At 57.2% G+C, this 115,343-nt stretch carries 86 protein-coding genes and 1 pseudogene (2 of these 87 cut by a window edge); 47 read left to right on the plus strand and 40 right to left on the minus strand.

Annotation, left to right across the window (positions count from 1 at the left end; all coding sequences use genetic code 11):
• The 11 genes from tsaE to SH410x_RS00245 all read left to right on the plus strand — a co-directional run.
• Positions 1 to 445, plus strand: the 3' portion of a protein-coding gene (gene tsaE / locus SH410x_RS00195; protein ID WP_473673566.1) for a tRNA (adenosine(37)-N6)-threonylcarbamoyltransferase complex ATPase subunit type 1 TsaE. It extends 158 nt beyond the left edge of the window; 445 of the gene's 603 nt are visible here — the last part of the coding sequence; the start codon falls outside the window, past its left edge; the stop codon is at positions 443 to 445.
• 266 nt (positions 446 to 711) lie between these two features.
• Complete coding sequence (locus SH410x_RS00200; protein WP_473673568.1) at positions 712 to 1,254, plus strand: sigma-70 family RNA polymerase sigma factor; 543 nt, start codon at positions 712 to 714, stop codon at positions 1,252 to 1,254.
• Positions 1,251 to 2,891 carry a LamG-like jellyroll fold domain-containing protein gene (locus tag SH410x_RS00205; protein WP_473673570.1) on the plus strand — a complete coding sequence of 547 codons (1,641 nt, stop codon included), beginning with the start codon at positions 1,251 to 1,253 and terminating at the stop codon, positions 2,889 to 2,891. The genes SH410x_RS00200 and SH410x_RS00205 overlap by 4 nt, the downstream gene beginning before the upstream one ends.
• A gap of 19 nt (positions 2,892 to 2,910) precedes the next feature.
• Positions 2,911 to 5,745 (plus strand): PSD1 and planctomycete cytochrome C domain-containing protein, encoded by a 2,835-nt coding sequence (locus SH410x_RS00210; protein WP_473673572.1) that lies wholly within the window; start codon positions 2,911 to 2,913, stop codon positions 5,743 to 5,745.
• A gap of 268 nt (positions 5,746 to 6,013) precedes the next feature.
• Entirely contained in the window at positions 6,014 to 7,429 is a 1,416-nt protein-coding gene (locus SH410x_RS00215; RefSeq protein ID WP_473673574.1) for a DUF1501 domain-containing protein, read from the plus strand.
• 76 nt (positions 7,430 to 7,505) lie between these two features.
• On the plus strand, positions 7,506 to 9,209 hold the full coding sequence (locus tag SH410x_RS00220) for a sulfatase family protein (RefSeq protein WP_473673576.1): 1,704 nt from the start codon (positions 7,506 to 7,508) through the stop codon (positions 9,207 to 9,209).
• Positions 9,210 to 9,263: 54 nt separating this feature from the next.
• Positions 9,264 to 9,800: a sigma-70 family RNA polymerase sigma factor gene (locus SH410x_RS00225; RefSeq protein WP_473673578.1), complete on the plus strand. Its 537-nt coding sequence runs from the start codon at positions 9,264 to 9,266 to the stop codon at positions 9,798 to 9,800.
• Positions 9,793 to 11,181 carry an iron dicitrate transport regulator FecR gene (locus SH410x_RS00230; protein WP_473673580.1) on the plus strand — a complete coding sequence of 463 codons (1,389 nt, stop codon included), beginning with the start codon at positions 9,793 to 9,795 and terminating at the stop codon, positions 11,179 to 11,181. The genes SH410x_RS00225 and SH410x_RS00230 overlap by 8 nt, the downstream gene beginning before the upstream one ends.
• Before the next feature lie 28 nt (positions 11,182 to 11,209).
• Entirely contained in the window at positions 11,210 to 13,768 is a 2,559-nt protein-coding gene (locus SH410x_RS00235; RefSeq protein WP_473673582.1) for a DUF1592 domain-containing protein, read from the plus strand.
• Positions 13,769 to 13,835: 67 nt separating this feature from the next.
• Positions 13,836 to 15,149, plus strand: coding sequence for a DUF1552 domain-containing protein (locus tag SH410x_RS00240; protein WP_473673584.1), 1,314 nt, complete (start codon positions 13,836 to 13,838; stop codon positions 15,147 to 15,149).
• 108 nt (positions 15,150 to 15,257) lie between these two features.
• Positions 15,258 to 16,799 (plus strand): arylsulfatase, encoded by a 1,542-nt coding sequence (locus tag SH410x_RS00245; RefSeq protein ID WP_473673586.1) that lies wholly within the window; start codon positions 15,258 to 15,260, stop codon positions 16,797 to 16,799.
• 50 nt (positions 16,800 to 16,849) lie between these two features.
• Here the strand turns inward: SH410x_RS00245 and SH410x_RS00250 are convergent, their stop codons facing one another.
• The 4 genes from SH410x_RS00250 to hisC all read right to left on the minus strand — a co-directional run bounded on the left by SH410x_RS00250 (position 16,850) and on the right by hisC (position 20,978).
• Complete coding sequence (locus SH410x_RS00250; protein WP_473673588.1) at positions 16,850 to 17,614, minus strand: AraC family transcriptional regulator; 765 nt, start codon at positions 17,612 to 17,614, stop codon at positions 16,850 to 16,852.
• 207 nt (positions 17,615 to 17,821) lie between these two features.
• On the minus strand, positions 17,822 to 19,120 hold the full coding sequence (locus SH410x_RS00255; RefSeq protein ID WP_473673590.1) for a PQQ-like beta-propeller repeat protein: 1,299 nt from the start codon (positions 19,118 to 19,120) through the stop codon (positions 17,822 to 17,824).
• A gap of 47 nt (positions 19,121 to 19,167) precedes the next feature.
• Complete coding sequence (gene hisB / locus SH410x_RS00260) at positions 19,168 to 19,755, minus strand: imidazoleglycerol-phosphate dehydratase HisB (RefSeq protein WP_473673591.1); 588 nt, start codon at positions 19,753 to 19,755, stop codon at positions 19,168 to 19,170.
• A 149-nt stretch (positions 19,756 to 19,904) separates the two neighbouring features.
• A complete protein-coding gene (gene hisC / locus SH410x_RS00265; RefSeq protein ID WP_473673593.1) occupies positions 19,905 to 20,978 on the minus strand; it encodes a histidinol-phosphate transaminase in 1,074 nt (357 codons plus the stop codon).
• 374 nt (positions 20,979 to 21,352) lie between these two features.
• Here hisC and SH410x_RS00270 point away from each other — a divergent pair, with 374 nt between their 5' ends.
• From SH410x_RS00270 to SH410x_RS00290, 5 genes are all read left to right on the plus strand, one after another.
• A complete protein-coding gene (locus SH410x_RS00270; RefSeq protein WP_473673594.1) occupies positions 21,353 to 22,171 on the plus strand; it encodes a hypothetical protein in 819 nt (272 codons plus the stop codon).
• Between the two features lie 105 nt (positions 22,172 to 22,276).
• On the plus strand, positions 22,277 to 24,541 hold the full coding sequence (locus SH410x_RS00275) for an Orn/Lys/Arg family decarboxylase (protein ID WP_473673596.1): 2,265 nt from the start codon (positions 22,277 to 22,279) through the stop codon (positions 24,539 to 24,541).
• Between the two features lie 818 nt (positions 24,542 to 25,359).
• Positions 25,360 to 26,544, plus strand: a complete 1,185-nt coding sequence (gene sucC, locus SH410x_RS00280) for an ADP-forming succinate--CoA ligase subunit beta (RefSeq protein WP_473673598.1) — start codon at positions 25,360 to 25,362, stop codon at positions 26,542 to 26,544.
• Positions 26,545 to 26,649: 105 nt separating this feature from the next.
• Positions 26,650 to 27,525: a succinate--CoA ligase subunit alpha gene (gene sucD, locus SH410x_RS00285; protein ID WP_473673600.1), complete on the plus strand. Its 876-nt coding sequence runs from the start codon at positions 26,650 to 26,652 to the stop codon at positions 27,523 to 27,525.
• A 120-nt stretch (positions 27,526 to 27,645) separates the two neighbouring features.
• Positions 27,646 to 28,623, plus strand: a complete 978-nt coding sequence (locus SH410x_RS00290) for a dihydrodipicolinate synthase family protein (protein WP_473673601.1) — start codon at positions 27,646 to 27,648, stop codon at positions 28,621 to 28,623.
• Positions 28,624 to 28,832: 209 nt separating this feature from the next.
• Here SH410x_RS00290 and SH410x_RS00295 read toward each other — a convergent pair whose 3' ends face one another.
• Entirely contained in the window at positions 28,833 to 29,300 is a 468-nt protein-coding gene (locus SH410x_RS00295; RefSeq protein ID WP_473673602.1) for a hypothetical protein, read from the minus strand.
• Between the two features lie 328 nt (positions 29,301 to 29,628).
• Here SH410x_RS00295 and SH410x_RS00300 point away from each other — a divergent pair, with 328 nt between their 5' ends.
• Positions 29,629 to 30,552, plus strand: coding sequence for a DUF1571 domain-containing protein (locus SH410x_RS00300; RefSeq protein ID WP_473673604.1), 924 nt, complete (start codon positions 29,629 to 29,631; stop codon positions 30,550 to 30,552).
• Positions 30,553 to 30,804: 252 nt separating this feature from the next.
• Here SH410x_RS00300 and SH410x_RS00305 read toward each other — a convergent pair whose 3' ends face one another.
• A complete protein-coding gene (locus SH410x_RS00305) occupies positions 30,805 to 32,160 on the minus strand; it encodes a hypothetical protein (protein ID WP_473673606.1) in 1,356 nt (451 codons plus the stop codon).
• A gap of 333 nt (positions 32,161 to 32,493) precedes the next feature.
• Here SH410x_RS00305 and SH410x_RS00310 point away from each other — a divergent pair, with 333 nt between their 5' ends.
• Positions 32,494 to 33,699 (plus strand): trans-sulfuration enzyme family protein, encoded by a 1,206-nt coding sequence (locus SH410x_RS00310; RefSeq protein WP_473673608.1) that lies wholly within the window; start codon positions 32,494 to 32,496, stop codon positions 33,697 to 33,699.
• A gap of 158 nt (positions 33,700 to 33,857) precedes the next feature.
• Here the strand turns inward: SH410x_RS00310 and SH410x_RS00315 are convergent, their stop codons facing one another.
• The 5 genes from SH410x_RS00315 to SH410x_RS00335 all read right to left on the minus strand — a co-directional run bounded on the left by SH410x_RS00315 (position 33,858) and on the right by SH410x_RS00335 (position 41,215).
• Positions 33,858 to 35,024, minus strand: coding sequence for a Wadjet anti-phage system protein JetD domain-containing protein (locus SH410x_RS00315; protein WP_473673609.1), 1,167 nt, complete (start codon positions 35,022 to 35,024; stop codon positions 33,858 to 33,860).
• Positions 35,021 to 38,407: an ATP-binding protein gene (locus SH410x_RS00320; protein WP_473673611.1), complete on the minus strand. Its 3,387-nt coding sequence runs from the start codon at positions 38,405 to 38,407 to the stop codon at positions 35,021 to 35,023. Before SH410x_RS00320 ends, SH410x_RS00315 begins: the two co-directional genes overlap by 4 nt.
• A 126-nt stretch (positions 38,408 to 38,533) precedes the next feature.
• Positions 38,534 to 38,914 (minus strand): GxxExxY protein, encoded by a 381-nt coding sequence (locus SH410x_RS00325; protein ID WP_473673613.1) that lies wholly within the window; start codon positions 38,912 to 38,914, stop codon positions 38,534 to 38,536.
• Between the two features lie 136 nt (positions 38,915 to 39,050).
• Positions 39,051 to 39,689, minus strand: coding sequence for a DUF4194 domain-containing protein (locus SH410x_RS00330; RefSeq protein ID WP_473673615.1), 639 nt, complete (start codon positions 39,687 to 39,689; stop codon positions 39,051 to 39,053).
• Positions 39,686 to 41,215 carry a DUF3375 family protein gene (locus SH410x_RS00335; RefSeq protein WP_473673617.1) on the minus strand — a complete coding sequence of 510 codons (1,530 nt, stop codon included), beginning with the start codon at positions 41,213 to 41,215 and terminating at the stop codon, positions 39,686 to 39,688. The genes SH410x_RS00330 and SH410x_RS00335 overlap by 4 nt, the downstream gene beginning before the upstream one ends.
• Before the next feature lie 877 nt (positions 41,216 to 42,092).
• On the opposite strand from SH410x_RS00335, the gene SH410x_RS00340 reads away from it, so the two are divergent.
• Positions 42,093 to 43,316 carry a trans-sulfuration enzyme family protein gene (locus SH410x_RS00340; protein ID WP_473673619.1) on the plus strand — a complete coding sequence of 408 codons (1,224 nt, stop codon included), beginning with the start codon at positions 42,093 to 42,095 and terminating at the stop codon, positions 43,314 to 43,316.
• 789 nt (positions 43,317 to 44,105) lie between these two features.
• Here SH410x_RS00340 and tmk read toward each other — a convergent pair.
• The 3 genes from tmk to SH410x_RS00355 are packed head-to-tail and all read right to left on the minus strand — an operon-like array spanning position 44,106 to position 47,433.
• Positions 44,106 to 44,738, minus strand: a complete 633-nt coding sequence (tmk, locus tag SH410x_RS00345; RefSeq protein ID WP_473673621.1) for a dTMP kinase — start codon at positions 44,736 to 44,738, stop codon at positions 44,106 to 44,108.
• Between the two features lie 23 nt (positions 44,739 to 44,761).
• Positions 44,762 to 45,340: a hypothetical protein gene (locus SH410x_RS00350; protein WP_473673623.1), complete on the minus strand. Its 579-nt coding sequence runs from the start codon at positions 45,338 to 45,340 to the stop codon at positions 44,762 to 44,764.
• A complete protein-coding gene (locus SH410x_RS00355) occupies positions 45,337 to 47,433 on the minus strand; it encodes a POT family MFS transporter (protein ID WP_473673625.1) in 2,097 nt (698 codons plus the stop codon). Before SH410x_RS00355 ends, SH410x_RS00350 begins: the two co-directional genes overlap by 4 nt.
• A gap of 206 nt (positions 47,434 to 47,639) precedes the next feature.
• On the opposite strand from SH410x_RS00355, the gene SH410x_RS00360 reads away from it, so the two are divergent.
• From SH410x_RS00360 to SH410x_RS00375, 4 genes are all read left to right on the plus strand, one after another.
• The gene (locus SH410x_RS00360) at positions 47,640 to 48,641 is read left to right on the plus strand and encodes an RDD family protein (protein ID WP_473673627.1); all 1,002 of its coding nucleotides are present in this window, start codon (positions 47,640 to 47,642) and stop codon (positions 48,639 to 48,641) included.
• A 203-nt stretch (positions 48,642 to 48,844) separates the two neighbouring features.
• A complete protein-coding gene (locus SH410x_RS00365; protein WP_473673629.1) occupies positions 48,845 to 49,738 on the plus strand; it encodes a Nif3-like dinuclear metal center hexameric protein in 894 nt (297 codons plus the stop codon).
• A 91-nt stretch (positions 49,739 to 49,829) separates the two neighbouring features.
• Complete coding sequence (secA, locus tag SH410x_RS00370; protein WP_473673631.1) at positions 49,830 to 53,543, plus strand: preprotein translocase subunit SecA; 3,714 nt, start codon at positions 49,830 to 49,832, stop codon at positions 53,541 to 53,543.
• Between the two features lie 77 nt (positions 53,544 to 53,620).
• Complete coding sequence (locus tag SH410x_RS00375; protein WP_473673633.1) at positions 53,621 to 54,940, plus strand: 3-deoxy-D-manno-octulosonic acid transferase; 1,320 nt, start codon at positions 53,621 to 53,623, stop codon at positions 54,938 to 54,940.
• Between the two features lie 139 nt (positions 54,941 to 55,079).
• On the opposite strand, the gene SH410x_RS00380 is transcribed toward SH410x_RS00375, so the two are convergent.
• The gene (locus SH410x_RS00380; protein ID WP_473673634.1) at positions 55,080 to 56,186 is read right to left on the minus strand and encodes a hypothetical protein; all 1,107 of its coding nucleotides are present in this window, start codon (positions 56,184 to 56,186) and stop codon (positions 55,080 to 55,082) included.
• A 420-nt stretch (positions 56,187 to 56,606) separates the two neighbouring features.
• Between SH410x_RS00380 and SH410x_RS00385 the strand changes: the two genes are divergently transcribed.
• Positions 56,607 to 57,047, plus strand: coding sequence for a hypothetical protein (locus SH410x_RS00385; protein ID WP_473673636.1), 441 nt, complete (start codon positions 56,607 to 56,609; stop codon positions 57,045 to 57,047).
• A 6-nt stretch (positions 57,048 to 57,053) separates the two neighbouring features.
• Here SH410x_RS00385 and SH410x_RS00390 read toward each other — a convergent pair whose 3' ends face one another.
• Positions 57,054 to 57,659, minus strand: a complete 606-nt coding sequence (locus SH410x_RS00390; RefSeq protein ID WP_473673638.1) for a hypothetical protein — start codon at positions 57,657 to 57,659, stop codon at positions 57,054 to 57,056.
• Between the two features lie 187 nt (positions 57,660 to 57,846).
• Positions 57,847 to 58,764, minus strand: coding sequence for a hypothetical protein (locus SH410x_RS00395; protein ID WP_473673640.1), 918 nt, complete (start codon positions 58,762 to 58,764; stop codon positions 57,847 to 57,849).
• 30 nt (positions 58,765 to 58,794) lie between these two features.
• Between SH410x_RS00395 and SH410x_RS00400 the strand changes: the two genes are divergently transcribed.
• The 3 genes from SH410x_RS00400 to SH410x_RS00410 all read left to right on the plus strand — a co-directional run bounded on the left by SH410x_RS00400 (position 58,795) and on the right by SH410x_RS00410 (position 60,673).
• Positions 58,795 to 58,944: a hypothetical protein gene (locus SH410x_RS00400; RefSeq protein WP_473673642.1), complete on the plus strand. Its 150-nt coding sequence runs from the start codon at positions 58,795 to 58,797 to the stop codon at positions 58,942 to 58,944.
• 221 nt (positions 58,945 to 59,165) lie between these two features.
• Entirely contained in the window at positions 59,166 to 60,308 is a 1,143-nt protein-coding gene (locus tag SH410x_RS00405; RefSeq protein WP_473673644.1) for a hypothetical protein, read from the plus strand.
• Positions 60,305 to 60,673 (plus strand): hypothetical protein, encoded by a 369-nt coding sequence (locus SH410x_RS00410; protein WP_473673646.1) that lies wholly within the window; start codon positions 60,305 to 60,307, stop codon positions 60,671 to 60,673. The genes SH410x_RS00405 and SH410x_RS00410 overlap by 4 nt, the downstream gene beginning before the upstream one ends.
• On the opposite strand, the gene SH410x_RS00415 is transcribed toward SH410x_RS00410, so the two are convergent.
• Positions 60,620 to 60,982: a restriction endonuclease subunit S gene (locus SH410x_RS00415; protein WP_473677438.1), complete on the minus strand. Its 363-nt coding sequence runs from the start codon at positions 60,980 to 60,982 to the stop codon at positions 60,620 to 60,622. The genes SH410x_RS00410 and SH410x_RS00415 overlap by 54 nt on opposite strands.
• A gap of 352 nt (positions 60,983 to 61,334) precedes the next feature.
• On the opposite strand from SH410x_RS00415, the pseudogene SH410x_RS00420 reads away from it, so the two are divergent.
• Positions 61,335 to 61,538: pseudogene (locus SH410x_RS00420) on the plus strand (recombinase zinc ribbon domain-containing protein); the annotation flags it as partial.
• A 16-nt stretch (positions 61,539 to 61,554) separates the two neighbouring features.
• Positions 61,555 to 61,764 (plus strand): hypothetical protein, encoded by a 210-nt coding sequence (locus SH410x_RS00425; protein WP_473677452.1) that lies wholly within the window; start codon positions 61,555 to 61,557, stop codon positions 61,762 to 61,764.
• A gap of 241 nt (positions 61,765 to 62,005) precedes the next feature.
• On the opposite strand, the gene SH410x_RS00430 is transcribed toward SH410x_RS00425, so the two are convergent.
• The 8 genes from SH410x_RS00430 to folD form a co-directional block, all read right to left on the minus strand.
• Positions 62,006 to 64,039, minus strand: coding sequence for a hypothetical protein (locus tag SH410x_RS00430; RefSeq protein ID WP_473673648.1), 2,034 nt, complete (start codon positions 64,037 to 64,039; stop codon positions 62,006 to 62,008).
• A gap of 65 nt (positions 64,040 to 64,104) precedes the next feature.
• Positions 64,105 to 64,632: an RNA polymerase sigma factor gene (locus tag SH410x_RS00435; protein WP_473673650.1), complete on the minus strand. Its 528-nt coding sequence runs from the start codon at positions 64,630 to 64,632 to the stop codon at positions 64,105 to 64,107.
• Positions 64,629 to 65,897 (minus strand): DUF1501 domain-containing protein, encoded by a 1,269-nt coding sequence (locus tag SH410x_RS00440; protein WP_473673651.1) that lies wholly within the window; start codon positions 65,895 to 65,897, stop codon positions 64,629 to 64,631. The genes SH410x_RS00435 and SH410x_RS00440 overlap by 4 nt, the downstream gene beginning before the upstream one ends.
• 209 nt (positions 65,898 to 66,106) lie before the next feature.
• The gene (locus SH410x_RS00445) at positions 66,107 to 67,663 is read right to left on the minus strand and encodes a DUF1549 domain-containing protein (protein WP_473677439.1); all 1,557 of its coding nucleotides are present in this window, start codon (positions 67,661 to 67,663) and stop codon (positions 66,107 to 66,109) included.
• A gap of 388 nt (positions 67,664 to 68,051) precedes the next feature.
• Entirely contained in the window at positions 68,052 to 68,717 is a 666-nt protein-coding gene (gene folE, locus SH410x_RS00450) for a GTP cyclohydrolase I FolE (RefSeq protein WP_473673653.1), read from the minus strand.
• A 75-nt stretch (positions 68,718 to 68,792) separates the two neighbouring features.
• Positions 68,793 to 69,830 (minus strand): type II secretion system F family protein, encoded by a 1,038-nt coding sequence (locus SH410x_RS00455; protein WP_473673655.1) that lies wholly within the window; start codon positions 69,828 to 69,830, stop codon positions 68,793 to 68,795.
• Positions 69,827 to 70,456, minus strand: coding sequence for a hypothetical protein (locus tag SH410x_RS00460; protein WP_473673657.1), 630 nt, complete (start codon positions 70,454 to 70,456; stop codon positions 69,827 to 69,829). The genes SH410x_RS00455 and SH410x_RS00460 overlap by 4 nt, the downstream gene beginning before the upstream one ends.
• Before the next feature lie 9 nt (positions 70,457 to 70,465).
• Complete coding sequence (folD, locus tag SH410x_RS00465; RefSeq protein WP_473673659.1) at positions 70,466 to 71,377, minus strand: bifunctional methylenetetrahydrofolate dehydrogenase/methenyltetrahydrofolate cyclohydrolase FolD; 912 nt, start codon at positions 71,375 to 71,377, stop codon at positions 70,466 to 70,468.
• A gap of 191 nt (positions 71,378 to 71,568) precedes the next feature.
• Between folD and SH410x_RS00470 the strand changes: the two genes are divergently transcribed.
• Positions 71,569 to 72,507 carry an SGNH/GDSL hydrolase family protein gene (locus SH410x_RS00470; RefSeq protein WP_473673661.1) on the plus strand — a complete coding sequence of 313 codons (939 nt, stop codon included), beginning with the start codon at positions 71,569 to 71,571 and terminating at the stop codon, positions 72,505 to 72,507.
• 154 nt (positions 72,508 to 72,661) lie between these two features.
• Here the strand turns inward: SH410x_RS00470 and SH410x_RS00475 are convergent, their stop codons facing one another.
• Together SH410x_RS00475 and SH410x_RS00480 are read right to left on the minus strand one after the other, a co-directional pair.
• Complete coding sequence (locus tag SH410x_RS00475) at positions 72,662 to 73,708, minus strand: BBP7 family outer membrane beta-barrel protein (protein WP_473673663.1); 1,047 nt, start codon at positions 73,706 to 73,708, stop codon at positions 72,662 to 72,664.
• 279 nt (positions 73,709 to 73,987) lie between these two features.
• Positions 73,988 to 74,716, minus strand: coding sequence for an NAD-dependent deacylase (locus tag SH410x_RS00480; RefSeq protein WP_473673665.1), 729 nt, complete (start codon positions 74,714 to 74,716; stop codon positions 73,988 to 73,990).
• 300 nt (positions 74,717 to 75,016) lie between these two features.
• On the opposite strand from SH410x_RS00480, the gene SH410x_RS00485 reads away from it, so the two are divergent.
• Positions 75,017 to 75,997: a serine/threonine-protein kinase gene (locus tag SH410x_RS00485; protein WP_473673667.1), complete on the plus strand. Its 981-nt coding sequence runs from the start codon at positions 75,017 to 75,019 to the stop codon at positions 75,995 to 75,997.
• 3 nt (positions 75,998 to 76,000) lie between these two features.
• Positions 76,001 to 76,981 (plus strand): acetyl-CoA carboxylase carboxyltransferase subunit alpha, encoded by a 981-nt coding sequence (locus tag SH410x_RS00490; protein WP_473673668.1) that lies wholly within the window; start codon positions 76,001 to 76,003, stop codon positions 76,979 to 76,981.
• 380 nt (positions 76,982 to 77,361) lie between these two features.
• Here the strand turns inward: SH410x_RS00490 and SH410x_RS00495 are convergent, their stop codons facing one another.
• Complete coding sequence (locus tag SH410x_RS00495) at positions 77,362 to 78,099, minus strand: CvpA family protein (RefSeq protein WP_473673670.1); 738 nt, start codon at positions 78,097 to 78,099, stop codon at positions 77,362 to 77,364.
• Between the two features lie 344 nt (positions 78,100 to 78,443).
• On the opposite strand from SH410x_RS00495, the gene SH410x_RS00500 reads away from it, so the two are divergent.
• Complete coding sequence (locus tag SH410x_RS00500; protein ID WP_473673672.1) at positions 78,444 to 79,304, plus strand: metal-dependent hydrolase; 861 nt, start codon at positions 78,444 to 78,446, stop codon at positions 79,302 to 79,304.
• Between the two features lie 81 nt (positions 79,305 to 79,385).
• Here the strand turns inward: SH410x_RS00500 and dtd are convergent, their stop codons facing one another.
• The gene (gene dtd / locus SH410x_RS00505; protein ID WP_473673674.1) at positions 79,386 to 79,838 is read right to left on the minus strand and encodes a D-aminoacyl-tRNA deacylase; all 453 of its coding nucleotides are present in this window, start codon (positions 79,836 to 79,838) and stop codon (positions 79,386 to 79,388) included.
• An 82-nt stretch (positions 79,839 to 79,920) separates the two neighbouring features.
• Here dtd and SH410x_RS00510 point away from each other — a divergent pair, with 82 nt between their 5' ends.
• Together SH410x_RS00510 and SH410x_RS00515 are read left to right on the plus strand one after the other, a co-directional pair.
• On the plus strand, positions 79,921 to 80,832 hold the full coding sequence (locus SH410x_RS00510; RefSeq protein ID WP_473673676.1) for a DUF1559 family PulG-like putative transporter: 912 nt from the start codon (positions 79,921 to 79,923) through the stop codon (positions 80,830 to 80,832).
• Positions 80,833 to 81,135: 303 nt separating this feature from the next.
• Positions 81,136 to 82,779, plus strand: a complete 1,644-nt coding sequence (locus SH410x_RS00515) for a DUF1559 domain-containing protein (protein WP_473673678.1) — start codon at positions 81,136 to 81,138, stop codon at positions 82,777 to 82,779.
• A gap of 239 nt (positions 82,780 to 83,018) precedes the next feature.
• Here SH410x_RS00515 and SH410x_RS00520 read toward each other — a convergent pair whose 3' ends face one another.
• The 4 genes from SH410x_RS00520 to SH410x_RS00535 form a co-directional block, all read right to left on the minus strand.
• Positions 83,019 to 84,170, minus strand: coding sequence for a right-handed parallel beta-helix repeat-containing protein (locus tag SH410x_RS00520; RefSeq protein ID WP_473673680.1), 1,152 nt, complete (start codon positions 84,168 to 84,170; stop codon positions 83,019 to 83,021).
• A 195-nt stretch (positions 84,171 to 84,365) separates the two neighbouring features.
• Complete coding sequence (locus tag SH410x_RS00525) at positions 84,366 to 87,950, minus strand: PVC-type heme-binding CxxCH protein (RefSeq protein WP_473673681.1); 3,585 nt, start codon at positions 87,948 to 87,950, stop codon at positions 84,366 to 84,368.
• A 103-nt stretch (positions 87,951 to 88,053) separates the two neighbouring features.
• Positions 88,054 to 89,067 (minus strand): Gfo/Idh/MocA family protein, encoded by a 1,014-nt coding sequence (locus SH410x_RS00530; RefSeq protein WP_473673683.1) that lies wholly within the window; start codon positions 89,065 to 89,067, stop codon positions 88,054 to 88,056.
• Between the two features lie 405 nt (positions 89,068 to 89,472).
• Positions 89,473 to 90,927, minus strand: coding sequence for a Gfo/Idh/MocA family protein (locus SH410x_RS00535; protein WP_473673685.1), 1,455 nt, complete (start codon positions 90,925 to 90,927; stop codon positions 89,473 to 89,475).
• Between the two features lie 988 nt (positions 90,928 to 91,915).
• Here SH410x_RS00535 and SH410x_RS00540 point away from each other — a divergent pair.
• Positions 91,916 to 93,616 carry a Tle-like phospholipase domain-containing protein gene (locus SH410x_RS00540; RefSeq protein ID WP_473673687.1) on the plus strand — a complete coding sequence of 567 codons (1,701 nt, stop codon included), beginning with the start codon at positions 91,916 to 91,918 and terminating at the stop codon, positions 93,614 to 93,616.
• Positions 93,613 to 94,605, plus strand: a complete 993-nt coding sequence (locus SH410x_RS00545) for a hypothetical protein (protein WP_473673689.1) — start codon at positions 93,613 to 93,615, stop codon at positions 94,603 to 94,605. Before SH410x_RS00540 ends, SH410x_RS00545 begins: the two co-directional genes overlap by 4 nt.
• A 381-nt stretch (positions 94,606 to 94,986) precedes the next feature.
• Here the strand turns inward: SH410x_RS00545 and SH410x_RS00550 are convergent, their stop codons facing one another.
• Entirely contained in the window at positions 94,987 to 95,316 is a 330-nt protein-coding gene (locus SH410x_RS00550; RefSeq protein WP_473677440.1) for a transposase, read from the minus strand.
• Positions 95,317 to 96,124: 808 nt separating this feature from the next.
• Between SH410x_RS00550 and SH410x_RS00555 the strand changes: the two genes are divergently transcribed.
• Both SH410x_RS00555 and SH410x_RS00560 read left to right on the plus strand, forming a co-directional pair.
• Positions 96,125 to 97,288 carry a dockerin type I repeat-containing protein gene (locus SH410x_RS00555; RefSeq protein ID WP_473673691.1) on the plus strand — a complete coding sequence of 388 codons (1,164 nt, stop codon included), beginning with the start codon at positions 96,125 to 96,127 and terminating at the stop codon, positions 97,286 to 97,288.
• A 13-nt stretch (positions 97,289 to 97,301) separates the two neighbouring features.
• Positions 97,302 to 99,419: an ankyrin repeat domain-containing protein gene (locus SH410x_RS00560; RefSeq protein WP_473673693.1), complete on the plus strand. Its 2,118-nt coding sequence runs from the start codon at positions 97,302 to 97,304 to the stop codon at positions 99,417 to 99,419.
• 610 nt (positions 99,420 to 100,029) lie between these two features.
• Here the strand turns inward: SH410x_RS00560 and SH410x_RS00565 are convergent.
• Entirely contained in the window at positions 100,030 to 101,244 is a 1,215-nt protein-coding gene (locus SH410x_RS00565; protein WP_473673695.1) for an argininosuccinate synthase, read from the minus strand.
• Positions 101,245 to 101,446: 202 nt separating this feature from the next.
• Here SH410x_RS00565 and larB point away from each other — a divergent pair, with 202 nt between their 5' ends.
• From larB to SH410x_RS00590, 5 genes are all read left to right on the plus strand, one after another.
• Entirely contained in the window at positions 101,447 to 102,307 is an 861-nt protein-coding gene (gene larB, locus SH410x_RS00570; protein ID WP_473673697.1) for a nickel pincer cofactor biosynthesis protein LarB, read from the plus strand.
• Between the two features lie 151 nt (positions 102,308 to 102,458).
• A complete protein-coding gene (locus SH410x_RS00575; protein WP_473673699.1) occupies positions 102,459 to 103,112 on the plus strand; it encodes a Uma2 family endonuclease in 654 nt (217 codons plus the stop codon).
• A complete protein-coding gene (locus tag SH410x_RS00580) occupies positions 103,109 to 104,023 on the plus strand; it encodes an NAD(P)H-hydrate dehydratase (protein ID WP_473673701.1) in 915 nt (304 codons plus the stop codon). Before SH410x_RS00575 ends, SH410x_RS00580 begins: the two co-directional genes overlap by 4 nt.
• Positions 104,024 to 104,269: 246 nt before the next feature.
• Positions 104,270 to 105,262 (plus strand): ABC transporter ATP-binding protein, encoded by a 993-nt coding sequence (locus SH410x_RS00585; protein ID WP_473673703.1) that lies wholly within the window; start codon positions 104,270 to 104,272, stop codon positions 105,260 to 105,262.
• Positions 105,263 to 105,269: 7 nt separating this feature from the next.
• On the plus strand, positions 105,270 to 106,550 hold the full coding sequence (locus SH410x_RS00590) for an ABC transporter permease (RefSeq protein WP_473673705.1): 1,281 nt from the start codon (positions 105,270 to 105,272) through the stop codon (positions 106,548 to 106,550).
• 119 nt (positions 106,551 to 106,669) lie between these two features.
• Here SH410x_RS00590 and SH410x_RS00595 read toward each other — a convergent pair whose 3' ends face one another.
• Both SH410x_RS00595 and SH410x_RS00600 read right to left on the minus strand, forming a co-directional pair.
• Positions 106,670 to 106,921 (minus strand): hypothetical protein, encoded by a 252-nt coding sequence (locus tag SH410x_RS00595; RefSeq protein WP_473673707.1) that lies wholly within the window; start codon positions 106,919 to 106,921, stop codon positions 106,670 to 106,672.
• Positions 106,918 to 107,145 (minus strand): hypothetical protein, encoded by a 228-nt coding sequence (locus SH410x_RS00600; protein ID WP_473673709.1) that lies wholly within the window; start codon positions 107,143 to 107,145, stop codon positions 106,918 to 106,920. Before SH410x_RS00600 ends, SH410x_RS00595 begins: the two co-directional genes overlap by 4 nt.
• A gap of 282 nt (positions 107,146 to 107,427) precedes the next feature.
• On the opposite strand from SH410x_RS00600, the gene SH410x_RS00605 reads away from it, so the two are divergent.
• The gene (locus SH410x_RS00605) at positions 107,428 to 108,480 is read left to right on the plus strand and encodes a prenyltransferase/squalene oxidase repeat-containing protein (protein ID WP_473673710.1); all 1,053 of its coding nucleotides are present in this window, start codon (positions 107,428 to 107,430) and stop codon (positions 108,478 to 108,480) included.
• A 369-nt stretch (positions 108,481 to 108,849) separates the two neighbouring features.
• On the plus strand, positions 108,850 to 110,463 hold the full coding sequence (locus tag SH410x_RS00610) for a BBP7 family outer membrane beta-barrel protein (protein ID WP_473673712.1): 1,614 nt from the start codon (positions 108,850 to 108,852) through the stop codon (positions 110,461 to 110,463).
• A gap of 1,009 nt (positions 110,464 to 111,472) precedes the next feature.
• Here the strand turns inward: SH410x_RS00610 and SH410x_RS00615 are convergent.
• Positions 111,473 to 113,554, minus strand: a complete 2,082-nt coding sequence (locus tag SH410x_RS00615) for a M13 family metallopeptidase (protein WP_473673714.1) — start codon at positions 113,552 to 113,554, stop codon at positions 111,473 to 111,475.
• A 192-nt stretch (positions 113,555 to 113,746) separates the two neighbouring features.
• Between SH410x_RS00615 and trmB the strand changes: the two genes are divergently transcribed.
• Positions 113,747 to 114,469, plus strand: coding sequence for a tRNA (guanine(46)-N(7))-methyltransferase TrmB (gene trmB / locus SH410x_RS00620; RefSeq protein ID WP_473673715.1), 723 nt, complete (start codon positions 113,747 to 113,749; stop codon positions 114,467 to 114,469).
• Between the two features lie 354 nt (positions 114,470 to 114,823).
• Here the strand turns inward: trmB and SH410x_RS00625 are convergent, their stop codons facing one another.
• Positions 114,824 to 115,343, minus strand: partial view of an AI-2E family transporter gene (locus SH410x_RS00625; protein ID WP_473673717.1) — the end only. It continues 539 nt past the right edge of the window; 520 of the gene's 1,059 nt are visible here — the last part of the coding sequence; its start codon lies beyond the right edge, outside the window — the gene reads right to left on this strand; its stop codon occupies positions 114,824 to 114,826.

Raw genomic sequence — 115,343 nt, forward strand, 5'->3', positions numbered from 1 at the left:
AGAGATCGCCCAAGCCTGGGGGATCGATCCTGCCGAGGTGACCAGCCCGACCTTCACGCTGCTGAAAAGCTACGAGATCGCAGGTCGTGGCGATCATCCCACCATCGCCAGGCAGCTTCATCATCTCGATCTATACCGCGTCGTTGACGAAGACGAACTGTGGGAACTCGGATTGGATGAGTTGTGGGAGACCCCCAACGCTTGGACACTCGTCGAGTGGGCTGATCGGTTCGCGGCCAGCATGCCAGCGGATACGATCTGGATCCGCATTGAGGTCTCGGATGATTTGATTTCCGAAGATCCCCCGGCGTCTGCGGGGCGCGAGACGCAGCCGCTGCGCTCGATCGAACTGCAGTCATCTGACTCAGGCCGGCAGGCATGGTTGCGAACCCTCGAATCTCGGCTTCATGAAACAGGCTTTACCGGCACCATCCAATCGGGCTGAGTAGCCTCCTGAGTCAAAATGTTGCCGGCCTGGCTGGCAGCCCCTGTGCCCACAAAAATCGCGAATACCGCTCAATTGCGGGCCTCAAGCGATATCTTACCGGCGGCAGGGAAGTTGAACGGGATTCCAAAAAAAACATCTCGGCATCCTGAATTGCTGGGAATTTCAGGGTTCGGCCTGCGCTGTCCTGGGGAATTCACAGGAAAATCAGAAATCTTCGCGGATTTTAAGTGTTAACCTTTTACCCTTCCCAGGAATATAAGGGTATGAAACCGAACCACCAAACTAACGATGAGACGGAGTTCGTGGCGATGCTCACGGGCAACCAGAACACGATCGTGATGACGGTGCGGGCGTTGATGCCAGGAGAACGCTCGATTGACGAAGTTGTGCAGCAAACCAATGCCAAACTGTGGCAGAAGCGCAGCGACTTTGAGCCGGGGACGAATTTCCGGGCCTGGGCCGCTGCGATCGCCCGCTACGAGGTGTTGAACTACCGAAAGCAACAGGCTCGTGACTCACGGCTGACGTTTTCGGATGAATTGGAATACCAGATCGCCAGCGAAGTAGGCGAACTGCACGACGATCTGTTCGATCGCCACATCGCACTCCGGGAGTGTCTCCAGGAGCTCAAGACAGAGAGTCGCGAGTTACTGCTATCTCGCTACAACAGCGACGAGACCTTGGCTCAGCTCGCATCTCGCGTGGGTCGTTCCGTGGGCGGGATCAAAGTCACGCTATGCCGACTTCGCACCGCATTGGCGGACTGTATCGAGCGGCGACGTAGCGCCGAGGAGGGCTTGGTATGAACCGGGAAGAGCGTCTGTTACTGATGGATTCGCTGCTCGATGGCAGCATCAACGAAGCCGATTTGTTGCGGATCGAGGCAGAGCTGAGTGTCGACCCGCAGGTTCGGCAGGAATACTACCGCCGTTTGCAGCTCGACATCATGCTCGGTCGGGAGGCGGCGTCCGTGCTGGGCACGGCAGTCAAAGCAGCCATGCCGCAGCCGAGCCGTGACCGCTTCGGCTGGGTCAAAATCCTATCTGGGTCGCTCATGGCGATCGCTGCCAGTCTCCTCCTGGCGGTCTTTCTCAATCAGCCGATCGAGCCATCCGGTGGGCTTGGGAGAGCCGGTGCACTCGCCGATTCGGGAGAGCCGTCGGCAAGCGGGTTTGCCGTCCTCAGTGGCCTTGAGGATGCCGTCTGGTCGGGACCTTCGATCGCTGCGGGAGACCTCCTGCCGACAGGCGAGCTGCATCTGAAGTCGGGGCGAATTCACATCGAACTATTTAGCGGCGTTCAAATGGTGCTCGAAGGAGATTCTTTATTCTCGATCGATTCACCCATGCAAGTCACCATGACGAGCGGCAGCGCCCGGGCCCGGGTACCGGAGCCGGCCCAAGGGTTCCGGATCAAGACGTCGTCCGGTGATGTCGTTGACCTGGGCACGGAGTTCAGTGTCGACGTTGACGACAATGGGGCAGACGTTCATGTCGTTGATGGCGAGGTCGAACTGCAGCCTCGCGATAGCGACGCGCTGCGAATCGATGCGGGCTTGTCCCGTCGGCTGGCCAGTTCCGGGGGTGTCACCGATGCTTCCTCAACGGCGGCCGTAGCGATCGGGCCCAGGGAATTCGACGACCTGCGACAACAGCAGCAGCAGCAACGGCTGACGCACTGGGCGGGCACGCGAGCGAAAGTGGGTGCGGATCCAAGGGCGGTTGCTTACTACCGATTTCAGTCCGATCGCCCTCAAGCACGCCAAATTCAGAATTTGGCCAACGGCGCAGAACAGCCCGCCTCCGATGGGACGGTCGTTGTTGCATCGCGAGCCATGGACCGCTGGGGGCGGAGCGACGCGGCGTTGGATTTCAGCCGCGTTGGCAGCCGCGTGCGAGTGAATGTCCCCGGTGAACACCGTGGATTGACGCTCATGTGTTGGGTCAAAATCAATAGCCTCGATCGCTGGTACAACTCACTCTTCTTGACCGATGGCCATGATGATCGTGAACCGCACTGGCAATTAATGGACGACGGCAGAATCTTCTTTTCAGTCAAAGTCCCTCAACCGGGCACCGACGAAGGGGAGCCAAACAGCTTGGCTCAACGAGTATTTTATTCGCCGAAAATCTGGGACGCGTCATGGAGCGGTCGTTGGGTCATGCTCGCGGTGACCTATGACGTGGATCAGTCACGGGTCACTCATTACGTCAATGGTGAACCGGTCAGTAGCGAAGCGATTCCGGATGAGAAGCTGGTCGAATCGATCCGTATCGGCCCTGCGTCGATCTGCAACTGGAGTGATCCAATGTACCAAACCGACCCGCAGTTCGTGCTTCGTAATCTCAATGGAAGTATGGACGAGTTTGCGTTGTATTCGGGTGCACTGCCCGCTGATGAAATTTTGCAATTGTATCGCGATGGAGATTCCGGTGAACTTTAAATCGATTTCGATGGCCGTCATGGCAACTTCCCTCCTTGGCGCCTGCGGCGTGAATGCTGCTGCTGCAGACGAAGCGACCGAGCGGCTTTTTACGCTCAAGGTTTTGCCGCTATTGAAAGACAAATGCCTCGGCTGCCATGGTGGTGACCAGGAGGACGTGAAAGGCGATTTCAGCGTGCTGACACGGGCGGCATTGCTGCATGGCGGTGAATCGGAGGAGCCGGCAATCGTCCCTGGACATCCCGATGATGGGACACTCGTCTCAGCCATCTCCTGGGAGGATTATGAGATGCCGCCCAAGGAGAATGATCGACTCAGCGAAGAGCAAATCTCGCTGGTTCGGCAGTGGATCGAACGAGGGGCACCGTGGCCGGACGAGACCAAGCAAGCCGAGTTTCGCCGCGAAGAGAGCATGCAGACGACGACCGAAGATGGCGTGATTGTCACGACGAGTGGAGGCACGTCCGGCGAATGGACGAATCGTCGCTATCAACCCGCGGACCTGTGGGCGTACGCGGAGGTGAAACCAAAATCAGAGTTGCTGCCCAGCGACGTGCAGGCTGGTGAGGCCATCGATTTCTTCATCAACCGTGGACTCGACGAGAACGGTCTGACGGCATCAGGCGTCGCCAGCCCCAGATCCTTGATCCGACGCGCCACGTTCGACTTGACAGGGTTGCCACCCAGCCCGGAGGAGATCGATGCGTTCACGATTGCATACAAGAAGGATCCCAAGCAGGCGTGGAAGTCGCTAATCGATGATCTGCTGGAGAGTCCTCGCTATGGGGAGCATTGGGCGCGACACTGGTTCGACGTCACTCGCTACGCGGACACCGGCGGGATGTCGAATGATTATGAACGTTCGAATATGTGGCGTTATCGCGACTATGTGATCCGCTCATTCAACAAAGACAAACCCTACGACGAGTTTGTCATTGAGCAATTGGCGGGGGATGAACTCGCCGATCGCTCTGTCCGGGCGCGGAAGGGCGACGATCCAAAGATTGTCCATCAAACGCAGCTGGATGGAGACTACACGCCCGAAGAAGCGGAATGGATTGTGGCCACGGGGTTCCTGCGCATGGGACCGTGGGACAATGCGATGATCGCGACGGAGGAGGCTCGGCAAATTTACTTGGACGACGTGCTGAATATCACCGGTCAAGCGTTTTTGTCGACCACGATGCGATGCTGCAAATGTCACGATCACAAATTTGATCCGATCCCCACGCGAGATTACTACCGAATGTACTCCGCGTTCTCAGCAACGCACTTGGCCGAACGCAACGTTCCTCTGCTTGCCGAAGAGGATCAAAGTGGTTTCGCCGAAGGGCGGGAGCACGTACAGAAGATGCTCGACTTCGCAGTCGTGGAGAAAAACCGGCTTATCGAGAAACGCGAAACCGCAGCGCGAGCTTGGTTTGAAGAGCATGACCTTCCCTACAAAAACGAAAACGCACGCAAAAATCTGCCGGATGAAGAGAAACCGCCACGAGCGGTGGGCTTGGACCACGTCGAGCAGGGGCAGCTGAAGGTGCGAGAACAGGATGAGTGGATTTGGCAACGACGGCTCGAACGCTACCAACCGATGGCCCAGAGTGTGTTCAATGCCGATTCGGCCACGTTGGCATGGAATGGTGCTCGGCATCTACGCATCACACGCAAGCCAAACAAGCAGAACGAGCTGGAGAACTTTATTCTCATTGGGGGAGCGCTGACGGCGCTCGGCGACAAGGTCCTGCCGGGGGTAATGAGCGCGGTCGCGATGCCGACCAACCCGGCCAAGGACGACCCTTACCTGCTCACCAGTGATGTCGATGGACGACGACTGGAGTTGGCCCAGTGGATTGCGAATCCGAACAATGGGTTGGCCACACGCGCAATCGTGAATCGTATCTGGCAATTCCACTTTGGGACTGGGCTGGCCGCCAATTCGACCAACCTCGGTGCCAAGGGGGCGAAGCCGTCCTACCCCGAACTGCTCGACTACCTCGCTGCCGACTTTGTTGACGGTGGTTGGACGATGAAGCGATTGCATCGCATGATCATGATGTCCGATGTGTATCAACGCGCATGCGAACCGGCGGACGAGCGAGTTGCTGATGTGGATCCAGACGATCGATTGTTGTCGCATTTCCCACGGCGCCGTTTAACCGCCGAGGAAATTCGTGACGGAGTTCTCGCCGCAACCGGCGAGTTGGTGCATTGCAACGGTGGTTTACCCGTGATGCCTGAAATCAACATGGAAGTGGCACTGCAACCGCGGATGATCCAGTTTTCATTGGCACCTGCCTATCAGCCGTCTCCTGAGCCAAGTCAACGGAATCGGAGAACCGTCTATGCGTACCATGTCCGTGGTCAGGCGGATCCTTTCACCGAATTATTCAACCAACCCAACCCGAATGAGTCCTGTGAAGTCCGCGAGTCTGCTGCGGTGACCCCGCAAGTCTTTACATTGCTCAATAGCGATTTAATTGTCGATCGCAGCATTGCATTGGCGTTAAGAATCGAGCAGGACGCGGATGCATTGCCGGAGCAAATCGAGCGAGCATTTCGATTGGTATTAGGTCGGCATGCATCTCCACAAGAGATGCAGTGGATGACTAAGTATGTCAACGACATGCGAACCTACCACCAAGGTGTCACTCCCGAGCCGCCGGAGTATCCCGAACAGATCACACGGTCGCTCGTTGAAGAGTTCTCGGGCGAGCCGTTTCAGTATCAAGAGATATTGCCGGTGTTTGCCAATTACCAACCCGACACGAAACCCAGTGACGTGTCACCCGGCCAGCGAGCGCTCGCGGACATGTGTTTGCTGCTCTTCAATAGCAACGAGTTCATGTATGTCGACTAAAGCCGGGCTCACTCCAGATCCGGCTTATTGAGCCGAGTCGCTTAGCAACGCGGGATCAATAACTGGCGTAGTGGATCTTGTTAAAGATCCATCCAGAACAGGATCTTTAACAAGATCCACTACGGTAAACCCGTCACTTATCGAGCCGAGTCGCGTAAGCGGCCCGGTGGCTCGCGTTACCCGATGCCTGACGGCATTCGGCTCATTTGAAAACGAACGACTTGCAAAGCACTGCCCCCACCTTCAATTCTGAAAAATGAGTATACCCATGAGAGTCAATGACAACGCCGCTCGACGGAACTTTCTCTACGGACTCGGTGCGTCACTCGGATCCGTCGCATTGAGCTCGCTGTTGCAAGCCGACGACGATTCGGCGAGATCGGGTGTCAGTGTATCGCCGTTGGCTCCCAAACAGCCGTTGCTTCCGGCGAAAGCCAAGAATGTCATCATGTTGTTCATGGAGGGCGGGCCGGGGCATATGGACACGTTCGACCCCAAGCCCGAGTTGACGCGACTGCACAAGACGGAGTCCAAGTTGTCGGCCGGGCAGGAAACCGGGTTCAAGTTTTTTGTTGGCAGCCCGTTTGGGTTTCAGAAGGCCGGCAATAATGGGATTGAAATGTGCGATCAGTGGAAGCATCTCTCCGATCCTTACGTTGCTGACGAACTCTGCAACTACCGAGGATGTCAAGCTGAATCGCTCAACCATCCCGAAGCCTTGTTCCATATGAACACCGGCAGCCGCTTGGGGGGCGATCCTGCCATGGGGGCGTGGGTGAATTATGGCTTGGGTACCGAAAACCAGAATCTTCCTGGTTATGTCGTGATGACTGAATTGGCGCTCCCTCAAGGTGGCCCCGGAAACTGGAGCAATGGGTTTTTGCCCCCGTATTACCAGGGAACTCGCTTGCGTTCGGAGGGTTCGCCCATCTTGGATTTGAAGCCACAGTCGTTCAAGTCTCGCGAACATCAGCGTCGAGCGCTCGATGAACTGGCCAGACTCAACCAGCAGCATCTGAACTCGCTCGGTAGCGACGACCAGCGTCTACAAGCACGGATGGAGAACTATGAACTCGCGTTCCGAATGCAAACCGAAGTCCCCAACGTTGTCGACCTAAAACAGGAGTCGCAAGCCACTCTGGATTTGTATGGGCTCGATCAACCGGAAACGGAAGTTTTCGGTCGGCAGTGTTTGATGGCTCGACGGCTCGTCGAAAATGGGGTGCGGTTTGTGCAGATTTTCAGTGGGGGATGGGACAGCCATGACTATCTCGAGCGAGGGCATACCTCGAGAATCAAAAGTGTCGACAAGCCCGTCGCGGCTCTGATTCGGGACTTAAAGCAACGTGGAATGCTCGAGGATACCCTTGTCATCTGGACAGGCGAATTTGGTCGTACGCCCGACAACAATAAACGCGGTGGAGTGTACTCACTCGGGCGCGGCCACAATAACCAAGCCATGACGATGTTGATGGCTGGGGGCGGTATCAAGCCTGGTGTGGTCGGTGCGACCGACGAACTCGGGGCTAGCGCCGTCGAATGCGTGCACCCGATTCGCGATTTGCATGTCACCCTGCTAAACTTGCTTGGGCTCGATGACAACAAACTGACGTATTTGCACGCGGGCCGATACAAACAGCTCAGCCAATTTGGTGGCGAAGTCATCAAAGAGCTCATCGCTTGAACTCGAATGATGGCGTCACCGCCCATCACCCCTGGTCTCACCGCCTCCGTATTGATTCCCCCGATAGAGTGTGTTCATGAAATTTTGCTTCGCTATCTCGCTGAAATTGACCCTGTTGGCAACCCTATCGCTGTATGCGTTTGGGACCCTCGCCAGTGCGGCTGACCGACCGAACATTCTGTACATCATGTCGGACGATCATGCAGCGCACGCGATCTCTGCATACCAAGGTCGTTTAGCCGAGATCGCGCCAACGCCGAATATCGATCGTCTTGCCAGTGAAGGTGCGTTGTTCACCAATGCCTTCTGCACCAACTCGATTTGCTCGCCATCCCGCGCCTGTGTTCTGACGGGGCAGTACGACCATACCAACGGCGCATTCGATTTGAGCGGGCGGGTATCACCGGGCGATCAGATGCTGGCGATCGAGATGAAGAAGGCCGGATATCAGACGGCAATGATCGGGAAATGGCATTTGAAAGATGAACCCGCGGATTTTGATTACTACTGTGTGCTGCCTGGACAAGGCAAGTATCACAATCCCGACTTTCGAGTCCGCGGTGACAAGCCCTGGGGCAAGAACCTCATCCACTTCAAAGACAAGCACGTCACCGATGCGATCACGGATTTGACACTCGATTGGCTGGCCGAGGGGCGGGATCAGAGCAAGCCATTCTTTTTGATGCACCACTACAAAGCGCCCCATGACTACTTTGATAACGCCGAGCGGTACGAGTCGTATCTACGGGATGTCAATATTCCAGAACCTGAGACGCTCTGGAAACGTGATCCCAAGTTCGGTTCCCTCGCGACTCGCGGTGCCGATGATGAATTGATTCCGCACATCGGCACTTCGATCGGCGGTCGCAATCCCAGACGATCGTATCTCGGTGACCTGCCGAGTCTGTATCCGGCTGAGTTCCCAGTGGACTTCGATCCCGCGGACTACAGCGATGAGGAAAACACGCGTTTGGCCTACAACGCCTATCTGAAAAAGTACCTTCGCTGCGTGAAGGGGATCGACGACAACCTCGGCCGCCTCTTCGACTATCTCGAGCAGAGTGGCCAGATGGACAACACGCTGATTATTTACACGGGCGATCAAGGTTTCATGCTCGGCGAGCACGACTATCAGGACAAGCGTTGGATGTACGAGCAGTCTCAGCGAATGCCGTTTTTGGCTCGCTATCCCAAACAGATCCCAGCCGGCCAACAGTTCGACACCATCATTGAAAACGTGGACTATGGCCCCACGATGCTTGATTTCGCTGGTGCCGAGATCCCAGCGTCGGTCCAAGGGCATTCGTTTCGATCCTTGCTCGAGGATGGCGAAGAGCCCGAGGGATGGAAGCAGGAGGCCTACTATCGATATTGGATGCACATGGCCCACCACGACAATCCGGCGCATCTCGGTGTCCGGACGAAAACTCACAAGCTGATTTACTACTACGGTTGTAACTACGACGGTGGCTACCAGACACCGGCGGGTTGGGAACTCTATGATCTGGTGAACGATCCCCAGGAAACTCGCAACGTTATCGACGAGCAGGAGAATCAAGAGTTGGTCAAAGAACTCAAAAATCGGCTCGCCGAACTTCGCACGCGGGTTGGAGACGACGGCAGTCACTTCCCTGAGTGCGAGGCAATCGTGCAGGAGTTTTGGGACTATGACGAAGCCGATCGCGCCAAAGCCACCGAAATTTCGCACGAGTATTTGAAACGCCGAAAAGCGGAACTGAAGGCGGGCAAAACCAACGTGCAGACTTGGGTCGGAAATTAGTCGCGTTTTTATTTTTGACCCTAACCGCGGGGTGATTTTGGATATTTGTTCGTAATGAGCGAGAACCAGAACACACCAGCGGAGACGATTCGACAGATCAGCCTGCATCAGGCTGCGCTGCTCGCCTACATTCTCGTTCTGCTGCCGGATCGCAATCAGGCGCAGGATATTTTGCAGGAAACCAATGTTATTCTGTGGCAGAAGATCAGTGAGTTTCGTGTCGGCACCAACTTCAAGGCTTGGGCGTTTCGGGTCGCGTATCTGCAGACACTCGCTCATTTGAAGAGAGCCAAACACGGGAATTGGCTGGGGTTTTCTTCGGATCTCGTCGAGACGCTCGCCAGGGAAGCCGAGCCGCTGTTGTCGGACTTTGAGCAGCGGCACAGTGCCCTGCGGAGTTGTGTGGAGAAGCTGCCAGGCAAGGACCGCGAAATTGTGCAAGCGCACTATGAAAGTGAGCGGTCACTCGCGGAAGTCAGTGCGGAGATTGGGCGGAGTGTCGGCGCGTTGAAGCAGGTTCTCTTTCGAGTTCGGAAAACGCTTCGAGCCTGTATCGAGCTCCGGCTCGCCGAGGGGGCAGCGAATGTCTGAACAAATCCCACCGGTCGACGACGATCTCATCGAGTTGATCGAGGCGGCTGCGAATTGTGAGCTGTCACCTCAGCAGCATCAACGACTGGCCGAGCGACTCGTGGCGGATGTGGATGCACGGGCTGCGTTCATTCACGCCCGGGCCCTCGATGCAATGCTGTCGCATGAGTTTCCAGCGGTCCAGCAGGGCCTGGCCTCCAGTGCGTTGGAGATGTCTGGGCAGGATGGCGTTTCAGTCCGCCCTGCGAGATCCAGGCTATTTATCCTCGGACTTGTCTGCATTGCTGTGTCAGTCGTCGTGGCCTTTGTTGGGACGCCGCTGATGTCGGGCCCAAAACCTGTCGCCACGCTGGTGTCGAGTGAACTCGCCGCGTGGGAGAGTTCGCTACCGACAACACCCGGCTCAGAGCTCGTGCCCGGGATTCTCAAACTGAAATCGGGGATCGCAACGATTCGATTTCATTCGGGTGCCGAAGTCGTTCTGGAATCCCCCGCTGAACTCGAACTCATTTCTTCCATGTGCGGGAAGTTGGTCGAAGGCGCGGCGGTGATCGATGTTCCCGATACGGCGGTTGGCTTCGTGATCGCGACTCCCGACGGTTACGCAATTGACTACGGGACGCGGTTTGCCGTGCAGGTTGATACGGTCGCCCAGCGGTCCGACTTTGAGTTGCTCGAAGGAGAGATTGCCGTGCACCATCGGAGAACCGGAAATGAAATTAGGCTGACTGAGCCGCACAAGGCGGTCACGGTGCAGGAGGAGTCCGTCAGCGTCGTTGACCTGGAACAACGGTCGCGGGCACCGGAAGTCGTGGGCGATGTTGTGCGGATCGGCACCGACGGCAGAGCCACTTCGGTGCTTCGTAATGACAAACGTCAGAAGTTTCTCGATCCAGAAATACTGGCCGTCAAGAAGACGGACAACGGCAAGTGGGACCATCGCTCGTTTTTTGCCTTTGATCTGTCCACGATCGATGTCAGCCGAATCGACTCGGCCAAGGTGCGGTTGAATCTGGTTCCAAGTCGGCGTGGGTTTGCGTCGCGATTGCCGGTCGTGAATCGATTTGGACTTTATGGATTGCTCAATCCCGAGAAGGCGGACTGGCCCATCGACTGCACTTGGGAAGCGGCACCCACGCCCGAGGACGGTGTCCTGTTGGGGACGTTTGATGTTCTTCGCAGTCAGCAGCGTGGCGCATTTGGAATTGCCAACAGCACGATTGTTGATTTTCTGAAAAAGCACCCTGGCCAATCGGTGACACTGATTCTGGTGCGTGAGACAACCCAGGTGGAAGGTGAGCGGCCTGGCCTCACCCATGCGTTTGCGAGCGATGCTCACCCCGAGGCCGTTGGGCCACTACTCGAACTGACATTCGAATAGAGTTTCTATGTTCTTTTGGTTGAATCCTATGAGTCGTGTTTGTTTTTACACCCGATTGATTCTGTGCGTAGCGATCTCGATGTGTATTGCCATCGAGACATGCTCGGCTGAAGATCAGACGCGTCAAGCGCTCATGCCCGGTGCACATCAGGCCGTATTTCAAAACTACTGCTTGGATTGTCACGACTCCGACACACAGGAGGGCACGATTGATCTCGAATCGTTGCCACTGGAAATCAGTAGCGACATGGCCACTGCCGAGCGATGGGCAAAGGTTCTCAATGCGATCAATTCAGGCGAAATGCCTCCGGCGGATAGCGAGCCGATATCAGACGAGGAAAAGACGGCGTTTCTTCGAGACTTGTCCGAACAGATGGTGGTCGCGCGGAAGATTCTCAGCGATTCGGGTGGCGTGATCACGCTGCGTCGTCTGAACCGCCGCGAGTATGCCAACACGATCGAGGATTTGCTTGGCGTTCAGCCCGATGTATCCAATCTGCCCGATGACCAGGCGTCGGCGGGATTTGATACGCAGGGCGCTTCCCTGTTCATGTCCAGCGACCAAATCGAGCAGTACCTTGCAGCGGCGAGGCGGTCGCTCGAACTGGCATTGTTGCCTCGCAAGGAGCAGCAATCCAAGACCATTCGCATCGAGCCCGAAGAGTACTACACGCCGCATTATGCCGCTGCCGCGGAGGAGATGCGGGATAAAAAGCGGCGTGGTGAAGCGTACTTCGCGCAAACCGAAAAAGCAGCTTCGGAGTTCGGATTTCTGGACGATTATGCGGCGAAGAAGCAGCGTCACGTTGAATGGTTGCCGCTGATGGAGGACTACCTGAGTCGGCCGGAGACGGCGACAGGTGCCACGCTGATCATGACGATCAAGCAGGGCGGTTATACGAAGATCAAACTGCCCATGCTCCGCGAAAATCAGGAGGGACGCTACACCGTCCGCGTCCGCGCGGCCGCCTATCCCAACGCGAGCGAGCGGTTGCATTACCTTGAGTTTTCGCAGTCCGATTCGACGGGACAAACTCGGTTGGGTTGGAGAAAAGTGACCGCGCCGCTGACCGACCCTGAAATTGTCGAACTCTCATTCGTGCATCGACCGGGTGAGAAAAATCAGATCGTGATTCATCAACGCAGCCACCAGGACCGCGCCGACAAAAACCAGGCGACGATCGATATGCATGCCAATGGGATTGGCACACCGCCCGGGCTGTGGGTCGACTGGGCGGAACTGATCGGCCCCGAGCCCTACGGTCGACGTGAGGTGCTGGCCAAACAAATACTTTTCAATCAGTCAGATGATTGGAGTGACGAGCAGTACGCGCACGAGGTTTTGCAGCGTTTTGCGTGGCGAGCATTCCGAGGCGAGCAGCCCGACGAGGGCTACGTCGGCAAACTGATGCAGCGGTACGCCGAGAACCGCAGTCAAGGAAAAGGTTTCACCGAGGCGCTGATCGATCCCCTGTCGATCATCCTGACTTCGCCCAGCTTTCTTTACATGATCGAATCGTCTGGCGGCGAATCGTCGTCGCTCCTCACAGGCCGTGAGTTAGCCGTTCGCCTATCGTACCTTCTTTGGAGTGCTCCGCCGGATGACGAGCTGATGGGCCTGGGCCTGAGCGGCGAACTGCTCGATGACGGTGTGCTGCAGACGCAGGCGTCGCGACTGCTGGCCGACGCACGCTCGGACGCGTTCGTGACCGGTTTCGTTGACCAGTGGCTACAGATGGAGCGACTGGGCATGTTCCAGTTTGATGGTGTGCAGTTTCCAACATTCGACAACGCCGCCCGCGAATCAGCCCGCGAGGAGATTTTTGAATCTTTTCAACTGCTCCTTGATGAGAAGCTGCCGCTGCAATCGCTGCTGAAAGCGGACTATGTGGTTATCAATGATTTGCTGGCCGCCTACTACGGCATCCCCGGCGTCGAAGGCCACGAGTTTCGCAAGGTTCCGGTCCCCGAGGAATCGCGGCGCGGAGGGCTGCTCGGCACCGCGGCGGTGCTGGCGATGGGGTCGGATGGTCAACGATCTTCGCCCGTCGAGCGAGGTGCTTGGGTGTTGCGCAATCTGCTCAATGATCCACCGCCACCGGCACCCCCGAACGTACCAATGCTCAGCCGGTTGGACGGACAGATTCTCTCCGCCCGCGAAGTCGCTCGCGCCCACCAGGAGCAGCCACAGTGCATGAATTGCCATCAAAAAATTGATCCCATTGGCTTTGGGCTGGAGAACTTCGACGCCGCCGGATTGTGGCGAGAGACGGAAGAAATTTACACCAAGGTGAATTTTCTCAAGCGAAAGAAGGTACAGGAATTCATCATCCAACCGGGCGGCCAACTACCCGATGGAGAACCGTTTGCCGACTACGTTGAACTTCGCGATGTCGTGGCAGAACGCGGTGATGACTTTGCCCGAGGTTTTACGGAGTCGCTCATTTCCTATGGCTTGGGGCGGCCCTACGGATTCACCGATCAGGGATTGGCAGACGTCATCCTCCGCAGCGCCAGTAACAGGCAGTACGAAACCGGTTCGTTCATCGAAGCATTCGTTCAGTCGACGGCGTTCCGTTCGAAGTAAACACGCAGCGGCGCCACATTTCAGCAAACTCACTCAGTGCACTCAAAATCACCCATAGGAATGCAAGATGAAGAATCAACAATTGACACGTCGCGGAGTTCTTCGCAGCAGCAGTGCTGTCATTGCTCTACCGCTACTTGAATCGTTCGGCTTCAGTCGGTTTGCGAGCGCCGCACCGGTCGTGACGGCCCCGGCCAAACGCATGGTGTTCTTAGGCATGGGCTATGGTGTGACCGCTGATCGCTGGTACCCCGACCGCAGCACCACGGGCTATGACTACGCGCTGCCGGAGTTGCTCAAGCCACTTCAAAAGCACAAAGCTGACATCACCATCATTCAAAACCTGATGCATCAGTATTCCGCCGATGGACATAGCGGCAGCACGTTCTGGCTGACGGGAGCCAATCGGTACGAAATTCCGGGTCAGAGTTTTCACAATACGATCTCTGTCGATCAGGTTGCTGCAGAATCCTTGGGAGAGAATACTCGATTCACATCGATTCAACTCGCCGCCAAGGGCCATTCCCATTCCGGCGCCGATGGGCACGGTCCCGGAAGTTCGCTGGCATGGAATCGATTTGGAAAACCAGTCGCGGGACTCAACACACCCGTCGCTGCATTCCATCGCCTGTTTTCCAACGATGCGACTCCGCTGGCACTGCGTCAGCAGCGTTTGCAGGAACAGCGCAGCGTACTCGATACAGTACTTGCCGACGCGAATTCAGCCAGCCGTAAACTCAACCCATCCGATAATCATAAGCTTGACGAGTATCTCCAATCCATCCGCGAGATGGAAGTGCGGCTCGGTAAGGAGGAAAAGTGGTTGACTGTTGAAAAGAAGTTGCCGCAGAATCCTGTCTCCGAGCCAAGTGAATCGCTAGAGGGGCTCGAAGAGATTCGCATCATGTACGACCTGATGGTCGCGGCCATGCAGGTCGATGCGACGCGCGTCTTCACCTACCGAATGCCAGCGCAAGCGTTGATTGAGAGCCTCGGGGCAACCATGTCTGCTCATAGCATGAGTCACTTTTCCGAGGGCGAGCGGCGCACGGTATCCCAGTCACGCGACACCGCACACGCCAGGTTGCTGGCCGAGTTCATCGACAAGCTGAAAGCCTCCAAGGAGTCCGATGGATCGAGTCTTTTCGATCACAGCTCGATCGCGTTTGGTTCGAATCTCAGCTCCGTTCACTCGCTGACGAATTGCCCCACACTCGTCGCAGGCGGTGGAGCCGGTATCGAGCACGGACGCCATCTCGTGATGGACGATCGAAAGACCCCGCTGTGCAACCTTTGGCTAAGCTTGCTAAAAGGCTCCGGCATCCCGGCGATCTCATTCGGCGACTCGAACGGTATCATTGAAGAATTGTTCTCCGCATGACGCTCCGCTACCCGCCGGATCGGAGTGACGAAACGACGTTGATAGAATACGTAGGATCGATCGGAGAAAGCATGACCGAGAACGCAATACCAGCAGTCGGAAAAATCGATGAATAAGCAATTCGCAGCGGTAATCTTCGCCTTTTATGCGTTTTCGACGTGTGCGTCGTTTACCCATGCATCCGGCGCAGAACGTCCACCGAACGTCATTCTCATCTTTGCCGATGACCTGGGGCCAGGGATGCTTGGATGTTACGGACAGCAAGTCGTGACGACGCCCAATATCGACCAATTGGCGGCCGAGGGTATGAAATTCACGAACTATTACGGCGGAGTCTTTTGCGCTCCGGCACGCTGGACGCTGCTGACGGGGATGCATGATGGCCGTCTCGGTGGCTGGGCAAATAGCCGCGCGGGGCTCCCGATTCTGCGAGATTCCGGGAAGATTACCGAAGAACAGTATCAGGCACGACTGGCCGCACTCAAGCAGAATGCGAATCCGATCGGTGACAACGAAATCTTTCTGGCGCAAATCGCTCAGCAAGCCGGATACGAGACGGCCCAATTCGGGAAACTCGATCGTGGTTTCCTTACCTGGCACGAACGAGTCAAACGGTTTGGGTGGGATTTCTACGAAGGTTACTACGACCACCAACGCTGTCACGGTTTCTATCCGCCGTACCTGTGGCGCAACGGTGAACGCTTTGAGTTGCCCGGCAACACCCTGGCGGACTGTGGGAAGACCAGCGAGGCGGGTAACGAGCCGGTTGGGTACGGTGGTGAAACCTATTCGCAGAATGTCTTCATCGAAGGCATCTTGAACTACTTACGATCGCACCAAGATCAGCCATTCTTCCTCTACCATCCCACTCAGTTGCCCCACGGGCCGGTCGCGATCCCGGAGTTGCATCCCGATTTCGTGGACCATCCGACGATGACATTGGCGGAAAAGAAGTATGCGTCCATGGTCAAGATGCTCGACGATCACGTCGGGTTGATCATGGATGAGTTGACGTCATTGGGGATGGATGACAATACGGTCGTCCTGTTTTCCTCAGACAATGGACACGAGCTCTACTACGGGCCGAAGCCCGACTACAAGAGACAGCGACTGCCCAGCGGAGAGGCAGCGAACTTAACCGACAAAAAATGGCGTACCCGGGAACACGGTGATGTTTTCGATGGAGCCGGTGGTCGCGCGGGTCTGAAACGCAGCGGATACCAGGGCGGCATGCAATGCCCGCTGATCGTCCGTTGGCCAGGCAAGATCGCGGGGGGGACTGAGACATCGCTGTTGAGTTGCCACTATGACTTTCTGGCGACGTTGGCCGACCTCGTCGGTGAAGAAACGCCAGCCGGAAAAGACGGCATCTCATATTTACCGACGCTGCTCGGTAATCCGCAGGATCAGCGGCATGACGATGTCGTCGTCAACAACCACTTCCAAGCCATGGGCAGTCGCGCCGTGATTTCGCATGACGGTTTCAAACTCGTCGAGGCGGATAGGAATCGCGGTCTCTTTCAGCTCTACAATCTTGCCGATGACAACGAAGAGCGAGTGGACCTATCGGCGCGATACCCCGAAAAGGTTGATCGATTGAAGCGAATCCTGCGCCAGCAAATCGACTCGCAGCGACCGGATCTGAGATGAGAGCATCCCCTGGATGCCTCAACCGGGAAGCGTTCGGCTCGAGAGCATGCTCAGCCCCGATGCTTGGCTTGCCTTCGGAACTCAGAGGGGGTCACACCGGTAGCGCGGCGAAACGCCCTCGAAAAGGCACTCTGATCGTAGAATCCGCTGTCCAGTGCAATCTCTGAGAGCGAATTCTCGGTACTGAATAATAATCGTGATGCGACGGCAATGCGCGTTTTGCTGATGAACTGGCTCGGCGTCAATCCGAACAGGCGTTTGGTGAGTCGGGCCAATCGCTGCAACGACATTTGCGACTGCTCTGCAAGCGCCGACGGCGTGTTGAGTTCCATCAAGTTTTGTTCGAAGCCATCCAACACGGCCGCGAACTTTTCCGGTATTTCGTGTTTCTCAACCGGTGCGCGAACATCACGTGAGAAGCCAACAATCCCGACGGTTTCTCTGTCGTCGTTGACGATGGGAAGCTTTGTCGTCAAACACCAAACCGGTTCATGGGGCAGGTGCCACTGCATCTCGAGATGATCGATGAGCGGCATGCCGGTCCGCAATATCTTGGCATCCTGACTCGCGGGGACGAGCCCAAATTTCCCAACGCAAATGTCCACAGGACGCTTTCCAATCGCGTCTTGGCATCGTTTCAATCCATGCCGTCGGGCCAGTGACTTATTGACCGCCAGGTAGCAACCGCCACCATCTTTGACAAAAAAGGCTACGTCGGATGCGTGTTCAAAGAGCTGTGCCAGAAGCTCAATGTCGATCGAGCGTACCTCTCGAAGTGCTCCGCTGTTGAACCCGGGACTTGCTGGACTATTCATGCGAGACGTTTTCGGCAATGCAGTGAGCGGGGGCCAAAATGACACGGTGTTGCAGAGGTTCGGCGGGGACTCCTCGGCGGGTACTCCTCGGCTGGTACTCCTCGACGGGGACACCTCGGCTGGCACACCTGGACGGGGGGAATCACCGGATCGATGCGGTGTGCCAAGACAACCTCTGACGCATGCCTCCCTCGGATGAACCGAGCTTTATCGTTTGATATCGAATGCGAATAACAGATCTTGATCACGAATAAAAAGCGTTTGGTTGGCGATCACCGGGTGGGCCCAAATGGCGCCGCGGTCGCGTGGCAGTTTTGTTTCTCGCGGCAGCTTCAATTGCCCCACTTGTTTGAATTCCGATCGACTCGGTTCGAGTAGGATCACGGTGCCATCACCGTCGTTGTAGCAGTACAGTCGTCCGTCGGCGTACGCGATGGAACCGCTCGTGTTGCCGCGGATTTTCTTTTGCCAAAGTGTCTCGCCGCTGGCGAGGTCCTGTGCCATCCAAGTCCCCCCGTCGACTTTGGTGAAGCCATAAATCACACCATCAACGAGCACGACACCGCCGTGATGATTGAGCATGGTTTTATCATCGAGGTGATAGACCACATCCGCTGTGATCGACTTGCTGCTGCCGGTCAGTCTCAGGAGTGCGTTGCCTGCCCCATAATCGCTCGTGTGATAAATTTTGTCGGCACCAATCAGCAGCGGTGTGGGGATTGTCGCAGTCTCATTTCCGGTCAATGAATTTTCGAAGAGCTTGGCACCCGACTCACAATCGAAGCCGACGACACCAATGCCTGCCGCGGTGACGTAGTATTCGGTCCCGGCAAAGGAGCCTTTGAGAATGGAGGAATAGTGGGCCTGTGCCTCGACGCCCTGGGAGCTCCAAAGCAATTGGCCATTTTGACGATCGAGCGCTACCATGAAATTTTTACCGCCGGGTTTGACGACCACGCGATCGCCATCGATCAGCACCGATTCACTGTAGCCCCACTTTGGGTAGCCGCCGCCGTGATCGGCAACCAAGTCGACTTTCCACAGCAGATCGCCGGTCTCTCGCCGCAATGCCGCGACCACGCCGATATCCGACAAGACGAATACCTGATCGCCATCGACAGTGGGAGTGCTGCGAGGTCCACCCCCCCAGCCCCGGTTGTACTCTCGCCGTGTGCCCGCGGGGGCGATGTTGGACTGCCAGATGGGCGTGCCTGTTTTCGAATCAAAACAACTGGCAACGCATTGCTGTTCGATCTCGCCCATGGTGTAGAGGCGCCCATCGGCGATCGCTACGGAGCTGTAACCGGCACCGACATTGCTGGCTTCCCATTTCAGTGTCGGTCCCTTGCTCGGCCAAGTCTGGGCGAGCTTTTGCGGGGCGGCATGCGCGTCACGTTGCGGCCCACGCCACTGGGGCCAATCCGTTGACTCAGCGTGAGCAGGGGCAAAGCCAGGCAGGCAGCACACGAAAAGGATGCAGGCTGCAAAACACGGTGTGGCACGCATCAAGATATATCTCAGCAGGCGAGGGGAAACCGAATCTCACCATCACTCTACAGCACGCCTTTGGTGCTGGGGATGGCCTGGTTGCGTGGATCTTTTTCCACGGCCATTCGAATCGCGCGGGCGGTCGCCTTGAAGACGCATTCGGAAATGTGGTGTGCGTTGCGTCCGTGGTGCAGGATGACGTGCAAATTGCATTTCGCATTGGCGGCAAACGATTGCCAAAAATGTTCCACGAGTTCACTGTCGAACGTCCCAATCTTGTCCGCGGCGATCGGGGCATGGTACTCGAACGCATAGCGGCCACCCATGTCGACGGCCGACGTGACGAGACACTCGTCCATCGGCAACGTGAAGTGACCGTAGCGATACACGCCCGCGCGGTTTCCCAACGCTTCATCGATCGCGCTGCCCAAGGCGATGCCGATATCTTCACAGGTGTGGTGATCGTCGACATGCAAGTCACCGGTCGCGTCGACATTCAAATCGATCAACGAGTGTTTCGCAAACAGATCTAACATGTGGTCGAGAAAGCCGATCCCCGTGTGACGTTTGCCCTCGCCACTGCCGTCGAGATTGACGGAGAGTTGAATCTGAGTTTCGCCGGTGCGGCGGTCAATCGAGGCGGTTCGTGACATCGTTTTTTTGAATTGCAGGTGTGTAGAAGGATGGCATGTTCAGTAGGACGGGACCATTGTCCCGTCCGCAACCGACGTGCTCGCTCGGGACGATGCGCTCGTCCGCAACCGATGTGCTCGCTCGGGACAATGGTCCCAAGCTACGTGTTTTAACCCTGGACGCCGCTGGGCAGCTTGGCAAGGGCACGTTGGATCATTAGCAGGCACGCGTCGATCTGATCGTCAGTGCCCACACTGATGCGGAGCCCGTCCCCCCAGTCACCAAAGTCCATGTATCGCACCAGTATCTGATTGGCTTTGAGGAATTCGTAAATCGCCCGGTGTTGGCCGCTGGGGTGGGTGCACCAGATGAAATTGGCATGTGACGGCACCACGTCAAACCCCAGACGGGCGAGTTCCACTTCCATGCGGTCGCGGGTGCCGTTCATGGTCGCGACGATATCAGCCAGCCACGTTTGGCTCTGCATCGCCGCGGTCGCCGCAGCGATCGAGAGCGCATCGCAGTTGTAGCTGTCTTTGATCTTCGTTAACTCGGCGATCACATGCGGCTGGGCGACGAGGAATCCAAATCGCACCCCCGCTAATGCATATGATTTGCTGAGTGTTCGGGTGACGAGAATGCGCTCGTGGCGTTGTACCAGGTCCAAGCAATTCTCTTCGGCGAAGTCCGCATAGGCTTCGTCGACGACCAACGGACACGTCAACGAATCAGCGATGGCCTCGATTTCGCTGGGCGGCAGGACCGTGCCGCTGGGGCTGTTCGGGTTCGGCAGCAAGACGAGTCGTAGGTCCTCACGCGGTTGGCGGAATTCGGCCGGTAACTGCCAGTCGTCGTTGAAGGCAACTTGCTCCCATTTTGCACCCTGGATATCAGCCAGCGTGCGGTACAAGATGTAACTCGGGGTGGGCAGCCGCAGCGATTGCGATTCACCGACAAAGCCACGGACGAGCAGCGTCAGAATTTCATCGCTGCCGTTCCCGGCGAGCACCCATTCTGGGCCAGGCAATCCGAGTGCTTCGGCGGCGGCGCGGCGAAAGCTGTTCGCTACCGGATCAGGGTAGCGATTCAGCGGACCGTTGGCCGCGTCGGTGATCGCGCGAACCACCGCGGCAGGTGGTGGGTATGGGTTTTCGTTCGTATTGAGCTTGATGAACTTGCCCGGCGGAGGTTGTTCCCCCGGTGCGTACGGTTTCATCTGCGTCAGGGCAGGGCGAAATTGCAAGTCAGTGCAGTGGGCTAGAGCTACTAGCTGTTTGCTACTAGCGATCAGCTACTAGCTCCCGGCTAAGCGGACGTCGAATCGGGCGATCGTTTCTGAGGACCGATGCCCCGATTTTAGGCGTGGAAGCGATAAAGAGCGATAGGCTCGAATTTATCGTTCCACCGTGTCCCCAGCGGGCTGCGATTTTTGACGCGATTAGCCAGCAAAGCTGGTGGGGAGGTGAAGAATAGTTCACAATGGTCATCCGTCGCCCCCGGGCGGCTCGATCGGTTAAAAAAACGCTATTGGGATTGCGTAAAACCAGTGCAATCGGAAAAATCCGGAATAGACTGGGCGCGAGTTGAAATGGATCCTTCCTTCTGCGGTAATCAACCATGTGGCCACTGACCAACGGCATGCGATGCCTGACGGGTGCCGAGGCAGCGTTATTTCGCGGTTCGGTCGGCATGATGCTCGATCAGTTGACCATGGAATTTGACGCCGACCCGATCGATCTGGACGAAAATTCGGTGGCAGACGAGTCGGCGGGTGGATATGGCTTCCAGGCGCCTCATTGGTTTTCGATGTGGGAGCCGGAACAGCGAATTTGGCTGCTCGAACGAGTGACGACATCGCTGTTGACGGCGCGCTCGGCGCCGCCTCATTCCGCCATCTTTGAAGCGACCGTGGAAGCGGTCTACATCGAACTGGCGGATCTGGTGGCGATGGAGATCACGACCGGTTTGCCGATCGAGCGTGGAAGTTGGCGGGGAGCCCTGCTCGACGCCTTCGTCCAACGCTGCCCCGAAGACAGCCTGCTCGGTGCGTTGCAGTTCGAAGCCACCACGCTCGACCCCTGCCTTCCGCCATCGTTGACCCGGCAATGGAAAGCCGAGCAAGCCCGTTCGGAAGCCGATTCCGATTCGCCGCAGAACCAGTCCAGCAATTCAGGGCAACCTGAGGCGGGCGGCAATCCCGATTGGATGGCATGGTGGACGAGCGTGATCGAGCGACTCGTCGACGCTACTTACGGGGTGCGTGTGTACCAAGCTGCCGAGCAGTACCGTGACGAGGATCCCAAGCGGCTGCGGCGATTTTTGAAGTCCAAGGCGGTCAATGACAAGTTCATGCAGCGAATCCCGCCCTTGCGCTCACGCAGTCAAACTCAAGCCGCGATCGACCGCCTGCATGCGATCGTGTTCCAGGGCGAATGACAAGCGCCTTTGACTAACTTGACTCGGGGCGTAGACTTCGCGTTTGCTTCTATTCCCCCGAACTGCTGCTGATCTCCTCAGTCGTTTGCGCCGCAAAGGCCTGGTATGAAATTTCGTTTCCCGATTCTGATCATTGACGAAGACTATCGCTCGGAAAATACCTCCGGACTCGGTATCCGTGCGTTGGCCGAGGCGATCGAGGCCGAAGGTGTTGAGGTGATTGGCGCGACCAGTTACGGGGATCTGTCCCAATTCGCCCAGCAGCAGTCGCGGGCCTCGGCGTTTATCCTCTCCATCGACGACGAGGAAGTCTTGTCGGAGGTCGACGACGAGGGGCCGGCGATCCAGAAGCTGCGTGAATTCATTCAAGAAATTCGCTTCAAAAACAACGATATCCCGATCTTTCTGTACGGCGAAACCCGTACCTCGGCGCACATCCCCAATGACATTCTGCGTGAACTGCATGGGTTCATTCACATGTTCGAGGACACGCCGCAGTTCGTCGCCCGGCACATTTTGCACGAGGCACGGGCATATACCGATGGATTGGCTCCGCCGTTTTTTCGGGCGTTGTTGGAGTACGCGAGTGACGGTTCCTATTCCTGGCATTGTCCCGGCCACTCCGGCGGGGTGGCGTTTTTGAAGAGTCCTGTCGGCCAAATGTTTCACCAGTTTTTTGGTGAGAACATGCTGCGGGCGGATGTTTGCAACGCCGTTGAAGAACTCGGCCAATTGCTCGACCACACCGGGCCGGTGGCCGCTTCGGAACGCAATGCGGCTCGCATCTTTGATGCCGACCACTGTTTTTTCGTCACCAACGGCACGTCGACGAGCAACAAGATGGTTTGGCATTCGACGGTCGCATCGGGCGACATCGTGGTCGTCGATCGCAATTGCCACAAATCGATTTTGCACTCGATCATCATGACCGGCGCCGTGCCCGTGTTCCTGATGCCCAGACGCAATCACTTGGGGTTGATCGGCCCGATTCCGTTGGAAGAGTTTCATCCCGACAATATTCAAAGAAAGATCGAGGCGAACCCCTTCGCTCGTGCCGCCCAGGCGGCACATCCCAATCGCAAACCACGGATTTTGACGATTACCCAGTCGACCTACGACGGGATTGTCTACAACGTCGAGATGCTCAAAGAGCTGCTCGATGGCCAGATCGATACCTTGCACTTTGACGAGGCCTGGTTGCCGCATGCAACGTTCCACGATTTCTACCGCAACATGCACGCGATCGGCCATGGCCGGGCGACGTGCAAGGAGTCGATGGTGTTCGCCACGCACTCGACGCACAAACTGCTAGCTGGGATTTCGCAAGCGTCTCAGATTCTCGTTAAGGAACCCCAGAGTCGCAAACTGGATCGCCACGTATTCAACGAGGCTTATATGATGCACTCGTCGACGTCGCCGCAGTACGCGATCATTGCATCGTGTGACGTCGCTGCCGCGATGATGGAACCGCCCGGTGGCACGGCCCTCGTGGAAGAGTCGATACTCGAGGCGATGAATTTCCGCCGTGCGATGCGGAAGGTTGACGCCGAGTGGGGCGATGATTGGTGGTTCCAGGTCTGGGGACCGGACGAAATTCCCGAGCAAGACATCGGCACCCAAGCGGATTGGCTATTGAAAGCCGATGATGAGTGGCATGGATTCGGCCACATCGCCCCCGGGTTCAATATGCTCGACCCGATCAAGGGCACCGTCGTCACGCCCGGGTTGAATCTCAACGGCCAGTTTGCCGACACGGGCATCCCCGCGTCAATTGTGACTCGCTATCTTGCCGAGCATGGCGTCATCGTCGAGAAGGCCGGACTGTATTCGTTCTTCATTATGTTCACGATCGGCATCACGAAGGGGCGTTGGAATACGCTCGTCAGTGCTCTGCAGCAGTTCAAGGATGACTACGACAAAAATCTGCCGATGTGGAAGATTTTGCCGGAGTTTGCGCAGCTTTTCCCGCAGTATGAGGCCATGGGACTGCGGGAACTCTGCCAAGCGATCCACATGACGTACAAGGAAAATGACATCGCCCGGGTCACGACGGAGATGTACCTGTCGGACATGCTGCCGGCGATGAAACCGTCCGACGCGTACGACATGATGACGCACGGCGAAATTGACCGCGTGGAAATCGACGATTTGCTTGGGCGTGTCACCGCGGTGTTGTTGACGCCCTATCCGCCCGGCATCCCGCTGCTGATTCCCGGCGAAAGTTTTAATCAAACGATCATTGAGTACCTGCAATTTGCACGGAGATTCAACGCCAAGTTCCCCGGTTTTCATACCGATATCCACGGCCTCGTCGAAGAAACGGTCGACGGCGTCCGGCGGTACTACGTCGACTGCCTGCGGATGTCTTGAGAGCGGCTCCATCGCCCCGAGTGGGACGGAAACGCACTGCCGGGGAAGTCAGTCTCCGGATGCGTCGGTGGATCAATTTGAAGTCCCGGCGGGACGACAGCGACATCGGGCCTGGCGCCTTCATGGCAAATCGCTGACGGCCTGTTCGTGAACCGGTAGACCTGTCCCTGCTTGGGACGTCGATTCTAATATCGCAGCATTGGTAACTCAGCGGATCGCCGAGAGGCACTCGACGATGTCGCTCAGCTTTCCAAGCTGATAGCGATTCCGCGTTGGTTTTTGCGAGGGAAAAGTCGTCAATAATTAAATCGACGTTCCTCGCGGCTCAGGAGCGAGGGAATGACCGGGGTCCGATGCCCGCTTTATCCTGCACATCTCATGAGGCATGGTTTTCGATCATATCTCGATAGGGATGCAAAGCATTCGCCGTAGGTAAGCGTAGGGCCACCTAGGGAATCGAGCGTGCGAAATCGGTTTCGACCCTGAAGGGGGTCGCAGCCCGGTTGTCTGTGACCCTTTCCGGGTCAAATTCGAGGGTTGGTCTCAGTTTTCCGGTGGTGTTCGCTGCGCTCAAACCACCGGCTACTATCTAAAATCCCTATCGGGATTGAAAAGAAGGATGCGTAAGATACAGGTGCCCGGGTGGCCAAGGCACCGGCAGGGGGGCGATCGTCCCATCTGGGACTGGGTGGCATCCGGTGCCGTTAGTCCCCCGTGGTCAGGTTTCCGGTCAAGGCGTATATTTCCGCCGACGGCTCGTTTGACGTTCACGCTAAAAATAATTTCACCCTCTGACCCGATCTGCTGGATTCGTCCTGATGAAAATTCACGAGTATCAAGGCAAAGAACTCTTCCGCGCCGCAGGCGTCCCCGTGCTCGAAGGGCACATGGTGACCTCGCCGGAGGAAGCGGCGGCCGCGTACACCAAACTCGGCGGCAAGATCGCAGTGGTGAAAGCCCAGATCCACGCGGGGGGACGCGGTAAGGGCAACGTGATCGGTAATCCGGACCAGAAGGGCGTTGTGCTGTGCAAATCAGCCGACGAAGCCAAAGCCGCAGCGGCTGGCCTGCTCGGTCAGAAACTCGTGACGATTCAGACCGGCCCCGAAGGCCAAACCGTCGGCAAAGTATTCGTGGAAGCGGGCTGCGATATCGCTCGCGAACTCTATCTCGGCATCGTCGTTGACCGTGTTTCTTGCAAACCCGTCTTGATGGTCAGCACCGAGGGCGGCGTCGAAATCGAAAAGGTTGCCGAGGAAACCCCCGAACTGATCTACAAGGAAGGCTTCGATCCAGCGATCGGCTTGGAAGCTTTCCAAGTCCGCAAAATCTGCAAGAAGCTCGGCATCGAAGGCGCAGCAGCCAAGAGTGCATTCCAATTCATGACGGCGATGTGCCGGTTCTTCATCGATTACGATTGTGCGCTCGCCGAAGTCAATCCGCTCGTGATCACCGGCGACGGACAAATGATCGCCTTGGACGCGAAGATCACGTTCGATGAAAACGCGATGTTCCGCCACAAAGACCTCGAGGCGCTGCGTGACCTCAGCGAAGAAGAGGAAAGTGAAATTCGTGCTGGCAAGGCCGGCCTGAGCTACGTCAAGCTCGACGGCAATATCGCCTGCCTCGTCAACGGAGCCGGGCTGGCGATGTCGACGATGGACATCATTAAATACCACGGTGGCGAGCCCGCAAACTTCCTCGATGTGGGCGGTGGTGCGAACGCTGCTCAGGTCACCGAAGCCTTCCGGATTCTGCTTTCGGACAAGAACTGCAAGGGTGTGCTGGTCAATATCTTCGGCGGTATCGCACGCTGCACCACAATTGCCTCGGCATTGATCGAAGCGAGCAAGGAAGTCGGTTTCAACGTGCCGTTGGTCGTCCGTCTCGAAGGCACCGAAGTCGAAGAGGGGCGTAAGATGCTCGAAGACAGCGATGTCGACGTGATCACGGCCGTCGACCTCACCGACGCTGCCAAGAAGATCGTCGCCGCCACGGCGTAGCCGCGTCGCGGCTGGCTCCGATTGCAGTTTGCTTCTTTCTCACTCATTTCATCTCACCTCGGTTATTAGTACCTCGCTAATATCCAAACGCCAAAAGCTATCCTCATGAGTATTCTGGTCGACAAAAACACCAAGGTCATTTGCCAAGGCATCACGGGCAATGCAGGCAAGTTTCATGCGATGGGTTGTCGCGATTACGGCACGCAGCTGGTCGGAGGCGTGACGCCAGGCAAGGGCGGTCAAGATGTCGAAGGCATGCCCGTTTTTGATACCGTTGAAGAAGCGGTTCAGCAAACCGGTGCCGACGCGACGATGATTTTCGTGCCGCCGCCATTCACCGCCGACGCGATTCTCGAAGCCGTCGACGCGGGCATCCGCATCATCGCCGCGATCACCGAAGGCGTGCCTGTCATCGACATGGTGCGGGTCTACGAGAAGGTCCGAGCGAGCAACTCGATCTTGATCGGCCCCAACTGCCCCGGCTTGATCACGCCCGGCGAATGCAAAATTGGCATCATGCCCGGCTACATTCACACGCCTGGGAAAATTGGTGTGATGAGCCGCTCGGGGACACTGACTTACGAAGCGGTATGGCAGACCAGTAACCTCAATCTCGGCCAGAGCACCTGCGTCGGTCTCGGTGGCGACCCCATTGTCGGTACCAACTACATCGACCTGTTCAAGCTGTATCAGGAAGATGATCAAACCGAAGCGATTCTGATGATCGGTGAAATCGGTGGTAGTGCTGAAGAAGAAGCCGCTGCCTACGTCAAGGCGCACGTGACAAAACCCGTTGCAGCGTTCATCGCGGGCCGCACGGCACCTCCCGGCAAACGGATGGGTCACGCCGGTGCGATCATCAGCGGTGGTAAAGGAACGGCCGAAGAGAAGGTCGCCGCTCTGGAAGATGCGGGCATCGTTGTCGCCCCCAGCCCCGCTGAAATGGGCGACGCTGTCCTGCAAGCGATCAAGAACAAGTAGTACAGCCCGCTGCATAGGTTTCCCATCGCTTCACCCTCCCGGCGAAGCTGGGAGGGTCGGGAAACGAGCCTAGCGGGTTTTCCGGGGAGGGCTGACCACCGACGCATTGGACCATGACGCATGAATCAGTCTGCATCAACCTCATCGATCCATCCGCTCGACATGATCGTGCCGCGACGCAAGATCACGGGCATGTCCGCGATCCTGCTGCCATTCCTCGCCGATGGTGAGGTTGACTGGATCCGTTTCGAGCAGCACACGGTGGCGACGTTGGATGCCGGTTTGACACCCGCGATCAACATGGACACCGGCTATGCCAACTTGATCACGGCGGAGGTCCGAGAAGAAGCCCTTCGCCGAGCCGCGTCAGTTGCCGCTGGCCGCCCGTTTCTCGGTGGTGTGTTCGTGTCCGATAGTGCGGGCGATGCGTTCCGGCCTGACGCGTATCGCAGTGGCATCGACGAAGTCCAATCCAGTGGTGGCACGCCGATTCTGTTTCAATCCTACGGACTGACGTCGGGCGATGACGATCAAATCCTGGCCGCCTATCAAACCCTGGCCCAGGACTGTGACTCGTTCTATGCGTTTGAATTGGGGAACATGTTCGCTCCCTTTGGGAAAATCTATTCGCTCGAGTTGTATGAGCGATTGCTGGGGATTTCCAACTGCGCCGGTGCGAAGCACTCGTCGCTCGATCGAGTTCAGGAATGGCAGCGTATCGAGCTGCGAGATCGCGTTCGCCCGGATTTCCTCGTGCTCACCGGGAATGATTTGGCGATCGACATGGTGATGTACGGCAGTGACTACCTATTGGGATTGAGCACGTTTCATCCCGCTGCGTTTGCCCAGCGCGACCAGTGGTGGGCCGATGGAGACGCGAGGTTCTACCAGCTCAACGATCAGCTGCAGTATCTCGGCATGTTCGCCTTCCGCGATCCGGTTCCAGCCTACAAGCATTCCGCCGCCATGTTTCTGCGGATGCGTGGTAAACTGCAAACCGATCAAACGCACCCCAACAGCCCGGGGCGCCCGGATTCTGATCGCGTCGTGCTGCAGCAGATCGCCACGAACATCGACGCGATGCTGGCTGACGCTTAGCGGCTCGTTGGTTTCATGAGCCGAGTCGCGTGAGCGGCTGGGTGGCTCGCGTTACCGGATGCCTTGCGGCATTCGGCTCGCGATTGCCCGTCGAAGGTTCGATTCAATCAATAGCCTGTTCGGCAGCGAATGGATGAAACCGAGCCGCGGTGTCCGCCCGAACGTGGATTCCACCCTCTGGCGGCACTCGCCACGCGGCTCCGTTTGGCTCAGCCTTCTTTCTTCTCAGTTTTCTTGTAGCCTTTGGCGAACGCTTTTTCGCCGAAGACGAGCTCAGAGGCTTCTTTTTTCTCAGCGCCCTCGACCTTGGCCTTGCAGTTCTTGCAACAGAAAGCGACTTGGGTGCCGTCGACCTTGATCATGGTCTCGGGGTTAATTTTGCCGCCGCTGATCGGGCAGCCCTTTTGCTCGTACTGATGCGTTTGGACGAGTTGGCGGTTGGCCTGGGTGGCAAACTCCTTGGGGGCTTTGGCGAACTTGCCTGCGCAGCCATTGCAGCAGAAGTAGACCTTGCCTTCTTTATATTCTGCAGATTTGTCTGCACTGGCGTCGCGATCGGCGACGGCGCATTTCACGCCTTCGAGGTTGACCTTGTCGGTCTCCGCCGTACCCGCCGCAAACACAGAAGCGGAGGCGACTAAAAGGACGGCGAAGCTGGAAAACAGGCGATTTTTCATCGGTTCACTTTAAAAATGGGGGCCAGGGCGACCGGTTGTGCTGAAATTGCCTAACCGGAGTAGGTTGCGTGATTGCACGTTATCCTACGCTACGGGGGGGGCGGAAGTCAAATTCAGAAATCTGACTGGTCGTCGGGCCCGTCATTCTGTTAGCGTTTCGCCGGAGACTATGACAATTGCGAAGCCTTGGGGACGTGCGGTCCGTCTGGTGGAGCAACCGGTCTTGAGTGCCGATACCAGAAGAAGGGATTATGGATTCGTCGAACGTGGATCAGTTGATTCCGATGAATCGCTATGACAGCAACGGATTTCGCTGAAGAGGAATATGATGAAAACGCCACGACGCCAATTTTTGGGATTGAGCACGGGACTGTTTACTGGTGGCCTCATTTCTAGCGCGGTCGCGTCACGCGTCGCCGCACAGCCGCCAGCAGGGCACCCTGACTGGGCCAATCCCGTTCACCGGGTTGCCAACGCTGCCATGTCGGCACCGAAGCCGTCGGTCCCTCAAGACGAGCCGGGTAAGGCGGCCCTTCGCCGCGGTTTGGACATGGCACGCCAGGCCCTCGAAACGTCTCGCAATGAAGTTCGCGACTACACCGCCATCTTGGTCAAGCGCGAGCAGATCAGCGGCACGGTCGGTGAGCACGAATACATGTTGATCAAGGTTCGAAACCGAAAAGTGTCCGGTGGTCAGCTCCTGCAGCCCTTCAGCGTTTACATTGGTTTCCTGAAGCCGGCCGCTGTCAAAGGCCGCGAGGTGATCTACGTCGAGAATCGCAACGACGGAAAACTGGTCGCGCACGAGGGTGGTTTCAAAGGACGATTCCTGCCCACCGTCAATCTGCCCGTCGACGGGATGCTGGCCATGCGTGGTCAACGCTATCCGTTGACCGAAATCGGCGTCGAGAAGATGATCGTGAAGCTGATCGAACGGGGTGAGCAGGCCATGCGTCACGAAGACGTGACGTGTGAGTTCCGCAAAGGCGCCAAATTGAAAGATCGCGTCTGCACCGTGCTCGAAGTGACTCAACCGACACAGCGGCCGGACGCCGAGTTCTATCAAGCTCAGGTGTTCATGGACGATCAACTGAACATGCCAATTCGGTACGTCGCGTACCATTGGCCGGACCAGGCCGGTGGCCAAGGTGCGGTGATCGAGGAATACAACTACCTCAATCTCAAAATCAATGTGGGGCTGACCGACGCCGATTTTGATCCCACCAATAAAGACTACAACTTCTACTCGTGAGCCTAGCAGGCTGTTGATTTAGGATACCAGGAACAATAAGTGACGGGTTTACCGTAGTGGATCTTGTTAAAGATCCTGTTCTGGATGGATCTTTAACAAGATCCACTACGCCAGTTATTGATCACGCGTTGCTTAGCTGGGGATGGTGGCGCCGAATGCCGTCAGGCATCGGGTGACGCGAGCCACCCGGCCGCTCACGCGGCTCGGCCGCAAGAAATCAACACGCCGTTAGGGCTTCGTCCCAGCTGCTGTCTATTCAGCGGGCACCAGTTCTCGTTTGACTTTCTCGATCGCTTGCAATCGCAGTTCATTGTTTTCGGCGGGGAAGCCGATCGCTTGCACGATGAAACCGAACTTGGAATGGATCGCCTTCTGGTCCATGTCGAAATCGGCGAGCTGCTGGTCACTTAAGAGCACAATCGCGGCCATCGCTGCGTCTCGTAGTTGAGGTTCGATCACGTTGCCGCCGAAATACTGCACCTCGCTGGCGGCTCGCTCGTCACCGAGGAACTTGGCGACATCATTGATGTTGCTCTTGTCGCCGAATCTCGAGATCGCTTGCATCGCCATAGCGAGCGTCGGTGGATCGGTAGATTTCTGCAGCGTTTCCAGGGCCAGCGGCAACGATTGTTCCAGGTCGCAGTTCAGGGCAAACCACAACATCTCTTGGCGATTTCTCACATCCGGGCGAGAGACCCAGCCACTCAGCAATGCTCTAAAGAGCCCCGACAGCTGAGCGTCGACTAACAGTCGGGTGGTGGCCTCACGCCGCATGATGGTGAATAGAGCGCTTTCTTCGACCCGGCTGATGGGCATGTCGTGGTCATTGACCAGCAGTAATAACGCAATCACATCTGCTTCGGTCGTCACGCGTTGCTCGACATACATTCCACGTTGGATATCGATGATGGTGGATCGAAATGCTTCGGATCGCTGCTGCGTCGAACTCTCCAGCGCGGCGGCGGCGGCCTCGTGCCGCAGGAAAATCTCGACGTATAATTCGCGAACGCGAACACCATCGCCCAGGATCTCGCGGGCAACGTTCCAACCCTCCATCGACACGTCTTTTCCCGTGAGGAATGCGTCGACTCGGCCGGCGGTCTCGTTGCCGGCAATCCCGTCAGCGACGGTGCCGGCCCGCATTCTGACTTCGAGGTCAGGGTGCTCTTGGGCCGCCATCCGCAACGCCGGCATGGCCCGTTTGCCAGCCGCACGCAACTTTGCGGTGGCTTGTTCGCGAGCGGCAAATTCGTCCCAGCCGAGTTGGTCGACCCACTGAGACATCTCGTTCAGAGTCACCTCGGCATCGTCTAACGTCGCTTCGCCGTCAGTCGCTGCGCCATCGAGTTGCGCTGCCGACGGTTGAGTTGGCCTCTGTGCTCGAAAAACGCCCGCGATCTTGTCACTTGGCAGATGCGGCAGCGAAAACGCCGCAGACGCGCGTGCGGGCGCCTGCGCATCTTCCGTCTCCTCAGGGGGCTGGCCCAAAGCCCGCGCGGTCGCTGGCCGCACGGGGGCGTCTTGCGCAGGCAACTGCTGCGCGGATGTGGCGGTGCTTGCCAGAATCAGCAACGTGCACGCGAGCCATCGTTGGTCAAGAAATATCATCAATACGATCCACTGCGACGGACGCGTTCAAACCGAAACCCTCCAAGTAGCCACGCTCACCAGAGCGTGGTTCACTCAGACAAACCACCGGCATTGTACGTCATGCCAGTACGAAAGATCCACCGTCTGGCGACGGTGGCGACACGGTGATCTCTTGAATTGACCGATCACGCCTCTCGACAATTCGAAAATATCGCCACGAAAATCTGTTGCCCAAACCGATGCCGATCGTTAAGCTGCGATTCACTCTGGTCAAATTTCGCGGGAAATTTGGCTCGCAAACATGTAGGGATTTGCGGCCGCTTGCAGCCTCACTGCTAAAAAGCCATCACAATGAAAACCAATTCAGCTAAAACGAATTCAACACAATCAATCGGCATCTCCACTCGTAGCGTCCATGGCGGCGAGCGACATCAGAATTCGGAAGGTGCCCTGGCGACTCCCATTTATGGAGCGTCAACCTTTGCTTTTGATTCGACCGACGATTTAATCGAATTCGTCGAAGGCCGCAGTGATCGCGTCGAGTACGCCCGCTACGGCAACCCGAATGAACGGATTGTCGAAGCCAAACTGGCGGCTCTCGAAGGCGCTGAAGAAGCGATTTTGTACTCCAGCGGCATGGCAGCCGTGGTCGGGGTGCTGTTGAGCCAGTTGTCCTCCGGCGACGAAGTCATCTTTTTTGACGAGTGCTACCACCGCAGTCGTGAGTTCTGCTCCGATCACCTGTCCCGCTACGGTGTTGTCACCCGCGAAGTCCCAACGGGTGACTTTGCCGCCATGGAAGCGGCGATCACACCCCAGACAAAGATGTTGGTGTCTGAATCGCCCACCAACCCACACCTCACCTGCGTGGATCTCGAGAAGTTCGCGGCCGTTGGCAAAGCTCACGGTATCGAAACCTTGATCGATGCAACCTTGGCCACGCCCTATAATGTCAAGCCGATTGAATATGGTGTGGATTACGTCCTGCATTCGGCAACGAAATATTTTGGCGGGCACAACGATTTGCTGGCTGGCGTGATTTGCGGCAGCCGAGAATTGCTCAAGCCCGTTCGCGATTTCCGCGGTTACCTCGGCAGCGTCTGCTCGCCGCACAGTCTCTACCTGCTCGAACGGGGACTCAAGACGTTCGCCCTACGGATGGCTCGGCACAATGAGAACGGGATGGCCGTCGCTACGTTTTTAGAGAACCATCCCCGCGTCGGTCGTGTCTACTATCCTGGCCTCCCATCGCATCCCACCCACGCGGTTGCGACGAAGCAGATGAACGGGTTCGGTGGCCTGATGACGTTCACGGTCAAAGACGCCGACGGCAAGGAGGCTTCACGAGTCGTTGATGCGGTCACGATACCGCGGATCGCAGCGAGCCTCGGTGGTGTCGAGTCGCTCATCGAGCAGCCGCTTGTGATGAGCTATCTGCACTACACGCCCGAGCAGCGCAAGGCAGTGGGCATCGAAGACAATATGATTCGGTTGTCCTGCGGCATCGAAGATTCAGCCGATTTGATCGCCGATCTCGATCAGGCTCTGGGCAAGTAGGATGGGACCATTGTCCCGTCCGTGAACTCGCAACGCGTTGTACATTCAAATCGAAAGCCGCAAGGAAGGGATGCCAAGGTTTTTATCTGCATCCACCACCGGCAACACTGGTTCATGGGCTCGCGTGACTTGAGCGAATCATTGTGCGTGGAAGGCATTCACGCTTCTGACATGGGCAGTGATGCTCGCATCGCCTCCATAGGCAGGTGCTCTTGTTCAATGCGTGTGTTTGTTTCGCATAAATGGTGATAACACCGTAGCTCGTCGGTGGTCAAGAAATCCAGTGGTTTGATTTGTGCCCTGTTACCTGCGGTTGCCAAACCAGTGAATTGTTCGACCGTCTGTTTGTTCATCATCAGACTCTGCACGCGGGGCAGGGCACGGCGCAAACGGTCGAGGATCAGAAAGCCATCGGCATCGAGGTCTCCCCAGTACCACAGGTCATTGGTGCTAAGCCAGCCGATACTCGATAGCTGAGTGACACCGTTTCCCAGTCCTCCCAGGGCCAGCGTTCGTGGCAGCGGTGGCAATGCCAACAGGCTGACTTTGTTCTCGACAATCAAGATGCGAACGTCACTGACCGCCAGTTTCGACAGTGACTCCGCGGGTAGCGATAACTCGTCAAACGGCAGTCCAGCTTCCTTCTGGAGGTCCTCGTCGAGAACCCGCAGCAAGTAATGGGGGCGGGCGTAACGGAGTCCGTAGCGTGGCTCAAAAGCGTCATGGCCGTAGCGAACATCGATCGACTCGTGGGGCAAAACGAGGTCAAGCCAAATCGCCAATCGGCGACGATGGTTCTCAATCAGCTTTGTCGACACCGGAATCGGTAACTCGCGAGCAAAGCAATCAGGACGGGGGTGCGTGACAAAGTAATCGAGGATGCTGAGCAAGTCGTTCAACTCATCACCGACCTCGAGCAAAACCTTCCAGTTCGTGCTGCGGGTAAGCCAGTCGGTGAGAGCGGGTTGCCTGCGGAGCAGCGTTGCGGCAGCGACTTGCAGAAGTTGCCAATGTTTTGCATGACCGCTCAATCGCACCAAATCGTCCATCGAATCGATCGTGATCGCGTCAGGAAAGTCATTCAATCCATGGGTGCGGCTGCGTCGCGATACCCACTCGATACGGTACCCGTAACCGATCGACGTCTTACTCGCGGCACGAAGTGAGTCAACTTCTGCAATCGCGCTGGCATGGTTTTTCGCAGGCGTCAAGTTGGCGGGTATGCGGTAGGGGAAAAACGCATCGAGCTCTCCGGTGATCCACGACTTAACCGCTTTGCCGAACAACCGCTTGGCTTTTTCGCGAATCTGTTCGCTCGTAATCACGTTTCGTCGTCCTGCACGGCTTGATATTGTTCGGCCGTCAAGCAGATCAGTTCGCTTCGGTGCGTATCGGGATTTTTGATGATATGACCGTACGTGCCGACGTAACTCTCCGTGATCCGCGCCTTCGCATCGAGAGGTGCCACGATGGCGAGTTGCAGGTTGAACTTCGCGAACAGATTGAGTGCATACTTGGCACGCGTGTCATCGCTCCGAGAGAACATCTCGTCAACCATCACAAAATGAAACCGATCGCAATCAGGATCATCGAGCTGCAAGTCGTACTGATAAGCGATCGCGGCAACGAGAACGAGGAACGCGAGTTTTCCTTTCTCACCACCAGATTGTCCCGTGCCGCCGTCATAGTAACTACCCGCCTCGCCTGTCACCTTGTCGTATTCGCGGGCAGCGAATTTGAACCAGTTCCGGACGTCAATCACTTTTTCACGCCAACGTAGGTTGGCATCATCTCGCAGCCGATCGACGAGCTTTTCAATCTTCTGAAACGTCGCCTCGTTAGCTTCGTCGGCGCCGCTGAGGGTGCCTTCCAGGCAGCCCGCCAGTTCACGTCGGAAATCGCGAATTTCAGCATCCGCCGTGTCGGTCGGTTCGAGTCGCATGTACGTATCCGTCTTCCACTCGAGTTGCCGCAATGCCTCGTTGAGCGTTTCAATCTTACTGCGTATCTCTTCGCGTTCATCTTCGAGCGAACCGTGCAGGAGGCCGATCTCTTGCAGCACCTTTTCTTTCAAGCGTTGTTTGAATCGACGTTCGTGGCGCGGCAAATCGTCCTTGTTGATTCGCTCAGCGAGTGCCTCAAAACTGGGGAGTGCTTGCGGCGCCGGGTCGAGTTCGGTTTCAAAAACGGGGAATCGTTGTAGCAGTCGCCCCATCGCCTTCGTTAACTCATTGCGAACCGGATCGATTCGCCGCTCGACCTCAGTGACGCTGGCGGAAAGTTCGTCGGTGATGTCACGTGGTAAAACGCCAAGATTAGCAAGCGTCAGGTTCCGCTCACCGCACAGCGAGTCGATTTCCTCGAACTGCAAATGAAAGCTCGCCAGGCGACCGTCTGCGGTGGCCGCAGCAATCTTCTTGTCGACACGCGTCAAAGTGTTGCCGCTCGTTGCGACTTCGCTATCCAGCTTGGAACGTTCGCCTACGAAGCGATCACGCTCGGCGTCCAAACCCTTGACTTCGGCATCGAGAGCCGCCAATTTCGACTTGAGCTGAACCATTTGGTCGTTCGACGATTCGAGCTTGTGTTTTTCCAAACGCAGCTGCGAGGCTTCGTAGTCATGCCGAGAATCATCCATCGTATCAAATTCGGTCTGGGCGGCTAACTCGTCCAAGATGCCAAGTAACTCGGTGGCGCGGTCGCTCGTTTTCCGTAACCTCACAACCGCAGCCTCGATCGAAACGAGTTCCGTTCTCTGTTGTGCCGTCGAACGTTCCAAAGCTTCGCGTTTCGCTTTGTTGTCCCAGCCGAGCACGAAGGCACGTCGATCGTCAGGGACGCTGCGGTCGTCTTTGGCATGCTGTCGTTGGTTCTGCTTGACGTGCCGATGGATCGTCATCGCGCGGCGAGCCGCCTGTTGAAAGTCCGCAATGCTCTCGCAAGCCAAATGATCGAACCGTGACAGGATCTCGCCACGCACGTAGGGCATCAGCGAATGGTCGTCGCGATAGTGCAACATGTCTGGCAGACTCAGCTGTGTCCAGCGTTGGTTCGTTTTTGTCACCATCCCACCGACACGATCATACGTCAGTCGTAACCCACGGCCCCGAGAATCCGTCAATCGCTGCGAATCGACATAGCCGGACACCTTTGCGTATAAATCATCAGGCACCAACAGCGTGCGTGCGAATGAGTGCAAGACTTGTTCGATCGTCGATTCCCAGCGTCGGTATTCGGGATCGACTGCGATCAGTTCCGCCGCGAAAGGAAGATCGGAGGGCGACAGTTTGAAGGCTTGACCGATTTCAGCACGCAGTTCGATGAAGGCATCAGGTAGGTTTCCCTTGCGACGGCGTAGCGACTCCAATTCACTTTCGTCGTCAGCAAGCTGTTGTTTGCGAACACCGACTTGATAGCTCTGGTTCTCAAGTGCCGCGACCGCCGTTGCACGCTCAGCGGTGAGTGCATCACGTTTTTGAAGGATTTGTTGATGAGCTTTGGCGAGCAGCTCGGTACTCGTGATGGTCGTTTGAATACCGGCTTGTTTGAGTTTGGATTCAAAGACCAGTCGTTTGTCGCGTTTGGAGTTGGCAAACTGTTCCTGTCGCTCGATCAGGTGGGGTAGCTTCCGCAATCGGTCGCCACCGCTGTGCTGAATCTCTAATTCAACCGCCGCGGCTTCGCTGCGTTTGGATTTGAGTTCATCGTCGAGCAGCCCGATCTGTTCGCCGAGGTGTTCGATGCGGAGACACCACCGCTCACAGAGCGGCCGCAGTAACCGCTCAGTCGCGACGTCAAAATACAGTCCCGAGGCGGCTAGTTGGTCGCGGGCAGATTGCTGTTTCGCATTCGTTTTGCGATACCGCTCGCCCGCCTTCATGATCGGCACGAGCAAGTCAGATTGCTGACGAACCTGGACCAGTGCCCGATGGGCTTCGCTCAGTTCGGCAAAGTGTTTGAGCAGGTTGGAAACTTTGTTGTTCCAAGGTTTCTTCTCCAACATGTGTTCGCGAATGAATTGATCGAGCCGCTGCACGTCTTTGACGGCGACGGTTTGATTGAATATATCCATCGCTTTGGGCCGAAACTTCGCCTGTCGCTGCATCCAGGAGTGATATTGTTTATAGCTTTCAGTGACTTGGAAACCGCGGTCAGCCATCGTTGCCTTGACGTCGCTGCCGGATTTCAGACCGGCCAAATCTCCAGCGATCGTTCGTGGCTTGGTATCGAAACCGTATACGATGTTCCGATCACCGGACGAAGTGAGGTGCATCACTTGGCAGACAGTGAAGGTTTTTTCCGATCTGGAACTGGTGAATGTCGCCAGTAACGCCGTGTAGAAACCATTTCCATCCCGCAGGTATTGGATTTGCGGCTTTTCATCACGCCCCGCCGTACGATCGTAGGCTCCGCGGATGTAAGTTCTTTCGTCGCGTTCTTTTTTTGCCGCTCCCGCAGCAACGTTGTAGTTTCGGACGCCTGGACGAACCAGTAGCGTCAACATCGCGTCGACTAAGGTTGACTTCCCCGCACCGTTCTCGCCAACCAACAAACAGGTCGTTCCGTGGGGCGAGATCGAATGCACTTGCCCATCAAACGTCCCCCAGTTGAAGACTTCGAAGGTGGCTAAACGAAATCCGGCGGTTTGACTAGCGTGCGTCACGTCGCTGTCCTGCGAGATTGATTTCGGGTGGGGGAGTCGGTTCATGGGTGGTGGTGGAGAGAAAGTTGACGCAGAGTCGCGAGAGACGGTGAGTCGCAGAGAAGCGGGGGGACGCGACGAGCGGAGGGTTTTCTCTGCGTCCTTGCGTCTCCCCGCCTCTGCGTTGGATTTTTACAGGCCATTGACGACACGGTGGAATCCATTCTTCACCATGCGTTCGCCAAAGTTGACGACGATACCAAGTTTGCGATTGATTAGTCGCAAGTACGTCAGGCACTGAGCCGCGAAAATATCATTGTATTTCGAGGTCGCTTTGCATTCGACGATGACCAGGTCATTGACGAGCAAATCAAGCTTCATTGGAGTTGCCAACACGTTTCCTTTGTAATGGATTGGTACCAATTGTTGCCGTGCAACAGACAATCCTACTTCGTTCAGTTCCCAAGCCAACGCTTCCTCGTAGACGCTCTCGAGCAGGCCTGGGGCGCCGAGCGTTCGGTGAACTTCGATGGATGCATTCAAAATGATTTTGCTAATGTCGTTCTCGTGCATGACTGGTTCCCAGGAAAATGGACGCAGAGTCGCGAGAGACGGTGAGTCGCAGAGAAGCGGGGGGACGCAACGAGTGAAATCAAGTGAGGGTTTTCTCTGCGTCCTTGCGTCTCCCCGCCTCTGCGTTGGATTTTAACTAACCGCCTTCCAGTTCACTCCGACGATGCAGTTCCGCTTCGAGATCCGTTCGCAATCGCTCTAGCTCGTCGAGCGGTAGCCTGGCTTTCAAAATTCGACGAACCTCCCAGCTTGCTGGTTCCTTTTCAAACTGCCGCACGAATTTGAGTTCTTCGAGTTTGCGTAGTTGTCCACCTAGGCTGCGGTTGGCACGCACGTCGTCCTCCTCCCCGGGCACTAGCGTCTGCCAAACTTCTAGCAGGGAAGATTGCAACACAACGCAGCGACCGTCGCGATGGATTTCTTCTTCAAAACGACGTAGTTCCTCCCGCAGCAGAACGCACAGCAGTGATGCCTCGAAGGTCAAACGAATGCTGCGGAACAATTTCGGGATCGGCGGGTAATCCGACGGTAGGGATTCCGGTTCGATCTGGCGCAAGTACGCGAAGCCATCTTCTTCGTTAACGATCAGCAGCAGTCCGAGACGGGCGAAGTAGTCGCTCAGCGGTGTGGCACCTGCCAAGATGCACTCCCACGCGTCTCCCGGATCGTCATGATAAACGACATTTTGCAACAACCGAACGGCGGCGCCGGCCCACGGTACGGGTGGCGGTAACATCTCAGGCGTGAGAACGGCATCGGGGGGTGAGTCACTCATCGAGGTTTCCGTTTGCGAACCGACTCGTTTTCTAAGTCGTGTGTGCGTGAGAATGTAACCAGCGGTACGCGGACGCGAACACTGTTGGATTGTTTTGAGAGCGGATCGCTCGTTGTTACGGTGACTTGCTCGTAGGCATTGCGATCAATTCTGTGTCCATCCTCGTGAGCGATCTGCATCCAACCGACCAACTCAATCACACCCACCTTGGGTGGGCGATGCTGCAATAGTTCAGAGAGTGAGACGTGGGTTTGCATTGCGGTCACGCGTTGGATCAGGTCGCGCATCCGGTCCCAGTGCAGACGTTCCAACCCTGCGAGTTTGCGAGCCTGCCGCTCGACCGTTTCCCACGCGATCTCGTGGTTTTGCACATCGACATCGAACGTCTGTGGCGGTGTCCAAAACGGGCGTGCAAAGGGTGAGTGGACACCGATCGACGTATCGACTCGCAAACCAATGTTTGCCGGGACATGCTCCTCTGTCTGCTCGACCGAGCGTTTCAGCTTGACCGCCAACGTTCGCAGTTCCTTCAAGACCTCAGCCGTTCGTTGTCGGTGGCCAGACGATTGGCTGTCGAGCAACCGACGTAGCGTATGGGACAGACGGCCGGTTTGGCGGAGTACATTTTCGGCTTCGGCCAATAGCGATGGCACCATGGCTCGCACATGTTCGATACTGCCCCGGTCCTCCGAGATCGCTTCGAGCCGTGTGACTTCGGCGATCGTATCACGAAGTTTCGCTTGTGCCTGCGGTGAGAACAGAAACGCCACAAAGGCGTTGAAGCTGACCCCTTCGTCCTGTTGTTTGACCAAGTCTTCGGCATCCAACGCGGTGGCCAAGATTTCACCGCGCTGGCGATCGACATCGAGAGCACTGCGTGTGACTTCGCGAGCGATTTCGTCGAATCGATCTTCGACGGCGCGAAAGTCACCCTGCAATGTTTTCAGCAAATCAACAGCCGTATGAAACCGTTCGCGAATTTGGGCTGGATGATAAGTGTCGATAGGAGCACCGCCCTGGATCGCCTCGATCTCTCGACTCAAGCGTTCCCGTTCGGTGAGCAACGACGCCAACCGACGATCAGGATCCGACGATGCACCGAGCACCAAATCGGTCAGCGTGTCGATCACCAGCCTCAGGCGACTCTCGGTGCCGACCATCCGATTTTCGCGAGAGAGTGCAGCGTCCACGAACCCGATCGCGTCCTCTGCGTACCGAGTCAACTGATACCGTGGGCCGGAAGTGTCAGCAGGTAGAAAGCGACGCAGCCAGCCCGCGTCGGACCACTCGCGAAGATACCGATCGGGTGAACCGGTCAGCGCGTCGTAGCCATCCGCATGAAGGTTTTCCTGGAAAATTTTGAGTTTGTGTTGCAGTTCGTCATGCGGCAGGGAGATCGCGGAGTCTTCGCACGTGAGTTTCAGTGATTGGCGGAGAAAGAACAGAACAAACGCCCCCGAATCGGCACGCAGCAACCGAACGGTCGGTGATGATTCCAAAAATGCCTGTACGCTTTCGATTTCCATGCCGCCAGTTTAACTAGCCGGCTGGACACGTTTGGTCACGGATTGAGGAAAACCTTCAGCGGCAGTTTTCGAAGCACCTCGGAATTTATTTGCTTGATTCGGTGTCCTTTGAAATCGTGACGGCGGGCGAGTTCATGGATGAGCCTGAAAAAAATTGATGCAGAGACGCGAGAGTCGGGGCGTCGCAGAGAAGAGAGAACGCGAGATGACTGACTGGGTTTCTCTGCATCTTTGCGCTTAGGAACGAGCGGAGAATTACTGTCTGAAATTGTGGTCGAACGCTCCGCGGTCGATGATTCCGACCGCGGAGCGTTCGGCCACTTATTTTCCGTTCGTTCCTTACCCTTCTCAGCGTTGATCTTTTGAGGAGTGGGCAAACGGGGCTGGCGACCGTCTCTCAACTCCTCCGTTCAAGGCAGGACATCGTTGCCAATGCCCAACGAATTCTGGGGGGGCCCTTCTTTTGGGCCCCGTCATTCCAAGCGGCAGCCACTGGAAATAATTTCGTACTTAAGAACGAACATCTAGAACAATCAGGCATCGCCGAGAGAACTGTCCACATTGCTCGCCCGCCATTTTTCTGCCAAGTCTTCATCCCTGAGCTTCATTGCCAGTGCGGTCACCGCGCATTCGTGATGGCTGCGTTAGTGGAGGCAGTCGTTGGACTGCCGGCTAACTGCCCAAAAACGCTTTCGACGTACTATAAATTGGTGTAGCCGCAGACTGACGCCCCAGGCTATCCCGCGCGTGTCCAGACTTTTAGAATTATGGGACCAATCGCTGGGGCAGTCGCTGACCGCTAGGCGGTCGAAAGCTTGGATCGCGAAGCAATCCGCGACATCAATCGTTCCTGTGGTCTTGAGAAGGTGAAACAACGATGAACGATCCCAATCCCCAACCGAACGACAACGGTTCCGCTGGATTCCGCACACGGGCGATTCATGTCGGTGGCGAAGTCGATCCTGCTACGGGCGCGGTGGTGGCACCTGTGCACTTTGCGAGCACGTTTCGCCAACCCGGGGCAGGGGAGTGGGGGCAATTCGATTACTCACGCAGCGGCAATCCAACTCGTTCGGCGCTGCAGAGGACCCTTGCGTCGTTGGAGAGTTCGGATGCCACGGAATGCACCGGAGCACTTGCGTTCTCCTCCGGCATGGCTGCCATTCATGCCGTCATGATGCTGCTGCGATCGGGCGATCATGTTGTCGCTGGAACGGATATCTACGGTGGTGCTTATCGCTTGCTGCACCGGATCTGCGACGCCAGCGGCATCGAGGTATCGTTGGTCGACATGACCGACGTGACAGCGGTCGAAGCAGCGGTCCAACCGCAAACTAAATTGATTTGGGCGGAAACGATTGGCAACCCACGCATGACGATTCCTGATCTGCCCGCCATTGCGAAGATCGCAAAGCAGCATGCCGTGTTGCTCGGTGTCGACAATACCTTTGGCACGCCGGCGCTCATCCGCCCGCTCGAATGGGGCGTCGACATTGTCATGCACTCGGCCACTAAGTATCTCGGCGGCCATAGTGATTGCTTGGGCGGCACGCTCGCGGTCGCGGACCCGGAGCTATACGACCGGTTGTACTTCATCCAAAACGCGACCGGCGCGGTGCTCGATCCGATGACCTGTTTCCTGATTTCGCGAGGCCTGAAAACTCTTGACCTGCGGGTGCGCGAACAGTCCGCCACGGCAATGAAGTTGGCGGAATGGTTGGAATCACATGATCGCGTCCGCTCGGTGCTCTATCCCGGTTTGGCATCACACCCGCAAGCGGCGCGAGCACGTGACCTGTTCGACGCGGGACTGGCCGATGAGGCCAAGCGATTTGGCGCAATGATTACGTTTGATCTCGATGGCGACCTCGAGACCGTCAAGAAGTTCTGTGGCAGTACGCGGTTGTTCCATCTCGCGGTGAGTTTGGGCGCGGTCGAATCGCTGATTGAGCAACCTGCGACGATGTCTCACGCCTCCTACGCCCCCGAAGCGCGCGCCAAACACGGGATCACTGATTCATTGATTCGGCTGTCAGTGGGTCTAGAGAATTTCGCAGACCTGCAGGCTGATCTGGAGCGAGCATTTGCGGCATGCGGATAAGGGAAGCCGTAGCGGCTTCGGGCCCATGGTGTTGTTTCAACACGGGCTGGAGGCATCCCAGGCTGTTGATTTCAAATGTTGAGCCGAATGCCGTAAGGCATCGGGTGCCACGCGCCACCCGGCCGCTCACGCGACTCGGCTCAAGAAATCAGCACGCCACTAGACCGCCTTCTTTCGACCGGCAATGTTGGGCCGAATGCCGTAAGGCATCGGGTGCCACGCGCCACCCGGCCGCTCACGCGACTCGGCTCAAGAAATCAGCACGCCACTAGACCGCCTTCTTTCGACCGGCAATGTTGAGCCGAATGCCGTAAGGCATCGGGTGCCACGCGGCCGCTCACGCGACTCGGCTCAAAAAATCAGCACGCCGCTAGGCCGCTTCCTTCGACCGGCAATGTTGAGCCGAATGCCGTAAGGCATCGGGTGCCACGCGCCACCCGGCCGCTCACGCGACTCGGCTCAAGAAATCAGCACGTCGCTAGACCGCTTCCTTCGACCGGCAATGTTGAGCCGAATGCCGTAAGGCATCGGGTGCCACCCGGCCGCTCACGCGACTCGGCTCAAGAAATCAGCACGCCACTAGACCGCCTTCTTTCGACCGGCAATGTTGAGCCGAATGCCGTAAGGCATCGGGTGCCACGCGCCACCCGGCCGCTCACGCGACTCGGCTCAAGAAATCAGCACGCCACTAGGCCGCTTCCTTCGACCGGCAATGTTGAGCCGAATGCCGTAAGGCATCGGGTGCCACCCGGCCGCTTACGCGACTCGGCTCAAAAAATCAGCACGCCGCTAGGCCGCTTCCATTTCCAACACTACCTGGGTCACTCGCTCGGCGACCTCGTCAACGCTGCCCGCTGCCGAGATCACTTTTCCACGTCCACCTGTGGCAGGCAGTTGTTGCAGGAATGCTTGCCGCACCCGTTCGAGATAGTCGCGTCCCCGCGCCTCCATCCGGTCGACTTTCTCGCCGAGTCGTTCGTAGGCTTGGTCGACCGGCAAGTCGAGCAGCAGCGTGAGGTCTGGATGCAGGCCGCCGCAGGCGAGGTGCCCCATCTGCCAGAGCGTTGCGGGCGTGACCTGCGGTGCTCCCGCGGTGTCGTTCGTGCTTTGATAGACCACGTTGGCAAGTAAGAAACGATCGGAGATAATCGTTTTGCCAGCATCCAATGCGGGCCGTAGCACGGTTTCGATCATCTCGCATCGGCTCGCCATGAACAGCATCGCTTCGGTACGTCGGTGCATCGAGATTTCGCCGTCCAGCAAAATCTCGCGCAGCTTCAAACCGATCTCGGTGGTTCCTGGGTCACGCACGACGAGCACATCGACCCCTTGCTCGCGAAGGGATTGAGCGAGGCGTTCGATTTGCGTCGATTTGCCGACACCATCGATGCCGTCAAAGGAGATGAAGCGAGGGATCGTCATGGGGAACTTGGGAGTTGTGGAGTCTATTTCGGCTGTGTCGAAAAGCCATCGGAGGGACCGATAATCGACATGTGCTCATATTTCGTGACCACCCAACCGCCACCGACTTGATCGGCATTGCTGTCGCGTTTTTCAAGTGTCAGCAGCAGTCGTCGGGGAACGCGGAGTTGTTGAAACCCGCCTCGTTTGCTGCTGACCTCGACCTTGACGGTCATGTCCACGTCGGCCTGCATCGGCATGGTGTCTTCGATCAAACGGATGCTTTGGATGCTGCCCACGTCGGCTTGGCTGAACTCCCACTGCGGTAATTCGCTGAGTGCTTGGCGGCGGGTCGCTTCGTCGCCGATGACCGCGACTGCCCGTTCGTAGTCGTTCGCTTCAACGGCATCGGCCGTTTGATAGATCAATTGCTCAATCTGCTCACGGTCGGTTACCCAGTTCTCCGATACCATCCAGGCAACGGGAATCAGGCACGCAACGATCAATCCTGCGATCGCCAGAGGCTTGCGGCCGGACTGCAACCATCCGTAGATCAGTCCCGCGGCCAGCACGCCGAGCATCATGGCCAGGATGACGGGACTTTCGGCGATCAATTGCATCATGATACCAGTGACTCCTCAGCGACCGATTGGTCGTGAGCGGGACCATCGGTGTCATCCTGGATATAGGTTTTCTCTTTGTAGAAGTAACCGACCGGGACGAAGAGGACCGCGGCGACAAAGATGCACGTGGTCCAGAACCAAAAATAGTCCGCACCTTCGAGCAGCACGCGGCCACCGATAGCGTACTCGCGAGAGAAGGTGGTCTCGGTACCGCCGCCACGTGCTTGGTCGATCTTCGCTTTTGCCGCGGCGGTTTTTACGGGGTCATTTTGGCCGAGTAATTCCAATTTCCGGCGTTCCAGCCAGCTGTACGCGTCCTGCTCTTCATCGGAATTCGGACGTTGTAGGATCCCGGTCAGCGTTTCGTCCCACTTCGTCCCATCCACGCCATCGGCACCGGCGGAGACGAGTTGGTAGCGGTCGCGAGAAATGAGTTTGTACTCAATCGGGTTGCCATGCGCGTCTTCCACGCCATCGAGCAAACCGGTGATTTGTTTGACGTTTGGCAGCGTGTCCGCGGACTCGCTCGCACCGGCAAAGAACGCTTTTTCAATCTTATCGGCAGCGGCTTCGAAGATTGGCTTGGACGCATTGGTCATCGATTGCATGAGGCCTTCGTGATTGACACTGATCACGACATCGTCGTCAGTGCCGGTCTTGCCATCGGGCCCGGCGATCAAGAGCTGCCGGATTTCGGCGTCGTCGTTTTCCAGAGGCAGGACGTTGGATGTAAAACCACCGTTGGTGATCGTTGCACCGGGCGTGAGCTGTTCGGCAGTGAGGCCGCTAACCAAACCTGTGACGGCAGGCGTTTGGATGAAGTGGTTGACCGAAGCGGTGAAGATATTGCCCAGCGAGACTGAGAGTAAGAACAATGCCATGACGATGGATTTCATGTTCTTCGGGGCTTGGGTGTAGGCGAATTCCAAGCCTGTGATCGACACCATGACTTCCGACGCGGTTAGGACGACATACGCCAAAAACTGCCAGCCCAAGGAGGGTTCCAATCCGGAATCGATTTTCTCTTGGAGCACCGACACGATGGCAAAGCCACCCATCATCACAAACAATCCGATCGAAATTTTGCGGATCGGCGTGAGCGTGAAAACGCGATTGACGAGCGGATAGAGGACAAATTGGAAGAGAGGAATGAGCGTGAGGATGAAGATTGGATTGACGGCTTGGATTTGCGATTCTAGCCACGTCATGCCTAAAAACGTTCGATCGAGACTCTTGGTCTGCAGGACCCACGAAGAGCCGGTTTGATCGAACAACGCCCAGAACACCGCGATGAACGAAAAAATGATCATCAACTTGAGGATCGCGGAGATCCCGGTCCAGCTGAATGTTTCGCGGACGAATGCCATCCCACCGGGCGGGATGTGGACGAATTCCTTTCTGCCTAGCCAGAACAGAAATGTTGCCACGGCCATCAGCACGCCCGGGATACCGAAGGCCCAGTGCGGACCGTAATGCTGGAGCACCCACGGTGTCAGGAGTGTGGATAGAAACGCGCCCAGGTTAATGCTGAAATAGAACCACTGGTAGACTTTTGATAACAGGTGCTGGTTGGCTTTGCCGAACTGGTCACCGACGTTGGCCGACACGCACGGTTTGATGCCGCCCGAGCCAATCGAGATCAGTAACAGACCGATAAACAGCCACATGCCCGCGCCGACCGGCGGCGTGCCCATCAAGGCCAGCGCCGCGTGGCCGACACAATACACAATGGAGAGGTACAGGATCGTGCGATACTTGCCCAGGAAGACGTCGGCCAGCAACGCGCCGAAAACCGGGAAGAAATAGGCCGCGGCGGTGAAGGTATGGAAATGCTCGGTCGCCGCGGCATTACTCATGCCGGCTGTTGCCGCCGGCGCGCTACTGCCCATCCACTGCAGATACTCGACCATGAAGATCGTCAGGATGGCCTTCATGCCGTAGAAGCTGAATCGCTCGGCGGCCTCGTTCCCAATGATGTAGGGAATCCCACTGGGCATCCCCGGCGATGCTGCGGGGCGGGTGCGGTAGGCAAATGACGAATTGCCCGAATCGGATTCGGGACCAGCGGCCGGGTCGACTGCGGATGATGACATCGAGATCCTCTCGGATGATTTTTAAGGTGCTGGGGAAGGCACCGAAGTTGTTGGATGCGTAATTTAGCAAAAAACAGGTGTCCGTGACGCTCGATGGACCAAAAGTATTCGTAGGATAGGCCTCCAGTGGTCGTTATGCCGTTTCGACAGGCCCAATGTTTCCCTTGCGTACCTCGCATGCGGAGCATTTCGTGTAAATTAGCTGCATGTACACCGCCTCCACACGCGCCCTTGCGATTGCCGCTGAGCCTGAACTCGATGCTCGCGAGATTCAACGTAGACCGCGGTCACGCGGATTGACGACGGCAGCGACTGAGGCACCCACGCGTCCACTCGACACTACGATCGAAGTCGTGACGCCGGAGAATATCGCATTTGAGTACCAGTTAGCGGGGCCCTTTCGGAGGCTGCCGGCCTATCTCGTCGATGTGTTGGTGCGATATGGGATCATGCTCTGCATTGTGATCACGCTCTGGTTCCTGGTCGGTATGTTGGCCATCGAGGTACTCGGTGCGTTCGCCGTCAGCGCTATCCTGGTCAGCTATTTCGTGATCAGTTGGTTCTATGGGGCGTCGATGGAGACCTATTTCAATGGTCGCACGGTGGGCAAGTGGATGCTGGGCATCCGCGTGATCGACGTCGATGGATGCCCCATCACCGGCCGCCGAGCGATCATTCGTAATCTATTGCGTGTCGCGGACATGGCACCGATGGCGGCACTACCTCAGTTCGCGATGGACGTGCCTCCGGTGTTCTTTATCCCCACAGGAATCGTGGGGCTGATCAGCGTGATCTGCACGCGGCGAATGCAGCGGCTCGGCGACATCGCGGCAGGCACCATGGTCATCGTCGACGAAAAAACGTGGAAATTACCGATTGCCAAGATCGACGATCCCCGCGTCGCGCCGCTGGCATCGTTTGTGCCCGGGGACTACGCCGTTTCGCGAAGCATGGCGCGGACGCTGGCCATCTATGTTGAGCGGCGGCATTACCTGACGCCAGGCCGCCGTACCGAAATCGCTCGCCATCTTGCCATTCCTCTGATCGAACGGTTTGATTTCGTGCCCAATGTCGACTTCGATTTACTCATGCTCGCGCTCTACTACCGCACCTTTCTCGCCGCCCCGGCCGACGAACCCGCCGATCTGGGACCGCTGGCCGGATACAGTCCGCTGCGGCGTGACCAAAAACAACTCGTCCCTGAGTAGTGTTCGGGGCCGAGTAGTGCTTGGGGCCACGAGTAGTGTTCGGGGCCACGAGTAGTGCTTGGGGCCACAGCGAATCGTGACGGTGGGCGGTAGTGAATTTTGGGAAAGATCCTCATCCAGCTGCGTCGTTCACCAGATCCACTACCCCTAAAATTTATCTGTGACAAAATACGCGAAACGCCCCCGGAACTCAGGCCACGATTATGCAAATCCAACATTTCTGTCAGGCGATGGCTGAGATCGCTCCGCTGCGGCTCGCCGAGGACTGGGATAACGTCGGTTTACTCCTGGGTGATCGAACGGCGGCCGCCGTTCGTGTGATGACGTGCTTGACCGTCACGCCCGCGGTCGTCGACGAGGTCGAAGCTGAACACGTTGATCTGGTCATCGCTCATCATCCCCTGCCGTTCCAGCCGCTGAAGAAAATTACGGCGGATTCGGTTACTGGTGAATTGGTGTGGCGACTGTGTCGAAGCAATACAGCTCTCTATAGCGCCCATACTGCCTATGACTCCGCGATTGGGGGGATCAACGATCAGTGGTGCAAGGCGTTGGGCGTCAGCACTCTGGGGCCGCTCGTTCGCCGGGCGGTGGGTGAGCAGATCGGATCGGACGAGCGATATGGGGGCAATGGGGCGACCGGGCAAGATGCGGCGTTGGGAGCGGGGCGGTATGGGGATCTATCTGAGCCCTGCACCGCGAATGAAATTTTGACGCTTGCAGCGGAATTTTCGGGCGCGACACGGCCTCGGATGGTAGGCGATCGGCAGCGCCGCGTGCGGCGAATCGGGATTGCTTGTGGCAGTGGTGGCAGCTTTGTTGCGGCCGCGCGTCGCGTTGGTTGCGATTTGCTGCTGACCGGCGAAGCCACGTTTCACACCTGTCTGGAGGCGGAAAACACGGGAATATCGTTAGCCATGCTCGGGCACTACGCCAGTGAACGGTTTGCAATGGAGAGTCTGGCCCAGCGTTTGCAAACCATGTCGCAGTTGGTCAAGATCCATGCCAAATCGACTCAGGCGGATGGCTTCAGGGTTTGGGCGAGTCGCTGTGAGCGGGACGTGATCGCAGTTGACCGAAATTCGCCAAACCCGTAACGTGGAACACTGCCACGGTTTACGAAAGAACCTATCCGCAAAGGGGTCAGACCCTTTACAACCAACGCGTTTCACCCCTTAAAAAAACTCTATGTCCATTTTCGAGCGTCTTTGGGACCTTCTCGGTCTCGTTTTCGGCGGAACCTTCGAACGAGTCGGCCAGGCTGCCACCAACATCTTTGGCTCGGCCAACGCGCGACACGTCGCCAAGCTTCAAGACCGCGTCGATCAGATTAATGCGTTGGAGCCCAAATACGAGGCGTTCACGGACGAAGAGCTACGTGCTCAAACGGAGCTATTTCGTAAACGGCTGCGTCAGGGTGAGACGCTCGATGACCTGCTTGTCGAAGCATTCGCAGTCTGCCGCGAAGGCGGCAAGCGATTCCTCAACATGCGTCACTACGACGTCCAGTTGATCGGCGGCATGGTGCTGCACGCCGGTGGGATTGCTGAAATGGTGACGGGTGAAGGGAAGACGCTCGTCGCGACGCTGCCCGCCTACCTCAACGCCCTCGAGGGCAAGGGCGTGCATGTCATTACGGTCAACGATTACCTGGCACGCCGCGACATGGAGTGGATGGCACCTCTGTGCATGAACCTCGGTCTGACGATCAACGCGATCCAGTCCGGTATGAGCACACAGGAGAAGCAAGCGGCCTATCAGTGTGATATCACGTACGGGACCAACAATGAATTCGGTTTCGATTACTTGCGTGACAACATGCGCCCGGCGGCCAAGGGCGACGACCGATTCCCCAGCGATGCCCAACAATGCCAAGGGCCGCTGAATTTCGCCATCATTGACGAGGTCGACAATATTCTGGTTGATGAAGCCCGGACACCTTTGATCATCAGCGGTCCCGCCGATCTCGATCTCAGTCGTTATGCCGACGCAGACCGTGTCGCCCGGCAGCTTCAAAAGGAGATCCACTTCACCGTTGATGAGAAGCAGCACAACGTCACGCTGACCGACGAAGGTGTTCGGGCGGCCGAGGAACTCGCGGGTGTCGAAAGTTTCTATACCGCGGGCAACATGGAATGGCCGCACCTGATCGACAATTCGCTGAAGGCTCACTACCTCTATAAAGTCGACGTTAATTACGTCGTCAAAGACCAGCAGATCGTCATCGTTGACGAGTTTACAGGGCGTCTGATGGAAGGTCGCCAATGGTCCGATGGGCTGCACCAAGCCTGTGAAGCGAAAGAGGGTGTGCCGATCAAGCAAGAGACGCAAACCTTTGCCACCGCGTCGCTGCAGAACATTTTTAAAATGTACAAAAAGCTGTCGGGCATGACCGGTACGGCAATGACCGAAGCGGACGAGTTCTGGAAAATTTACAAACTCGATGTGGTCGCGATCCCCACGCACCGAGAAATGCAGCGGATCGAGCATCCCGATCTGATTTATCTGAACGAGAAAGATAAGTTTCGCGCGATCGCCGACGACGTCGAGCGTGCCCACAAGTGGGATGTCGTGTCGCTCAAGGACGGCAGCGAAATTTGGGGCAAGATCCAAAGCGAGACGGACGATTCGGTCACAATCGTGCCCAAGAATGAGAAGCAGCCTGAGAGCGTTCCTCGCGCCAAAATCGTGCAAATCGAACGTGCCGGCCGGCCGGTATTGGTTGGTACGGTCAGTATCGAAAAGAGCGAACGACTCAGCCACATGCTTGAAACCCGCGGCATCACTCACAACGTGCTCAACGCGAAACAGCACGGCCGAGAAGCGGAAATTGTCGCGCAGGCCGGACGCATTGGCTCCGTCACGATCGCCACGAATATGGCCGGTCGTGGTACCGACATCATTCTCGGCGGAAACCCCGAAACGATGGCGTGGGCCCAACTGCAGCATACCTATCCGACGCGTTTGGAAGTGCCCGACGACGTATGGAAGAAACTCGTTGATGAAATTGACGAGAAAGAACAGATGAGTGCCGAAGGCGAGATCGTTCGCGACCTCGGTGGCCTGTACGTGCTCGGTACCGAACGCCACGAATCTCGCCGCATCGACTTGCAGCTACGCGGTCGTTGCGGTCGGCAGGGCGACCCCGGCGGCAGTCGCTTCTTTTTGTCACTCGAAGACGACCTGATGCGGATTTTCGCTGGCGACTTCGTCAAAAGCGTGATGGAGCGAATGGGGATGAAGGAGGGCGAAGCGATCGAATCATCGCTCGTCACCCGCCGCATCGCGGCCGCTCAGAAGAAGGTCGAAGAACGCAACTTCGAAATTCGCAAGAGCCTGCTCGAGTACGACGAAGTGATGGATGAACAGCGCAAGCGAGTCTATCGCTATCGACAGAATCTGCTCGACGGTCACTCATCACGTAACATGATCCTTGGCCTGATCCGTTCCGAGATTGAGTCGCATGTCGATACTTTCCTCGAACCGAACTACGGCATCGAGACCTTTGCCAGCTACGCCGGCACGCAGCTCCAGTGCCAGCTCGATGCACGCGATTTCTCGAATATGGACTTCGAGATGGCCGACAGCTACGCCAAGGATCAAGCCGAACGAAAATCGGAAGTCACCATCGCCGAAGCAGTCGAAGAGAACTTGCCGAGTGGCATGGAAGATGAGTGGAACTGGAAGGCGATGGCCACATGGGTGAACACGCGGCTGCAAACCAACTATCAAGATCACGAACTCAAGAATCTCGATCGCGAAGAGATGGTCGACGAGTTCGTCGAGAAAGCCCACAAGCTCATTGAGAGCACCGACCTCAGCGAAGGCGAGACTCTGCTCGATGCTGAGTATGGTCTGCGAGTCCTCTGTGCGTGGATGCGGAATAAATTTGGCATCGAAACCACACCGGACGAGTTCCGCGACATCGAAGATAGCCGCAAGGTGTCAGAGACGTTGATGCAGCGTGCCGAAGCCGCCTATGCCGAAAAGGAAGCTGAGTATCCCGTGCTGACGGGCATCTCACGCTTCACCGACAATCAGGGTGGGCAAGTATCACTCGATCGTGAAGGTCTGATCGCCTGGGTCCTGGGTCGCTTTGACACCGAGTTGTCGGTGGATGAAATCAAACTGAACCGGGATGACTTGAAACAACAGCTGATCCAGCACAGCAAGTCAACCGCCGGCCAGTCCGTTGCCGTGCAGGGGCAAGCCATCGCGAAGGTCGCTGAAATCTTCGCCGGTGCGGACGATGAAGCAACCGCCTTACTCGCCAGCGGTGATAGCGGCCAGCTCGAGTCACTCGTTGAGTGGCTCGGTAGCGAGCTGAACCACGAAACCACTGTCGAGGATCTGTCTCGCATGGACCGGGCTGAGTTGACACTCGCTGTCCAAGGGGCCGTCGATGATCGGTTCTATCCCGAAATGCGACGGATGGAGCGACAGATTTTGCTCAACATTGTTGACGATGCCTGGAAAAATCACCTGCTCACGATGGACCACCTCCGCAGCAGTGTAGGGCTGAAGGGCTACGCGCAGATGGATCCCAAGGTCGAGTACAAACGCGAAGGCATGCGGATGTTCGAGACGATGTGGGGATCAATCGGAGAGCGCGTCTCGGAACTGATCTTCCGCATGGAATCGTTCAACGAGGCGTTCATTCGCAGTACCTGGGTCGATGCTCGCCCTCGGCATGACGATGCTCACGAAGCCGGTTCGATTGCTCGCATGCCCAGCGACACCGCGGCGCAGCGTGCGGCCTCAGGAAGCGAAGGTCGCGGTGACGGCGAAGAAGTCAAACCGGAACCGATCCGCAAAGACGAGCCTCGCATCGGACGCAACTCTCCATGCCCCTGCGGTAGCGGTAAGAAGTATAAATCCTGCTGCATGAGAAAAATGGTCTGAGGGACTGAGCCTCGATCCGGTCGCCCGGTGGGCTCCGTCACGCCGAATCAATCCAATCGATCTACCAGGGAACACGGATGTTTCTGAATCTTCTCTACGCTGTCGCCCTCTCTCTGCTTTCGCCAGTGATTCTCTACCGGTTCGTCCGGTACGGGCGATATCGTCGCGGTGCCTCCGAGAAATGTTTCGGTTTGTCTCCGCAGCATGCCGCGGAACTTCTCGGCGGCTGCGACCGATCGATTTGGTTGCATGCTGTGAGCGTGGGTGAAGTCAATTTGCTGCCTGAATTAGCCAGATTGTTGTCTGCTCATTCGCCCCAATCAGCGATCGTAATCAGTACGTCGACCGACACCGGGTACGATCTCGCGGTTAAGCATTTTGGTCAGGAACGTGTGTTCTTCTGCCCACTCGATTTCACGTGGGCGGTCCGCCGCACGCTGCGGAATCTCAGGTGCAGCCAGTTGGTACTTGCCGAACTCGAGCTGTGGCCCAACCTGATTGCTGCGGCGACACGCGTTGATTGTGCTATCACGGTGATCAACGGGAGGCTCAGCGAACGGAGTTCGGATCGTTACCAAAAGTTCGCGTGGCTGCTGCGGCCGACGTTCGCCTCACTCAGCGCAGTCGGGTGCCAAGACGAAGTGACGGCAGACCGTTTTGTGGCTTGTGGAGTCGAGCGGGATCGGGCTCGCGTGACCGGTTCGCTCAAATTTGACAATGCACCCCGTTCGCGTGATACAACGGAAGTTACCGCTCGGATGAATTGGGCCGGCGTCAGTGCCTGGCATCGGGTGTGGTGTTTCGGCAGCACCCAGGCCGGCGAGGAAGCAATGGCGATGAATGTCTATCATCGTCTCCGCAGCGAGCATCCCGAACTGCGGCTGATTCTCGTGCCCCGGCACCCCGAGCGTTTTGACCAGGTTGCCGAGTTGGTTGTCGCGAGTGGGGATCGCGTGATTCGACGTAGTCGCGACGATTGTCAGTTCAACGATGAGTGGGAGGGCGACGAGGTCATTCTCGTCGACACGATTGGCGAGCTGCGGCACTGGTGGGGCGTGGCTCATATCGCAACAGTGGGTGGCAGCTTCGGCGATCGCGGCGGCCAGAACATGCTCGAGCCGGCCGGATACGGTTGCGCCGTCTCGTTCGGGCCCAATACGAAAAATTTCGCCACGATTGCAAACCAGCTCATCGATGGGCATGGTGCCGTCCGCGTTGCGGACGAAGAACAACTCGAAGCTTTCGTGCGGCGATGCCTCAATGATCACCCTGCTGCCGATTCCCTGGGCCACGCCGCCCAGAAAATCGTGGACCAGCATCGTGGTGCCTACGACCGCACGACCGAACTTCTGGGGATGCGATCGATCCCTCAGGACGCCCAGCGACACGCCGCTTGATCAGCGGCGACGTCAGCGATGAAACCGTCTACGGCGCTGGGGAGTTTACGTTGGCTTGCTTCCTTCGTGTCCGCTGCGGTCGTGACGGCTTGTGCTCGCTCAGGACGTCAGTCCAGAGAGAGCATTGCCCTGCAATCGTTTAGATTTCCACGTGGCGCACACCGTTGATCTCGTCGAAATGACCGATGTTCCAGAGCACGCCGGGCTGGTCAGGGAACTCGGCCACAAATGCGGGGTCACAGACCGTCAGGGGTGTCAGGAACAGCATCGTGATGGAGGCAGCTCCAGACAGACCCAGTGAGAAGGCCGTGAACCAGGGAAGAACGCCAGCGGCCAGGTGCAGTAGCTCGTCCTGACGGGATGGGGTCAACTTTTTTTCGATTCCATACTGCCGGATCACGTCCGCCGTCTCGAGAGGATTGGTGAGTGCCAGCATCTCATCAAACGTGCAGCCTTGCGAGCGGCACTGGTGGTGTGCCTCGACGGCGAAAAGTGCCGTGCGCCGCCGCTGGAACTCGAGTTTCGCGCGGTAGTCATCGAGCGCCTTTTGACGACGGTTGGCAACGAACTGCGTGCAGACTCGCGGAATGAAAATCGCCGCTTGCACTCCCGCCTTGGCAACATCTTTGGCGACATAGAGTGGCAACCAGCGATGATAGTGCGAAAATACTTCCGATTTGATCTTTTCGACAGCCGCAAAAATGTCCTCACGCGATGTGAAGTGCAGTTGATCGTCGATCTCAACACACAGCGGTTTCAGATACGAAACCCTCACGCCCTTGCGGCGACCAGGGCCGCTCATGAATTCATCGAGCCGGGTCTGCACGCAATCCGGCACCTCGTCGGTAATGGATCCGAAATCCTTCGGTTCGGTCACGCTGACAAATAGACGTTGCTGAGGTAACCGAATGGACGCTTTCGTCATTTCGATTTCGCGAACTTGCGTGAATGAATCGCGATGCCGGGCGGTGACATCGTCCCAATGTTTCTCACGCGAGGCGAACCATGATGAATGATGCAGCATGGATCTGGCCATCTTATCGCTGGCATCCTTCGGCGGTACCCAGATCGGTTGGTCCGCCCAGGTTCCAAATTGTTTGAGTTCTTGATCCAGCGTAAAGGGTCTCGACGCTGGCGAATTGATGATGGACGGTTGGACTCGAACTGCAGTCTGAGCAGTGGGCCGAGTTCGGGGCAGGGCAGGGCGGTCCGATGCGACGGGGCGAGTTTGTAGAGAAGCTGACATCACCAAGGGCTCCGAGTAGGGGGAGATGATCGACAAGAAAAGAGGCCGGTTTGCGATGAAAGCGGGGCGCGTGTCTCGATCAATCACCATTTCTCAATCGAGGGCTCTTCAGCAGAAACGGTGGGGGGAAGCCAGCCGAACACTCCTGTCGGGCACGCAGGTGATGCGGGGAACAGAGAGTGATCGAGCTATTTCTTCCCAAGTCAGCGTTCCCACAGAGCGCGAGTCCGTTTTTTCTCGGCATGCGCCAGCATACCGCTTTGAGTCGCACAAAGCAAAAAAATGAGACGCAGGAGTCGTTACCTCCGAACGCCCAACGCCCTGAACGAACGCTTTGCTGCGTCAGCGAGAACAGCCCCCTGGCCCTTCATCTCGACCCGCCGATGCGGCGTTCCCCGTGGTACGAAACGAGAACCAGATGTGAGCGAGTTTCAAACGCTCGAAGAAACGCGGACAAACGAAGTCGTTGCCGCTCTCGAAAAGATGCACGACAGTGCGCCGGTATCCGCCAAACGGATCGGCGTGGCGGTTGGGATGGGGCACCGCCAGACGTTGGTCTATTTGCACATGGCGGCCGAGGAGGGACTGGCCAAGCCCGTTCGTACCCACAACAGCGACGTGACGCGGGGTTGGGTGCCGAGCAATGCCGACGCCTCGATGTCGCTGGCCGACGAACGAGCGACGTTGGCAGCGGATACGCTGGCTCGTCTCTACAAAGGCAAACCACTGAGCGGGCGGCAGGTCGCCGAGGAAATGGAACGGCCAGCAGGCACGGTTGGACGCTGGCTTTCCCATGCCAAGACGCTGGGGCTAGTCGTTCGCACCGAAACGCATCGCGGATGGATTCCCATCGGCGAGTGATGCCGACTATTGGTCGGCTATCGCGTGCAACGCATGTTTATAAATGCAAAGGCAATCTTCCATCTCGCCCGCTGTTAGGTTTTGAAACGGCTTTGGCAACGACGTCGGGTCAATCCATTTCGTCGAAGGCTTGTACCCGAGGGCCTTCGCGCCGACACGGACTCCGGCATGTAGATAGACGTATTCGGGTTTCCGGTTCAAATACGCACCAAGGCGATGGGCCGTGTCGTACACCATCAATTCTCCGATACCAGAGATGCTGGCTATCGCTTCGTGAACCATCACGAATAGTTCGTGAAAGGTTTCGCAGGACTCCAGATCGTATTGCTTCAATCGTTGGTGGACTTTTTGCAAGTTCGCACGCTGTAAACGATATTGATGTGGATGCCGTTTCCCATCTGCCGCCTTGGCATAAGCGGCATCTGCCAACGCTTTGTCGAAGCTACCGAGTTCTGCATAGTGCTGAGATTCTGAGTCGGCACCCGCCTGAAAGAACTTCTTGTAGTGGCGGACGATCTCTGCATGGGATTCGGGGCGATCATCGAATCGCAACGGTGGACATCCAGACTGCCGTTTGACTTTCTTTTTAACGATTTTTTGCTTGGTACTCATTGACTGATTATCTCGCAGAATGACCCCGGGAATCAATGACCCAAGATAAGGCGTATGGACCAAGACACGGAAGTCTATATTGAACTTGCTGACGACGAACATCCCGAAGCTAATGCTGCAGCCGAGGATACAGCACGGTTGCTGATCGAATCACGAGATCGCCGTCGCACCCAGCAAGCCAAACTGGCTATCGAAACAACAGACTCGGACGGTTCGGATGTAGGCTGAATGGATTAACAACCCTATTCGCTACGCCTGGAGAACGAGCATGTGCCAGAACGAAGAAACCGACGACGAAGATCTTTTCGTATTGCCCGAAGAAGTTGCTGATGCTTGGGCAGCTGTCCTGATCGATATTCACGAAAAACGCATGGAAGCGTGCAAAGACGACGAGAAGCAATCGTCGGACGACGAATAGCACCACGGACAAAGCCTCAAGGATGAGACGTCGCCGACACGAATCTACAATGACGGACCTTGCTTCCCGCGAACGACATTGGCGGTGGAAGCGGATAAGGCGTATCGCGATTGGTTTGCTAAGAACGCGATGGGCGTTCCTGCTTGGACGCGTCCTGACGTGAGGTCGTATGACCGATTCATGTTGGCCAGAGAACGCTTGCGTGCGAAAGCTGTTGTCGGGGGCCTCGCAGGTGTTGCGTAGTTCCATGCGGGGCTGGGACGCTCGCTTGCGGATCGTGTTGATCTCGGTTCGCCGGATGTAGAGCGGCGACATTTCTTCTTCGTGTTTGGCGGCTGTCGCGGCGAAGGCTTGCTCGGCAGTGTCGATCTGCTTGGCGAGCTTGGTCGCTTCGCTTTCGAGCGGCGCGATCGCGTCGTACTCGTCACGCAGGTTTCGACGGCGGGCCAGTAGTTCGGCGTCGTGGCGTAGTTCGTCGAGCGTCCGTTCGTTGTCGGCCAGCACGGTGGCGATCTTGTCGGCGTCCGGTTCTTTGTCTTTGAGGTTGCCGCGAAGGTTCGAGACGAACAAATAGACCCTGAACTCGTCGCCGAATACGATTCGGTCGTCGAAGAACTCAGCGCAGCCGATCAAACGCGAGCGTCCCTCGCCGAGGAGATGGAAAAGCGCGAAAGCTGGGCTCGCCAAGACCGAGAGAAGGGGAAGGCGACACCCTTCGTGAACGAAGCGAACCGCTACAAGGAGCAAGCCGAAACGCACGAAGCCATCCTTTTCGACCTGCGAGCCAAGTACGAGCCCGCCGAAAACACGGTTAACGTGTTGCAAGAACGCCTATTGGAAATCGAAGACCGACTGCTCGAACCATAAACGCCAGCCCGCTGGCGGACACTGATCTTTGACAATTTGGTTGTAGCCATGTTTGCGCCGTCGGGACTGGCCATCCCGACGGCGAGAATAAGCGTCACTAGTCTCGATTTGTAGGAGATCGAGTGACATATCTCTCGACGAACTATTTGCATACAATGAACGTAAAAACTGGCCGCTATTCGGTTTTTCCCTCGCCGTATCGTTTAACGGCACGTAATTTTATGACCGAGAACATTGACTTTCTGAGTCCTCGCTTAGTCGGTGACCGTTTTAACGGGCACTCGATTCCGCTTGAGGTATTGAAGGACTTGTCAGCGTTGGAGGAATTGCTTGTCGAGGTTGCCAAATGGCACTACCGAAATGAAAACCCGCAACGGAAACGGATTCCAAAAGGATTCGCGGATGAAGTTTCGTTGAAAGTTACCGAGATTGGCGTTGGAAGTGCGATCCCCAAAATCGTATTGTGCGTTTCGACGGTGACGGGCACACTCTTTCCGGTCGACCATCGCGATTATTTTGCGAAAGCGAAAGAGTCGATCGTGACCGCGATCGACCACGCACAACACCAGCGTTCGGTTGCTGGGATTCTGCAAGACAGTCACTTGGCCTACTTCGATCGAATCGGACGCAGCCTTCGTGACAGTGAAGCATTGGAGTTGAACTATCCGGACACCAAGCGTCCGGCACGAATCAACCGAGCAACTCGTCGCTACTTAACGCTTGCGGCATCGTCCGCTGGCGGCTTTACCGAGGAAGTCACGCTGCGGGGAAGTGTTTGCGAGGCAGATCAACGGAAGGACCGATTCCAATTGCAACTGATCGACGGGCGGGTCATTGACGCACCCATCCAATCCGAGCACCGCGATACGATCTTAGATGCCTTCCATCGTTTCCGTCGGGGGGGGCGCGTGATGATCGATGGTGTTGGTCGATTCAATCGCCGCAACCGACTTGATGGTCTCGAATCCGTTGAGCACATTAGCTTGCTCGACTCATTGGATGTCGGCGCACGGTTGGAAGAGTTCAGTTTTCTGGCCAATGGATGGTTAGAAGGCAAAGGCGTTGCACCCAATGTCGATGATTTGGAATGGCTGACCGATCAATTCGAGGCAAACTACTCCGACCGCTTACCTGCTCCATATTTGTATCCCACGGGCGAAGGCGGCGTGCAGGCGGAATGGAGTCTCGATCAGTGGGAGGCGACGCTCGATATCGACCTGAAATCGAAGACGGCGTATTGGCATGCACTGAACCAAAGCAGCGACGAAGAGAGCGAGCGTGAAATCGACTTGTCATCGCTTGACGGTTGGAAGTGGCTTGCCGATCAATTGACTTCGCTCGTTTCTGGAGACTCAGGCGAGTGAATGCCTCAACGACATTGATACGGCAGATCCATCCGTCCTTTATTCAAGAAGGCAGGATCACATCACAGGCTTTTCGTCCGACACCCAAAGATGAAGACAATCTTTCAACCTACGATGGTGACCAGATCGACGCTAAGTCCGCGTGGAAGCACTACACCGAGACGCTCGGCCACGCTTCCGATGGCGCATTGGGTGTGAGCGTTGGCGAATGCGAAGCATTAGAATTGAGCGTTGTCCCCGATCCGGAGCCGTTCCCCGAGCACGTGCTGATTGATTTTTCCGAGCATGGGCGGAAGCAAATCGAAAAGCGATCAAAAAAGCTGAAATCTCATGCCGAAACACGCGGCTGGTTGTTTCAGCCCTGACGTGCGATTCGCCTCCAATCGGTCGCGATCATTTCTAGTCGACCCTATGTCGCCTCCGGCGTAGCTGTTCGCCGAGCGACGACGGCTTGGAGGAGTTGCTGGCCGAGGGTGGGCGAGTTGCTGTTCGAGCTGGTCCACCAACGCCATCAGTTCGTCCACTTTCGCCACAATCCGTTTTTGTTCGGCTAGAGGTGGAATGGGTATTGGATAAGCTTTGACAGTCGACACATTGACACGTGGGGCCGCCTCGCCGGTTGTTCGATTCTTTGCAATGGCAGTTATTAGCGGTGAATTGAGAACGTACTCCAGGTACTGTGGCTGGAAAAGTTACCTGGTCGAATGAGCATCATTCTTTGTCCAAGGCAAAGTTCCACATCCGCAGGCACGCGGCACGCCACGCCAAGAATTTCTCCTTATGTCGTTCTGCTTCGGGCGGAGCCTCTGGACACGTTCCTCAAGGGGCTTGTCGCTAACAAATTTGCTTGACGCCAAGTCGAGTCGTCCCGGTGCGAACTGGTTAGTTCTCACGCAGATTTTTCCGGACTCAGTCCACTTTGGCGTGGAGTGAGGGCAGTCGACGGACGGCTTCGCTCCGATTCTGGGCCCGAACAACCACGAAGCGATCATCGACGACGCGACGTTCGCAACCGTGCAAGCGAAGATGAAGGCGCGGTCAAAAGTCTCGGGCGGCCGGTTTCGCAAGTACTTGCTCTCGGGCGTTCTGCGATGCGGGCACTGCGGTTCGATCATGACGGGCGCGAGCCAGGGCCAGGGGCAATACCAGTACTACAAATGTAAACGCTCGCGGGTTTCGGGTACGTGCAACAACTATTCGATCCGGACGGGGGTCATCGAAGCGACGTTGATCGAGCATTTCCGCGATGTCTGGCTTTCGCCCAAAGGCCAACGGGCACACCGCAAGGCGATCACGAAGGTCACGGACCCGCAAGGCCAACGACCGGCGAGGCGAAATCGCCGCGCTACAACACCGCCTCGATGCTCTCGAAGCCCAGATTGCCAAGGGCAAACAAAACCTGCTGTTGGTCGACGCGGAAGACATGCCGGACCTTCAATGCATCCTTTCGCACTAACGGCGACTCCGTCGATGCTGCCCGAGAGGCTCATTTCGTAGGCGTGATCCCTATGCTGGGTAGCGAGTATTGGGATACGCCCGGTTGAAGCGGGCCAGCCTGGCGCCTCGGTGCGGTGGTATCCCAAGGCCGGGCCGATGCAGGCCACACGAGGTTCATGATGGGGCAGGGCAGGGCAGGGCGGAAGTACCAAACGTTCTCGTCGGGCATCCGCTTTTGACATGGGATCACGCCGCCCTGATCAATCCTGGGGGCGGATAATCCACCAAATCCGCTGTAGGATCAATGCCTCGTCCAATTCAGCACTTTGCATCTGCTCGGCCAGTGTTTTGACATCTTCGGGAACGTCGCTGAGGCCAGCCAGGTTTGCGATATGTTCGAGTCGGCTGTCAAAGTCAGGCAATTTCCCCATCCACGCTGGCATCACGATCGTCGCGCGAACCGGTAAGCCCGCCACCATCGCTGGCGAAGGTTCGGGCATTTCAGCGGGCAGGAACTTCTTCGGCCCCAGCAGGTCGTCTAATCCGAGATCATCGCTCCCCAAGGGTTGAGCCAGCAGTGCACTGGTAGAGTCGACGGAGCCCGTATTCGGCAGTTCATTGAGCACTAGGCTCATCCGATCCACTCGCGATGAGGGCATGGATGCAGGCGGCGCCGCGGCGAACGATTCGACCGCAGCCACAGCTTGAATCCACTGATCGGCACTCGCTGTCAGTAGTCCCTTCGGCGTCATCGCGTTTGGCGTGCTGCGCCCGACAATCGGATCGGTCATGATTAACGAGATCGTCCGCAGCAAATTGAAATCACTGGCGACCAAATCGTCGGTGAGCTCATCGCGAAGTTGTTGCAGTTCGGAATCGTCAGCGCTACCTGCGAGGTCGTACGGAGTCGAAGTGAGCGGTCGGCCGTGCACCATTTGCCACATGGCACCGACTAAGCCCTCGGCGAGTTGGCGAGAGCCAACGATTTGCCGCGGCCAATCCGAGCCGCCTTCCATCACGGCGAGTCGCCGGCGTCCGTCGAGCGTATCGTAGAACCATCCCGATGGTGCATTGGTCTTCCCAGCCAACCAAGGGGAGAGACTGGCGGCGAACTGCCAGTATTCATGTTGTGAGCCAATGGCGCCCGCGCCGCTGGTGGGCAGGTCGTGGCAGCGTACGCAGCGCATGTCCGAGCCAAGTGCCAGTGAGGCGCTGCTCACAACGGCTTCGTGCTGGCTCAGGGGGCTCAACAAGCTACCGATGGACGCTACTTCGGGTTTCTCCTCAGCCTCTGTGTTGTCGTCTCCCTCGCCCTCTGCCTTCGTCTGTTCGATGAACCATGAGGCGATGAGTCGATCGAAACCTCGGCCTTCACGGAGCCTCCCAGCAACCTGGGCGATCATCTGCTTGTCGACCGGCCGTGTGAGACTCGCATCAGGCCGCGACGAAATCGCTGCGAGGACCGGTCCGGCAAGCGACTTGGCGTTCTGGTCCTCGGTGAGCAATGACAGCATCGCTTGGCTGTCGCTGATCGCCTTCGGCCCCACTTTCACATGCAGTCGGTCTGCCAGTCGTTTGGCAGTCTCGTCAGGCGATAATAGTTTCGTGGGCTGGACGCCGGCACGGTCCCAGTACTGGGTCAGGTGATTGGCAAGCGACGTCGAGACCAAGGTCAGCGGTTGCGCCTTGGGTTTACGCGAAGGCGCTGACGCGATGAGCGGCTGCGAATCGGGTTCGCCAAACATCTCGATAGGACCACGGCTGGGCAGCTCGGAGTCAGAGGACGCATCGGCCAGCGCGATCGGGCGCGAGGGCAGGCGATCACGCGGAGTCGGTGAATCCGATTTGCGGTCGCCCGCGGCGGAACCTGCCAACTGTCCAGGCTGGACTTGCGAACCGGATTCCTCAGCCCCCTGGTTACCTTGGAGTGCTTCGGGGTTGAGTGCGATGGCCGCGTCACGTTGATACCGAATCCCCACAGCAGCGCCCGCGCACAGCAGCAAGCCCGCAGCGGTAACCCACCCGAACTTCCAAGGGGAGGTGGAGCGGTTTGAGGGGGAGCTGGTTGACGGTGAGTTAGGGCCTCGCGACGGCCGACTGCTGGATTTGCGAGTATTCGCGGCACTGAGAACGACCGGTTGCTGCAGCCGGCGGATGATAATATCGCTTTGGTCCGGCGGCGTTTGGCCGGCGAGGACTTCCGCCAACAACGCATCGAGCATCCTGTCGGCGGCTTCAAGGCCGCCGGCATTTTCGCCAGAAGAGAGGGGGTCGTTCGGTTGGGGGGGGATCATATTGGTCCGCCTTGTGGGACGGGGAGTGAGATCAGGCGGTTCCAGTAGGCACTGCCCGTTCTACACTAAATGTTTGGGGCATCGATAGTTTTTTTTAGTCGTTCGCCGACACATTCTCGTAATTGTGATTTGGCACGCTGCATCAAGTTTCTGGCGCCGTGATCGGTAATACCGAGCGATTCGCCAATCTTGACTCGCGGCACGTTCTCAACAAAACGCAGTCGTAGGGCCTTGCGAGCCCGATCGGTGAGCAGTTTCAAGCACTCGCCGAGCGCATCGACCGCCTCGTCACCCGTCAGGTCCTTGCCCGCCCATTGCTGCCAGCTTTCATCGAGCACCGCTTCTGAAGCGGTCACTCGCATCCGGCCTAATTTGCGGTGGCTGGATACCAGTAGATTGTAGGCGGTCCGGCGAAGGTACTCCGACGTCGCTTTGTCTGAATGTTGAACGAAGTTATCGCGACGAAGTACACGCAGAAATGTCTCCTGCGTCAAATCGTCCGCTGTGTTGGTGTCACATCCGAGAGCACGAAGGTATCGCCACACCCCGTTTTGGTGCCGCTCTATTAATTCGGCCGTCGAAAGTTCACTCACGCAAGCAATTCATTGATCAATTTGCCACCTCCGGCGATTTTCATCGGACGACCGTTTTTACTGGTAAACGTGGTCTCTGTGGAAATTCCTAAACCCTTGCACACCGTCGTCATCAGATCTTCGCTGCTAAACGGTTCGGTTTCCACGGCGCTGCCGTCCGAGCTGGTTTTGCCAACAGCCAGCCCTCCTTTGAGGTTACCACCGCCGACCACACAGGACCAGGCCCGAGCGAAGTGATCGCGGCCCGCACCCTGGTTGATTCGGGGGGTGCGTCCGAATTCACCCATCCAGATGACGACGGTGTCGTCGAGCAGTTCCCGCTGCGCCAGGTCTTCGACGAGCGCACTCATGGCCATGTCGAGCTGGGGCAGTTTTTGGTCCTTGAGTGTGGGGTGCACGCCCGCGTGGTTGTCCCATCCACCGAGATCGACTTCGACAAACGGCACGCCGGCTTCGACCAAGCGGCGGGCCAGCAAACAGCCCTGGCCGAATCCATTGGTGCCGTAGCGTTCTTTGACAGCCTCGGGTTCTTCCGCCACCTTGAACGCCTTCATCTGGTCGCTCGTCATCAAATCAAATGTTTTCCCCAGCACCTTGGCATGCTCCATCGCTGGCGTGTCTCGCGTCCGGCTGGCAAACCCATCTTCGATCAATTTCAAGGCGGCCATTCGCTGCATCAGCCGCTGGTCGCTCATCTGCATCTCCAGATTCCGAACCCGCCCGCTGCTGGTGACCGAAAACGGTGACCAGGCCATGCCGAGGAAGCCCGGGCCGGTGCCAGGGCCCCCCACTGAAACGAAGGGCGGGATCTCGAGTTCAGGGCGTTGGTAGATCAATTCATGCGCGACCACGCTGCCGTAGCCGGGGTGTTCGATGTTGGGATTGGGGACGTAGCCGGTGTGCATGTAATAGCGGCCTCGCGCATGATCGGCTTCACGCGTCGACATGCTGCGTACGACCGACAGGTGCTTCATCTGCTGAGCGATCATGGGCATGTGCTCGCAAATTTGCATGTCGCCGGTCGTCGAAATCGGCCTGAATGGGCCACTCGTCGGTGCGCCGGGTTTCATGTCCCACATGTCAATCGTGGACGGGCCACCACCCATCCAGAGCAAGATCGCTGACTTGCGGTTGCGGGTCAATTCCGCCGCATTGGCCTGGATCGAATTGCCCAGCGTGAACGCTGCGGCAGCCGCTGCCGAAGAGCCCGCCAAGTGGCTCATGAAGTGGCGACGGGTCATGCCGGTGGGGGTCGAGAAGTCCATGATCTTTCCTTCGAGAGGAGATTGTGAGGGTTCAGGGTTCAGAAACGGAGAGCTCAGCAAGCTGTACCCTCATGGTGATCGGTATGAGCACCCGTTTGGACGATTGCTTAGGAACGAGCGGAAAATAAGTGGCCGAACGCTCCGCGGTCGGAATAGCCGACCGCAGAGCGTTCAGCCACAATATCAGACAGTAATTTCCCGCTTGTTCCTTAATGTTGCATGATAAATTCGTTGCTATTGATGATCGCCCACCACATGTCTTGCAGCATTTCTTTTTCTTTCCCCCCGCGAGCGGTCAGCAGTTTGCCGGCAATAGCCGTTTCGTTGGGGGTCGGACGGCGAGCCAATCCGGTGAGGTATAGCTGCGTGAGCCGCTCCCGCGGGGAGCGTCCCGATTTCGATAGCCGGTCGATGAAGGAGCCCGCTGCTTCACTCGTGGCATTCTTCGTCAGCTCGCCGTTGAACAACATTAGTGCTTGCGGGATCGAGCCGTTGAATGTCGTCGCTTCACCACCCTCATCCGTTCCGAAAGCGGTGACGAACTGCGACAGCCATTTTCGCCGCTCGGCCTCTTGGTCGGCGTAGCTGCCTTTCCCCTTCGCGTCAGATGCCGCCACCAGCGATTCGTAGAGCTGTTCAGCACTCATCTGGCGAAGGTAGAAACGTGAGAACTTGGGTGACTCGCCAATCGATGGGTCGTCGATTTCGTTTTGTTTGCTCAGCGTCGCTTCGAGCTGATACGGGCGGCTGAGGGTGATCCAGGTGATCAATTCCTTTAAGTCGTAGCTGGCCTTGCGGAACTCCTTGCCGAGCGAATCGAGCAACACGGGATGTGAGGGTGCCTGGTGGGGCCCCAAGTCGTCGACGGGGCGAGTGAAGCCATAACCGAGGAACATGGACCACATCCGATTGACAATCATTTTATCGAGATACTCGCTCTGCAGCATCAACCTCGCTAATTCGTCACGTCGGTTGGAGTCTTCGAGGTACCCGCTTTTGGCAATTTCAGTGCCATCGGTGAACACCGGATAGGCAACCTTTTGCAATCCATTTCGCATCTCATAAAACACGAGTGCGTCTTCGGGGGTGCCCGCTTCGCCTGCGAAATCTTCATTGACGAGTTCAGCCGACTCAATATCGTTGGTGCCATCGACAAACCGGCGCAACGCACGGGTTTGCCGGAAGAACGCGTTGAATTCCCAGAATTTTTGCTGCTTCCACTGATTGAATGGATGGTTGTGGCACTGCGTGCACTGCACCTGTTGGCCCAAGAAAGTCCGCGAAACACTGCTCGTCGCGAGCGTCCCTTTCTCGGAGTTGACCTTGCCGATGAGGAAATTGACGGCCCCGTTAAAGTTCGGATTGCCGGGCGTCGATGACCCGGTCGCAGAGACCAGTTCGTGGACCAGGCGGTCGTACGTCTTGTTCTGGGCGAAGCTATCACGCAGATACTTCTGCATCCCAGTCCGATTGGTCAGATCGCGGCGATCCGTACCGCCACTGCGTCCGATGAGCAAATTGGTCCAAACCGCGCTCCAGTGATTGGCGTACTCCTCCACGTAGCGGTCGTCGTTGAGCAGCCGCTGCACCAGGGCGGCGCGTTTGTCGTGTGTTCGATCGGACATGAACTCGGCGAGTTCATCATAGGTGGGGATACGACCGATCACGTCGAGAAAGACGCGTCGACACCACTGCGTATCGTCTACTTCCCCGGCGGGGCGGATTTCGTAATCCCGCCACACCTGTTCAATGGCATCGTTGATCATCGCGACTTGAGGCGGTGCCGACGGGCCTGCTGCGACGGCAACCGAGTTGCTCGCAAGACTCACCACGCCACCCAACAGCAGAAGACTGACGGGTCGCAGGGTACGGAGCAGGGCAGGCAGACAGAAACGCATCGCTGTAGACTCGTTCGGGTGTGGATTAGAATCGCGGAGATCGCCCCTTGACGAAACCATCGCCGCGGCTACTGAATCAAACGCGAGAGAAAATGGGATGTACTCAAACCCCCATATTCTAACCCAGACCGAAAGCCTGCGAAAAAAAACGTTTCGCACGGCGCTTGCCCGTTGCCGCTACGCTCGCCAGGGCAGGGGGCCGGCCACTGGCTGTGACTTCCCATCCTCTGGCGACACTCGCAGCCGAAAAATCGAGTCATCCCACGCTGCGGTTAATCAGCCCCAGCACCTCAGCACGCGATTTGGGATCGGTTTTGAATGCCCCCCGCATGGCGCTGGTTAGGCACAGGCTGCCCGGTTTGCGGATGCCCCGCATCGTCATGCAGCTGTGCGTGGACTCGACGACCACCGCCACTCCGCGGGCCGATAGCCGCTCTTCGATCAAATTGGCGACCGTGTGCGTCAGTCGCTCCTGGACCTGCGGTCGGCGGGCGACTTCCTCGACAACCCGCGCCAGTTTACTGAGTCCTACCACCTTGCCGCTGGGGAGGTACGCAATGTGGGCTTTGCCCGTAAATGGCAGCAAATGGTGCTCGCACATGCTGCAGAAACTAATGTCTCGGACGAGCACGATCTCGTCGTAATCCTCCTCAAACACCTTTTCGAGATGCCGGCCTGGATCGGATTTGAGTCCCGCGAACATCTCCGCGTACATTCGCGCCACCCGCGCTGGTGTCTCGAGCAGTCCCTCACGGTCGGGGTCTTCGCCCACCGCCCCCAAAATCACACGAACGGCCTGCTCGATGGCTGGGTAATCGACCGCGTCGTTCTTGGGAGCGTTCTTGTCAACGAAAAACGGTGTTTTCTCATTCGCGGAGTTCGCGTCAGGGTCGGGTTCGGAAGCTTTCGATGAAGCAATCATGCAGGACAATTCCAGGTGAATTCAGATGGGCAATATGGCACGGATTATAAAGCATTCGCTTGGCGTTTGTCGCCGTCAAATTGGCGTCAGTGCCTCTTGGTAGGCGCCCGCAATCATCATGACGATCCGAATAATGAAGAAAATCAGGAATCCGGCCACCATTAACCAGATCGCCCCGGTGGCGATCCCGGCAATCACCCGCGTCGCCGTCTTCGCCCGCGCGTCGTAGTCGCGGGCGACGTGTGCGATCGATTCAGCATCCGTGCCCGACAACTCCGCCACACTTACCTGGGTCAAGAATTCTTCCGGGAAAACCGCTGTCGCCTGCAGTGCTTCGGTTAATGTCCCACCCCCTCGGATGGATGCTTCTGCGTCGTCTCCCCCGCTGCGATAGAAATCGCTGTCGGTCGAATCGAGTGCCAATCGGATCGCGCGGATCGGATCGAGTCCAGTGCCCAGGGCCAGCGACAGCGTCCAGGTGAACCGTGATAGTGTGATCGTTTGCAGTGAGCTGCCGATCCCAGGGATCTTGTAGAGCAGCGGAATCGCATTTTGAATCCCGCCCACATTTTTTTGGAATGCGACAATAGCAGCCACTACGAAACTAAAAAAAAGGAGTAAAAGCCCCCAGAATTTCAGGACACCTGATGTCCCGGACAGGCCCAGACCTAAAATGTCGGCCATCTGGCGGCCACCTGAATTCATGATCCCCATGATCCAAATGACCAGCGAGAGTACGCCCACACCGATCACAAATTGGATCGCTGGCCACGCGATCGCACGCTGGAAGTTGTTCCGCAGTGTGAGTTGCTGGTCATAGTACTCCGCCAATTTGAAGAGCGTCCGCTCGAGCGTCCCGGTGGCTTCGCCGACGTTCGTCATCGATCGCAGCAGGGGCGGAAAGAACTTCGGTCGCTTTTTCATGCCGTCGGCGAGTGTCACGCCCGCAGCGGCCTCGGCGCGGAGGTCCGTGATCGCTTCGCGTTGCCGGGGTGGCCCGATCTTCGCCTCGCTGTCGAGCATCCGCAGCAAATCCACACCGGCATGCATCCCGGTGCCGAAACGTTGACAGAAATCCCTGGCCGCCTTCAGACCCATCCGCTGGCTAATCAAGGCTGCACCTGGCTCAATCTTGCCGTCGCATTTCGCTCAGGCGGAGTGGCCCGCCGCGTACGATGGCCAGCCGCCGTTTCGCCGCCCAGCACGCGGGCTACCTCCGCCTGGGCGTAAACGAGCAATTCTGCTGCCTCCTCGTGGCGACTCAGCTTCTCAATCGCCAACGCATAGATACTCCTGGCCGTTCCGCGCTGCCCTTCGCTGACGGCTCGGCGAGCGTTGCGTACAAGTGATTTTGCCTCGGCAATCTCGGTTTCCGCGGTGACGACGGTCGTCCCTCGTTGGCGGGCTCGTCTGGCCTCATGCGGATCATAACCCAGAATTTGCCGATCCATTTCGTCGAGGTCGATGATCGTCGCGTGCACGGACACTCCGCTGCTCGACGACCGGGAGCTGCGATAGATACTGCCTGGTAAACGCCCCACGCCTGGCAAACCACGGGATGCCGACATCGTCGCCGAAGATTGATTGCCGCCGAGATAGGCCGAACCGCGATCGGGGACCAGCACGCTACCGCTGGTAGAGAACTGTCTCATCGCCGGCAATTGAACGGTTTGCGAGGAAGCCGTGTTGGCCTGAATCAGCGCCAGAAAAACGATGGCGTAGAGAGGGTTGCGTTTCATGCCGACATTCTATCCGATCGCGTTCTCGCGGTCCTGCAATTTCGCGGCCAGCAGCGTATTGTGCAGCAACATGGCAATCGTCAGCGGGCCGACACCACCCGGGACGGGTGTGATCGCCGAGGCGACCTGCTCGGCTTCGGCAAAGGCAACGTCGCCGACGAGCCGATCGCCGACGCGGTTGATGCCCACGTCCACGACGACCGCACCGGGCTGGATCATGTCACCGCGAATCATCTCAGGGCGTCCGACCGCTGCGATCAAGATGTCCGCGCTGCGGCAGATTTCCGCTAGATTCTGAGTGCGACTATGGGCCAACGTCACGGTGGCATTAGCAGTCTCGGGCCCGCAACTGCTGTCTTTTTGAGCCAGCATCATGGCCATCGGCTTGCCGACAATCTCACTCCGACCGACTACAACGACGTGCTTGCCCGCGGTTTCAATTTGGCTGCGATGCAGCAATTGAATGATCCCGTGCGGGGTGCAGGGCAAGAATCGCGGCCGGCCCTGCATCAGCAGGCCCACGTTGATCGGCGAAAACGCGTCGACATCCTTCATCGGATCGACCGCATCGAGTACCGTCCGTTCGTCAATAGCCGGCTGGCCCACGGGCGGTGCTGGTAGCGGGAGCTGCACCAGGATCCCGTTCACGGAATCATCTTGATTGAGCGATTCAATTCGCTCGAGCAGCTCAGCTGACGTCGTCGTCGCCGGTATCCGGTCGAGCTGGCTGGTGATCCCCGCTCGCTCGCAAGCACGTTCCTTGTTCCGCACATAGACTTGGCTGGCAGGATCCTCGCCCACTAAAATTGCCGCCAGCTTCGGCGGCGCGTGGCCGGCTGCGACATACTGTTGGACGTCGCGGGCGACTTCGCCGCGAATTTCCAGTGCGATTTGTTTACCATCGAGTCGCGTGGCGGACATGTTCAGACTTTCGGGTTCTCGGTTCTGGCGGGGCAGGGCAGGGCGGGACGCTATTTTTACCCCGACCGGCGAAGCTGGGGGAGGGTAGGGCGGATCGGTCGACTGCCAACCCAACCGCCGGGAAACGCTGAGAAGCATTTTTAGCGTGTGTCGCATCGGTCATCGTCAATCGGTTAAGCAGGAATAGATCAATGTCATTCACCACTCCCTTCACTGTCATGCTCACGACAGCAATGGTCATCTCCGGTGCGTGGCGGTCCATCGCGGTGGCCGCCGGACCCACGTTTCCGTTGCAAGCCAAACGCATTGTGTTTCTCGGCGACTCGAATACTTACGCGGGCGGGTTTGTGAGTGTCGTGGAAGCCCAGGTCATCGCCAGCGGTATCGAGCCACGCCCCGAGATAATCAACCTGGGGCTGTCAAGTGAAACCTGCTGCGGTCTGTCCGAGCCCGTCCACCCGTTCCCTCGCCCGGACGTGCGTGAGCGTCTCGCTCGCACGCTGGAAAAACTCAAGCCTGATGTCGTTGTGGCCTGCTATGGCATGAACGATGGCATCTATTATCCACTCTCGGAGGATCGATTCGCAGCGTATCGGGCGGGCATCGACACGTTGATCGAGGATGTCCACGCCGCGGGTGCGAAGTTGGTGTTGATGACGCCGCCGCCGTTCGATCCGTTGCCGCTCAGGAAGCAAGGCAAGCTCTTGCCCGCTGGCGCCCCGCAGTATTCTTGGATGCAAGTCTACGAGAACTACGACGATGTGATGAAGGCGTATGCCCAGTGGATCGTGAAGCAGTCCGATCGCGTGGAGATGGTGATTGACCTATACACCCCTGTGGCTGAGCACATGCAGTCCAAGCGTGCCGACGACCCTGACTTTGTGATGTCGGGCGACGGCGTTCACGTTGACGCGGAAGGCCACCGCGTGATTGGCGAGGCGATCTCACGGGCGTGGGGGATCACGCCCATCAAGCTCGGGCCCAAGCGACTCACGCTCGTTCGAAAACGCCAGCAGTTGATGCGTGACGCGTGGTTGAGCGAAGTCGGCCATCTTCGTCCTGGCATCGCTCCGGGACTGCCCATCGAGGAAGCGATCGAGCAGGCTGCCAAGCTCGATCAAGAGCCGTAGCGGGCTCTCAACGGATGCCTCGAGTCGTGGCGACACGACGTTAGGAACGCGGGATCAATAACTGGCGTAGTGGATCTTGTTAAAGATCCATCCAGAACAGGATCTTTAACAAGATCCTCTACGGTAAACCCGTCACTTATTGTTCCTGGTATCCTTACCAGGCGTAGTCCAGGCCGAGCACGATGCCTTGATAGAAGACGTGATCGTACGAGTCGATGCCGTTACCGGGGCCGCCGACACCCACGAGTTCGTAGTTGCTCGCAGAGAGCTGTTCGGTGCCAACTGCAACACCATCGATCCATAGCAGCTGATAGCCAAGGTTCACCGACCATCGATCGGTGAGCTTGTAATTGCTCTGCAATGTCCATTCGCCGACGAACGCTACGGTGTCGTTGAAATCATTCGCAACTGAACTAACGGTTCCGAACACAGGGTCTTGTGTCGTAATGCTCGATCGTTGGTGGGCACCGTTGCCATAGATTCCGCCTTTGAAGTCAGTGGTCAATGAAAGTCGCGAAGACTTCCACAGACGCGCACGAGCTCCAATTTGTCCACCAAACAAATCATTGCTGGCTTCCGTTTGAGCGGATGTGGGGGATGGTGCGTTGAAAAACGCAGTGCTAGCGTCGGGTATGTTTAAGCTAAGGTTGTCCTTCAGTCGGACATATCGAAACCCAGCAATCGCTTCGATGTTTTCAGTTAGTTCATGATTCATGTTCAGTTCAAAGCTGTACAACTTGGAAGCCAAGTGCGTTTGAATGCTCGTTCCTGATCGCCGGGGTATCGCTGACGAGCCTAGTTCCAGGAACTGCGGGTCCAGAAACGCGTTGGGCGTCGTTGCTTGCGTGGTGTTATCGTCCCAGTCGTCGGTCCCAAAGTAACGGGATTCAAACCGTGTGCGTTGCGTGAGTTGGCGTTCCAGGCGGAGTTGGTATCCGTACGCAAATCCATACGATAGGTCATCTGCGTTCACTGAATTGTTGGGATCGTTGATCCCTCTAACCAGTTGTCGAGAGCCTGGATCCGAGCGGAACAGGAACAGGCTGGATGAATCAATCGACCAGGGCGTCAGCGACCACGGATCATTGAGCTCATCTTGGCTGGCGTGCGTCGTATCGAAATTTTGCCCTGAAGACACCGTCGCCGGTAGGCCAGACACAATGCATAAGGATGTGATCACGAGAGAGCGAAATAGCGTCATGCGTAATTCTCGGTTGGCGGAATCATTGGTAGGGCTTCTCTGCGATGCGGTACTTCCTTACGCCTCGCCCCCTGCTCTTTCGTCGCTGCTCTCGGCTCAGCATTCGCAAATGTAGGTGAAGGACGGCACACCAGCGTGGTGGGGTCTTGATAATCAGATCAATCAATACAAGAGTAAGAGGTGGGGGCCAGTTCTCAGGAAAGAAGGTGAGGTCCCGTCGGGGCAGGGCAGGGCAGGGCAGTTCAGAATCGCTGTGACACCGCCCCTGCGCTCTCGTTCTCATTTCTCTCCTGCATCCCTCAGTTCGTCGATCAACTTGGGCACCTCGATGCTGGCGCGACCGTGCCGATGTTCGTCAAAGGCTGGCGAGGCGGGTGTATCACCGAGGTTGATTTCGATCTTGCGACAGGTTGGCTTGGTCGACTGCACGATGCCGGCAGCGGGATAGACAAGCCCCGAGGTCCCGATTGCTACAAACAAGTCGGCTTGCGCGGCGGCTCGCTCGATCAGGTCGATACCCAGCGGGACTTCGCCAAACCACACCACACGCGGGCGCAGCCAGCCACGGCGTGAATCGTCCTCGGGGAATTCGGGATGGGGCGTTTCGAGGCTGAGATCGTCCCGCCAGTCGAATACTTTTCCCGATTCGAGGCATTGCACCTTGAGCAGTTCACCGTGCATCGGCAGCACGTTCTGGCTGCCCGCCCGCACATGCAGGTCGTCGATGTTCTGCGTGACGAGCAGAAACTCGCCCGCCGACCCGGTGGTGTGGTCTCGCTCCCACTCCGCCAGCGCGACGTGGGCCGCATTGGGCTGAATCTCAGGTGACAGCAGGCATCGCCGCCGGGTGTTGTAGAACTCGTGGACGAGCTGGGGGTGACGGGCGAACCCTTGCGGCGTCGCGACGTCTTCGACCGCGTGACCCTCCCATAGCCCATCGGCATCGCGGAACGTGGGGATGCCAGACTCGGCAGAGATGCCAGCACCGGTGAGGACGAGGATGTTCATGGCGGAAGGGTGAAGGGTGAAGGGTGAAGGGTGAAGGGGCGGGGATTGAATTGAGGGCTGAAAGCGGCCTCGCCGTCACTCGCCATCGTATGGGATCGCATGGCGCGGTGGGTTTTCAGCGTTTTTGACGTTCCGGCGTGGGGCAGGGGAGGGCGGTTCGAAAATGGATGCGAACCCGAGGGGGGGCTTGCCCAGTTTGCCAGCACTTCCCTTTCGGCGTGGGGGTGGTCTGGGGTATCATGCGGCCGTCACAATCCGCCTGACCGGTGTTTTCCGTCCTCGTCTCTTGTCGCCAGCCTGATGTCAAAATCCCGCGATTTCCTTGGTCCCTACCGACTCGCCCGATTGATCCGGATCGGTTCCACGGCGGAAGTGTGGGAAGCCATCGACGAAACCAGTTCGGACAACAAGCGATACGCGCTCAAGGTCCTCAGGGAAACCTGCTCGAAAGACAAGTCTGAAATCAGCTTGCTCAAACACGAATATAACGTCGGCAAAGCGTTGTCGAGTCCGCGGATCATCAAGGTGATCGATCTGCAAACCGACAAAGGGCGACCCTTTCTCGTGCTGGAATTGTTCAGCGAATTGAACATGAAACAGGCGCTCCGAAAGGGCCCCGAATCACTCGCCTTCATGCTCAAGAAAATTGTCGAGCAGGCTGCCGAGGGCCTGTACTACATGCATACCAAGAACTGGATTCACCGCGACATCAAGCCGGATAATTATCTCGTTGCCCGCGATGGTGAGACCAAGCTGATCGATTTTACGATCGCGGAACGGAAGCTCACCGGTGTCAAAAAACTGTTCTACAGGTCCAAGACGGTTCAGGGGACGCGGAGTTACATGGCGCCTGAGCAGATTCGCGGCAAACTCTGCGATGAGCGGACGGATGTGTACTCGTTCGGATGCGTGTTGTTTGAGTTGGTCACAGGCAAGCCGCCCTATACGGGGCAAACACCGAATGACCTCTTGTCAAAACACTTAACCGGATCGATCCCCAGTCCGGTTGTTTACAACGACAACGTGACGCCTGAGTTCGCGACGTTGATCAAGAAAATGATGGCCAAGAAGCAAGATGATCGGCCTGGTTCCATGTGGGAATTCTTGAAGGAATTCCGGGCAATGGAGATTTGGTTGAAGCGACCCAAGGCACCCGAGGTCAGCGTGTTTGATGACATGGGCGGAATGAAGTCCGCCGACGACATGATTAAACGACCGGATGGAAATTACGACGTGGTCAAGGAATCCGAAGCTGACAAGAAACGGAAGGAACAGGAATAAACAATGGCAGGTCCTGGTTTAGAATTTGAATACGAGATCGCTGATCTCGAAGAAAAGATCGCCTCGCTCGAGCGGACGACTGATCGCACGACCGAGGTTGAGTCGGCGATCCGGTCGCTGCGGATGGCGCGAGTCGCCAAGCTGAAGGAGACTTACAGCTCGCTCGACCCGTGGCAGACCGTTCAGGTGGCACGGCACAAGAATCGGCCCTACACCCGAGATTACCTGAACCTCGCTTTCGACGAATTCGTTGAACTGCATGGTGATCGTCATTTCGGTGATGACCGCGCCATGCTGTCCGGTTTTGCCAAGCTCGATCGCTTCAAAGTGATGGTGCTCGGGCACCAGAAAGGCCGTACGTACAAAGAGCGTGCTGCCTGTCATTTCGGTTGTGCTCATCCGGAAGGTTATCGCAAGGCGATGCTGCGGATGAAACTCGCTGAAAAATACAAACTCCCCGTGGTCTGTTTTATCGACACGCCCGGTGCATATCCCGGAATCGGAGCCGAGGAACGCGGCCAGGCTCAGGTGATCGCGGAAAGTATGTTTATGATGAGTCGGCTGAAAACGCCGATTATCTGTGTTGTTATCGGCGAAGGTGGTTCAGGCGGCGCATTAGGCATTGGTGTTGGAGACCGCGTAGCCGTTATGCAGCATGCGTATTACAGCGTGATCAGTCCGGAGGGCTGCGCAGGCATTTTGTGGAAGAGTCACGAGCATGCTCCCAAAGCCGCCGCCGCGTTGAAGTTCACCAGCGGGCATTTGAAGCGACTCGGGATCGTCGATGACGTGCTCGAGGAACCGCTCGGTGGCGCGCATCGCGACCATCATCAAATGGCAACTCGGATGAAGGATTATCTATCGCGCCAGCTCGTCCAATTGGAAGCGATGCCGATCGATGAGCTCGTCGAGCAGCGATACGAAAAGTACCGCCGCATCGGCGTGTTTTTGGAGTCCGGCGAAGCCAGTGAATTCGTCGGCTAAGGCGGCAGCATGTGAGCCGAATGCCGTTGGGCATCGGGAGGCGTGTGTCGCTCGGCCGACTGCGTTTCCCGGCTCACGAAAACAGAGGCCCGGACGTGCTGGGCCTGGCGTCGCCGCGGAGCTAAGCGGCGACAATCCAGCGGTTCACCAACGGATTTTGACCGCCCCGTAACGTCCGATAATGCCTCTTATGTTGTATTCAAACCGTCTGAAACGATGGTTTCAGGCGAATCGTGTGCAGACCGCTCCGCCTGTCTGGACGGGGATGCACCGTGGCTCACGGCAAACGCACCGTTGCTCATGGCGAACGAAGTCGTCGGCTGGCAACCGGAACCGTGCTCTCGCCAGCAACCGAAACCATCTTCTCGGCAGCCGGCCATCTATCGCTGCCACGGTGCCGGCCGAGCGGCTTGTTGCCACTGTGGTGGAGCGGCGGAATTCGTTGTGGGCGGCTGTGTGTTGGGTGTGTTCGAGAATGTGTTCGAGGCTGAATTTTGAGCGGTCGACCAGGCTGGGTTCCAGGCCGGGTTCGGCGCGGATTGGCCGCCCGGAAATGCCGTTGCCTCAGGGTGTGTTGATGCGGCTCCGGCGAGCCAAGGTTGGGCGTCGATGGCGGGTTCGGGTTGCGACCCGAGTTGCGACTCGGCGTGATCGAGATACGGTTGGACCACGGCGGCGAGTTCCTCGGGCATGATCGCGTCGGATTGATCGAGTAAGCGCGCGATCCAGCGTCCGCTGCGGCTCGCGGTGATCGCGTGCTTGAATTTATCGCCGAGCAGAGTGACGCCGAACAATGTGATCAATGTGCAGAAGATGGCGCCTTTGCCGAGCCCGAAGAGCGCACCGATGGGACGGTCAAATTCCTTTAATTTCATACGATCGATCGTGCCGCTGATCATCCGAAAAGCGACCCAAATCACGATAGACGTCCCCACGAACAAAATCAGCATCGCCAGAAAGCGATTCCACGGCGGCTCAGCCTGAATGTTCTGGCTGAACGGTTCGCGATAGTGATAGGCGACCGCGTAGCTGACGACGATCGAAGCGATCGAGGCGAGTTGCCAGGCAAATCCTTTCAGGGCGCCAAATAGCATCGCACCGATGAGGACGATTGCCATGAGGATGTCGTAAGTTTGCACGATAGCGAATTTGCTGGTGAAGGCGGCTCCGAAGTTGCCGTCGTCAGACGGTGGAGGGAGCTAGCTAGCTGGACAGCGCCACTTTTTCACCATTGGTGACGCTAGCGGGCTGTTGATTGAATCGAATTGCGGTCGGCAAGGGCGACAGCTTTCGCCTTGTAGCAGAACCAGTGGAGCAGGGCGAAGAGCAATTGATGGATTTTCCGGTGTGGCGATAGACAGGGGAAATTTGTTAATCGCGGGGGTGAATCGATCCGGATTTTTTTCGACCGCCCTGCTCTGCTCCGGTCTCCGCCGCTCCTCCTCTCTCGCTGTTCTTTCCCTTGGCTGGCTTCAAAACCCATATTTCAACCAGCACTGTCGTAGGCATTGTCTACGGGTATTGGGGTGTGGCCACGCAGGGCATGTCGATCGAGAGTGGGCTGCTTGCCGGCGGCTTGTGCAGCGTGGCGGGCATGTTGCCGGATCTCGATTCCGACACCGGCGTCCCGCTGCGGGAAACGACGCTTTTCATGTCAGCGGTGATTCCCATACTGATGGTCGAGCGATTTCGCGATATGGGGCTCTCCCATGAAGCGATGGCGTTGGCGGCGATGTTGATCTACGTCATGATCCGTTTTGTCGTCGTTGAATTCTTTCGGCGATACACCGTCCACCGTGGCATGTGGCACAGCATCCCAGCAGCGTTGATCGCGGGGGTTGGGGCGTATTTGATCATGCCGTGTCCGAGCGAAGCGATTCGTGTTTACAAGTCCCTCGCGGTGCTGGCCGGTTTCTTGACCCATTTGATTTTGGACGAAATCTGGAGTCTCGACTTCAGCGGTCGTGGGATGCGTGTCAAAAAATCATTTGGCACCGCACTCAAATTCTTCGGCAAGAATTGGTGGGCAAACGCGTCGGTTTGGGGCAAGCTGATTTTGTTGTGCTATCTCGCTTGGGGTGACCATGGGATCCTCGATCGACTCCGCCAGCGGGTGCGGTTGGAGCGTGAACGATACTCCATTCCTGAATCGGGCTGGTCGGCTGGTCCTGGGTCATTCACCCTACCATCGCGTTCGGCTGCCCCAAGCCAACCTGGCTCGGGTTTGAATCCCCTGGATGCCTGGCAAGCCGAGCCATCTGATTCCAAGCGGATCGCTGATCCACGCGACCAACCTGCCCTGCCCCGTGACGGATGGCGCTAGCTCGTAGGATGGGACCATTGTCCCGTCTGAGCTCTGATCCCGCCCGAGGCCGATTGGCACGCTCGGGACGATGGCCCCAATCTATGCCAGGATTTCGGCGGAATCGAGGATGATCGTGACCGGGCCGTCATTGATCAGGCTGACCTGCATGTCGGCCGCGAAGATGCCACGGGCGACCGGGATGTTTCGCGCCGCGAGTTGTTCGGCGTAGAGTTCGTAGAGCGTCTTGGCGAGAGCAGGCGGCGCGGCGCCGGTGAACGATGGCCGACGGCCTTTGCGGCAATCCGCCAGCAAGGTGAACTGGCTGATCACAAGGATCCCCCCGCCGGATTCGACCACGTTTCGGTTCATCTTGCCGTTCTCGTCTGAAAAGATCCGCAGGTTGGCGGTCTTGTCCGCGAGGCTGCGAGCGGTTTCTTCGCGATCGCCCTGCCCTACCCCGATCAATGCGACTAAACCATGCTCGATTTGACCGACGATTTCGTTTTCAACTCGCACGCTGGCTTGCAGGCTTCGCTGCAGGATGACTTTCACCGATCAGTCTCGCTAAGATAGGGAGGGAAGATGATTATTGTATTCTCTCGAAGCCGCCCTGCCCTGCCCTCCTCTGAATCGTATGCCCTATCTATTTACCTGCCCACATTGCCGTGCACGCACGGAGGTGGAAGACGCGTTCAGTGGCCAATCCGGTGAGTGCGTGGTTTGCGGTCATGAGATCACGCTGCCCGATTTTGCGCCCGGTGCCCGAGCGGATGCAGCGAGTCGACCGGCCGCCACTCGGAAACGGCGCAAACGCTCGGTGGCGTGGGTGGCTGCCGCGGTGGTGATGCTATTGATCGTCGGTGCCGCTGGAATTGCAATTGTGCGGGTCGGCGGCGCAACGGCAGCGAGGTTGCGAGCGGGACGGGTGCAGATGGGGAGTATCAAGAATTTGGAAAAGATTGCGGAGGCGCTCAATGCCTACGCAGCGGACCACGGGGTCTACCCTGCCCCGGCGATCCACGATCGCACGGGCAGGCCGCTGTTGTCGTGGCGAGTGTTGATCCTGCCCTATCTCGGCGAAGAGGAACTGTATGACCAGTTTGATTTGAGTGCGTCATGGGACAGCGCCCAGAATCAACGGGTTACCTATCGCGACATGCCCGCGGTCTACCGTCATCCAAATACCGATGCGTGGGCGACTGATACGGTGTATCACATGGTTACTGGAACGGGGACCCTCTTTCCTCGGTCGGGGCCGCTCGGGCCGAGGCAAGCGATCGATGGTGCCACGCAAACGATCTTATTGGTCGAGAGTCCCGTGTCGAGTATTTGGACAGAACCCGCTGATCTCGACTTCCCCGCCTTCGGCGGCACGATCAATTCCTCCAGCGGCGCTGATCTGGGCGGGGTGACCGATGGCGGAGCCTGCATTGTCACCGTGGACGGACGCGGCCATTTTTTACCCGACACGACCGCGCCCATGACGGTGAATGCTCTCATCACGCCCCACGGCGGTGAACCACTACCGGATGACGTGCTGGATTGACGGCTCATTCATTCAGTAGTCGCCTCACGAGGCTGAGGGAGTTTTACGAAAAAATATCTTCGATCTGCTCGATGTAATCGAGTGCCACTTCGGGCTCAACCACATCGACGCCCGGCACGCGTCCGCGTCGATCGCAGAAACCGAGTTCGAGCAGGTCTTCGTCAAGTTGACCTCGGACTTGCGTCCGAGGCTAGCACATGCCGTCGCGACTGCGTGACGGAGTAAAGTTCGACATGCGTGAATTGCAATCCGATACGATGAAATGGATTCGATCTCAGCAAACTTTAACTGGAGGGGCAGATGATGAGTCGCCACCTGACACTTGTTGATTTGATCGGGGGCACCATCCTCGCTCTCGTAACGGTCTCACTGCTATCGATGTCCGTGTCGCGATTGCGAGCGGCGGCGCGGATGGAATCGTGTGCGGCCAATCTCAAACAGATTGGTCTTGGTTTTCATAACTATCACGCCGCCTACGGCCGATTGCCTTTTGGTAGCGGCGGTACCTCAGCAGGAAGTGAGTCGGAACCGATGCTCGGCAACGCCAACCGTTTATGCGGCTTGGTCGGTGTGATACCGTTTATCGAACAGCAGGCGTTGTGGGAGATGATCTCCAACCCCCGCAAGGAAAACGGCGAAGAGTTCCTGGCAATGGGCCCAGTGCCCTGGTATCCGCCTGCAAAGTACACGCCATGGTCGCGCCGGCCCGCTGCGTTTGTGTGTCCGGATGATCCGGCGCAGGATGAAAACAAGGTCGCGTCGAGCTACCTCTTGAATTATGGTGACGCGATCGAGAACGTTGGCGCCGCTTGGCAAATCGCGGAGGCGCCCTATGGTGATAACCGAGCCACCACGAGAGGTCTGTTCGTTCGTCAAAAGCAGTTCGGCTTTCGAGACGTCCTCGATGGTCTCTCCAATACCCTCATGATGGCCGAGGGAAAGCTCGCGGGCTCCCGTGTCGCCAAGAATGTCACGGGAATGATCGCCGATCCGTCTCGCTGTATCGCGGCGCATGAGAATGCCGCGACCGAATTTTGGGACGATCCACGCCCTGCGGTCTGGGCTGACGGATCGCTGCTGTCGATCGGATTCCAAACCATCCTGCCGCCGAACTCACCATCCTGCACTTCGGACAAAGGTGTCTTGGAAGGCGTGATGTCGGTATCGAGCCATCACGGGGCCGGCGTGCACGTGTTGATGTCCGACGGCAGGGTCGCGTTTGTGTCCCATTCGATCGATGCCGGCGAGGCGAGTCGCCCCTCGGTCGCAATTGGAAAGCTCGAGAATGGAAACCCTGTCCGGCCCGGCTCGCCAAGCCCTTACGGAATTTGGGGGGCTCTGGGCACGCGGGCGTCGCGAGAGGTCGTTAATCTTGATGTGCTTCAGCCGCCTCGGCAATCGTTCAGCAAAGCACAGCTCAAGGAATTCGCCTCGTTCCCGCTCGAGACGTGGCGAGACGCCAAGGGCCGGGGCAGTATTCAAGCCAGGCAGATTGACGTCGAAGACAATGTGGTCACTCTGTTAACGCCTGAAGGCAAAGTCCGACATATCCCATTGTCGGACCTCAATCGCGAAGATGCCTACCGTGCTCTGCGAGCCAAGCAAGATCGTCTTGATCGCTTGATGGATACCTTCGTTGACGACATGCAAGTCGCGTTGGGCTATCTCGAGAGGAAAGAGTTTGAGAAATTCGTGGATGAGTGCGTCTTGGCAGGTGATTCGTCACCTGCCAATGCGTCCTCGCAGCGAGCACAAATCGCTGAACTGGCGATTTTCCGAGGCCGCCTGATCCTCGCGCTCGACCAAGTGATCGCCATGCCGCCCTCGCAACAGGGCCTATGGGCAAGACAAACCAAGGGCGGTCGGCTGACGCTGAGCATTCGAGGCGCCAATGCAGAGTTTCATGCGCAGCGTTCAAAGGGGCATTGGAAGATTGCCCTGGAGTGAGCGAGCGAACGAGAAAATGGTAACCGCCCTGCCCTGCCCTGGCGGCCTGCAATCGATCTCGCCGCACGACGGTTGTTCGAATCGCGAAGCGACGACGGCAGTTCGTTGTGGGCGAGAATCATTACTGCGATATCGAGATTGGTACGTGATCGCGGAATCGGCTCTTTGGCTTGGGGTCGCGCCCGTTAACCGCAGTCCGCCGCAGTGGTCCGCGGTGTGCCATGCCATGCCAATTCAATTCATTCAGCTCGTGGAGCTTCAACGTTGCTGTTGATTAATATGTTTTCGCAAGTTCCCTCTTGGCGGACGGACGGTGTGGCTAACCGCGAGAACAGGTTTCCTGAAATGACGACTGCTGAGCAGTTTTGCAATAAGATGCCGGTCGCCTCGTTCGGATTTTTCTCGGCCTTGGAGGGCTTGTCCTCTCGCTTTTGTAGCGGCTTGCCGCCGGCATCATTTCCAACCCACGTATCGCTGAAGTTGTTGGCACTGATCGTGATGCTCGCCGACGACTCGCGAACAGCGATCGCCGCGTTCTTGACGATGGTGAATGTGTTCGCCGAAATCGCGCATCCGTGAGCATCGCGTAGGTCGATCCCGCCTGCGAAATCATGCGCGATGACGTTGGCCGACATGGTCGTTCCATAGCAATCGCGATCCAGGACGATGGCCCAGCCTTGGCATTCCTCAATCATGTTGGCTGAGACGATGCTGCCGTACGTGTTTTCGATGACCACGCCATCGCCCAGGTGGTCGTCTAAGTTATTGCCACTCATTGTCAGGTTGAACGAATCAATGCAGTGAACGCCGTCCTGGTTTTCTTCAAACTGGTTCGCGGACACGATGATGTCGTGGCAGCCTTCAATTTGCAGACCCGTCTGTTTGTTGTAGGTGAACAGGTTGCCGCAAATTCGCGGGTCTTCGTAGCAGAAATGGAGTTTCACCCCGTCGCCACCGTGGTAGCTGCTGGTCACACCTTCAATGAAAATCTCCTCGATGTAGCGGGCTTCGATTCCTGCACCGCTCTTGTCGTTGCCCGTCACGCGGAGGTTGGCGATGTTGACTCGCCAGAGCCGATCCGTATTTGGAGTCGCTTGGCCAGCGAAAGCAGCGTTTTCGATCAAGATCGCTGGTTCCCCGTCGGTGTTGTGGTTGATGAGATGCGTCGCTGTGCCATCGCCCACGACACGTGTGTCACCTGTTTTGATACGTAGCGGCTCGGTGATCTCGTATTTGCCCGCAGGGATGTGTAACACACCGCCGGCGGTCGGGATCGCGTCGGCCGCGGCTTGCAAAGAATCATATTTGCTGGCGTCGACGACATTCTGCGAGTACGCCGGGATGGTGAGGAACAATCCAAACGAGATGGACAATAAAAACTTTGGAATCATGTTGGTCTTCTCTCTGGGGTTAGACTCGCGGTAGTGGATCTTGTGAAAGATCCTGCTGGATGAGGATCTTTCACAAGATCCACTACCTTAGAGCGACACTTGGAATCGTCCGTCTCATTGCGATCCAGCTCGGCGTCAGTGTGCGTAGGTCACATGATCGCGAAATAAGCTGGACGCCTGGCCTGGGAAACCAATCTAATTGCTAATTGGCTGAGAAATTCTCAGGTACGCAAAAAAGTCACGTAGCTGCTCGTCGGTGAGTTCGTCGAGCAATCCGTCTGGCATGAGGCTACGACCGACCGGTTCGATCGATTCGATATCGTCTCGCTCGACGCGGATATCCTCACCCGACTTTCCTCGCAGAGTAACGATCTGGTTGTCTTGATCGGTCAAGAAACCGGTCAGGATGCGACCATCGAGCGTCAGCAACATCACTTGCTCGAACCCTTCTCGAATTTCAGCACTTGGTTGCACAACGCTGGATAGCAACGTGTCCATGTTTCCTCGTTGGTACGGCGTCAGGTCGGGGCCGACGTTACCACCTTTATGAAACAATCGGTGACAAGCCGCACATTGCGTCATGAAAATGGACTCGCCGGCATAAGGGTTCCCGGTGCCATCTTCGACAACCGAGCGGATTCGCTCGATTTCTTTCATCGATTCGGCTGGGTTGTGTTCTTCGCTCGGTCCGAATTGCTCTTCCGCGAGACGGGCAATCTCAGCATTGGAATGCCGCCTGAGTTGCTCGACCACATCGCTCGGGATCGCATCGGCCGCGATCTTGCCATTCGAAATGGCATCGATCATCAGTCGAGTCCACTCGGTTCGGCTGAGGAGAGAATCGAAGACAGCGGGGCGAACCTCGTTGGCGAAGGAAGCAAATTCTTCGACCAATTGCTCACCAATTGCCCGTTCTTCGAAGACCGAAACCGCCGTCAACGCGGCGCGTTGGAGTTCTGCGTCGGTGGCGGAGATCGATACGTTGAGCAGTCCCGCGAGCGCCTCTTGCGCCTTGACTTCGCCGAGGATTCTCGCGATCACAATTCGCTTCTGAATGTCAGCCTCGTTGTTTTGCAGCAACGCAATCGCTTCGTCTCGTGCGGCCTGGTCACCCAGACGCACGTTTAATTCGAGCGACGAGCGGCCGCTGTCGACCAATGCCCGGACAAGTTCGTCCGGCAGTCCCACCATCCGTCGCCCGGCGTATGCGAGCTCAAAACCTGCCAGCAAGGCGTCGGTTTGTGCTTGCCCGTCGGCGAGTTCAAGCAAGTGGGCACATTGTTGCAGGTCAAGATTGCCGCCTTTGAGAGCAAGGCCATGCATGATGCGCGAAAGGATGTGTTTGACGACCATCGGCTTGCGGCGAAAGGCGGGGTCTTCGAACAACGCCATGATCGCGTCACGGTCCTGATCGAGGTTGTACTCGAGCACCCACCAGCACAGCAGCGGCACGTACTTGTCGTTGATGTCCTCGTCATGCGCCAGGACGGCTGTAACCAAACGCAGCGCTTGATCGACAGGCAGTCGGCGGGCGGATGCCGCGATCTGAGAACGTACTTCCGCGTTGTCCTCGATTTCGGTCTGGGCCAGGATGGCGGCGAACAGTTCATCGGCGACCCGGGTCGGATCGTCTGCGGCTGGGCCACCAAGACTATCGGTCAATCCAATGACGGTTCGTTTATTGGCGAACCCGACATCGTCGCAAATGAATCGAATGGTCCAGTACCGGACCAGGGGCACGTTGCGAGCGAGGCCTGCCAGGGCAGTCTCTTGATCGAGACCGAACCCTTGATACAGTGCCCACAATGCCGCCAACGATTCGTTGGCTTCACCATCGACAACGAGCTTGCGCAATTTCGCAGCCGACTTGGGATCCTTTCGCTCACCCAATAATCGCACGGCGGTGTGCCGGTGCCAACGATTGGGATGGTTCAGCAGCGAAATCAATTCATCCGAGTCCTTGGCATCCAGATTGAGATCGTTCTCCAGTGGTTCGTCTCGGCCGCGTAAGCGAAAGATGCGTCCAGTGGTGGGGTCGATCTGGCTTTGGTAGTGCTGGCCGTGAGCGATGTATTGTTCGTAAAAGTCCGCGATGAGGACCGATCCATCGGGTGCGTTGGCGATGTACACCGGCCGGAAAGCGGGATCGTCCGAGGTCAAGACTTTTTCGGTATCGCTCGTCGTGAACGTCGCCCCGTCAACGAGTCGTTTACTGCCGATCACAAAGTTATGCAGCGGTTCGACGCTGAGGAACGTGTCGTGATACTTCGCGGGCATCGCGGTCGATTCGACCAGCGTGGCGAAGTGCGTGAATCGTGGAATGGGCTGTTCGTTGGCAATGTATGGCAAGTGTCCAAAAGCGAATTCGTTTCGGACGGGCCCGAACTTGTTCGGCGTTGTGCCCTGCATCAGGTGCAATCCGCCTTGTAAGTAGTGCCAACCGCGTGTCCGGCCGCCGTTGTTGCCCGTGAAGAGTCGGCCGCCGGAATCGACCTCCAGTCCAAAGTTGTTTCCTCCGCCTTCAGAGAAAATTTCAAACCGATGGGTCTCGGGGTGATATCGCCACACCATGCAGCCTTGGAAATAGATGCCTGGATCGTTCTCGGCATCGATTCCCGGACGAGTGACATGGCAACTCGCCGTACTCCCCTGGGCACCGTAGAGCCATCCGTCCATACCCCACACCAAGCCGTTGGCGACTGAATGGGAGTCTTCCAAACCAAAGCCCTGGAGATGGACAACAGGGGGCCCGTCGGGCACATCGTCGAAATCTGCATCCGGATAAAACAGCAGGTATGGCGTATGCATGATCCACACACCGCCGCGGCCACGAACCGCGGCATTGGCCATGTTTAATTCGTCCTGAAACACGGAGTGCTTGTCGTATTGACCATCGCCGTCGGTGTCTTCATGAATCGATACCACATCGCGTCCATGGTCGTGATGCGGCGGCGCTGGCGGAACGCGGTCGTAGTGCGAGCGGTAATACTTATCCCGGCTGATCATTTTCAGACCTGCGGGATACGGATACTGACGGTACTGGGAAACCCATAACCTCCCCCGTGAGTCGAAACTGAAGTGAGTCGGCTGGGCAACCAATGGTTCACTGAGCATGAGTTCCACGGTCAGGTCATCGGGCGTCGTCATTGTCGCGAGCGAATCAGCGGGCGACATCTTGTCACCATGGACGAGCGTGTCGGCTTCCCCGAGTACGCGATTAGATTCATGAAAGGAATCAAACGCGGAGGTGGTTGGCTTCGTCTGCACAGCACCCACGAACTCCGGTGCATCCTCTCCAAGTCGAAACTCCCAGTCTCCGTCAAAGACGCACTCCCAGAAGTAGTTCATCACAAATGGAGCTTCTGAGAGAAACCCGCCCGTGCCCTCTGGGTTATAGACACGCACAGTCAGTTCGTTCCATTGGTCAGGCACTAAGCTACCCGAGGGGATTTTGTAACGATGGTTTCCAGATCGACCATCGGCATACTCGGGTGGAAAGGATCCTCCGCCGCCAATTTTCTTGCCGTTGAGATAGACTTCGTGGGCGCCTGCGAGATCACGAATGTTGAGAATCACCGATTCTCCGAACAGGTCCCGTTCATGTTTGCTGAAGAAGGTCGGGTGGGGTTTGAACCAAGTTCGATACCACGCGTTGCCCGTAAAGTCCTGGCCTTCAGGGACAGCCACCGTTTCCCACTCAGCCGCCATCGTGGGCGAGTTGGCGCCAAACGATAGGCATATAAAAAATGCGAAAAAGAAACGGAAAGAAGCGTTGTTCATGGTCTATTAATCTCTATTTTGGATACAAGAAAACGTCGTAGGATGGGACCATTGTCGCATCCGAGAACGACCTGCTCGCTTGGGACCGTTGTCCCAAGCGACATCATTGTTCGGTGGTTGCGTTTTGTGCCTGCTGCATAACGCTTTGGAGTGTCACGGATGCACCGCCGCGGCGTTTGCTTTCATCGGCGGCTTCCATGAACGCGAAAATCTCCAGCGTCTGTTCTCGCGTAACCGGTGGTTTACCTGTCTGGAAAAAGCGAATGATTTCGACAATCAACGGCTCATAGCCTTCGAAGCCACCTGCCTGCACGATTCCTTGGGTACCGAACACCGTCGCTCCATAGCCGCGTTGGCCGTCACGGACGCCACGGAACGTGCCGATCCGTCCGTCCTGCCACACGCCCACGCTCAGGTCGGTACCCTCGGTGTGGACGCGAGAAACCGAAACGCAACCGCTGCCCATGATCGTGAACAGCGGTTCGACGCCATGGATACCGTACCAGAAGAAATCGGGGTGGTGTTGTTCCAGCGTGCAGGGTGCGTATTGGTCACAGCCCACGACGTCACCTAGCTTCGCATCATGCTCAAGATTGACCGTTCGCGGCGCGAAGCGGAGTGCGGAACTGGAGAAGCAGGGAACGTCGTGCTGCTTTGCCAAGCGAAAAATCTCGATCGCATCGGCCAGCGAGCCGGCAATCGGTTTATCGATAAAGACGGGTTTGCCTGCCGCAAAAACCTTGCGTGCCTCGTCCAAGTGTTTGCGACCATCGATGCTCAGCACCAGCACCACATCGACTTTGGGTAGCAGTTCGTCGATCGAGTCGACGATTTCCACACCGAGGTCCGCGATCGGCTGGGTGTTCGTTGCGATGCGTTTCATGCTTTCAGGGATGTCGGCACTGCCGCCGGGGACCCCAGCGACCACGGTCATCTTGGCCAGCTCACCCTTGGCATCGGGATCGTTGATGATCTGCACCCACGGCAACGCGTGAGCATCCATCCCGATGATGCCAGCTCGGATCGCGGTGGCGGATTCATCCGCTCGCACCGAGCCAATCGCTGCGCTGAATGAGCATACAAGCAAGAGTGTCAAACGGATTGAATAGGTATTCATGATGGTTGCTTCGTGTGAAATATAAGGTCGTGGGGGCAATTCGTGGCATAGGCTTCTAGCCTGTGAAGAAGATTCAGCATGGGCATGAAAGCTATGCCATGTTTGAATCAAGCCGAGATCATTTGTGCTGCTTCGCAACACAAGAGCTCGTAAGCAACGTCGGGGAGGTGGGAGCGTTGTCGGGGGGGGGGCGCGTTTCAGTGAACGCAATTTCAACGCGGAAGACGATGCCGCAAAGCGGGCCAGTTTTTGACTCGACCATCTTAGCGGATTGGCGGTGGAATCAACCGTCAACCGACGCGGTCTGTCGGTTCAAAAACACGCATAGTGGGTCTCACGCGTACCGCGTCGTCGTGGAGGTGTTACCACGTCCACGACGATCGATCCGCATGGACAGCGATGAAATCAGGCACCATCGGCCGGATCTTTTCCATCGATCCACGGCCCACCGTACTTCATGTATTCCGGGTCGGACTGGGTGCTGCCGTAATCGCCGGCCTTCCAACCGGGGATGTGGACGGGTGGTCCACCGGCCAGTGACCGGGCTTCCCATTTCGCCGCCCAACCGGGGTCAACGTCAGTGATCTTTCGATCGTCGACGAAGTACACTTTTCCCTTGCGATAGCTTTGAGCGCCCAAGTTCACGACCGCCATTGCGGCCGCACCCAAGTCGGGCTGGTTGTTGCACATTGATGGGTCATTTGCCTCGCAGGCATCGAGCCAGTTTGAGAAGTGTGCCAAGGTGGTGTTCTTCACCGGCTCTGTGGTGATGCGTTCGGCTTCTTGGCGCACGTGGGTGACCGGGCCTCGCTCGGGGATGAAGTCAAAACCGTCGAAGCCCTCACCGTTTCCAAATGCGAAGGTGCCATAGTGACCGCGAATCAATTGGTTAACACGTGACTCTTCATTGCACATCGTGGCAGTGACGAGTCCTTGAACGCCTTCGTTGAAGTCGGCTGCCACGGTCGCCACATCGGGAACACCCCGTCCATCGTACTCCAGGTAAATTCCGCCCGCACCGACGACGCGACCAGGAATCCGCAGTCCAGTGGCCTTCAACATCGAAGTGGTGCGGTGGACGAAGAGGTCCGTGAACATGCCGCTTCCGAACGGCCAGAACCGGCGCCATTGCCTGTACACTTCGCGGTCAAACGGCATGTCTTCGGCGAGGTCGTGTTCGCGTCCGAGCCAGCGATCCCAGTCAATGGACTTGGGGGTCATGTCGGGAGTGAGTTTGTAGTACCGCCATTGTCCCACATCGGAATTGCGGAAGTACTCTGTCTGGAATCCAAGTACTTTGCCGAGCTTGCCATCGCACAGAAGTTTGTTCACCTCGTTCCAAACGGGCAAACTGGTCGATTGCACGCCGACTTGCATCACCTTCCCGCTGGACCGCCATTTGTCTTCGACGTCGAATGCTTCCTGCACCGTTTTGGTCATCGGCTTTTCACAGTAGACGTTCAGTCCCGCTGCAAGTGCGTCGATCGTTTGTTTGTGGTGCCAGTGGTCGGGGGTGCCGATGCAAACGGCGTCCAGGTTTTCCTTTTCGATCATGTCGCGATAGTCGACATAGCGGCCCGGATCGGTGCCCGTTTCTTTCTTGATATGATCCGCGACCCGGTCACGTTGGACCTGGAAAACCTCCGCAACACCGACCAGGTCAATCGCGCGTCCCGCAGCATGGAGTTCGCACAACGACTTCACGTGAGCACCGAAACCCCGGCCGCCGGGGCCGATGAACCCGATTCGCATCCGCTCGTTGCTGCCCGCAGCGGCGGAGGCTGATTGCGCTGAAAGTGTGGAGGCACCCAAGGCCGCCACGGTGGCCGAAGTTTTCAGGAAGTTTCGTCGGTCTGTCATGTGAGCAGTTTTCAATGAAAGTTAGTGAGAACGGTGAATGTCGCGCAGATTCAACGCAGTAATGGCTCGCTAGCATAGCCGTCCGGTCATCCGATTACAAATTTTTGGACCACCATCGTTCAAGTGCCCCGATCGGTTGCATGCCTACGTGACTACCGGATCGCGTCGCGTCGTCACCCCGCCTGAAGTCGATAGGGACCTGCGCTCAGGATCGCGATGTCTTGGGCCGGGGGGGCGGTTTTCGCTCCGCGACAAGCGACACCCATTGAAACTGCCGTAGGGCGATACTGGACAATACAACTTGACGGATCGAGTTGCTTGAAATGGGCGCCGATTCCACGGTCGCGAGCGACGAACGACTCGGAAGCACTATTCGCTTGGGAACGAGCGGGAAATTACTGTCTGAAATTGTGGCCGAACGCTCCGCGGTCGATCATTCCGACCGCGGAGCGTTCGGCCACTCATTTTCCGCTCATTCCTTATGTGTTAGCAAAGAAACGAAAAATGGATCTCGGCCGCGCTTCGACATTGCCGCGGGAATACGCAGCCATCGAGCGATTCATCGCTGCGTTGCGAGTCAAAGGCTCCAGCGTCGATCGGGCGTAGGAGCATCTGAAACGCTGGGCTGAGCTTGCGAAGCAAGATCCTACGCGCCCCGGATGGTTTCGGGAGAACGGAATTTTTCGACTACAGAAACGTGACGCGGAACGCTTCTCTGCCAAAACACGAAGAAAATCTGAGGTTTTCACAGAATTTCCGTGACAAGAGGCCGTCGATCCCCTAGGGTGGGGGTGTCAGGGGTGTCTCGTCATCACTGACAGCGACTTCCTTGAAGCGCGGGTGAATCATGAAAACGAAAACGTCGGCATGGAAAAGAGTCTCCATTTCCCTGCGTGATCTCGGCACGCCCAGAACGGTCCCACCCAACTTCTCACCGCGACGAGATTCACGGCGGACGTTGAGGGTGGAAACTCTTTGCCCACACCAGATGCTTGCCGCTGACATGGACCAGCAGCCCGAGCCTTCTTCGGCAGACGGTGCAGACGTTCCCTCCGAAGTCGCACCGCTCGAAGGAGATGTCAATGTTGATGGGACTCTGACCTCGCTCGATGCTCTCGCTGTACTGAACTCGATCAACGATCCCAATGCTTTTCCGGCGACTCCGGTGATGGACTTGAGTCAAAATGGAAAGGTCGATTTGGGGGATTACAGCCTTGTAATGTCTGCCATTGAATTACAAAGTCTCGTCGCAAACGGCCTCCAAACGCAGTCTGGAGTCGATGCGGCATCCATGGGCGACTCAACGCTGGTGACGAGTCCGTGCGCTGCCGATGAGGTGCTTTTGTCGACCTTGCAAGGGACTCGCGCGACTCTGGAAGATCAGCTCGCTAACGGGACAATTTCCTCTCAGGTCGATGCACTGAATGACCAAATTGCGGCGGTCGATTCGTCGATCGCGCAGATGCAAGATAGGTTGAACGGTTGCGACGCATACGGTGGTGACGACCCTGATTCGGGCGACGACGGAACTTTCGGTACAACCAGCGGGGTGCGTGAAGGAAAGAAACTCCGAGTCGCGGGCTGGGTGAACGGTCCATGGAGCAAAGGCCCTGCACACGACCTCACCGTATTTGCAGACATCAATTTTGATGGAGACTTCGACGACGATGGTGAAATGGAAGTCAATACTCTTAAATTGAAAGTATCTGGAACCAAAAACCTGGAGCTTTCCGATATGGTGCAGTATGTCAATGTACTTCCAGGATCGATTCTCCACAGATTGCTCGATTCCCCAGCGAAGCGAAACGCAATTGCCTCTAGTCACGTCTACGGCGTCCGGGATAGCAGCGGAAATGCGGATGCACATGGGACACCAATCGATAGCCCCGACTTCGGGTTGCAAATGGTTTCAATTGAGGAGTTGTCAGAACATCTCGCAGAAAGTGAAATTAGCAGCAACGATAAGGAATTCATTTTAGGCCAGTTTCGCTACAGTGTTCTAACGATAAACGACACGACCAGCCAATCCGTGTCCGGAATGGCAATCGCGTTCTATCGCGACCACACACAACAAAAAGCTTATCGCCTTGCGTTTCGGGGAACGAACCCTACGCAAATAATCGATATTATGGCAAACGCAGAGCAACTTATTGCCGGGTATTCTGAAATGTATCGTGCCGCGGGGAGTGTATCTGCGTTGTTAACGCGTGTCCCCGAATATCACGACCGACTGAGCTTGACAGGGCATTCTCTTAGCGACGCGGGGTCAATAACTGCCGTAGTGGATCTTGTTAAAGATCCCGTGCTGGAGGGATCTTTAACAAGATCCACTACGGCAAGTCCGTCACTTATTGTTCCTGCCATCCTTAGAGGTGATTTGGCGAGTGCTGGCGCGATCACAGCAGAACTCCAAGCGGACAGTTTCAGCGCCGCTGGTCTCGTGGAGGAGGCGCTTGCTGACCCGATCGACGGCGCTGATTTTGTGGACGGCGCTACGGTCCGCTTCGGTTTCGGAAGCGAGTACGTCGCATCGTATCAAGTTAGGACATCCTACACGCGATCAGACGGGACGCGAGATTCGCCTGATCTACTCAGTTTCCTGCAAAATTCTGTCGACATTACGATCGGCGATAGGATCTACCTTCGCGATGCAGTGGGCTTTTCGATGCATGATATTGGAAAAACATGAAAACAAATCAGCGAATCACGATGTTTGCGTTCGCAACGGGAATGCTTGTTCTTTTTGCGATTCTAGGTTTATCTGCATTTCGTTCCGTGCAGTCCACGACGCAAGGGATTATCGATGCAACTAAAAAATATAGGCAGATCACTGAGGAAATAGATTATGTCATTAACTATGACAGATTGACGCACTGGCGACGCGAAAAGTGGGAGTTTGATACCTTTTTTCATACACCGGAGGCCATTGCGGCCTGCAATATCATTTCGTCGCAAGATGCCAGCGAACTTCAAGCTTGGATTAGGCAAGGTGGAGACGTTAACCTCACCGGAGATCATGGTGTGACACTCCTGTTCTGGGCACTGTTCGACAGGGATATAAAAGCGTTTGAACGATTGTTGATACATGGCGCCGATCCAGATCTGGCATTAACTGGTGACATTCAGCGAATGCATCAACGGCCAATATTTCGAGGTGACACAGTTATGTTTGCGGCAATCGAATTCCTGGAATTTGACTTTGTTAGCACGGCGCTCCCTTTCTCCAACTCGCCTGATCAACGCGACTTTAATGGATGCAATCTTTTGGCGAGAATAGATAACACCAGATTTCTTTTCAGTGTTCGTCCCTCTTTAGCGGCGGAGATGATTCGAGCTGGGGTTGATCCCGATGTTTGGTCACCAAATGATCAGGCGGTACCCGCAGCCTCGATGGTCAATTTTAATCGACCGGGCGTTGCGTACGCCATGGTTCTCGCTGGAGCAAGCCCGACATTCGGTTCGTTTGCCGACGCTTCTGTCGTAGATATTGTTGAGAACCGGCGAAAGTGTCAACTCGATATCATCAACACTCCCGACTTTCAAAGACTTGAGCATTGGTTAGTTGACAATGGGTTTCTCGAAGCTCGTAAGGATGCACTTCCAGGAATGAAGGTACAGGCATTTCCCGGAAATACGCCATCACCGAAGTTAACCGAATCTCGACGCGAGGAGAAATGAGAACGCTGGTTAAACTCTCCGTGGGAGTGCGGGTGCAGTTCGCGTCACGGGTTCGTTGAGTTGGCCGACTCATTTGGTGGGATCATTGCGAGTGTGGCCGGTTGGAATCTCACAGTCGTTGATGGTACTGAGTCGGGTGTCCCGCGACAGAAGCCCACCTCGGATGCTAAGCCATGTGTAAGGAAACTAGCCATCTCGCTGAGATTCAAATGATGCTTCTTCACCATCTAAGCACGTCGGGTGAATTCATTCGGCACAATTAAAAAAGGTAGGCATATGCGACAATTCTCCAAACTCATTGAGTGTTTTCGTAGGCGTGTTTAGAAGTGTGCTGAAGCGTTCCCGTGCACCAGCAGGAAACAGTTGGTACTTGAGTGTTTTTTAGAGCATTTCGATCGCGTTCAGCTCTGGACGGTATGGCGACAGATGGTAGGTGTAGAGTCCTTTCTTTGCCCTGTCTTCCATGCGAGCTTGAAATGCTCCGCTCGTGTGGACGGAGGCATTTTCAAGGACCACAACGGTTGGACCGTCGATTGTTTGGCAGTAATCATCGGAAATTGCAATCACGATTTCGCTGTTCACGTAGCCTTTGTGAAGATAGGTGTGGGGGTCACCGTCTTGACCTTGAAACCCAGTCGCCTGAACGTTGCTGCGGTGTGCGCCCGTAACGGGTACTTCGTAACGCCTACCGATCGGATGTGCTTGGCCGATTAGGCTGAGGACTTCTTCTGGCTGAGGGTCGCGTTGGTATTGCTCTAGCTAATTGCTCAGGATGTCGACCGCAGGCAAGAAGTCGTGATCCTGCATCATCATCAGGTCGATGTTGTTGTAGTTCTCACCGCAGCTAAAACAATGAGCGAGATTGTTCTTGGGGTTCACTGTCGCTCGAAGTTCTTTGCACGATGGACACGGTCGCGAGCGACGAACGACTCGGAAACACCATTCAGTGGGGAACGAGCGGGAAATTACTGTCTGAAATTGTGGTCGGACGCTCATTTTCCGCTCATTCCTTAGGTGTTAGCAAGGAAACGAAAAATGGATCTCGGCCGCGCTTCGTCATTGCCGCGGGAATACGCAGCCATCGAGCGATTCATCGCTGCGTTGCGAGTCAAAGGCTCCAGTGTCGATCGGGCGCAGGAGCATCTGAAACGCTGGGGTGAGCTTGCGAAGCAAGATCCTACGCGCCCCGGATGGTTTCGGGAGAACGAAATTTTTCGACTACAGAAACGTGACGCGGAACGCTTCTCTGCCAAAACACGAAGAAAATCTGAGGTTTTCACAGAATTTCCGTGACAAGAGGCCGTCGGTCCCCTAGGGTGGGGGTGTCGGGGGTGTCTCGTCATCACTGACAGCGACTTCCTTGAAGCGCGGGTGAATCATGAAAACGAAAACGTCGGCATGGAAAAGAGTCTCCATTTCCCTGCGTGATCTCGGCACGCCTAGAGCGGCCCCACCCAACTTCTCACCGCGGCGAGATTCACGGCGGACGTTGAGGGTGGAAACTCTTTGCCCACGCCAGATGCTTGCCGCTGACATGGACCAGGAGCCCGAGCCTTCTTCGGCAGACGGTGCAGATGCTCCCTCCGAAGTCGCACCGCTCGAAGGAGATGTCAATGTTGATGGGACTCTGACCTCGCTCGATGCTCTCGCTGTACTGAACTCGATCAACGATCCCAGTGCTTTTCCGGCGACTCCGGCGATGGACTTGAGTCAAAATGGAAAGGTCGATTTGGAGGATTGCAGCCTTGTAATGTCTGCCATTGAATTACAAAGTCTCGTCGCAAACGGCCTCCAGGCACTGTCTAGAGGCGATGCGGCATCTATGGGCGACTCAACGCTGGTGACGAGTCCGTGCGATGCCGATGAGGTGCTTTTGTCGACCTTGCGAGCGACTCGCGCGGCTCTGGAAGATCAGCTCGCTAGCGCAACAATTTCCTCTCAGGTCGATGCACTGAATGACCAAATTGCGGCGGTCGATTCGTCGATCGCGCAGATGCAAGATAGGTTGAACGGTTGCGACGCATACGGTGGTGGTGGTGGCGACGATGATGACGGGGGAATGACGGAGGGTACTCAGGCAGATCCCTACGGTGGCGAGCCCGGTTCGGCCGAAAACTTTCGCATAGCGGGGCAATCTCTAGGAGGTGGCTTGGCAAGCGCCGCATCATTCGCATCGGGGATGCACGCGACCACTTTCAATGCTGCAGGTCTTGAACCGCACACGCTGCTCAAGACAAAACCAGATGGCGGGTATTATGGACAAGATATATTTGAGGATTCGAGTCTGCGATTCGGAAATGCAGCCGAATTTATTCGAGCCTATCACGTCTACTGGGATTCGCCAGTTGACAGTGAAGGGCGCCGGGGCGTGCCGGACATCCTGACTTGGCTTCAGCGCAATACTGACGCTATGGAGGCCAAGGGGGCGCCACTTCCACTGCAGGGTCTATACACGTTCTACTCGGATGAACATCGCTACATTCAGGATTTAGCCGCAGCGCTGAATGGATCCGCCTTTGGGACCGGCTACGTAACTTTTGATGCCTTCTTAGCATCCCTTGGTTTAAGAGATTCAGTACTTTACGGTGCTCTCGAAAAGATGGCTGAATCGCATCGTTTTCCCTCGATCTACTATGGGTTTCTTCATGACCCATCTGGATGGGATGCTTACTACGGTCAGTAGGGACAAAAGAAATATGAATCAACACTTCAGTGTCAACGCCCGGTCGAAAGCGGTGCGTGCTGTTCCGCTGCTGAGTGATAGCTTAATCGCGATACATGATTCTTGTCTATTTGGAATCACAGGTCGATTGCGTTATGGAGGGAACGCATTTCTGCAAGGCTTGTTTTCTCCTGGTTTCCTCAGGATCGTTAGCAAGAGGCCTGTCGCTACTGAGCGATTGCTGTTGGTGTCCATGCTTTTGTTCTTCACGAGCTGCGGTTCCCAGCCTGTTGATGTAGTGAAGAAATTGTCGTCGACCAAGAGAAAGGTGGTAGCATCACGTCAGCTTTCGATCTGTGAGCTTGGCAATTACGACGAGCGAACATTTTTTAGTTCGCCAAAACAGGTGGAGCTTGCCGTTGCAATCTCTAATAACGACTTGGATAGCATTCGGGAAATTGTTGCAAGCGGAGCGGACGTGAACACCCGTTCTAAGCTCGGGATGACTCCACTTGTCTGGGCTCTCTTTAATGATAATCTTGCTGCGTTTCAGGTGCTCATCTCGCTTGGCGCTGATCCAGACTCTAAGCTTGCACGCGACTACGATGAATTTTACCGAATTCCTAGTGCTGTCATATGTGGGGGGGATACCGTGATGCGGATTGCATTGCGTCACGAAAAGGCTGGGTTTTTCTTGGCTTCTTTTCCGTTTTCAGACAATCCCGATGACTATTCTCAGTTTGGCACTTTATTGCACAGTTTTGCTGGCCCGCCGAATCGGAATCCACTTTCAGTTCTAGAGGTTATGATTGATGCCGGGATTGATATCAACGCGAAGGATCCGTCTGGGAATACGGCCTGTTATTTGGCTTTAAAGAATGGGCAAATTGAGGCCGCTTCTGCGATGATTATGGCAGACGCCGATGTTGACTTAGGTAATGGATTAGACCAGGAAACAATTCGCGACGGTATTAGAAATAGCATAGCATTTAAAAAGATTGCGATTCCACAGCTCGAACTGACACTTAGTGGACAGGATGCAGACGCGGCTGAGAAGCAGGTTCTTGAGAGCTACATTGATAAATTAGAGGCGCTTGTTGAGTTGGACGAGTATCTTTCTAGGCATGTTAAGATGCCCGCGGTTGGTAGCCGCCGGTCCATTGGTAGCACTGACAGTACTGCGCGATCAATTCATTTTCTCTCTGAACAAGACCCGCTGGCCAGGAAATCTGCCATGTCTTTGAGTGCGACGAAGTCAGACGACGACTGGCTTGCACGGACTCCCATGAAGTCGACCGTCGGGCAATGGCCAGCATCAATCTCGGCAGCGAGTCGGAGGCTTGAGGAGTCGTCGGAAGACGTGAAGACGCGTCATCCTTTCTACGGGAAGGGCAGTAGCAAGGTCTCCACGCGTCCGAGTGTATTGGATCTCGAGCACTGGAATGCTTCAGAGTTCTTTAGCGACCCTGCCGCGCGAAATCTTGCGGACGCAATCAGCCGCAATGATCTTGGCGCGGTAAAAGAGATCATGGCGGCGGGAACAAGTGCTAATGTTTCAGGTCGGGCGGGGATGTCGTTACTGTTCTGGGCGTACTTTGCTGACGACCTCGAGAGCTTCTGTTGGTTACTGGACCAGGGAGCCAATCCAGATCAACGTCTGTCACAGGTATTCGCTCCAGATAGCACCGGCGTTCTGTGGAAAGGGCAAACCGTACTGGGCGCGAGCATTGCCGAGCAACGTTACGATTACTGTCTTGCGGCGCTGCCACGGAGTAAGGATGTCAATCAGCGATTTGACGTTGGCTTCAACAAGGAGTTGACACTGCTACACGTCGCAGTTTGGATGCCAGGGCCTTCGGATGTTTCAAAAGTTATCTCCGCTTTGGTTGACAGCGGCATCGATATCAATGCTCAAACTGATCAGGGATGGACCGCTGCCTACGTTGCGTACGAAAGAGAAATTCCCCTGACTACCCTACAGTTGCTCCGACTGGGCGCCGATCCCGACATCAACGTTGGTAGCGAAGTTACGCTACGAGACGCGGTCAACAAGGAAGTGCGGCAGCGAATTCACGATGACACGGCATTGCGTCCACGCTACTTCCACGATTTGCTGAAAGTTCACGCATTTTTGAAGAAGGAAAGTCGTTAACCGAAGAGCGATGCTGGCAATTGTTTGCACTAGAATAGTGTCGAAGAACAGGATTGCGCTGAGTTCAATCTGGACGCACTCACTCGCGTAAACGAAACATAGTCGCTGGTGGAAAGCGATCTTGTCTGTTTGATCCGTACGCGCGTTTGAGTTTTTGTGAGAGTGGCTGGAGTTTCCGCGAATGGTCCATGCTTTGGAACGAGTAGGGAGCGCCGGAGGAACAATTGAAGGTTTTGTTGGTACGCTGAGATTCAAATGCCGCTTCTTTTCCATCTTGCTCGAAATGGCGATTGAGAAGGCAGGAGTTGGCACGCATCTTGACGTGCGCTATCCCGACCGGTTTATCGAGACCTTGCGCACTGGATTGCATGCGGACGACTATCGTGCTCGGGCGAAGCGATTTGAGGACCGTCACGCAAGCTTGTTCCGTGATCGGAATGCTTGTGTCCTCGACCGATTGAATCGTCAATTGGGCTAGCGAACTTCCGGGGACTTGCGTCCCCGGCATCGGGCTGCCGTCCCTGACGGGACTCAGGGCAGTCAACTCGATATTGCTAGTTCGCTAAATAGGGACTGAAGGCTCGCGACGGGCGGAGCCGTCGGTCGACGATCAGAACTTGCGTGGGGTGACGCGGCCTTGGACTCGGCAGGGGAGACCGTGGATCCGCAAGAAGCCTTCGGCGTCGTCTTGGTTGTAGGTGCCGCCGCCTTCCATCGTTGCAATCTCTTCGTCGTAGAGACTGTTTGGACTTTTTCGGGAGGCGACCATGATGTTGCCCTTGTAGAGCTGCAGGGTCACTTCGCCGGTAACCGGTTTCTGGGCTTCGCGAATGAACTCGAACAAGGCGTCCATTTTGGGTGTGTACCAGAACCCGTAGTACACCATCTCGGCGACTTCCGGGGCGAGCCGGTCGCGGAGGTGCATCAGGTCGCGGTCCATGGTCAGTTGTTCGACGTTCATCAAGGCGTCGTAGAGTACGGTCATGCCGGGTGACTCATAGACGCCGCGGCTCTTCATGCCGACGAAGCGGTTTTCGACCATGTCGATCCGTCCGACGCCATTGCGGCCGGCGATCGTGTTGAGTTGCTCGACCATTTCCAGGGCCGAGACTTTCTTGCCATCAAGTGTCACGGGCACTCCCGATTCGAATCCGATCGTGACTTCTTCGGCCTTGTCAGGGGCATCTTGCGGCGAGACGCCCATGCCGAAATCGACGATTTCGACACCGTTGACGTCGAGTTCTTCGAGCTTGCCGGCCTCGTAAGAAATGTGCAGCACGTTCTCGTCGCTGCTGTAGGGTTTCGCGGTCGAGGCTTTGACGGGGATGCGTTTGACATCGCAGTACTCGATCAGTTCGGTACGGCCCGGGAACGCGTCACGGAATGATTTGATTCGCCACGGGGCGATCATTTCGATGTCGGGGTTGAGGGCTTCGGCGGCGAGTTGGAAGCGGCATTGGTCGTTGCCCTTTCCGGTAGCCCCGTGGGCATAGGCGGTGGCACCGACTTCGCGGGCCACTTCGAGGCAGACTTTGCTGATCAGCGGGCGAGCGATCGAGGTGCCCAGCAGATAGATTTGTTCGTACTTGGCTTGCCACGCCAGCACGGGGAACGCGAAATCGCGGCAGAGTTCTTCGCGGACGTCGACGAGTCGCGAGGATTTCGCGCCACAGTTGCGAGCTTTCTCCATGATCGCATCGCGATCTTCACAGGGCTGGCCCAAATCCACGTAGACGCAGTGAACTTCGTAGCCTTGGTCTTGCAACCAACCGAGGATGACCGAGGTATCGAGTCCACCGGAATAGGCCAGCACGCAACTTTTCATATCGAATCAGCATCCAAATGCGGGGTGAAATTGTCTATTGTATAGGGAAGAGAGCATTTAACAGCCGTCTCGAAAAGGGGGCCTTCCGCAAACGGAGGGTAGCGAAACACGCATGCCGTGCGGTGACCTGCCCCGACAGCCCTGCGGCAGTATAAACTGATGGTCCGTCCGAGTTCGCATTCCCCTGCCATGAAATCCCCCGATGAACTCCCCTGCCCCGCCATCGCCGCCCGCCGGCCAAGTCCCCTCCCCTGCCCTGTTAGAAATGTTAGCGGCGGTAGCCGATGGGACCATGGCCGTCGAACAGGCGGCCGACGACTTGTCGGGGAGACTGGCGGAAACGTCAACCTTCGATGGCATTGCGCCGATCGCGGGAGCGACCGTTGATATTGGTCGGCGGGCGCGGTGCGGGTTTGGTGAAGTGATCTATGGCGAGGGCAAGACCACGGAGCTGATGATTCGCATTGTCGAGGCGCAGCTCGATGCCGGTGAGCACTGTTTGATCACCCGGATTGATTCGATGGCGGCAGCCCAGCTGCGGCGGCATTTTGCCTGCACGCACCACAACCCATTGGCCCGCACGCTACGGATCTCCGCAGCAGCGGATCTGCTCGTTTGCCCGCTGCGAGAGGAAAACGTCGCTCACGTCGCCATCGTGACTGCGGGCAGTACGGATGCGGCGGTGGCCGAAGAGGCGGCCGAAACGCTTGCTTGGATGGGCATCCCGCATGACCGATTTGAGGACATTGGCGTGGCCGGGCCGCAGCGAGTTTTGGCCGCGGTACCTGAGCTGCGCAAAGCGGCCGCGATCGTCGTGATCGCAGGCATGGAGGGCGCACTGCCGCCAACGGTAGCCGGACACGTCGCTGTGCCTGTGATCGCCGTGCCCACGAGCACCGGCTACGGTGCCAACTTTGCCGGCCTGACGCCGCTGATGGGGATGCTGACGTCGTGTGCCCCCAACGTTGCCGTGGTGAACATCGATGCTGGATTCAAGGGTGCCTACCTGGCTGGCTTGATCGCGGCGGGACTCAATGCCCAACGGCGTGATTTGGAATTGTAACCAGACGGCTCGGTCCATCTGAGCTGGGAGGGAGGGAGTGCTCGTTCTCGCGACAGGAGAAGTTGTCGGTCGACAATGTGACTTTGAGTGACGTTGGAAATGCGAGTACAATGAACGCAGCGTTTTGCCCCGTTCCGCTGAAGGTAATCCAATGAGCACGACCGAGTGGAAGCAGCACATCGAATACCCCGAATCGGATGGGCTTCCCGTGGGTGAAACGGATCTGCACATCTATTGGATGATCCGCATCGGCGACATTCTCAAGCGGCGTTATCGCGGGCAACGTGTCTACGTCGCGAGTGATTTGCTGGTCTACTACCGCGAGGGTTTTCCATCGCGAAACGTCGTTCCCGATACCTTTGTGGTGATGGACTGTGAGCCTGGGATGCGGCGGGTTTTCAAGGTGTGGGAGGAGCAGCGAGTTCCAAGCGTTGTGTTCGAAGTGACGTCGCGGAGCACGAGTCGGAATGATCTGGTGACGAAGCTGGGGCTGTACGAAGAGTTGGGGGTGAGCGAATATTTTCTGTATGATCCCGAAGCCGAGTATCTCGATCCTGCACTGCAAGGGCATCGTCTGGTTGAGGGGCGGTATGAACCGATTGACCGCGCCGATGGCAAGCTTCGGTCGCGAATTCTGGGTGTAGAGCTTGAGCGGGTCGAGACGGATCTTGTGTTGATCGATGCCGAGAGTGGCCAAGAATGTTTGACGGGTGAAGAGGCGGAGCACGCCGCTCGCCTTCGCGCCGAAGCCGAGATCGAGAAACTGCGGGCCGAATTGGCGAGGATCCAAGGAGAGAAATCATGACTGCGGCCACGCCCCCGTTGCGTTTACCGTCTCGTGAGTCCGCCGACCATAAGGGCACGTTTGGCCGTGTTTTGCTGGTGGGCGGATCGCGGGGGATGGCGGGTTCCATTTCACTCTCCTCGATCGCGGCGCTGCACACCGGTTCGGGGTTGGTTTCCGCGGCGGTTCCCGACCGGATCCTCGAGACGGTCGCCGGTTTTCACCCCGCGCTCATGACCACTGCCCTGCCCTGCCTCGACGGCAGCTTTGCGGCTGAGGCGTGGCCCGAATTACGAGATTCGGTGGCGCGGCAAGACGCGATCGGTGTCGGGCCTGGGATGGGCACCGGAGAAGGCAGTACGGTGATTGTCGAGGAGTTATTACGACAGCGTCGTACGGCGCTGGTGATCGATGCCGACGCGCTGAATATCATCTCAAAGGAGCATTTTTTTGATGACGACGGCTTTGCTCGCGTCGCTGGGAACGCTCCCGTGGTGCTGACGCCTCACCCCGGTGAATTGGCTCGCTTGACGGGGGTGGATGCGAAGGAGGGGCCGGCTCAGCTCGCGGCCGCCCAACAGCTCGCCGATCGGTTGCGGGTCACGATTGTGGTCAAGGGTGGCCCGACCCACGTCGTCGACGGTTGTTTGGCTGATCGACGTCGACGTGCGTACGTCAACGGCACGGGCAATCCCGGCATGGGGACGGCGGGTTGTGGAGACGTGCTGACGGGCGTCATTACGTCATTGCTTGGGCAGGGCTTGTCGGGTTGGGATGCGGCCCGGTTGGGGGTCTGGATTCATGGGCGGGCGGGGGATGCTGCCGCAGCCGGTCTTTCTCGAGCAGGCATGACGGCCTGGCATTTGGTCCAAACGCTCGCTGCCGTGGCAGATGAGATGGCTGATGGTAGCCAGACGGCTCGCTCCGTCTGAGCTGGGCGGAACGCCCGACGGTGCACTCTCGGGCGTCAGAAAGGGTGCCGACGCCCTGCCCGGCGAGGCGAACCAGGGGCCGACCTTTCCCGAACGGCGTTTGGGGAGGGTGATGTCACGCAAACTCTCGTGCAGGAATAACATGCACCCAGCGCGAGCGAGTGCTCGAAATCGGGTTTCCGCTGCGATTGACGATTCGCTAAGATCGCGTGGTTCGCTGTTCCTATCTTGCCAAAGAAGTCCGCTTTGATTTCCACCCTGCCCCCCGCGGTCTCCGTGAAGGATTTGCGAAAAAGCTACCCAGATCCGGGAGCCGGTTGGGGATTTGGCGGCAAAGCGGGTAAGAAACACGTGGCGCTCGACGGGATCACCTTTGAGCTGCGCCAAGGCGAACGGTTGGCGTATCTCGGCCCCAATGGTGCGGGGAAAACAACGATGATTCGTTGCCTTTCCGGGCGTGCCGAGGCGGACTCGGGGACGATCGAGTTGCTGGGGCAACCCGTACAGCGGGCATCGCCACGCGATATGCTCGGACTCGTGCCTCAAGAAATCGCTCTGTACGCGGATTTAACAACGCGAGAGAACCTATTTGCCTTCGGGCGTTTTTATGGGCTGCGTGGCTCGGCACTCAAGCGTCAGGTCGAGTGGGCGTTGCAGTGGACGGGGCTGGCTGATCGGGGTGACGAAATTGTCGCAACGTTTTCCGGAGGCATGAAACGCCGGATCAATCTCGCCTGCGGCGTGCTGCACGAGCCCGAAGTGCTGTTGCTTGACGAGCCCAGCGTGGGGGTCGATCCGCAAAGCCGCGAGCGGATCTTTGGGATGCTTGATCAACTCAGCGAACGCGGTACCTCGATCCTGCTGACGACCCACCACCTCGACGAAGCGGAAACGCAGTGCGACCGGATCGTGATCGCCGATCATGGTCGCGTCGTCGCCGCCGGCACATTTGATGAACTGCTCCGAAGCACGATTGGGAGCGACCGTGTGGTCCGGATCCAACTGGAACAACCCTTGCGTGGCGAGGGCAATGAGCCGCTCGCGACCACAGGGCTATCCCTGACGGCGACGCCTGGCGAGTCCTTCGTGACGGCCAAGGTGCCCGAAATCGCAGTCGGCTTGCCGCGATTGATCGATGCCGTTGGTGCGGCAAAGTACGCCGTGGTGGACGTCGAGGTGCAAAGCCCGAAATTACATCATGTGTTTTTACACCTTACCGGTCGCGAGCTACGGGATTGAATGATCTGTGATTTGGAAAGTAATCGAAATTCATCTGCGACGCCTTCGCCACAATCGCGTGGAATGGTTGTTGACATTCGTCGTGCCGATCGCCTTTTTTAGCATCTTTGCGTGGATTTTCACGCATGGGGTTGGGACCACGCCGAAAGTCAAAGTGGCGCTCGTCAATGCTGTCGCGGCCCATGCGGCAGCGGGCGACGTGGATGCGACCGATGCGTCGCTGCGCTGCCAACATGTCCTTGATCAGCTGGGAGAGAGCGAGGGGTTGCGGGTGATGCCGGGGCCGACCGACGGCTCGAAACTCGATCGGGAGGCAGCGGAAACGATGGTCCGTCGCGGGATTGCAACGATCGCCGTCGTGATCAATGTCGATGGCGACCAGTTGTCCGCGGAGCTGCTCAATGACTCCTCTGATAAAGTCGCCAGCCAGGTGGTCACGGCCCTGGTCACGCAAGCGATGATGGGGGACGCGATGCCGGCCGGCCCGCCTCCCGGCCCACCAAACAGAGATTTGGCTCCGCGAAACAAGACTGCCGCGGCGGACAACGCGGAGTTCGCTCAGTTCGTCCGCAACGTGGCCGCGAAACCAACTCTAGCATCCCAGCCGAACGCATTCTCGGCAGGGACACCAGCATTCGAGCCGCCCCGAATCGAGGTCGTCAATATTCTCGGGCAAGGCAAATCGAATCCGGTCATCAGCGTCTATGCGGCGGGAATCGCAGTCATGTTTTTGCTCTTCAACGCATCCACCGGCGGTGGCGTGTTGCTCGAGGAGCGCGAAAATCAGACGCTCGAGCGTTTGCTAGCGACCCAAATGACAATGGATCAATTGCTGCTGGGCAAGTGGTTTTACTTGACGTTGTTGGGCTGCGTGCAGGTCACGGTGATGTTCCTGTGGGCCCAACTCGTATTCGGGTTGGATCTGCTTGGACACCTCGACGGGTTCGCCATCATGACGTTGGCAACCGCGGGGGCTGCGGCCTCGTTCGGATTGTTTTTAGCCACTTTATGCCGGACGCGTGGGCAGCTCGGTGGTCTGTCCGTGATCGCAATTCTCACGATGAGCGCGCTGGGCGGCTCGATGGTGCCCCGCTATGTGATGAGCGAATCATTGCAGCGAGCGGGTTTGTGGACGTTCAACGCGTGGGCGCTCGACGGCTATGACAAGGTCTTTTGGCGTGAGCTGCCGGTCGGTGAACTCGGACCCCAGCTCACCGTGTTGATGGCTGCCGCGTTCGGATTGCTGGTTGCGGCCCGGGTGCTGGCGATTCGCTGGGAGACGGCGTAGGTCCAATGCGGACGGGGACGTCTGCACTCGCGATCTCGCATCGTTTCGAATCGGGCTGAGCTGGCAAACCCTCCCCTCCCCACGCTATTGTTGGGACAGGTGAGGCAAGACGCAGCGGTTCAGCCCGAATATTTCTCGAGCAGCTTCGCGACCGCAGCGGGGTCGTCGGCCGCTCGTAGCGATTCGATCTGTTTCTCGGGGACACCCACTTTTTCCAGGTGGCTGGCTAGGCGTTTCCAGACGGTTTCCCGCTTTTTGCCTTCGCTGAGATACAGATCCGTAACTGCTTCGGAAGCCTTTTGCAGACCAATCACATCGCGATTCTGGTAGTAATTGCGAATGATCTTTTCTTGATGGGGCGTGCGGCTCATCGTTGATTCAACTTTTCTTCGGCGCGGGCAGCGCGGAGTGCGGCTGCTTCACGTGGCAGCTTGAACTCAGGTCCCGCTGGGAAATACTGGACGTCGTCCTGTAAATAGTAGGGACTCGGCAGCGTTTGACCATTCAGGGATGATTGACAACCCGTCGTGGCAGCCAGAATCGTCGTCAGGGTGGTAAGCGCCACAGCAGTGGTCACATGTCGTCGTAGATTCATGATATTTGTCATCGTGGTACGCCTCTTGCGCGATTCAGGTCCAGCCAATCGGTGGCACAATCGTTATCGGCGGCACAACCCGACTAACTTCACTGGATTCTCTGGAAATCGTGTGTTTCTCGATCTGCGGCGGGCGTGCTATCGTAGTGGGTGAGGATTACTCACTGAATGAGCGTCGCTTGGGGCCATTATCCCGAGCGAGCAAATTGGTCTCGGACGGGACAATGGTCCCATCCTACGAGTTTTTTCGTCGTCCCCGTGACCCTGTCCCGTGAACTTGCCATGAACTTTCCTTCGATCGATCGACGCCGCTTTTTGCACGCCCTGGCTGCTGGCGGATGCGTTGCGGCCGCCAACGGTGTCCCGATTACGGCTCAGGCTGCGATCCCCAAGCCGAAGTGGCTGGAGGCGATCAACCGTGGTCTGGAGTGGTTGGCGAGCAAACAGTCCTCACGCGGGCAATGGAACACGACCGTTTATCCGACCGCGATGGCGGCGCTATCGGGAACCGCGCTGATCGCTAGCGGCAGTACAACGACCCAGGGGCCCTATGCTCGTCAGATTGCCCGTGCTGCTGACTTTATTATTAGCAAATCACGTGGCAATGGGCTGATCGGCGACCCCCAGACGGATTCGAGATACACCTACGGTCATGGTTTTTCGATGCTGTTTCTCTCGCAGGTACTCGGCGAAGAGGGGCTGATCGATCGCCGGGAAGAGATTGTTGACGTTCTCAGTCGAGCGGTGCAGTTCAGTGGCAACGCCCAAACCGCCGCGGGCGGGTGGGGCTATGTTTCGGCCAAAGAGGGCAACGATTTTGACGAGGGCAGCACGACAATCACGCAGGTTCAGGGCCTACGGGGCTGCCGCAATGCAGGGATTCCCGTCAGCGGTGAGGTGATTGAGAAGGCCAAGGACTACATCTATCGCTGCCAAAATCCAGACGGAGGGATCAGCTACAGCAGTCGGCAAACCGGCAGCAGCCGACCGGCGATCACCGCGGCCGCACTCGCTGCGCTCTATAACGCAGGCGATTACGATAGCGAGCAGGTGCCCGAGATGCTCGCCTACAGCAAGGAATCTCTGCATGACCTTGGCGAAGCGGGGGCCGCGTTCGGCCATTGGCACTACACCTATCTCTACTACAGCCAAGTCGTCTACCGGCAGGGTGACCAGGAGTGGTTCCCGTTTCGCGATCGGCTGTACGATCGCATTTCGTCGGAGCAGCAACCCGATGGCTCGTGGACCGGCCCGATTCACCCGGTGTACATCACCGCCTGCAACCTCACGATGCTACAACTCGATCGCGGTTTCCTGCCGATTTACCAGCGGTGAAAACTCAACTTGGAAAAAATCATCTGACTTGACTTTTTTGACTCAAGTTTGCTAACCCCACAGTGAACGCATTTTGTGCGTTGAGAATTCATCACTGTGGGAGCGTGTTATCGCGTTGCCAGCCGTGTCCGGGTCTGAGGCCGTGATCATCACATGACGAAGCATATGCAAGAGGGCCATCGCCCCGTCCATCCCGCCGCGAACGCTGTGAAGTTCCTTTCTCCAGGCATTTGCTGGGGTCGTCGCTTGGGACTATTGTCCCGAGCGAGCAAATTGGTCTCGGACGGGACAAGGGTCCCATCCTACGTGGGACGAAATGCTTCACCGCCCTGCCCTGCCCTGCTCGGATACCGCGCATTGAGCTTGTTCGTGGCAGTCGTCCTCATGTGTGCTTGCAGTACCCTGCCTGTCACCGGGCAAGACGGTTCGGGACCACAGCGTCGAATCCCGATCCGTGGATATGCCTCGCCCCCCAGTTCCAACTCGCGCGTTCTCACCGAAAAGCCAGGCGTGCAGCCGGGCCAAGTTACGAGTGTTGAGATTCGCAATGCCGAGGGTGAGGTCATGGAGTCAGAGTTGGCCGATGGCGAGTATTTCATGGGCGCGGCCCCCTTGCCGATCGCGGTCGGACAATCTGTGTCCGCACGCATGACGGCGTCACCCACGATGGCGTTGGAGTCACCGTTTTTGGACGATCCCGAGGTCATCGTAGGCGATGAGTATCCCGAATCCGAAGTGCTAGAATTCGATGAGTATTCTGGTTTTGATGGCAGCGTGATGATGGGCGAGCCCATTGATGGCGGATGCGATGCCTGCGGCGAGAGTGCGTCGGGCACGTGTGCGTCGTGTCGCTACGGAGATGGCGTGCATGGACATTACGATGAGCGTGTTGAACACTGGGCGCGATTTTTGGCGCATCCGCTCAACGGTTTTTGGGCACGTGCCGAATATGTCAACATGACTCTCGATGGGCAAGGAGCCCCGCCATTGGTGACCACGAGTAGCCCTGGCACCTCGCTCGCGAACGCTGGCGTCCTAGGCCAGGTTGGCGCTCGAACGCTCTATGGCGGCGACGAACTGGGCGACGGCAGCCGATCGGGTGGTCGTTTTGAGATCGGTCGCTATTTCGGCACCTCGGGTTTGGGGCTGTCCGCGTCGATATTGTTTGCCGATGATGTTACCGATCAGTTTTCTGCCGATTCATCCACCTACGCAATCCTAGCTCGTCCGTATGTGGACGTTTCTCCGGGGGGGATGGGCAGCGATGCGGACCTATTGAGTTTCCCCGCTGAGTACGCAGGTAGCGTCAACGTCCAGTCATCGACGCAGTTCGCCGCCGGTGATGTGCTGTTGCGAGCGATGCTAGTCAGTCGCGGCGATCGGCAGCTCGAAAGCTTGGTGGGCTATACCTACTCCCAACTCGACGATGATCTGACGATCGGCGGTTCCACACGGATCCTCGGCAGTGGTGGTGGACTGGCCACGGGCACGCTGATTGATCGCGCTGACTACTTCAAAGCAACCAACCGCTTCAACGGAGCCGCATTCGGTGTTCGCAGCGAAACGAGTTGGGGCCGCTGGTCACTGGCGTCGATGTTGAAACTCGGCATCGGTAGAACCAGTTCCACGGTCACCGCCTATGGTATGACGCGGACGACCGGGACCTCACCAAGCGTTCAGAATAGCGGGCTGTTGGTGCAAACCAGCAATGCTGGGTCACAAGACTACAGCGAGTTTGCGGTCTCACCGGAGTTGCGCATCATGCTCAGCCGTCGACTGCCCTATGGCTGGGACGCTTCGGTCGGATACCACTTTCTCTACCTCAGCCGAGTGCTGCGGGCGGGCGAACAAATCGACCCGCTCTTGAACCTGACCCAGCAGAGCCCTGGCGGCCTGCAGGGCTTCGCCTCCCCTCGCCAACAAGTCTACTACAACGACCTGACGGCCAACGCAATCACGTTTGGGGTGATGCGAAGTTTCTAAGTAGGGCCGGTTCCCACCGGCCGCACCCACCGTATGTCTCGACTCGTTGGGTCAGCCAGGGCTTCGAGTTGCTTGGTCCTTGCTCGGTAGGTCAGCAACGTAGGAAATGGCCGGTCGGAACCGGCCCCGTTTTCGCGATCAAGTAGGGCCGGTTCTACCGGCCGCACCCACCGTGAGTCCTGATTCGTTGGGTCAGCCAGGGCTTCGAGTTGCTTGGTCCTTACTCGGTACGTCAGCAACGTAGGAAATGGCCGGTCGGAACCGGCCCCGTTTTCGTGCTCAAGTAGGGCCGGTTCCCACCGGCCGCACCCACCGTGAGTCCTGATTCGTTGGGTTAACCCGGGCTTCGAGTTGCTTGGTCCTTGCTCGGTACGTCAGCAACGCAGGAAATGGCCGGTGGGAACCGGCCCCGTTTTCGTGATCAAGTAGGGCCGGTTCTACCGGCCGCACCCACCGTGAGTCCTGATTCGTTGGGTTAACCAGGGCTTCGAGTTGCTTGGTCCTTGCTCGGTACGTCAGCAACGCAGGAAATGGCCGGTGGGAACCGGCCCCGTTTACGCGATCAAGTAGGGCCGGTTCCCACCGGCCGCACCCACCGTGTGTCTCGACTCGCTGGATTAACCAGGGCTTCGAGTTGCTTGGTCCTTGCTCGGTACGTCAGCAACGTAGGAAATGGCCGGTCGGAACCGGCCCCGTTTTCGCGATCAAGTAGGGCCGGTTCTACCGGTCGCACCCACCGTGAGTCTCGATTCGTTGGGTTAACCAGGGCTTCGAGTTGCTTGGTCCTTACTCGGTACGTCAGCAACGCAGGAAATGGCCGGTCGGAACCGGCCCCGTTTTCGCGATCAAGTAGGGCCGGTTCCCACCGGCCGCACCCACCGTGTGTCTCGACTCGTTGGGTTAAAGGGCTTCGAGTTGCTTGGTCCTTGCTCGGTACGTCAGCAACGCAGGAAATGGCCGGTGGGAACCGGCCCCGTTTTCGCTTGCTCTGAAGCGAGTCGGTGATGTGTTACCAGATCCGGATTCGATTCTTCGGTGCGACGTAGAGCTCGTCCTCTTTGTCGATACCGAAGGCTTCGTACCACTCGTCCATGTTTCGCACGATGCCGTTGACCCGGTATTCGCTCGGACTGTGAGCGTCGGTGATCAGGCGTTTGCGGAGTTCTTGCTCGCGGTACAGACGACGCCAAATCTGCGACCAACCTAGGAAGAATCGTTGATCTCCGGTCAGTCCATCGATCACGGGAGCTTCCTTGCCATCGAGCGACAGCCGAAAGGCCGCGTACGCGACGGCGAGGCCGCCGAGGTCGCCAATGTTCTCGCCGAGAGTGAGTTCACCGTTGACGTTCATGTCTGGAAATGGTTTGAACTCGTCGTACTGGGCGCTCAGGCCAGCGGCACGTTTTTCGAACTCCTCGCGGTCGGTTGGTGTCCACCAGTTGCGAAGGTTTCCATTGCCATCGTATTTACTGCCTTTGTCGTCGAATCCGTGACTCAGTTCATGGCCGATGACCGCGCCGATACCTCCGTAGTTCACCGCATCGTCAGCGGCCATGTTGAAAAACGGTGGCTGTAGAATCGCGGCTGGAAATACGATTTCATTCATCGTAGGGTTGTAGTAGGCATTGATCGTTTGCGGCGTCATGTGCCATTCGTTGCGATCGATCGGTCCCCCGAGTTTGTTGAGATCGCGATCAAATTCGAACTTGGCCGCCGCGATCATGTTGGTTGCGGGCGAGGCGTCCGTGATGGTGAGTTTCGAGTAATCCTTCCACTCGTCGGGATAGCCGATCTTGGTCGTGAATTTGTCGAGTTTGACTTGGGCCTGCTTCTGCGTGCCCTTGCCCATCCAGTCACGGGTTTTGATCCGTTCGGCGAAGGCTGCCTTCAGGTTATTGACCAATTCATTCATCCGCTCTTTCGCCTGCGGTGTGAAGTGCTTTTCGACGTAGAGTTGACCGACGACTTCGCCGAGTACCGACCCTGTTCCGTCGACCGCCCGCTTCCACATCGGTTGTTGTTCGTCGGTACCGGAGACCGCTTTGCCATGAAATTCGAAGTGTCGTTTTTCCAGGTCTTCGGTGAGGGCTGACGCGTACGCATCGACGATGTGGAAGGCGAGGTAGTTCTTCCAGGCGTCGATGGGTGTGTTGGCGATGACAGCATCGATTTCGACAAAGAAACTCGGCTGGCGAACGACGATCGCGGCTTGGTCTTTGATCTCGGCAGCGACAAGCATTTGGTCGACTGGGAACTGAGCGACCAGTTCGCCGAGTTCGGCCATCGTTTTGCGGTTGTAGGTCGCGTCCGGGTCGCGGTTATCAGTATTGGTCCATTGTCGCTCAGCGATCTGCTTCTCGATCTCGAAGACTTGCTCGGCCGCCTCGGTGGGATGGTCCGTGCCGATCGCCGCCAAAATGTCTGCGATGTAGGTTTTCAGGTCGCCGCGTAGCTCGTTGTAGCGAGGCTCGTCTTCGAGATAGTAGTCACGATCGGGCAGCGTGAGCCCGGACTGCGTGAGGTACACGATGTACTCGTCACTGTCCTTGGCATCGACTCCCACGTAGGGAGCGAGCGGCCCGTAGACGCCTTGCCGGACAAGCTTGCCCATTGCAGCGGCGAGGTCGTCTGATGATTCAATGCCATCCACGATTTCCAGCAGCGGCTTGATCGGAGCGATTCCAGCCTCGTTACGCTTGGCAACATCGAGTACCGAGCGATACATGTCGCCCACCTTTTGGCTGGGCGTGCCCTCGTCGGCATGCTCTGCCGCTGCCGCTTCGATCAGCGTGCGGACCTGTTCGCGGGTTTCATCATCGAGGACCGTGAAAATCCCATAGTTCGATTTGTCCGCCGGAATCGGAGTGTCGTCCAGCCATCGTTCATTGGCATAGGTATAGAAATTGTCACCGGGTTTGACCGATTTGCTGAACAGTGACTGGTCGATCCCCGAGACCTTTTCGGTGGCAGCTGCGTCCTCGGCGAGCAGGCCATGCGGGGACGTGAGGCAACTCACGCTCAAACCGACGAACAGCGTCCTGGCCGCGATTGCACGAATGACGCGAGGTGGGAGTAGGAAGGTGTGATTCATGGTTGCATCGCGATCGGGAAAGGGTCGTGAAAACGGTTTAGAGATGATTTTGGGGCAATTTCACTCCACTGCCCAGAGGGTGATGACATCGGTAGGGAACTCGCAAGCAGGGGCAGGCAGAAGGACCCTCGCTCGGTACGATGTGGGGCTGGTTCCTGTTCCCCGCATCCATTTCCCAACGCTCAAATACCCATGCCTCGTGCAGCCCTGCGAAAGCCGAACCCTGATCTCGATCTGTCGAAATGGTTGAAAAAGCCCGAGGATCTGCCGCTGGAATTGTCGAGCCAAACGCTTTTTGGGAACGATCAACCGCTGGAGATTGAAGTCGGCAGCGGCAAGGGGCTGTTCATCCAAACCGAGTCGCAGCGATGCCCGGAACACAACTATTTTGGCATCGAGATCGCCGGCAAGTACGCGGCGCATGCGGCGGCGAGACTGGCTCGGCGAAAACAAGCCAACGCGATGATGCTGTCCGGAGACGCCGAACCGCTCTTCGCCAGTCGCCCGCGCAGCTACGCGCAATCACCGAGTGACAGCAGCGAGCACGGCCGTTCCCCGGATCCGCTCGTGCCCCGCATCGCCAGCGGATCACTCGAAGCTGTGCACGTTTATTTTCCGGACCCGTGGTGGAAGAAGCGGCATCGCAAGCGACGGGTCTTGAGTGACGCCAATATCCGCGAGTTCAGCCGTGTGCTCCGCACCGGCGGACGACTGCATTTCTGGACCGATGTGCTCGACTACTTCGAGCTCACCGTCGAGCTGATCGCGGAGATCGCCCCAGAGCTTGGTGTCCCCTTGCCGGAGGTGCAGCGGGAATCGACACACGATCTCGATTACCACACGCACTTTGAACGACGCAGCCGCAAGTTCGGCATCCCGGTCTATCGGGTCTGTTACCGCAAACGCGACCGCTGATGAACCAGTATTGAGCCGAGTGCCGTAAGGCACCGGGTAACGCATGAACCAACATTGAGCCGAGTGCCGTAAGGCACCGGGTAACGCACGAACCAGTATTGAGCCGAGTGCCGTAAGGCACCGGGTAACGCACGAACCACTATTGAGCCGAGTGCCGTAAGGCACCGGGTAACGCACGAACCAGTATTGAGCCGAGTGCCGTGAGGCACCGGGTAACGCACGAACCAGTATTGAGCCGAGTGCCGTGAGGCACCGGGTAACGCATGAACCAGTATTGAGCCGAGTGCCGTGAGGCACCGGGTAACGCATGAGTCACTATTGAGCCGAGTGCCGTGAGGCACCGGGTAACACCGCTTACTGATCGCTCGTCAACTCGCCTGGCTCGGGATCACCCAGGTAATCCTCGATGTAGAGCATTTGCACGATCACCATGATCGCGACCACCAGCGGAGCGGCCATCATGACTCCGAGCACACCGACGAGCACACCCATTAATAATTGGGCAGCAATCGTCAAAATCGGCGGTAGCGAGACTTCGCTCCGCTGGATCATCGGTGTGATCAGGTAGCTCTCGACGCCCTGTAGGACCACGTTGAAGATCGCCACATAGATTGCCGTCTCCGTGCTGACATTGAGCGCCAGCAGGATCTGCGGTACCGCCGCGAGCAGCGGTCCGAAGTTGGGCAGGAACGTCAAGAGTGCTGCGACAACACCGAGCGTCACGGGCAGTGGGACGTTGAGGAAGTACAATCCGATCGCCGTCAGCACACCCACGATTGCCATCGACATCAGCCGTCCCACGATCCAGCGGACGAGAGCATCATTGAGTTGATCGAGTACTTCCTCACCTCGTTGGCGTGACCGCAGCGGAACC

Source organism: Rhodopirellula sp. SH410 (assembly GCF_055811895.1).

Bases quoted from the DNA above. Each gene is read 5' to 3' on its own strand.
- SH410x_RS00200 (WP_473673568.1), top strand. From the start codon at position 712: ATGAAACCGAACCACCAAACTAACGATGAGACGGAGTTCGTGGCGATG.
- SH410x_RS00205 (WP_473673570.1), top strand. From the start codon at position 1,251: ATGAACCGGGAAGAGCGTCTGTTACTGATGGATTCGCTGCTCGATGGC.
- SH410x_RS00210 (WP_473673572.1), top strand. From the start codon at position 2,911: ATGGCAACTTCCCTCCTTGGCGCCTGCGGCGTGAATGCTGCTGCTGCA.
- SH410x_RS00215 (WP_473673574.1), top strand. From the start codon at position 6,014: ATGAGAGTCAATGACAACGCCGCTCGACGGAACTTTCTCTACGGACTC.
- SH410x_RS00220 (WP_473673576.1), top strand. From the start codon at position 7,506: ATGAAATTTTGCTTCGCTATCTCGCTGAAATTGACCCTGTTGGCAACC.
- SH410x_RS00225 (WP_473673578.1), top strand. From the start codon at position 9,264: ATGAGCGAGAACCAGAACACACCAGCGGAGACGATTCGACAGATCAGC.
- SH410x_RS00230 (WP_473673580.1), top strand. From the start codon at position 9,793: ATGTCTGAACAAATCCCACCGGTCGACGACGATCTCATCGAGTTGATC.
- SH410x_RS00235 (WP_473673582.1), top strand. From the start codon at position 11,210: ATGAGTCGTGTTTGTTTTTACACCCGATTGATTCTGTGCGTAGCGATC.
- SH410x_RS00240 (WP_473673584.1), top strand. From the start codon at position 13,836: ATGAAGAATCAACAATTGACACGTCGCGGAGTTCTTCGCAGCAGCAGT.
- SH410x_RS00245 (WP_473673586.1), top strand. From the start codon at position 15,258: ATGAATAAGCAATTCGCAGCGGTAATCTTCGCCTTTTATGCGTTTTCG.
- SH410x_RS00250 (WP_473673588.1), bottom strand. From the start codon at position 17,614: ATGAATAGTCCAGCAAGTCCCGGGTTCAACAGCGGAGCACTTCGAGAG.
- SH410x_RS00255 (WP_473673590.1), bottom strand. From the start codon at position 19,120: ATGCGTGCCACACCGTGTTTTGCAGCCTGCATCCTTTTCGTGTGCTGC.
- hisB (WP_473673591.1), bottom strand. From the start codon at position 19,755: ATGTCACGAACCGCCTCGATTGACCGCCGCACCGGCGAAACTCAGATT.
- SH410x_RS00270 (WP_473673594.1), top strand. From the start codon at position 21,353: ATGTGGCCACTGACCAACGGCATGCGATGCCTGACGGGTGCCGAGGCA.
- SH410x_RS00275 (WP_473673596.1), top strand. From the start codon at position 22,277: ATGAAATTTCGTTTCCCGATTCTGATCATTGACGAAGACTATCGCTCG.
- sucC (WP_473673598.1), top strand. From the start codon at position 25,360: ATGAAAATTCACGAGTATCAAGGCAAAGAACTCTTCCGCGCCGCAGGC.
- sucD (WP_473673600.1), top strand. From the start codon at position 26,650: ATGAGTATTCTGGTCGACAAAAACACCAAGGTCATTTGCCAAGGCATC.
- SH410x_RS00290 (WP_473673601.1), top strand. From the start codon at position 27,646: ATGAATCAGTCTGCATCAACCTCATCGATCCATCCGCTCGACATGATC.
- SH410x_RS00295 (WP_473673602.1), bottom strand. From the start codon at position 29,300: ATGAAAAATCGCCTGTTTTCCAGCTTCGCCGTCCTTTTAGTCGCCTCC.
- SH410x_RS00300 (WP_473673604.1), top strand. From the start codon at position 29,629: ATGAAAACGCCACGACGCCAATTTTTGGGATTGAGCACGGGACTGTTT.
- SH410x_RS00305 (WP_473673606.1), bottom strand. From the start codon at position 32,160: ATGATATTTCTTGACCAACGATGGCTCGCGTGCACGTTGCTGATTCTG.
- SH410x_RS00310 (WP_473673608.1), top strand. From the start codon at position 32,494: ATGAAAACCAATTCAGCTAAAACGAATTCAACACAATCAATCGGCATC.
- SH410x_RS00320 (WP_473673611.1), bottom strand. From the start codon at position 38,407: ATGAACCGACTCCCCCACCCGAAATCAATCTCGCAGGACAGCGACGTG.
- SH410x_RS00325 (WP_473673613.1), bottom strand. From the start codon at position 38,914: ATGCACGAGAACGACATTAGCAAAATCATTTTGAATGCATCCATCGAA.
- SH410x_RS00330 (WP_473673615.1), bottom strand. From the start codon at position 39,689: ATGAGTGACTCACCCCCCGATGCCGTTCTCACGCCTGAGATGTTACCG.
- SH410x_RS00335 (WP_473673617.1), bottom strand. From the start codon at position 41,215: ATGGAAATCGAAAGCGTACAGGCATTTTTGGAATCATCACCGACCGTT.
- SH410x_RS00340 (WP_473673619.1), top strand. From the start codon at position 42,093: ATGAACGATCCCAATCCCCAACCGAACGACAACGGTTCCGCTGGATTC.
- tmk (WP_473673621.1), bottom strand. From the start codon at position 44,738: ATGACGATCCCTCGCTTCATCTCCTTTGACGGCATCGATGGTGTCGGC.
- SH410x_RS00350 (WP_473673623.1), bottom strand. From the start codon at position 45,340: ATGATGCAATTGATCGCCGAAAGTCCCGTCATCCTGGCCATGATGCTC.
- SH410x_RS00355 (WP_473673625.1), bottom strand. From the start codon at position 47,433: ATGTCATCATCCGCAGTCGACCCGGCCGCTGGTCCCGAATCCGATTCG.
- SH410x_RS00360 (WP_473673627.1), top strand. From the start codon at position 47,640: ATGTACACCGCCTCCACACGCGCCCTTGCGATTGCCGCTGAGCCTGAA.
- SH410x_RS00365 (WP_473673629.1), top strand. From the start codon at position 48,845: ATGCAAATCCAACATTTCTGTCAGGCGATGGCTGAGATCGCTCCGCTG.
- secA (WP_473673631.1), top strand. From the start codon at position 49,830: ATGTCCATTTTCGAGCGTCTTTGGGACCTTCTCGGTCTCGTTTTCGGC.
- SH410x_RS00375 (WP_473673633.1), top strand. From the start codon at position 53,621: ATGTTTCTGAATCTTCTCTACGCTGTCGCCCTCTCTCTGCTTTCGCCA.
- SH410x_RS00380 (WP_473673634.1), bottom strand. From the start codon at position 56,186: ATGTCAGCTTCTCTACAAACTCGCCCCGTCGCATCGGACCGCCCTGCC.
- SH410x_RS00390 (WP_473673638.1), bottom strand. From the start codon at position 57,659: ATGAGTACCAAGCAAAAAATCGTTAAAAAGAAAGTCAAACGGCAGTCT.
- SH410x_RS00405 (WP_473673644.1), top strand. From the start codon at position 59,166: ATGACCGAGAACATTGACTTTCTGAGTCCTCGCTTAGTCGGTGACCGT.
- SH410x_RS00425 (WP_473677452.1), top strand. From the start codon at position 61,555: ATGTCTGGCTTTCGCCCAAAGGCCAACGGGCACACCGCAAGGCGATCA.
- SH410x_RS00430 (WP_473673648.1), bottom strand. From the start codon at position 64,039: ATGATCCCCCCCCAACCGAACGACCCCCTCTCTTCTGGCGAAAATGCC.
- SH410x_RS00440 (WP_473673651.1), bottom strand. From the start codon at position 65,897: ATGGACTTCTCGACCCCCACCGGCATGACCCGTCGCCACTTCATGAGC.
- SH410x_RS00445 (WP_473677439.1), bottom strand. From the start codon at position 67,663: ATGATCAACGATGCCATTGAACAGGTGTGGCGGGATTACGAAATCCGC.
- folE (WP_473673653.1), bottom strand. From the start codon at position 68,717: ATGATTGCTTCATCGAAAGCTTCCGAACCCGACCCTGACGCGAACTCC.
- SH410x_RS00460 (WP_473673657.1), bottom strand. From the start codon at position 70,456: ATGAAACGCAACCCTCTCTACGCCATCGTTTTTCTGGCGCTGATTCAG.
- folD (WP_473673659.1), bottom strand. From the start codon at position 71,377: ATGTCCGCCACGCGACTCGATGGTAAACAAATCGCACTGGAAATTCGC.
- SH410x_RS00470 (WP_473673661.1), top strand. From the start codon at position 71,569: ATGTCATTCACCACTCCCTTCACTGTCATGCTCACGACAGCAATGGTC.
- SH410x_RS00475 (WP_473673663.1), bottom strand. From the start codon at position 73,708: ATGACGCTATTTCGCTCTCTCGTGATCACATCCTTATGCATTGTGTCT.
- SH410x_RS00480 (WP_473673665.1), bottom strand. From the start codon at position 74,716: ATGAACATCCTCGTCCTCACCGGTGCTGGCATCTCTGCCGAGTCTGGC.
- SH410x_RS00485 (WP_473673667.1), top strand. From the start codon at position 75,017: ATGTCAAAATCCCGCGATTTCCTTGGTCCCTACCGACTCGCCCGATTG.
- SH410x_RS00490 (WP_473673668.1), top strand. From the start codon at position 76,001: ATGGCAGGTCCTGGTTTAGAATTTGAATACGAGATCGCTGATCTCGAA.
- SH410x_RS00495 (WP_473673670.1), bottom strand. From the start codon at position 78,099: ATGGCAATCGTCCTCATCGGTGCGATGCTATTTGGCGCCCTGAAAGGA.
- SH410x_RS00510 (WP_473673676.1), top strand. From the start codon at position 79,921: ATGCCCTATCTATTTACCTGCCCACATTGCCGTGCACGCACGGAGGTG.
- SH410x_RS00515 (WP_473673678.1), top strand. From the start codon at position 81,136: ATGAGTCGCCACCTGACACTTGTTGATTTGATCGGGGGCACCATCCTC.
- SH410x_RS00520 (WP_473673680.1), bottom strand. From the start codon at position 84,170: ATGATTCCAAAGTTTTTATTGTCCATCTCGTTTGGATTGTTCCTCACC.
- SH410x_RS00525 (WP_473673681.1), bottom strand. From the start codon at position 87,950: ATGAACAACGCTTCTTTCCGTTTCTTTTTCGCATTTTTTATATGCCTA.
- SH410x_RS00530 (WP_473673683.1), bottom strand. From the start codon at position 89,067: ATGAATACCTATTCAATCCGTTTGACACTCTTGCTTGTATGCTCATTC.
- SH410x_RS00535 (WP_473673685.1), bottom strand. From the start codon at position 90,927: ATGACAGACCGACGAAACTTCCTGAAAACTTCGGCCACCGTGGCGGCC.
- SH410x_RS00540 (WP_473673687.1), top strand. From the start codon at position 91,916: ATGCTTGCCGCTGACATGGACCAGCAGCCCGAGCCTTCTTCGGCAGAC.
- SH410x_RS00545 (WP_473673689.1), top strand. From the start codon at position 93,613: ATGAAAACAAATCAGCGAATCACGATGTTTGCGTTCGCAACGGGAATG.
- SH410x_RS00555 (WP_473673691.1), top strand. From the start codon at position 96,125: ATGCTTGCCGCTGACATGGACCAGGAGCCCGAGCCTTCTTCGGCAGAC.
- SH410x_RS00560 (WP_473673693.1), top strand. From the start codon at position 97,302: ATGAATCAACACTTCAGTGTCAACGCCCGGTCGAAAGCGGTGCGTGCT.
- SH410x_RS00565 (WP_473673695.1), bottom strand. From the start codon at position 101,244: ATGAAAAGTTGCGTGCTGGCCTATTCCGGTGGACTCGATACCTCGGTC.
- larB (WP_473673697.1), top strand. From the start codon at position 101,447: ATGAACTCCCCTGCCCCGCCATCGCCGCCCGCCGGCCAAGTCCCCTCC.
- SH410x_RS00575 (WP_473673699.1), top strand. From the start codon at position 102,459: ATGAGCACGACCGAGTGGAAGCAGCACATCGAATACCCCGAATCGGAT.
- SH410x_RS00580 (WP_473673701.1), top strand. From the start codon at position 103,109: ATGACTGCGGCCACGCCCCCGTTGCGTTTACCGTCTCGTGAGTCCGCC.
- SH410x_RS00595 (WP_473673707.1), bottom strand. From the start codon at position 106,921: ATGAGCCGCACGCCCCATCAAGAAAAGATCATTCGCAATTACTACCAG.
- SH410x_RS00600 (WP_473673709.1), bottom strand. From the start codon at position 107,145: ATGAATCTACGACGACATGTGACCACTGCTGTGGCGCTTACCACCCTG.
- SH410x_RS00605 (WP_473673710.1), top strand. From the start codon at position 107,428: ATGAACTTTCCTTCGATCGATCGACGCCGCTTTTTGCACGCCCTGGCT.
- SH410x_RS00615 (WP_473673714.1), bottom strand. From the start codon at position 113,554: ATGAATCACACCTTCCTACTCCCACCTCGCGTCATTCGTGCAATCGCG.
- trmB (WP_473673715.1), top strand. From the start codon at position 113,747: ATGCCTCGTGCAGCCCTGCGAAAGCCGAACCCTGATCTCGATCTGTCG.